Below are 115,071 nucleotides of genomic sequence, written 5' to 3'. Positions count from 1 at the left end.
ACCAGTACCCGCTCCGGATTGCGGTGGGTCTGGCGCACTTCATAAAGGCCATAGAGCTCCCGCCCTTTGTGAAACACGGGAGTTTCCGGCGAGTTGAGGTATTTGGGGGTACCGTCACCCAGTACCCGGCCACCAAAACCGATGGTACGGCCGCGTCTGTCCCGGATAGGAAACATGATGCGATCACGAAAACGGTCATAAACCCGGCCGTTATCATTTTGCAGCAGCATGCCACCATCGATCAGCTGGCGTTCGGTGTCGCGGTTTTTGGCGTAGCGGCATTTTACGCTGTCCCACTGATCCGGCACATAACCAATCCCGAACTGTTTGACCACTTCGCCGCTCAGCCCCCGGCCCTTGAGGTAATCAATGGCTGCCGGTGCATTACGCAGCTGTTGCTGGTAGAAACGGTTAATGTCGTTAAGCAGGCCGTACAGATCCTGGCGCTCGGCCCGGGCTGCCGCTTGTTGCTGAGGCGAGCTGGTGCCGGTGTTTTCCCGGGGAACGGTGAGACCGTGCATCGCGGCCATTTCATCGATGGCGTCGAGAAACTCCAGACCGTCATATTCCATCAAAAAACCAAGGGCTGTGCCGTGGGCACCACAACCGAAGCAGTGATAGAACTGTTTATCCGGGCTTACCGTAAAGGACGGGCTTTTTTCGTTATGAAAAGGGCAGCAGGCCTGATAGTTCTTGCCGGCTTTCTTGAGCCTTACCCGCTGGTCGATAAGATCGACAATGTCGGTACGGGCGAGGAGGTCGTCAATAAATTGTTGGGGGATTCTGCCAGCCATGATTCACCGTTAAAGCAAAAAACAAAGCCGTGCATTCTCGCGAAGCACGGCCCGTTGGCAGTTCAGCGGCGATTATTCAGGCCAATCTGGCTTTGATAATGGCGCTGACTTTGCCCATGTCTGCACGGCCCTGGATTTGCGGCTTGAGTACCGCCATCACCTTGCCCATATCCTGCATGCCGTTAGCGCCGGTGTCGGCGATGGCCTGCGTGAGCAAAGCATCCAGCTCGTCTTCGGTCAGGGGTTGCGGCAGGAATTCCTGCAGCACCGCAATTTCCTGGCGTTCGCCGTCGGCCAGCTCCTGGCGACCGGCCTGCTCGAACTGGTTAGCGGCATCTTTACGCTGCTTCACCATTTTGGTGATCACAACAATAATGCCGTCGTCGTCCAGGGTTTCGCGGCTGTCGATCTCTTTTTGCTTGATCTCGGCCATCAGCATGCGCAGAGTACCAAGGCGAGCCTTGTCTTTGGCGCGCATGGCATTTTTCTGCTGTTCTGACAGCTGGTCTTTCAAAGACATGAGATCAACAACGCTTAGTACAGACGAGTGCGGCGTGCGTTTTCGCGAGCCAGTTTCTTGGCGTGACGCTTAACAGCGGCAGCCTTGGCGCGCTTACGCTCGGTAGTCGGCTTCTCGTAGTGCTCGCGACGACGCACTTCGGACAGAATACCGGCTTTTTCGCAGGAACGCTTGAAACGACGCAGAGCTACGTCGAAGGGCTCGTTTTCACGTACTTTAATTACTGGCATGTGCCTTTCACCTCGGTTAACTGGCCTGCTTAGCAGCCAGTCTGACAATAAAATGGTGCGAAATTCTACTATTAACCGGGTCCGGCTGTAAAGTCCGGTCACCCTTTGCTGGTTAAAAAAGCCCGATCAGGGTAACATGGCTGTCTATTTTTCGACAGTGTTATTCATTTGCTCATGCGTGTACTAGGCATCGAAACGTCCTGCGATGAAACCGGCATCGCCATCTATGACGACCAGCTCGGCATTCTCTCTCATCAGCTTTACAGTCAGGTGAAACTTCACGCCGATTACGGTGGTGTGGTGCCTGAACTTGCCAGCCGGGATCATGTGCGCAAAACCATTCCGTTGATTGAGGCTGCGCTGAAAGAAGCCAATTGCAGCCAGGATGATATTGATGGCGTGGCCTACACCGCCGGCCCGGGCCTGATGGGCGCATTGCTGGTGGGGGCCACCATTGGCCGCAGCCTGGCCTTTGCCTGGGGCAAGCCGGCAGTGGCGGTGCATCATATGGAAGGGCATCTGCTGGCACCCATGCTGGAAGAACGCATGCCGGCCTTTCCTTTTGTGGCGCTGCTGGTGTCGGGAGGCCATACCCTGCTGGTACGGGTGGACGGCATCGGCCGCTACGAGATCCTTGGTGAGTCCATTGACGACGCTGCCGGTGAAGCCTTTGACAAAACCGCCAAACTGATGGGGCTCGATTACCCCGGCGGCCCGCGCCTGGCCAGGCTGGCAGAAAATGGCGTGCCCGGGCGTTTCAGGTTCCCCCGGCCGATGACCGACCGGCCCGGGCTGGATTTCAGTTTTTCGGGACTGAAAACGGCAACCGCCACCACCATTGCTGCCGAAGGCAATGATGAGCAAACCCGCGCCGATATTGCCCATGCCTTTCAGCAGGCGGTAGTCGATACCCTGGCCATCAAATGCAAGCGGGCGTTACAGCAGACCGGACTTAACCGGCTGGTGGTCGCCGGCGGTGTCAGTGCCAATGTGTCCTTGCGCGAGCAGCTGGAAACCATGATGACGGCACTGCAGGGAGAGGTGTTTTACCCGCGCAATGAATACTGCACCGATAACGGCGCCATGATCGCCTTTGCCGGTCTGCAACGGCTGAAGGCCAACCAGACCGAGCCGTTGCTGGTGCGTGCCAGGCCGCGCTGGCCGCTGGATGAACTGCCGGCGGTGGACTGAGCCGGAGCAGTAAGGGCTTATTCTTCCCGGTTGCGCCGGCTGCGGTCGATAATGGGCTGTTCTTCGTGATGATAAAGCCGGCTGATATTGCGGTGGTGGCGTATCACAATCAGGCACGACAGCAGGGCCACCGCCAGGGTGTATTCCGGTTTGATGAAGTAGGCAAACAGGGGAGCAAACAGGGCGGTGATCAGCGATGCCAGCGATGAATAACCAAACAGGCCGAGGCTGACCAGCCAGGTAATCAGTAACAGCCCGGCCATGTCCATGCCCAGCGGCAGCAGGGCACCTAAAGCGGTGGCAACACCTTTACCGCCACGAAAGTGAAAGAATAACGGAAACATGTGGCCAAGGCAGGCCGCCATGGCAATAAACGCCAGATAGAGCGGACTGATATCAAGAAACCAGCCTAAATATACCGGCAGGGTGCCCTTAAGAATATCCAGCAGTAATACCCATACCGCTGCGCTGCGATTGCCGGTGCGCAGCACATTGGTGGCACCGGGGTTACCGGAGCCATGCGTGCGGGGGTCCGGCAGGCGGTAAAGACGGGAAATAAGTACGGCGCTGGACACCGAGCCGCCCAGATAAGCCACAATGATCATGAACAACGTAAGGGCGGTCATGTGCGGTTTATACCCCGGGTTCAATCCGTTATGATGGCGCCTGGAAAGGCCTGCGGGCCTGTTCGCCAAAGACAGCTACAGCTTAACAGAAGACGAAGACAATGGATAAAGTGTTTGTGCAAGGCCTTGAAGTACTCACCACCATAGGCGTTTATGAGTGGGAGAAAGGTATTCGCCAGAAAATCCGGTTTGATCTGGAAATGGGTTTTAATAACCAGCCCGCGGCGGCCGGTGACGATATTTCCCGTGCCCTCGATTATGCTGCGCTGTCACAGAAGGTGACGACCTACGCCGAGCAAAATCATGTGGAGCTGGTAGAAACCATGGCTGAGCATATTGCCCGCCTGATCCTGACCGAGTTTCCGGTATTGTCGGTAAAGGTGCGGCTCACCAAGCCCGCCGCCGTGCCCAACGCCCTCGGGGTGGGGGTGGAAATTGAGCGCTTTGCCAGCCGTAACCAGAACGTTTAATTCACCTTGTTTTCCGGGCTGGAGCCTTGTGTCAGCCACTGTTCCAGCTGCTCACGCCTTGCCATGCGAATGGCCTCTCCAATGGCCGGACCTTTCAGCCCCTGAGCCACAAAGGGCTGAGCGGTAACCTGCTTCAGCTCCCGGAGCCATTGCCATAACCGTTCCCGCTGTGGATAAGGATGATGCTGAAAGCCGGCTCTGCCCTGCAAGTCGGCCTGAGCACACAGCAGCAGTTCGGCAAAACGCGCGGGTTTTCTCCAGGCATCGGTGTGGTCCATCAGCTCCAGAATGGTGCCGGCCTGTTGTGGAGCAGGCTGTGCCAGCCGGTGCAGGCAAATGTGCCAGCGGCTCATCAGGATGGCCAGCTCTTTATAATCCGTGGGCACTTTCAGCCGGCCGCTCAGCGCCTGAATGGGCGCAATGCCCAGCTCACCGTGGTCGTGATGGCTGGGCCACTTTTCTGACGGGGTCAGGGCCTTGCCCAGATCGTGGCACAGGGCGGCAAAGCGGCAGGGCAGGGTAGCGCCCAGTTCGGTGGCCCGTTTGAGTGCCATCATGGTGTGCAGGCCGGTGTCTATTTCCGGGTGCCAGGCTTTCGGGCCGGGTACGCCAAACAGGGCATCTATTTCCGGAAACAGCACCGCCAAGGCGCCGCAGTCGCGCAGCACGTTAAAAAATACCTGGGGATTATCGCTGGCCAGTGCCTTTTCGGTTTCCTTCCAGACCCGCTCGGGAGTAAGGGTGGTTAACTCTCCACCGGCGGCCATGGTGGTCATCAGCGCCTGCGTTTCCGGTGCCAGAGTAAACCCCAGATGATGGAAGCGGGCAGCAAAACGTGCCACGCGCAGTACCCGCAGCGGATCTTCGCCAAACGCGTCGGACACATGGCGCAGGAGCCGGGCCTGGATATCGGCCACACCGCCATAGGGGTCAATCAGCTCGCCCTGTTCATTCTGGGCAATGGCGTTGATGGTGAGATCACGCCGGCGCAGATCTTCTTCCAGCGTGACCTCAGGGCTGAAGTCACAGATAAAGCCGGTATAACCGGAGCCGGCCTTGCGTTCGGTGCGGGCGAGAGCGTATTCGTGTTTATTGCGGGGGTGAAGAAACACCGGGAAGTCTTTACCTACCTGCTGATAGCCCTGTTGCAACAATTGCTCGGGCGTGGCCCCCACTACCACGTGGTCACGGTCGTAAACGGGAAGTTGCAGCAGCGCATCACGCACTGCACCGCCAACCAGATAAATGTTCAAAACGTGTTCTCACTCAAGGTTTGCTTGCCCGGCGCACTCGCTTCAGCAGGAATGGGCAGATGCGGCATAGACTCTGGGTGCCTGCTGGTAGGGCAAGTGTATCAAGTTGAGCCGGTAGTGCCGAGCCTGTTCTACTGCCAGGCGGGTAGGGGCGCTTAACGTGAGCAGAGTGGGGTTGTGGCTGCGTACCATTTTCTGTACCAGCTCAATGCTGCAACGGCTGGTCATCAGGATCATGCCTTCGGGCCGGACAGGCTGGTGGTGCTGCCAGCCCAGCAGCTTGTCGAGGGCATTGTGCCGTCCCACATCTTCACTGGCATGCCGGATCTGACCCTGGTGATCCACAAAAAAGGCGCCATGCAGGGCACCGCAGTTCCGGTTCAGCACTTGCCATTCCGGCAGCTGAGCCCGCAATCCGGTAAGCAGCTCAGTGTCCGGCAGCGCCGTGATGGGAAGCACGGGCAAATCGGGCAGGGCAGCCTGCAGCGACTCCAGCCCGCACAGCCCGCAACCACTGCGTCCGGCCAGGCTGCGCTTTTGCTGCAGCCAGGGCTGATGACAGCGGTTGGCCAGGGTAACGTGCGTAATAATGGCGTCCTGTTCGCGGCTGAACTCGAGATCGTGAATGTCTCTGTGATGCGCAATAATGCCCTCGGTCAGCAGAAAACCGGTTACAAAAGCTTCCAGCTGACAGGGACTGACCATCATCACTGCATGGTTTACGCCATTAAGAGTGATGGCGAGCGGCACTTCTGTCGCCAGGGTGTGCTCAGTGCCTGCCAGAGTGTGGATCACCTGGCTGGGAGGCAGGTCATCAAAGAGCGCATTGTCCATTGTCTGGTTCCGGGCCATAAGCAGCTTCACAGAGTGGCAAGGTGTGGGGTCAGTGTTGGCGGAAAGTAGCAGGAGTCGAACCTACCCGGGAATGTCTGACACCCCCAACCGGGGTTGAAGCCCGGCCGTACCACCGGATACGATTACTTTCCGAAAGAGCCGCTAACATTGCCAATATCCAGCGTATTTGTAAACAACATATTGTCGGGTCGGATCACATGCCTGTCCTTTAATCGCCGGCTGTAGCCAATCCGCTGAAAAAATTCGAGAATTTGCAGAGTCCGTTTGCGGCCAAGGCCCAGTTTATCCCGTAATTCGGCGGCTTTTACTCCCTGGTTTGACGGGTACTGGCGGATCAGATAAGCGAGTTGCTCCACATGCTGGTGATGGTAAAGCAAATCGGGCTGTATCTGGTAAAGCCGGCCTTCCCTGACCAGTTTGCGCCCCAGCTGGCGAATCACCTGCTCGGGAACGTCAAGCGTGGCAGCCATGTCCCTGACCCAGGGGGGATCGTACTGCCCCTGGTAAGACAACGCCATTATCTGCTCGGCCAGTGCCAGCTCTTGTTCACTGAGGCTGACCTTGTGCCCGGGCAAGTGATACCAGGCTCCTTTCAGCGCCAGGCGCTGTTGTTCAGTCAGTGCTTGCAGGGCGCAGTGCCAAAGGGATAGCGGCATGGCCGTATCGGTCATGCGGCGCAGTCGTGCTGCGTCGATGCCGGGTTCATCGGGATAGCGCTGATGGGCCTGCTCCATCATGGCTTCAATCCGGCTCAGCAAGCTTTGCCAGATCTCTTGATGGATGACCACCGGCAGATGTTTGTTGCTGGCCGGGGTCAGCCGGACGATCTGTTCGGGCAGGGTGGTATGGCTGGGATCTTTCTGCATCAGGCGCTGCAGATGCAAATGATCCATGCCATAAGGAGCCTGCTGCAGCAGGCGGGAGAGATCACCTCGGTCGAGGTAGTCTGCCACAGAGTTGAGCCAGGCCAGCCGTACGGCGGAGCGGCGTTTGCGATCCGGGCCGTTGGCATCCAGTATGCGGCCGCCGCCCAGGGTTTGTCTGGCCTGAGCATTACGGATAATAAAGCGATCTCCGGGCAGGGCGCACAGCGGATGTTCAAACACCAGCTGTGCCAGCACGGGCTTACCGGCTTGTACTGTCCCCGACTCCAGCGGCACCAGGTGGGCCATCAGGTGAGAAGCACCTATATGCACATGCAGCGGCGTCCAGGTGCCGAGTACAGGTGAGGAAGACACCAGCTGCAATTGCACATCCAGGCGCTGGGAGGGCGTAAAGCAGCGCTCGTCGGCCAGCCAGTTGCCGCGGTTAATGGCGTCTTTGGATATATTGGCAAGGTTAAACGCACAGCGTTGTCCGGCCCGGGACTGCGTATCGGGCTTATTCTGGGCATGAAGGCTGCGTACCCGTACCGGAATGTTAGCGGGCATCAGCCGCAGGCCGGCCTGCTTGTCGTCCAGGTTAAAGGTGCCGCTGTGTACCGTGCCGGTCACCACGGTTCCCTGGCCGCTGAGCGTAAAGGCCCGGTCAATGGCCAGCCGGAACAGGCCGGCATCAGATATTGCTTGCTGTGCGCTGGCCTGTTGTTGCAAAAAGGTTTTCAGGGAGGCAATGCCCGCCCCGGAGAGACTGTCGGTGATAAACTGCGGGGCCTGAGCCAGAAAGGTATCCGCCAGCGCCAGCGTCAGCTGCTGCCGGGTACGGGCCAGTTGCTCAGGCTGAGCCAGCTCCTGTCTGGTGATCACCACGCAGCCTCGGGACAGCCCCAGCAATGATAAAATGGCAATATGCTCAAGGGTTTGTGGCATAACGCCATCATCTGCCGCCACCACCAGCATGGCATAATTGATACCGCTGGCTCCCGCCACCATGGTATGGATCAGGCCCTCGTGGCCCGGCACATCGACAAAACCCAGCGTCAGGCCATTATCCAGCGGTTGGTAGGCATAGCCCAGGCTGATGGTAATGCCCCTTTGCTGTTCGTCTTTCAGGGTGTCGGTATTGATGCCGGTAAGAGCGCGTACCAGGGTGGTCTTACCGTGATCAATATGACCTGCGGTGCCAATAATCATAATCCGTCGCTACTCCATAGGGTCTGCAGCCGCTGCGCCTGCACGGCGGTCAGACAGCGGCAATCGAGATAAACGGCATTTTTATGAATGCGGCCAATGACCGGCTCGTTCTGTTGGCGCAGCCGGCTCTCCAGCTGCATGATATGGCGGCCGGCCTTTTCGCTGCCGCAATAGTGGATCACCAGGCCGTAACTGGGCAGAGAGTCTACCGGCATGGCGCCACTGCCAATCTGACTGAGCATGGGTTCGCAGCTCACCCGGTAGTCCGGGCCGAGGGCTGACTGCAGCGCAGGCTGCAGTTGCTCGGCCTGGGCCTGAATGTCGCTTTGTGCGCGGGTCAGCAGTTGCAGCGTGGTCAGGCGCTCGGGCAGCAGCTCCGGGCTGCGGTATAACGACAGCACCGCTTCAAGGGCGGCCATGGTGAGTTTGCCGGTGCGCAGAGCACGCTTGAGCGGGTGCTTTTTTATCACCTCTATCAGTGCCTTACGGCCCACAATAAAGCCGGCCTGCGGCCCGCCCAGCAGCTTGTCGCCGCTGAACGTCACCAGATCCACGCCGGTGGCCAGGGTTTCTCTGACGGTGGGCTCGTGGGGCAGGCCCCATTGTGCCAGATCTACCAGGGTGCCGCTGCCCAGATCCACCGTGACCGGTAGCTGATGCTGCCGCCCCAGGGTCACCAGATCGGCAATCTCCGTGGTCTTGGTAAATCCCACCACGGCGTAGTTGCTGCAGTGCACTTTCATGAGCATGGCGGTGTGTTCGCCGAGGGCGCGCTCATAGTCGGCATAATGCGTGCGGTTGGTGGTGCCCACTTCCTTCAGGGTGCAGCCGGCGCTGCTCATGATGTCGGGAATACGGAAAGAGCCACCAATTTCTACCAGCTCGCCCCGGGACACAACGACTTCCCGCTGCGGGGCCAGCGCACTGAGCATCAGCAACACGGCGGCGGCATTGTTGTTAACCACGGTGGCGGCTTCGGCACCGGTCAGCTCGCAGATCAGCGCTTCTACCAGGCTGTCCCGGTCACCCCGGCGACCGCTGGCCAGATCAAATTCCAGGTTGGTGGGCTGGGTCAGCACCTTCATTACCGCCTGTATTGCACTGTCGGGCAGCAGGGCCCGGCCCAGGTTAGTGTGCAGCACGGTGCCGGTCAGGTTGATGACGGCTTTAAGCCGGGAAGAGGTCACCTCCCTCAGGCGGGTGGTCAGCCCGGCGATCACGCTGTCGGTGGCAATGTCGGACTGGGTTAACTTCCCTGCCAGTGCACGGGTGCGCAATTCATCCATCAGCAGGCGCAGCTGTTGAGTGATCAGGGTTATGCCGTACTCGGCGGTCAGCGGCGTAAGCTGCGGGTGCTGCAACAGTTTATCCATGGCCGGCAAGTCTGCCGGCCGGGCCGGGGCCAGCTGGGAAGAAACGGAAATGCTCATGATGCGTCTGCCGGTTGCCACAGGTAGGGGCTGTTATTGGCCCGGTAAAAGCGGGCTTCACCCATCAGAATATCCAGCGGAAGACTGGCCAGATCATCGGCAAAAGCATCGGCGTGCGGATCCTTGTCGAGGTAAAAAATCTTGCGGTAGTGCTGACAATGATCGCAGGACTCCGCCTTGATGGCGGGGTTGCCTTCGTCCAGAGAATGATAGGCGATGGTTTTGGTATCTTCGCAGTGGGTACACACCACCCGTACTATGTGCCATTGCGTGGCGCACAGCGAGCAGGTGGCATAGCGGATCTGCTCTTTGGGGCCGCCTACCTGTACCGAGCTGGACACCGGCTGGCTGCCACAGCAGGGGCACAGGCCAAAGGGCGTGACGGCGGGCACCTGCATCGGGTCGATGGCTTTGACCCGCAAGCTCCAGTACAGCTGCAGTGCCGCCATGATAAAGGGAGCCTGAGCGGCATTGATGTGCTCTGCTTGCTGATTAAGCAGGGCGCTGGCCTGTTGCTCCAGTGCTTCGGGTGCGGTGTCGGCCAGTTCCTGCAGAATGTGCCGGACCGGCTCAGGCAGCTCCTGTTGCTGCAATTGTTCAATCAGGGCGGTCAGCATGTGCTGCCATACGGTGTCCCGGGGGGCGTTGGCGGCGCTGAACAGCGACATGCCATGGGACTGGGCCTGGGCTGCCTGTACTTCATCAACAAGGGGCAGGGACCAGCTTTGTTCAGACACTTTCTGCTGGGCATCGGCCAGCTGGGCTATCAGTAACAGATAGTCCTGTATCGGGTTGTCCGGGGCCAGCTGTCTCAGTCGTTGGGCACGAATGCTGAAAGTATCGGGGGCGGCGGGGATGACCCGCACAATACGGGTGCGATCCAGAGTTTCAATTTCGCCGCGGGTAAGAATTCGCTGCATGGCCACTCCTTTGAAACGGTGAGCAGATAAATAAAAGGCCGCCAAATGCACAGAGTCATTTGACGGCGGCAGACTAATAAATGGCTATGTCTGCTTATTCGTTAGGGGCGTTACGCATTTTCCGGCGAAACCACTTGCGGTGGTGCTTCCAGGCCCAGGCCGGCGACACTGTGCCGCGGGTCATGGCCTGAATCGAGCCTTTTACCCAGATACCGGCATAAACATGCACGATAATGGCGCAAATGAGGCCGAATGCAAACAGGGCATGCAGCAACGACGAGAGCCGGATCAGCTCCACCGGGAAGCTGAAATAGGATCGCCACATCACAATGCCCGAGACCAGCAGGCCAGCCATCAACACCACCAGTAACCAGAACAGCACCTTCTGGCCGCCGTTGTAACGGTCGGCATCGGGTACGCCTTCTTCCTGATGGGAAATGACCTTGGGCACGGCTTTCAGCCATTCCTTATCGTCGGCGCTAATGTGGTTATGCCGCCACACCTGCAAGGCAAAAGCGGCAAAACTCACAAACATGACCAGCCCGATAAAGGGATGCAGAATGCGGGTCCAGGTGCCTCCACCCAGCAGGTTGCTGAGCCAGAACAGCGACGGATGGAACAGAGCCAGCCCGGTAATGGCAAGCAGCACAAAGCTGAGTGCAATCAGCCAGTGATTGAGCCGTTGGTTGGCCGTGTAACGAACGATGTCTTTACCGGAATTAACCATTGCTTTCCTCCCTGGCCGCCTGTTCGTCAGCCTCGGTGACTTCTGAAGGTCGGTTGCGTATGTAGTGCGCCGCCCCTACCAGTGCGGTAAGCACCATGGCCGCCACACCAATGGGCTTGGCCGGGCCTTTCCAGGCCGACACGATGCCGCTGATGGTCGGAGCCTTGGGCAGATCGCTGTACAGCTCGGGCTTGTCGGCATGATGCAGCACATACATAACATGGGTGCCGCCCACGCCTTCAGGGTCATAGAGACCGGCGTTTTCATAACCCCGAGACTGCAAGTCGGCAATCCGCCCGGCGGCGTGTTGCTTCATGTCGTCTTTGGAGCCGAACACAATGGCTCCGGTGGGGCAGGTTTTTACGCAGGCGGGCTCCTGGCCTACCGAAACACGGTCGACGCACAGGTTGCACTTATAGGCTTTTTTATCGGTCTTGGAGATGCGCGGCACGTCAAAGGGACAGCCGGTCACACAATAACCGCAGCCGATGCAGTTTTCCTGATTGAAGTCCACAATGCCGTTGGCATGCTGCACGATGGCTCCGGGAGACGGGCATGCCTTCAGGCAGCCCGGATCTTCACAGTGCATGCAGCCGTCCTTGCGGATCAGCCATTCCAGATCGCCGTCGTCCTTTTCGTGCTCGGCAAAGCGCATTACCGTCCAGCTGTTTTCGGTCATGTCGGAGGGGTTGTCATACACCCCCACGTTATGACCGACTTCGTCGCGCAGATCGTTCCACTCCATGCACGCCACCTGACAGGCCTTGCAGCCAATACATTGTGACGTGTCGATCAGTTTGGCAACGCCTCCTCCCTGCACGGAAGACTGCCGGACGCTGGGTGCAGGAGTGGTCGTCGCCGAGCGACGCTTAATATCCATTGCATGTGTAGCCATGTGATCTCCTTACACCTTTTCCACGTTAACCAGGAAGGACTTGAACTCGGGCGTCTGTGAGTTGCCATCCCCCACCGACGGTGTCAGGGTGTTGGCCAGAAAGCCCGGCTGTGTTACCCCGACAAATCCCCAGTGAATGGGAATACCGATGTGGTGTACCCGTTTGCCGTCAATATCCAGCCCCCGGATACGTTTGGTTACCACTGCCTTGGCCTTGATGTAGCCCCGGTTGGAAGACACCTTGACGGTATCGCCTTCCCGAATGCGCAGTTCATCGGCCAGTTCGGCACCAATTTCCACAAATTGCTGGGGCTGGATCACGCTGTTAAGCAGCACGTTCTTGCTCCAGTAGTGGAAATGCTCGGTCAGACGGTAAGTCGTGCCCACATAGGGGAACTGATCCACCGTACCAAGCCCCGCTCTGTCATCGTCAAACAACCTTGCCGCCGGATTGCTGGTGGCCTTGTCGTTGTCCTTGAACAGAGGGTTGTAGCCAAGCGGGCTTTCAAAAGGCTCATAGTGAGTAGGGAAAGGACCTTCCGCCATGCGATCCCGGGCAAAGAAGCGAGCCACGCCTTCGGGGTTCATGATGAAAGGACCCATGCCTTCCTCAGGAGACGCGTCGGCCTTGTAATCAGGCACGTCGGCACCGGCCCACTTGTCGCCATCCCAGTGAATGAGCGAACGGGAAGGGTCAAAGGGCTGGCCCTGGCTGTCACAGGAGGCGCGGTTGTACATCACCCGGCGGTTGGCCGGCCATGCCCAGGCCCAGTTCAGCGTCTGGCCAATTCCGGTGGGATCACTGCTGTCCCGGCGGGCCATCATGTTGCCGGCCTCGGTCCAGGAGCCGGCATAGAGCCAGCAGCCACCCAGGGTGGAGCCATCATCGCGCATTTCACCAAAGCCGGAGAGCTGTTCACCCGCTTTGCGCACCACCTTGCCACTGCCATCTCTTACATCGCGCAGGGCCCGGCCGTTCAGTTCTTTGGCCAGCTCTTCCGCAGTCGGATGTTCAGGTCTGGCATAAGGCCAGTACAACTTGGTGATGGGATCGGCAAAGGCACCGCCTTCCTGCTGATACAGCCGGCGAATATGCTGATACAAGGTCGCCATGATCTCGATATCAGTTTTGGCTTCTCCGGGCGGCTCGGCCGCTTTCCAGTGCCACTGCAGCCAGCGTCCCGAGTTCACCAGGGCGCCGTCTTCTTCGGCAAAGCAGGAGGTCGGTAAACGGAATACCTCGGTTTGAATATCGGCAGGGTTCACATCGTTCGACTCACCCGCATTGCGCCAGAACTCGGAGGTTTCGGTCACCAGCGGATCCATGACCACCATGAACTTGAGGCGGGAGAATGCCTCTGTCATTTTGGCCTTGTTGGGTGCCGCCGCCAGCGGGTTGAAGCCCTGACAGATATAGCCGTTCAGCTTGCCCTTATGCATCAGCTCATAGGTCTGCAGCATGTCGTAGACCTTGTCCAGCTTGGGCAGGTAGTCGTAGCCGAAGTTATTTTCTGCCGTGGCGTTATCACCCCACCAGGCCTTGCTCAGGCTGATATAAAACTTTTTATAGTTTTGCCAGTAGCTCAGCTGGTTTTTGCGTAAGGGTTTCTGAGCCCGTTTGTCGATATAGGCGTCAAAATCCTGCTCCGCTTCGTTGGGCAGAGTGAGGTAGCCCGGCAACAGGTTACTCATCAGACCCAGATCGGTTAACCCCTGAATATTGGAGTGACCGCGCAGGGCGTTCATACCGCCGCCGGCAATGCCGATGTTGCCCAGCAACAGCTGCATCATGGCTCCGGTACGGATGATTTGTGAGCCGATGGAATGTTGGGTCCAGCCCAGGGCATACAGAATGGTACCGGCGCGATCCGGCGTATGAGTTGATGCCAGCAGCTCGCATACCTGATGAAACTTGGCCACGGGCGTGCCGCAAACCCGCTCCACCATGTCCGGGGTATAGCGCTGGTAGTGGTGTTTCAGCAACTGGAAGACGCAACGGGGGTGCTGCAGGCTGGGATCGGTCTTAACCTCGCCCTGCTCGTCCAGCTGATAATCCCAGGAGGATTTATCGTAGCTGCGCTTTTCTTCGTCATAACCGGAGAAAATACCGTTCTCGAAATCAAAGTCTTCGTGAACGATGAATGACATATCAGTGTAGTTGCGCACATATTCGTGCTGGATTTTGTTGTTATCAAGCAGGTATTTGATAACACCGCCCAAAAATACAATATCCGTGCCGGTACGAATGGGCGCATACAGATCTGCCACGGAGGCCGAGCGGTTAAAGCGCGGATCCACGACAATCAGTTTGGCCTTATTATGTGCCTTGGCTTCAGTTACCCATTTAAAACCACAAGGATGCGCTTCAGCGGCATTGCCTCCCATGATTAAAATAATGTCGGCGTTTTTGATGTCAACCCAATGGTTCGTCATCGCGCCACGGCCAAATGTTGGGGCAAGACCTGCCACCGTAGGACCGTGTCAGACGCGAGCCTGGTTGTCGAATGCCAGCATACCCATGGGACGAACCACCTTGTGGGTGATGTAGCCCACTTCGTTACTGCTGGCGGAGGCCGCCAACATGCCGGTGGTTACCCAGCGGTTAACGGTTTTACCGTCTGCGGTCTGTTGCACCAGGTTGGCATCACGATCGTCTTTCATCAGTCGTGAAATACGGGTGAAGGCCTGTTCCCAGGAAATGCGTTCCCATGTATCGGAGCCGGGGGCCCGGTATTCAGGGTATTGCAAACGGTTGGGGCTGTGCACAAAGTCAACCAAGCCGGCACCTTTCGGACACAGAGTACCGCGGTTAACGGGGTGATCATGATCCCCTTCAATGTGCATTACGGAAGGACGGGCGTTCTTGGCGCCATCTCCCATGCTGTAAACCAGAATACCGCAGGCCACTGAACAATAGGGGCAGGTGCTGCGGGTTTCGGTGGCGCGAGATAATTTATATTGCCTCGAGGCTGCTACGGCTGGCGCCGGAGTCATACCCAGCATGGCAATGCTTGAGGTGGCCAGGGTTGCCCCTGTTACCTTGAAAAAATCACGCCGACTCAGATTACTCATTACGCGCTCCTTTGTAACGCAAAACTCAGTCGTCAGTTAATGCGTAAAAGCCATCTGCCAAGTAGGCAGATGGCTTTTACATTCAATACGAATATACAGGATAGTGGGAATATCCTTAAATTTCTCCTGTGTATTCAGATATTTTTATAAAAGTAAGGTTATTATCACGATTACCCTTCTCCCAATGACAGCAAAGTGGCATTGCCACCTATGGCGGTTGTATTGTTGGTGACCGTTTTCTCGGTAATAAAGCGGGTGAGGTAATGGGGGCCACCGGCTTTGGGCCCGGTACCGGACAGGCCCCGGCCACCAAAGGGCTGAACGCCTACCATGGCACCAATTTGATCCCGATTGATATAGACATTACCGACCTCGGCCCGCTTGGCGACATGAGCGGCGAATGATTCGTTGCGGCTGTGCACGCCCAGTGTCAGGCCGTAGCCGGTTGCGTTGATATCATCGATGACCCGGTCGATGTCTTTCGCCTTAAAGCGCACTACATGCAAAATAGGGCCGAACTGCTCTTTCTTCAGCTCAGCGATGCTGCCGATTTCCAGTGCCGTGGGGCGAATGTAATAGCCGTTAGTGCAGGCATCGGTCATGGATGCTTCGGCAAGCACGCGGTGACCGGCCGCCTTGGCCGCATCCAGGTGGGCCTGCAGGCCGGCCTGGGCATCGGCGTCGATCACCGGGCCTACATCGGTGGACCAGTTTGCCGGATCCGCCACGCTTAGCTCCTGCATGGCACCGTGCAGGATCTCCAGCACCCGCTCGGCAATGTCGTCCTGCAGATACAGCACCCGCAGCGCCGAACAGCGCTGGCCGGCACTCTGAAAGGCAGCGCGCAGCACATCTCGTACTACTTGCTCGGGAAGGGCGGTGGAGTCGACGATCATGGCGTTCTGGCCACCGGTTTCGGCGATAAGCGGCACAATGGCACCGTCGCGTCTGGCCAGGGTCATGTTGATGAGTTTTGCGGTGTCGGTAGAGCCGGTAAAGCAAATGCCGGCAATGCGCGGATCTTCGGTAAGCGCGGCCCCGACGGAGGCACCGTCACCGGGCAGCAACTGCAGCACATCCCCGGGAATGCCGGCCTGATGAGCAAGAGTGACTGCCAGATGGGCAATCAGACTGGTTTGCTCGGCGGGCTTGGCCAGTACGGTATTGCCGGTCACCAGCGCCGCGCTTACCTGCCCCAGAAAAATGGCCAGCGGAAAGTTCCAGGGGCTGATGCATACAAAGGGTCCCCGGCCCTGGGCCTGCAGCAGGTTCAGCTCGCCGGTGTAGCCGGGCAGCCGGGTTGGCTCGGCCATCAGCCGGCGTCCCTCGTTGGCGTAATAACGGCAGAAATCCACGGCCTCACGTACTTCGTCAATGCCGTCCTGCAGCAGCTTGCCAGCCTCTCTGGTACACAGAGAAATAAACTCGGCGGTGTGTGCTTCCAGCAGATCTGCGAGTTTTTCCAGGGCCTGGGCCCGGGTTTCCGCCGGTGTATCTCGCCAGCCCTTGAAAGCCGCCTGGGCACGGGTTACCGCCTGTTGCACCGTGGCCTTGTCGGCGAACACCACTTCACCGACCTGGCATGCGCTGTTCTGCGGGCTGATGACCGGCTGTTTTTTTCCGGCGACGGCGTTACCGCCCACCAATGGGACTGCCTGCCAGGTTTTGCCGGCGAGTTGCTCGAGCTGTTTGAACAGGGGAGTGCGTTCTGCTTCGATATTCAGGTTAAGACCGGCAGAGTTTTTACGATCGGTAAAGATATCGCAGGGCAGGGGGATCTTGTCATTGGCCAGGCTGTGGCTGGCCCGCAGGCTGGTTACCGGGTGGGTGATCAAGGCGTCAACGGGAGTGTCGGGATCCACCAGTTTGTGTACAAAGGAGGTATTGGCCCCGTTTTCCAGCAACCGGCGTACCAGATAGGGCAGCAGATCCTTGTGGGCACCCACAGGGGCGTAAATACGGCAGTTCAGGCCCGGGTTCTCCGTCAGTACCGCATTGTAGAGCTCTTCACCCATGCCGTGCAGCCGCTGAAATTCAAAGCGACGTTCGCCGGCCATATTCAGCACGCTCACCACGGTATGGGCATTGTGGGTGGCAAACTGCGGATAGATGGCCCCTTCGGTGGCCGCACTCAGCAGATAACGGGCACAGACCAGATAGGCAACATCGGTTCCGGCCTTGCGGGTATAGACGGGGTAACCGCCGAGCCCGCCCTGCTGGCTGTGCTTTATTTCACTGTCCCAATAGGCGCCTTTAACCAGTCGCAGCGGAATTTCATCTCCCTGCTCCCGGGCAAGGGCGGTTAGCCAGCACAACACCGGCAGGGCGCGCTTGGAATAGGCCTGCACCACCAGCCCCAGGCCGCCCCAGCCTTTGTTAACCTCACTGCGATACAACTTTTCAAACAGATCCAGAGACAGCTCCAGCCGGTCCATTTCTTCCGCATCGATGGTGATGAACACATCCAGTTTGCGGGCGGTTTCCAGCAGCTCGTTAACGGTGGTGTACAGCTCGGTGAGCACCCGTTCGCGGTTGGCCTCTTCATAGCGTGGGTGCAGGGCCGACAGTTTGATGGAAATGGACGGGCGCGGTATATCCGGGTTGTTGAGCTGCTCGGCCCCCACGGTGGCAATGGCGCTGGCGTAGTCAGCCCGGTACTTCTCGGCATCGGCGGCGGTCATGGCTGCCTCACCCAGCATATCGTAGGAGTGGGTGTAGCCCTGCTCCCGGGATTTACGGCTGGCCTTGAGCGCCTCGGAAATGGTCCGGCCCAGGACAAATTGTTTGCCCATGATCTTCATGGCGGCATACATGGCCGAACGCACAACCGGCTCGCCCAGCCGGTTGATCATGCGGCTCAGCACATTGGCGGGGTTACCGTCGAGTTTCTTGTCCATGCGCACAATGCGGCCGGTGAGCATTAGTCCCCAGGTGGAGGCGTTCACCAGGGTGGAGTCGCTTTGGCGAAAATGCCTGGCCCAGTCGGCCCCTGACAGCTTGTCTTTAATCAGCTCGTCGGCGGTGTGGCTGTCGGGAATTCGCAGCAGCGCCTCGGCCAGACACATCAGAATAATGCCTTCCTGAGTATCCAGGCTGTATTGCTGAAGAAAAGCATCGATACCGTCGCCGCCATCGCTTTCCTGCCGTACTCGCGTCACCAGCCGACGTGCCTGTGCTTCCAGTTGCGTCAGCTCGGGGCCGGAGGCGGGGAGTTGTTCCAGCAGCCGGGCAAGCCAGGCGTTTTCATCCGCCACATAGTTGTGAGTAATGTCCCGGCGCAGCAGAGCCGGTTCGGAAGGGCGATAACCAGAGGCAAACACATTGGCGACAGTAAACATGGCAAGTGTCCTGATGTAGCAAAGTAAAGGCCTGTGTGCAGGCCTGCGAATAAGGTTGAATTAAAGTATACGATATTGCGGGCTTTTACAGGGTTTTGATCGCAATTAAGGCATTTAATCGGTTTTGCATGACCTTTTTGTATACGAAATGCCTGTCTCTGCCTGACATGAATATAGCTCAGGCTGCCTTATCTGCCTGCAGGCAACCGGTGAGCGGCGCTTGCCTGCAGGCAGGCGAGCTCTATAATGCCTGCTCATTTTGCTTGTGGTATTTGGCTGTGCAGTATCAACGCTTTCCCAAGGGGCACTTTGCCCTGTTTGTTATCTACCTTATTACCGGCGCTTCCATCGCCGCGTCCATGGTGTTTTCCCTGCTGTTGTTCTTGTCTCTGGATCAGGGACTGCTGATGAAGGTAATGTTCGGCAGCCTGGCCGTCGTATTTGAAATCGGCAAGTTCTACATCTGGTATGAGATGGGAGAGCGGATTAACCGTAAAGACCGGCTGGGTGCCGGCAAGGCATTTTGCTTTTATGGCATTCTGGCGGCGCTGTCCATTGCCGGGAGTGTCGGCGGTATTAATGCCGCCACCAATACGTTGTTGCAGGCGGATGAAGCCAAGGCTGCGCTGGTGCAAAGCTATGACGACAAGATAGCGGCGCTGGACAGAGAGATTGAAATCAATGAGCAGGCGGCTCAGGCCTATATCGAGATGGAGCGCATTGCCACCGGCATGACCCAGATGCTCAAACGTAATCAGGCACTGATGGAGCAGCAGGATGAGCTGCGCAGGGAGCGTGACAGGGCGGCAGTAGACAATCAGGATTCGCTGATGGGGCTGATGAGCAGCCTGGCGGATGGACTGGGCTGGCCGCTGGCCCGGGTGCAGTTTGGTATTGTGGCAGCCCTGTCCATGCTACTGGACTTTTTTGCCGCTTTCTTCGTGTCGTTGCTGGGAGAGGAAATTCGTTTTCGCCGTAACTACCGGCAGCGGGGCGCTCAGCCGGCACCGGCCTTTCCCGGGACTCAGGCTGTGGCAGAGGTACAGGTATCGGCAGAGCCGGTTCAGCGTCCGGACTATTATCATGAGCTGGTAGAGCGGCTGAAAGCCGGCGAGTTGCGCTGTGCCAAGGGAGCCGTGTCGGCGATGCTGAATAAGTCAAAAGAAGAAGTGGAAGATGTTTTTCACTGGCTGCAGCAAGACGGTGTGGTCTACCGCAAACCCAACCGGCACTTTGCCCTGACGCAGGACTGACAGCCCCTTGGGGGCTGTAGCCGTCAGTGTTGAGCTGTCAGCTGTAAGTGGTGTAGTTTTGTCGGTTGGGACTCGTCCCAACAATTCGGCTGGCTTCGTCCCATGTCATGTAGTTGCCCCGGATAAGTCGGGTTCTGCGCATCAACAATAAAAAAGGCCTGCAGGTACGGTGATGTACCTGCAGGCCTATCGGTCTGTTTACGGCTTATAGCTGATCGCTTACAGCTTTAATTCATCCATCTGTCCTGGCGCTTACGTCGGCGCAGGGGGATGGCTGGCAGCACAAAGCCCACCAAAGCGCCGATACCGGCAACAATGCCGCCATGCACCAGCCAGTCCAGGCGCATCTGATGTTCTTTAGTATCCATCAGGCTGGTCAAGCGCTCGTTTTCACTGGAAAGCGTGTCATGACTGCTGCTCAGTTCATCCAGCTTTGCCTTCAGGGTGGTCAACTCCTGCTGCTGTCGCTCAATCAGATTCACCTTGTCAGCAACATCCTGGCTGTGGCGTTCATCCACGGTAGCCAGTTGCTGCTGGGTATCGGTGAGCTCCTTTTCAAGCACCGGCAGACGGGAGCGGAAGCTCTCTTCGCTCTGTAAGAAACGACCGTCTATCCAGCCAGTGCGGCCCTCGGCATCTTTGATCTGCATATACTTGGTATCGGCATTACGATTCAGAAACTCGACTTTTTCGCCGGCGTTAATGGAGCCGATAATACGATACTTATTGCTGGGGCCTGCATGCAGGAAGGCATACACGTCATCGGAAATATAACGGGTGGCGGCACTGGCCTGGCTCACCCACAGCAAACTGCACAGCAGCGGCAGCAGAAGTTTTGCTTTCACCGGATAATCCTTGGGGGTCTTGATAATGTTGCCATGGTAATGGTGCTGGATGGTAAGAACAAGAACAAGGGGCCGTCAGGCCCCTTGTGTTTTCGTGCTGTCAGGTAAACATCCACTGGATCATATAGAAGAACACAATCGCCAGAATGGCCCCGGCAGGCAGGGTAACGACCCACGAAACCACGATATTTCTCAGTACATTCAGGTTAAGGGCGGCAATCCCCCGGGCCAGGCCAACCCCCATTACTGCGCCTACCAGTGTCTGGGTGGTGGAAATGGGCAGGCCGGTACCGGATGCGATCACCACTGTCGCAGCGGTTGCCAGCTGAGCGGCAAAGCCCCGGCTGGGAGTGAGGTGGGTGATACCGGTACCCACTGTCGCCATCACCTTATGGCCCAGTGACGCCAGACCGATCACAATGCCAATACCACCCAGTGGCAATATCCACCATGCAATGCTTGAGCTGGCACCAATCTGTCCGGCACTCTGTACCACACTGACTACGGCGGACAGCGGGCCAATGGCGTTGGCCACGTCGTTGGAGCCATGAGCAAAGGCCATGGCACAGGCGGTGACAACCATCAGAATGCCAAACACCTTCTCCACGTTGGAGTAGTGCATGTCTTTATCGTCGTTGGGGTTATAGCTGCGGCCTCTGATATATATGCTGCACAGCGCGGCACTGATCAGTGATACCAGTGCCGACAAGCCCCAGCTCTGCACATCGGACAGCTCCAGACCCACATGCTTAAGACCTTTTTTCAGGGTGACCAGACAGATCACCATGACAGTCAGGAAAATGTAGGCAGGTACATATTTCTTGGCGGCCGCCAGCGGGCTGTCGGCGTTGAAGATAAGCTTCTGTACGCTGATAAAGGTGAAGTAGGCCAGCAGTCCCGACAGTGCAGGTGTGACAATCCAGGAGCCGACAACACCGCCCAGCTTGCCCCAGTGCACTGCATCTGGTCCAAGTGATACCAGTGCAAAGCCCACAATGGCACCAATAATGGAATGCGTGGTTGACACCGGCCAGCCAAAATAGGAAGCCAGCAGCAGCCAGGTTCCGGCGGCCAGCAAAGAAGCGATCATGCCGAACACCAGCAGGTCCGGCGTATCGCTAAATGCACCCGAGTCGATAATGCCGCTGCGGATGGTGGAGGTAACTTCACCACCGGCCAGGTAGGCACCGGCAAACTCAAAGATCATGGCGATGATGATCGCTTGTTTAATGGTCAGCGAACGAGTACCAACAGAGGTGCCCATGGCGTTGGCCACGTCGTTGGCACCAATGCCCCATGCCATAAAAAAGCCGAAGACGGCCGCCACCAGAATCAGCGTGGTGCCGTAGTTAGCGATGATATCCATTTATTTACCTTGTTGCTTCGCTCAGGAACGGGACAGCATCAGTTCCAGGCGGGAACCAACCCGCTCGGCCTGATCTGCCAGATCGCCGACCCACTCAAGGATCTTGTACAGGAACATAACGTCGATGGGATTATATTTGTCTTCAATTGCCTGCAACTGCTTGCGCAGCTTGGCCTGCATCACATCGGTGTCGTCTTCAATGAGGTCGAGCTGGTGGATCATGTCGGTGACCAGATCCATCTCCCGGCCTTTGAAGCCGGTTTCCAGCAGTTCGTCGAGCTCGTCGATTGCTTTGGCCGCCTGCGCGGTGGCATCAATGCAACGGTTAAGGTAATCCATAAAATCGGATTTGAGCTCAAGTGGAATGGCCATCTGACGGCCTACAATACGGCCGGAGATATCCTTAGCCTTATTGGCTATTTTGTCCTGTTGGGTGAGCAGCTCCAGCATGTCGGTGCGTTCCACCGGCATAAACAGGCCGCGGGGGAGTTTGAGGCGGATTTCGCGCTTCAGTGCGTCGGCTTCCCGTTCCAGCTGAGAAACGCGGCGCTGAATGCGTTCGGCATTTTCCCAGTCTTGCTCCCACATGGCGTCGAAGAAGGGAACCAATTGCTGCGCAGCTTCGTGAACTTTCACTACATGCTTTTGCAGCGGCTTGATAGGAGACTTGGCAAAGAGTCCCAAAATAGTATTAACTGGCATAGCCAACCCTGTGTCGGTGAAAAAACACTCGATACGTTAATGTGGCGCGAATGGTAACGTAACTCCACAGGCAAGAAAACAGCATTTTTCAAAAACCCCCGTGCTACCCTGAAGGGAGCTTTTGCTTTCACAATCAAAACAGAAGGTTGGTTTTCCGGATACCCCTATGGATACAGAAATCGAGATCAAGTTTCTTGTCTCACGTGATATCAATGGCAGCCTGACCGATCTACTGCCTCCCTGCCAGATCCTGGAGCATGACCACCGTCACCTGGCCAACACCTATTATGACACGGCGAGCCTGGATCTTCGTCGTGCGGGGGCCGGCTTACGCATCCGCAGCCAGAATGGTGATATGGAACAGACCGTCAAGCTGGCGGGCAGTCAGGTCGGCGGTTTGCACCAGCGGCCGGAATATAATGTGGCACTGAGCGCGCACAGCCCCGACTTGTCGCTGTTTCCTGCATCCATCTGGCCGGAAGACATTGATATTTATGCGCTGCAGCAGGAACTGCAGCCGCTGTTCTGCACCGACTTTGTGCGCCAGCGCTGGCTGATCGCGCTTAATGGCAGCGAAATTGAACTGGCACTGGACGAGGGCGAGGTGCAGGCCGGAGAGCGGCGAGAGCCCATTCTGGAACTGGAGCTTGAGCTGGTGCGTGGTGATGCTTCCGTACTGTTTGAGCTGGCTGAGCAGCTGGTGCAGGGAGGGGGGCTGCGGCTGGGGGCGGTATCCAAAGCCCAGCGTGGTTACCGGCTGGCGGGGCTGAGCCCCATGCCTCAGTTACAACCCCTGGAGCCGACACCACTTGCACCCGGAGAGCCCTGCGAACAGTCGATGGTGGCGCTGCTGCATCAGGCCCTGGGACACTGGCAGCACCATGAAGAAGGCTGGCTCTCTCAGCCCGGCATTGACTGGCTGGTGCAATTGCGGGAAGGAGCCGCGCTGGTACATCACATTCTGCTGATGTTTGGTGAGCGGGTTTCTTTGCGGGTAAACAGCGGTTGGGTTGATGACTTGCTGTGGCTGCAGCAGCAGCTGGCCTGGCTGGATCGGGCTCAGATGCTGGCACATTTAACCGCCGACAAGGGGCATTATCTGCGCCGGCTCGACTGCCGTAAAAGTCTGCTGCGGTTGCTAGCCGGACAGCAGCAGAACCTGCCTGATGAGCAGCGGTTGCGGGAACTGCTTTACAGTCCCCGTTATGCCCGTCTGGTACTGGGCCTGACGCATTGGCTCTACCGCCAGGACTGGCGTGCAGGGCTGAGTCGCGAACAGCAGAGCCGGCTGCTGGCGCCGGTGTCGGAGCTTGCGGCACCTTTGCTGGAAGACAGCTGGCAGACTCTGCGTCACAGTGCCTTGGGGGCCGAGGAGCTGACGGCGGAGCAATATATTCAGCAAAAAGGCAAGCTGCGCCGTACTCTGATGGTGGGCCTGTGTTTCAGTCAGCTGTTTCCGGAAGCGGAGCGCCTGGGTTTTCGCATGCCCTGGCTCGATATTCTGCGTGGCATTGAAGATCTCGATATGCTCTCACCGTTACCTGATCTAAGCGAGCAACTGAGCCCGGCAGAAGCCGAAGAGCTGGAGCAATGGCTGGCCCGCAAGCAGGGGTTTCTGCTGGAAGCGCTGGAACAGTCGCGCCGGCAGGCGCTGGAGCTTACCCCCTACTGGCGCTGAGGCGCGCACTGAAACAGCCCTCACTCAGCGGGGCCGTGATAGTAAATAGCGGTGGACTTGCCCGGCTGATGCCGGGCCTGCAGACGAACTGTTCTTCCCGCAACCGGGTTCAGTCCTTTGGAGGAGTTGTGGTTTTGCTGTACTCCAGCAGTTCGTCCATGACTTTGTGCTTTATCTCCAGTTGTTGCTCTGGATCCAGACCATAGCGCACCGCCAGCCGGGCGTAATCATCCGGGCTGAGCGACACCGTTAACCGGGGACGTTTGGGACGAGCCGAGGTAGGCAGGCTCAGAATATGCCGGATCTGATCCGAGGGGCTCAGGCCATTGTCCAGCGCCTCACGACGGATGCGATATTGCAGCTGTTCATCCATATCAAAGGCCACCTGCACTGCCCGGGCTGCCCGTACAGAACTCTGCCATTTATCCGGCAGCTTACGTTGGCTCATGGACGCGCATTCCGTTGTTGCTGCAGCCGTGCCAGTATTTCATCAGCACTATGCCGGCCGCGGTGATCTGCCGGAGGCTCCGGCTCGTCATGACACTGTTGCTGCTCCCGGGCCCGGATATGGGCCAGCGCCTGCTTGGCGTTAACCAGCGTAACCTCTGGATGCTCTCGAATAGCGGCCATGGTCTGGCGCACACAGAGGGTGGTATTGGCCATGGCCAGCTGGCGGCACAGGTCGTGATAGTGACGCTCGGCTTCATGCCAGCGCCGGCGATAATATTCCAGCCGCTTTTCACCATGAGCAAGTCGGCCGGCGTGGACGGCCTGCTCATTTTCCAGTGTTGCCAGATCCTGTGCCAGTCGGGCGGCCAGCTCCTGATTGTTATCCAGTGCTGCCAGCACTTCGGCTTCCAGTATCTGGTGCTGATGTTGCTGTCCGGCTCCGGCCAGACGGGCATCGGCAAGCTCCGCTTTTAACTGCTCGTACTGGCGCTCCAGGCCCTGCATATGTTGCTCGGCGTGGCGGCAGCTTTGCACCAGTTGCAGGCATACCTGCTCCGGATTGAGACTGCCGTCCTGTTCATTCTGCAGGCTGCGCAGCACCTGACCTAATACGCTCATCGTTGCGCCCTCACAACAAAAATTCCGCCATGTCTTCGATTACTTCTAGGCAGTTGTCACTCAGTACTGCCAGTTCATGCTCAAGGTCGGCCAGCGACGAGTTCAGCGACAGCGCGCCAAACACCACATACCAGTCATCCAGCCGGGCAAAGGCCGACAGGGGCATGGGAATATTCATATCGAGCATGGCTTCCAGCATGGCCTGTCGCCGGTTTGGATCAACCTGGCTCTCATCCCATAAATAGCTGATGCACAAGATCTGATCGTCAGACACGGAAATAAACAGGGGCAGTTCTTCCCGCCCGTCGACCATGACCCTGAGCACCTCCACCTCACCGGGGATGGGGTAGCACTGAAAGGTAAAGCCGGTAGTGGACGCCTCACCCAACTGTTCCAGATGGCGACCGATAAGTGATAGTTCCATGAAGTATCCTGACATAATAAGTCGGCTACAGCCTAAATCAGCCGGCCCTGCCTTCGCAAGCACCACGGCCGTACCACAAAATCAGATAGGGTGATAATCTGGGGATTCCCGCCGAACAGAAGGAATTGCTGATGTCTGTAATGCCCGCGCCGATGGCCGCTCAGGCTGAAAAACACTGGTCTCTTTTTGAGGAACGCGCAGCCGGTGTGCTGTCCGGATTGCACGCCGAGCGTGTTGATCGTCTGAAGCAGTTGTTTGCCTGCAGCGACTTTGCTGCCGACAGCCTGTGCCGTCAGCCCGAACTGGCGCTGGAGCTTGAGGATGAGCGAGACCTGTTTAATACGGAGCGTGCCGCTCGCTATCAGCCGGAACTGGCTGCCGCTCTCGGCGAAGTCAATGATGAAGCTGCCATGATGCGGATACTGCGTCAGTACCGGCGGCGTGAGCTGCTGTTGATTGCCTGGCGGGAAATGTTACTGGGTGCAGAGGTAGAAGAGAGCTTTGTGCATATCTCGGCACTGGCCGATGCGTTGATTGTAGAAAGTTATCGCTGGCTGTACCGGCGGCAATGCACCGAGTTGGGTACCCCCACCGATGCCGAGGGCAACGCGGTGCCCATGCTGATCCTCGGCATGGGCAAACTGGGCGGGGGAGAGCTTAACCTGTCTTCTGATATCGATCTTATCTTTACCTTTCCCCACAATGGAGTGACCCAAGGCGGGCGGCGGGAGCTGGCCAACCAGCAGTTTTTTATTCGCCTCGGGCAAAAGCTGGTGAACGCCCTTAATCAGACCACCATAGATGGTCAGGTGTACCGGGTGGACATGCGGCTCCGGCCCTTTGGTGAGTCGGGGCCACTGGCGGTGAGTTTTACCGCCATGGAAGATTATTACCAGCACCATGGCCGCACCTGGGAGCGCTATGCCATGGTCAAGGCGCGCATTCTCAATGATGAGGGGGAATATACCGCCGAGCTGCGGGCCATGCTCAAGCCCTTTGTCTTTCGTCGTTATATCGACTTTGGGGTGATCGATTCGCTGCGTCAGATGAAGGCCATGATTGCCGCTGAAGTACGTCGCAAGGGCCTGAAAGACAACATCAAGCTGGGTGCCGGCGGTATTCGGGAGGTGGAGTTTATCGCGCAGGTGTTTCAGCTGATCCGTGGCGGGCGGGAGCCGGCGCTGCAGGTCCGGCACTTGCCTGATGCTCTGCAGGCGGCCTGTGAAGCCGGCGCGCTGACGCCGGAGATCACCGGTGAGCTGCATGCGAGTTACCGCTTTTTGCGCAAGGTGGAAAACTATCTGCAGGCCTTTGCCGATCAACAGACACAGACCTTGCCGCACGACGAGCTCAATCAGGCCCGGCTGGCCTGGCTGACCGGCCATCATGACTGGAGCGCATTTCTGACGACCCTGCATGGTGCCATGGAGCGGGTGCATCGCCAGTTTGAACTGCTGATTGGCGACAGCACCGAGGCTGAAGACGAGGGGGTAGCCCAAATCTGGTCCGATATCTGGCAAACCGACTGGGAGGAAGAAAGCGAACTGGCCGCATTGCTGGAAGAGCAAGGGATGGCCGATGACAAGGCGGCACGGCTGGCCGGCGCACTTAATGCCTTCAAGGAAGAGTGCCCGCGACGGGCCATGGGCCCTCAGGGGCGTCAGGCGCTGGAAAAGCTGATGCCGGTGTTGCTGGAAAAAGTCAGTCAGTCCGACACGCCCGGCATACTGTTTGCCCGCCTGCAGAAGCTGTTGCTGCAAATCGCCACCCGTACCGCTTACCTGCAACTGCTGGTGGAAAATGCCGGTGCACTGACCCAGCTCATTCGCTTGTGCGAAGCTAGTTCTCTGGTGGCAGAGCAGCTGGCGCGCTTTCCCATTCTGCTGGACGAGCTGCTGGTACCTCAGGTGCTGTACAATCCCATTCCCCTGGACGCCTACAAGGATGAATTGCGCCAGTTTTTACTGCGGGTGCCGGAGGATGACGTGGAGCAACAGATGGAAGCTCTGCGCCAGTTCAAGCAAATTCAGTTGCTGCGGATCGCCGCGGCGGATATTGCCGGTGCGCTGCCACTGATGAAAGTCAGTGATCACCTTACCTGGCTGGCAGAAGCCATCGTGGAAGAAGTGGTCAATCAGGCCTGGTGCCAGATTAGTGCCCGTCACGGCGTGCCGGCACAGCTGGCCGGCAGCGGTGACAAGGGCTTTGGAGTGGTGGCGTATGGCAAGCTGGGGGGGATTGAGCTGGCCTACAGCTCGGATCTGGATCTGGTGTTTGTGCATCAAAGCGGTCTGAGTGGCCAGACCAATGGTGAAAAAAGTCTGGACAGTCGCCAGTTCTACCTGCGTCTGGCGCAGCGTATTATCCATCTGTTCAGTACCCGTACTGCCAGCGGTGTACTCTATGAGCTGGACATGCGGCTGCGGCCCAGCGGCAATGCCGGGCTGATGGTGACGCCGCTTGATGCCTATGGGAATTATCTTGAGAAAGATGCCTGGACCTGGGAACACCAGGCGCTGGTACGCAGCCGCCTGATAGTGGGTGAGCCTATACTGCGGGACGAGTTTTCCCGGATTCGTGCCGGTATTCTGGCTCAGCCCCGGGACTGTCAGGCGCTGGCCAAAGACGTCACGGAAATGCGGGAAAAAATGCGGGCCCACCTTATCAAGGCCGGCCCGGGGGAGTTCCATCTCAAGCAGTCGGTGGGTGGGCTGGTTGATATCGAGTTTCTGACCCAGTATCTGGTGCTGGCTTACAGCGGGCAGCACGGGGAGTTGGTTCGCTGGTCTGATAACATGCGCATTCTGGAAACGGCCGTTGAAGTGGGCTTGCTTGATGAAGAGGAGTCCCAGCGGTTGCGCCAGGCTTACTGTGCTATTCGTGACCGGGGGCACCGCCTCAGCCTGCTGGATAAATCCGGCCGGGTGCCTGATACCGAGCTTACCCGGGAACGCGGGTGGGTTGAGCAAAGCTGGAATAAATGGCTGATAACCATGCGCTAAGCCCGTAATACAAAAAACATCAGCCCCACGCAACGCGTGGGGCTGATGTTTGGCTAAGTACTGTTTCAGTAGCGGTACGCGACGCCTTCCGGAGTGGTCTTGAACCGGCGGTGCAACCACATATATTGCTCCGGAGCGCGGCGGATGGCCGCTTCAATCACCTGGTTACCCGTGATCGCATCGGCTTCGTCATCGCCCACCGGAAAGTTTTCCAGCGGAGCCTGGATGAGCAGCCGGTAGCCGTTTTCTTCACGCAGGGTAAAACAGGGCAGTGTGGCGGTTTTCTTCACCCGGGCCAGGGTGGCGGTACCAGTGATGGTGGCGGCCTGGTCGACGGCAAAGAAAGGCACAAATACACTGGCGTGGCGGCCATAGTCATGATCCGGTGCATACCAGAGCGCATCTCCGGCGCGCAGGGCCTTGAGCATGCCTTTGATATCGAGCCGGTCCACCAGATATTTATTGGAACGGCAGCGGCCATGTACCTGGGCAAATTCGAGCACCGGATTGGTGTTCGGACGATATACCCCCACACCAGGGCGATAAAGGCCAAACTGACGGGCGTTAAGCTCCAGAGTCAGAAAGTGGGCAGACAGTAACAGCATGCCTCTGCCCTGACTTACGGCGGCATCCACATGTTCTGTGCCGTCCATGGTGGTGATCGCGCGCATACGCCAGTGGGGCCAGAACCAGGCCATGCCGGTTTCGAAGAGGGCGCAACCCACACTTTCAAAGTTAGCCTTCAGCAACTGCTCACGTTCAGCTTCTCCCAGTTCAGGCAGGGCCAGTTCCAGGTTGCGCCGTGCCACTTTTACCCGTGACTTCAGTAATGTCATGGCCAGCCGGCCCAGTGTCCTGCCCAGCGCCATCTGGGCGCGCCAGGGCAACAGGGTAACCAGCAGCCAAAGCACGCCGAGTCCCAGCCAGGCAGGCCAGAAGCGAGGATGCAGCAGCGCTGCACGAAAAGAAGGAAGCCGGTGTGTTTGCATGTAACAACGCCAGTCAAAGAAGAATGGTCGGATTTTAAAGAACTCCGGCGTTAATGGCCACCCGCGACCCCAAGGCCGTGTTGGCTGTGATATTATTTGCTCTTTCCACGTGTTAAAGAGTCTTTGCCTATGAAGATCAAGCTGCCGGAATTTAACAGTGCCAGGGTGTTGGTTGTCGGGGATGTGATGCTGGACCGTTACTGGTCGGGTCCTACCGGACGCATCTCTCCCGAGGCCCCGGTGCCTGTGGTCAAGGTTGAGCACAATGAAGAACGCCCGGGTGGTGCTGCTAACGTCGCACTGAATGCTGCGGCATTGGGAGCCGGAGCCCGTCTGCTGGGGCTGACCGGCAACGATGAAGCTGCCGATGCCTTGCAGGAACGCATGCTGGCGGTAGGAGTAGACTGTGATTTTGTTCGTCACGCCACCCACCCTACCATTACCAAGCTCAGGGTGATGAGCCGCAACCAGCAGCTGCTGCGGCTGGATTTTGAGAACGGCTTTAATGCCGACGATGCGGTGCCGCTGACCGACAAACACAAGGCAGCGTTGAGTGATGCCGGTGTGGTGGTATTGTCAGACTACGCCAAAGGTGCTCTGGCCCGGGTGCAGGAGTTGATCAAGGCGGCAGCCGAGGCCGGTGTGCCGGTTCTGGTTGATCCCAAGGGCACTGAGTTTGAAAAATACCGCGGTGCGACTTTGCTCACCCCCAATATGAGTGAGTTTGAAGCCGTGGTGGGCAAAGTAAAAGATGAACAGGAGCTGGTAGAGCGGGGCCGGGAGCTGGTGAAACGCTTTGAGCTGCAGGCGCTGCTGGTGACCCGCTCTGAACATGGTATGACCCTGATCCGGCGGGAGGAGGGCGAGCTGCATCTGCCGGCTCGTGCGCACGAGGTTTATGATGTGACCGGTGCCGGCGATACCGTGATCGCCACGCTGGCTACCAGCCTGGCGGCGGGTCTGAATTTGGAAGAAGCCTGCGCCCTGGCCAATGTGGCCGCCGGCATTGTGGTCGGTAAGCTGGGGACATCCACGGTTTCCGCCATTGAGCTGGCTAATACCCTGTACGGCGCACCCGAATCGGGCATGGGGGTAGTCAGCGAACAGCAACTCAAATTTGTCGTTGAAGCAGCCCGTCGCCGTGGCGAAAAAATAGTGATGACCAATGGTTGCTTTGACATTCTGCATGCCGGCCATGTGTCTTACCTTAACAATGCCCGCAAACTGGGGGACCGGCTGATTGTGGCGGTGAACACCGATGAGTCGGTGCGGGCGCTGAAGGGCGAAGGCCGGCCGGTCAATACGGTGGAACGACGCATGGCGGTGCTGGAAGCGCTGGGCGCGGTGGATTGGGTGGTGCCTTTTGCCGAAGATACTCCCCAGCGGCTGATCGCCGGTGTGCTGCCTGATATTCTGGTCAAAGGCGGCGATTATAAACCCGAAGACATCGCCGGTTATGCCGAAGTGACTGCCAATGGCGGCGAGGTGACAGTACTCAATTTTGAAGACGGCTGTTCTACCACCGCCATTATCGAGGCTATTCGTACCCGCTGAGGGGGAGATGGCTCTCTAATGCAATGCCGGCCTTCGGGCCGGCATTTTTTTGCCCCTGGTTCAGGGGGCCAGCGAATCAATCCAGCTGCGCACAAAGCCTTGTTTGTCTAGCGGATCCAGTGCTGGCAGCAGCGCCGGGCTCAGAGGAATGGGGGTGACCGGGCCTTGTGGGATGATGGTCAGCCCGGCATCGGGAGTTAACAGCGGCAGCAGGCCGCCCTCGGCTAACGCGGTCTGGCCTGCGGGGGACAGCATAAAATCGAGTAACTCGCCAGCCAGCTTTGGGTGTTTTGCCTGGCGGGGGATAAGTGCCAGACGCATCAGGATCAGACTGTAATCATGAGGGGCAATGGCCACCAGTTGAGGGTGTTTTTCCATGGCGGCGTTGACGTAGGATCCCAGCAGGTTGTAGCCCAGTATGGCACGGCCGTCGATGAGGTCATTGAGCATTTCGTTACTGCTTTCTCCCAAGAGCACCGACAGTCCGCCAAAGGCTTCCAGCAGCCTGCCGTAACTTTCACCCTGCTGGCTGTCTTGGGTAGCCAGCAGATAACCCACACCGCTCTGAGTGATATCATAGGTGCGAATACGTCCTCGAAAGCGTTCCGGATCCCGGCGAAGCAGGGCCAGTAATTCCTGGCGGCTGTGGGGCAGGGCATACTCCGCCAGCTGTGTACGGTTGAACACCATCACTACCGGCTCTACTGTGATGGCAAATAATTCATGACGCCAGTGGGTGCCGGGGGGGAGTGCTTCGGTACGTTCGGAACGCCAGGGGCGGGCATAACCATCGTTTACCAGTTTCAGTTGCAGATCCATGGCTGAACTCAGCAGCAAATCAGCCGGGGAGTGGGTGCCTTCATCGAGAAACCTCTGGTACAGTTGCTGGGAATTGAGATCCACAAAATGAATGGCAACATGGGGCCGGCGTTGCTGAAAGGCCTGCAGCAGTGGTGCCATGTGCTGATAATCGGTAGCGCTGTAGAGTACCAGTTGCTGTTGCTGAGTATCCAGTGCAGGCAGTTGTACCGTTTGCTCCGCATGCGCGGTCAGCGAGCACAGCAGAGCCATACACCAGTATCGCCAGTTCATAACAGTGCCTCTGCGTTAAAACGAATTTCCACCATCAGACCATGGGGAACATTGTCGGCCAGATAAATGTAAGCATGATGGTGCTCGGCCACGTCCCGGGCGATGGCCATGCCCATGCCACTGCCATGATGGCGGCTGGCTGTTCCCCGGTAAAAGCGCTCAAATACTTTTTCCTTTTCATCACCGGCAATGCCGGGCCCCTGATCGCGGATGTAAATGCGTCCATCCATTGCTACGCCGATTTCCACCAGGCCGTGTTCCGGACTGTGGGCCACAGCGTTTTCAATCAGGTTGTTGAGCATTTGGGTGAGGGCAAAGGCATCTCCCTTAATATGAACCTCAGCTGGTGCAGCCTCAAACGCCAGTTCTACTCTTCGGTGCAAAGCCTGCACCGCCAGCTCCATGCATACGCGGCGGGTTAGCTCGTTGAGCGCTACCGGCTCAGGCTCCAGGCTATGAAAGCGGTGATCCAGCATCGCTTGGTTAAGCAAATGCCGCACCGTCAGCGACAATTGGTCGCATTGCTCAATCAGCTGATGCAGTAGCTGTTGCCGGCGGGCGTCATCGGTTTCGTCCCGGGCGTTTTCGCACAGAGCACGCAGGGTGGCCAAAGGGGTGCGTAACTGATGGGCGGCGACTGATGTATAGGATTCCACCCGCTCCAGCAGTTCCTGCTGGCGGGCGATAAAGTGATTAATGGTATCAAGCAGAGGCAGGGTTTCTTTTGGTAGTGGTAGTGCCAGTGGGGTGAGTGCTTTGGGAGAGCGTTGCTCGAGCGCCCGGGCCAGCTGCCGGAAGGGGGAAAAGGCATAGTAGATGCCCAGCCATAGTAAACCCAGGGCAACAGTCAGCACTGCCAACATCAGTTCCAGTGCCGGATGCAGCATGTCGTCAGCCATGGCATTACGAGCCTGTCGGGTTTGGGCCAGCTCGATCACGATTTCATCCGGTGGCAAGCGTTCCGTATTAAGCCTGAACAGCCTGGCCACCCGGATTGGTTCGCCTTGATAGATGACGTTAAAAAAGTCAGGCCTGGCTTGCGTCAGGGGCTGCTTAGAGAGTGAACGCGGGGGAGGAGCCGGCAAGTCTGGATAGCCCGTCAATACGTCGCCGTTAACACTAATACGGTAAAATACCCGATCGTTCCGGGCCTGGGCCAGAGTGGCAAAGGCCGCCACTGGCAGATCTACGGTAAAGCCCTGGCTGGTACGGCGTACCGACTGGCCCAGCTGCAGCACGGCACTACCCAGCATCAGATCATAGCTGCTATCGGCGGTTCTACGTGCATAGCCGTGCATCAGCACCAGAGTGAGTAATGCCAGGCTTACCAGGATGATTCCACTCAGTGTCAGCAGACGACGGCGCAGTGCCGGATGGCGCGGTTTGTCCGTCATGGTGTGTTTTCTGAGGGCTGTACATGGGCCACATAGCCCAGGCCGCGGAGGGTCTGAATATGCACTGAGCTGCCCGCCAGCTTCTTGCGCAGCCTGGCCACATACAACTCAATGGTGTTGGAAGACGGAGTTTCGTCGGCATTGAACAGTTTGTCGGTGATCTCTTCTTTGCTCATTACCCGCTCCAGCGCGCCGAGAAAAATCTCCAGTAACCGGAACTCCCGGTTGACCAAAGTACAGGGCTCGCCATTGATTGTGACGGTTTTGGCTGTGCGGTTGAACACCAGGTTACCGTGTTTGCTTATATCTGAAGCATAGCCCTGCTGCCGGCGTAGCAGAGCGCGAACCCGGGCTTCCAGCTCGCCAAAGTCGAAGGGCTTGGCCAGGTAGTCGTCGGCACCGAGATCCAGCAACTTGATACGATCATCGATGCCATTCCGGGCGGTAAGAACCAATACCGGTGTCACGTTTCTCCGCTGGCGCAGCTCGGCCAGCAGAGCATCGCCATTCAGGCCTGGCAGGTTGAGATCCAGAATGATCAGATCGACCTGTTGATGGCGCAGCCAATCGGCGGCCTGACGGCCATTGCCGATAAGATCGGTGCCATGCCCGAGTTTCTGCAACCGGTCGGCAATGGCTTCACCTAGCAGGATGGTGTCCTCAATCACAAGAATACGCATGTTTTGAGCCCTTTTCTTCCATGACAGCCTGATGACAGCTTGCGTCGCTAGCATAAGCAATTGTAAACCCCTTGTTAATAACGTTGATTTAAACACAAGGGGCTGGCTTCAAGTGGCCGAGAGTGTGCCATGGAACCGTAAACAAGGAGAAACGTTATGAAGCTGCATTCCCTGACCAAAGCCCTGCTGGGGGCTGGCCTGCTGATGATGACCGGTACAGCCAGTGCCGGATTCACCCCCGACAAACCTGAATGTATTGCCCCCGCCAAGCCTGGGGGAGGTTTTGACCTGACTTGTCGCATCCTGACCACTGGCCTGGACAAGTCCGGTTTGCTGCAAGAGCCGATGCGGGTCACCTTTATGCCCGGTGGTGTAGGTGCCGTGGCCTATACCCATATGAACAGCAACCGGCGTGAAGACAATAACGCTGTGGTGGCGTTCAGCTCCGGATCTTCCCTTAACCTGGCTCTACACAAGTTTGGTCGGGAGCTGGACGTGGATGATGCTCGCTGGGTCGGTGCCATCGGTGCCGACTATGGTGCCATTATTGTCAAGGCCGATGCTCCCTGGAACAGCCTGGAAGAGCTGGCGACGGATCTGAAGGCCAACCCCAACAAGCTGGTATTTGGGGCCGGTGGTACCGTGGGCAGCCAGGACTGGATGAAGGCCGCGTTTCTGTACCGCAGCCTCGGGCTTGATCCTCGTACTATGCGCTATGTGGCCTATGAGGGAGGCGGTGATGCCATGGCGGCGGTACTTGGCAATCATATTCAGGTGTATCCGGGGGACATGTCCGAGATCAAGGGACAGCTGGATGCGGGGATCGTCAGAGTGCTGGCCGTGTTGTCACCCAAGCGGCTGGATGGTGATTTCGCGGATATTCCTACCGCTTCAGAGCAGGGCTATGACATGGAATGGCCGATCATGCGTGGTTTCTATATGGCGCCGGATGCATCTGATGAAGCGTACGATTACTGGGTGAAGCAGTTTAATGAGCTTTATCAGACCGGGGAATTTGCCGAAGTACGCGATCACCAGGGGTTATTCCCTCTGTCCATCGCCGGTGATGAATATGACGCCTATGTAAAGGCTGAAATTGAGAAATTCCAGACCCTTTCCCGTGAAATGGGACTGCTCAAATAAGGGGGCGTCATGGCGGATCGTTGTTTTTCGCTGGCGCTGATGGTGCTGGCGGTGGCCCTGGGGGCCGCCGCCTGGCAACTGGATGTGCCTTTTCAATATGAACCTGTAGGACCCAAGGCCATACCGCTGATCCTGGCGGTCTTGTTGTTTGGGACGGCGCTGTGGCTGGCTATCCGGCCTGATCGTCTGAAGCAGGCCTATACCGGTGGTTTGTTTCTGCGCCATGTACTGGTGGTGTTGTGCTTGCTGGCTTATGCCTGGTGTTTTGAATGGCTGGGATTTGTGCTGGCGACCTGGCTGGTGGGCACCATTTTTGCCCGTTTGTTTGGCCTGGGCTGGCGCGCAGCCTTGCTGTACTCCGCAATTCTTGGCGGTATGGGACATCTGCTGCTGAGCTGGCTGCTGGAGCTGAATGTGCCGGTGGGCACTATTTTTGGAGGTTGACCCATGGATGTTCTGTCTACACTGGCGAGCGGCTTTGCCGTAGCCCTGACACCCATGAACCTGGGACTGGTTCTGGCAGGTTGTTTTTTCGGTACCCTGATGGGGGCCCTGCCGGGTATTGGTCCCATCAACGGCATTGCCATTCTGCTTCCCCTGGCTTATTCCATCGGCCTGGAACCGGCTTCAGCCATTATTTTGCTGGCAGGAGTTTATTATGGAGCCGAATATGGTGGCCGTATTTCTAGTATTCTGCTGAATGTACCCGGTGATGCCGGTGCAATCATGACCACTCTGGACGGACACCCCATGGCTAAGCGAGGAGAGGGTGGCCGGGCGCTGGCGCTGTCGGCGGTATCTTCTTTCGCCGGCTCCATCGGGGCACTGATATTGCTGGTTATCTTTACCCCGCTGCTGACCCGGCTGGCAGTGACTTTTGGTCCTGCCGAGTTTGTGGCACTGATGGTGTTTGCACTGTGCTGTCTGGCATCAATGGTGGGATCTCGTCCGGTAAAAACCGTGATTGGCGCGCTTATCGGTCTGACCATGGCAACCGTGGGCGTGGACTCCGGCACCGGCGTGCTGCGTTTTACCTTTGGCATTACCAGCCTGTTCGATGGTATCGATTTTCTGGTCGTCGTGATTGGCATGTTCGCTATCAGTGAAATTCTGCTGCTGGTGGAGCATCACTACGGTGGTGGTGGCCGGCTGGAAAAAGTCAGTAAGTCTTTTGTTAAGGCGGCAGATCTGGTGCAAGTACGTTGGACCGTGCTGCGCTCTACCCTGATTGGCTTTGTGATTGGCGTACTGCCTGGTACCGGTGCTTCTGTCGCCAGTGCCGTGGCCTACGGTACAGAAAAGCGTCTGGCCGGTGAGCATAATGAGTTTGGCCAGGGAGACGTACGTGGTCTGGCTGCCCCGGAGGCGGCCAACAACTCGGCAGCAGTCGGATCCATGGTTCCCATGCTGACGCTGGGTATTCCCGGTTCGGGAACCACCGCCATTCTGTTGGGTGCCTTGCTGCTGTTCGATGTGACCCCGGGTCCTCTGCTGTTTACTCAGAAACCCGACATTGCCTGGGGACTGATCGCCTCCATGTTCGTAGGTAACATTGCCCTGCTGATCATGAACCTGCCTCTGGTCGGAGTGTTTGTACGTATGCTGAGCGTGCGTCAGGCCTACCTGGTACCAGTGATCGTCATGCTGACATTTGTAGGCATCTACTCCATTCATGGGGCCAGCTTCGATCTGTTCTTCATGATACTGCTGGGCGTCTTTGGGTTTCTGCTGCGTAAACTGGGCTTTTCCCTGGCACCGGTGATCCTCGGTCTGGTACTGGGGGAGGTGCTGGAAGACAACCTGCGCCGAGCTTTGTCCATCAGCGCTGGTGACTGGAGCATATTGTTCGGAAACGGCGTGACCCTGACGTTGTGGGGCCTGAGCGTGCTGGTGCTGGTGTTGCCGCTGATGATGAGCCGTCGCCGACGGTCAGCCCGGCAGGAACAGCCGGCTGCCAAGGCATGAGCACCTGGCTGCGCACGGTGTTGCTGGGCGCAGCCGGAGGAGGGCTGGCCCATTGGGCCGGTTTTCCTTCCGACTGGCTGTTGGGTGCCATGCTGGCGGTTGCCGGGGCGGTATTGCTGGGGGTGAACGTTGCCTTGCCCCGGTGGCTGCTTCCGCTGATTCAGGCTTGCCTGGGTGTTGCCGTAGGGCTGCGTCTGGACTTACATTTACCAGGCCCCTCCTCACTGCTAATCAGTGTGGCGGGGCTTTTACTGTGTCTGGCCACGCAAATTCCTCTGGGGCAATACTTGCTGTGCCGGCTGGGCTGGTCCCGGCAGGAGGCTGCCATGGGTTCATCGCCCGGTGCTCTGTCGGTCATGGCGGCGCTGGCGACTCAACTCGATAATCCCATTCGTGTGATTCTATCGCAAACGGTACGCGTGATTGCTCTGGTAGGCTCGGTCAGTGTTGCCATGGTACTGGAATGGGTGCCATTGGCACCAGAGCCTGCGAAGCTGACGCTGTCTGCGCCTGCTTCTCTGGCTTTGGTTGTGTTGGCCTGGGGCGGTGGTCATCTGCTGGAATGGTTGCGGGTGCCGGCCAGTCACATTCTTTCCGGCGTGTTGGTGGCTGGCATCTGTGCTGCCTGGCTGGGGGAGTCAATATTGCCGGTGGATGGGCTTATTCCGGCAAGTATGGTATTGCTGGGAGCACTGGTGGGCAGCCGGTTACGGCCCTTACCGGCGCGAGAAATGGCCGCCTTGCTGGCTGCGGGCTTGCTGGTCAGTCTGTCGAGTTCACTGGTGTCGCTATTATGGGCGTGGCTGGTAGCCTGGTGGCTTGAGCTGCCTGTGTTTCAGGTATGGCTGGCTTACGCACCGGGAGCGGTGGAAGCCATGATTTACCTGGCACTGGTCACCGGGCTTGAACCATCATGGGTCATCTTTCACCATGTATTGCGCATTATACTGTTGGGGGGCATTGCCGGATGGTTAATGCGCCGGGCCGGTATGGCCGCACCCGGCACTGAGAGCCGTTGACGGCGATCAGTTGATCTTGAACAGTTCTACGTCAAAAATCAGCACGGAGCCAGGCGGTATGGTGCCGACATCGCGGTTGCCGTAGGCCAGACTGGCGGGAATGAAAAAGCGGGTTTTCTCGCCTTCCACCATCAGCTGCAGGCCTTCGGTCCAGCCTTTAATGACCTGCTTGAGGCCAAACTGTATGGTTTCTCCCCGTGCGACCGAGCTGTCGAAGACGGTGCCGTCAAGCAGGGTGCCATGATAGTGCACGGTGACCTTGTCACTGGCTTTGGGATGGACAGTGCCGGTGCCTTCCTGCAGGACCATATACTGCAGGCCGGAAGCCGTGGTTTTTACCCCTTCCTGCTGTTTGTTTCCGGCCAGAAAGGCGTCACCTTTTTCTATGTTTTCGGCGGCGGCCTGTTTGTTGCCTTGTGAGCGATAAAAAAACAGCACGACCAGTGCCACCAGGGCGATGCCCAGAATCATTTTAAACACGTCAGTTCCTTATTTGGTGCGGAATACAAGGGAAGATAAGGCCTAAGCCTTTCTTTATCAAAGTCTTTCCCAAGAGCCATCGGCTTATTCAGTTCTATCGTCACCTCCGCGAAGGCGGAGGTCCATGACATATCGCATAGGACTCCCACCTTCGTGGGAGTGACGACAGGTTAGGCTGGAAAGGAGAAGACCGAGCCTTCCCCTTTTGATCAACGTTGCAGGCCGTTGTTGATGTCGGTCAGATCCTGTTCGGTGAGGTTGCCGGCGGCCTGCTTGAGCTGCAACTGATTGATAATGTAGTTGTAGCGGGCAGACGACAGCTTTTGTTTGGCATCATACAGCTGGCGGGTGGCGTTGAGTACGTCCACGATGGTGCGGGTGCCTACCTCATAGCCGGCTTCGGTGGCACTGAGCGCGCTTTCTGCGGAGACAACCAGCTGTTCAAAAGCCCGAATGGAGCCAAGTGCGCCGGTAACATCGTTGTAGGAAGAGTAGACACTGCTTTGTACTGAACGGAAGCTCTTTTCCAGCAACTCGCTCGCTGCGACATAGTTATATTGCGCCTGGCTGACCTGAGAGCTGGTGGCACCGCCGGAGTAAATAGGTAGATTAAAGGAAACACCAATGGTGCCTTCATTAAGGGTGCCATCGCCCTGGTTGGCATTTTTATAATCACTGTGAGTGCTGTTGAGGCCGGCATTTAAATCCAGCGTAGGGAGGTGGCCAGTCTGTGCCAGATCAATTTGTTCATTGGCGATGTCTTTGTTAATCCGCTGGCCGTGCAGCTCCAGGTTTTGTTCCAGGGCTATCTCCAGCCAGCCATCGGCCCGCAGGACCGGTGCCTGGGGGCTGAAGCTGTCGGTGTTGAGAGGGGCCAGCTGGTCGTAGCTCATGCCGGTCAGCTCTCGCAGCGCTTCCTTGCTGTTATCGAGAGCATTGCGGGCAATAATTTCATCAGCCAGCGCCTGGTCATACTGAGCCTGGGCTTCATGGACGTCGGTCATGGCGCTCAGGCCCACTTCAAAGCGCTGTTTGGTTTGCTCCAGCTGGCGGCTTACCGCTTCTTTGTTGGATTGCACAAAGCTCAGGGCGTCTTCGGCATTCAGCACATTAAAATAGGCCTGAGTAGCACGTACAATCAGTAGTTGCTGAATCTGCTTATAACTCACTTCACTCAGGGCTGCCTGCTTTTCGGTAATATTGAGGTTTACCCAGTTCGATTTGCGGTAAAGCGCCTGATTCAGGTTGACGCCGGCATTGGTGAAAGTACCGGTCCGCTGATCGTCGCGGTTGCTCTGGGTATAGTTGGCTCCGGCACTTAAATCGACCTGTGGCAGCAGGGAAGCGCGGGATTCGTTGATTTTTTCAAAGGCGGCATCGCGGCGCGCCTTGGCCTCGCGTACCTGAGGATCGTTTTGTGTGGCCTGCTGATAAATTTCCAGCAGGTTTTCGGCCTGGGCCGGGCCTGCGGTACACAGTAGTACCAGGGTCGACAACAGTGTTTTTTTCATGAATGGGCCTTGTATAGCGAGTTGAGCCATGATGCCCGACACATGCAGGCAGTCGGTTTTCGTCTGTTCAGTATAACGGTAACATGAGTATTATTAATCCGGCATGGCGGTTTTGAATGAGCCGGCTGGTTTTAATATCATATTGCAAGAGAATGAACGTTCATTCACTAAGGCGTTTCAGTCTAATTTTTGCCGCCGGAATGTCAAGCAAGGAGCAAGCATGAGTAACAACAAAAATGCCCGTTTTGGGCGGCAGGATATGCAGATTGTGGCCGAAGAGAATGGCTATAAAGGCTTTTTTCGCTTACTGAAGGTCCGCTTGCGTCATCGCCTGTTTGCTGGGGGCTGGGGGCCAGAGTTAACCCGGGAGTTGTTTGACCGGGGTCATGCAGCGGCGGTATTACCCTACGACCCGGTACGAGATGAAGTGGTGCTGGTGGAGCAGTTCAGGGTGGGGGCCATACATCATGGTGACAGCCCCTGGCTGCTGGAAGTGGTGGCTGGCATAGTGGAAAACGGTGAGTCGGAAGAAGCCGTGGTGCGCCGTGAGGCGCAGGAAGAGGCTGGGCTGACCCTGGGCCGGCTGACCCGGGCCATGAGTTACTTTTCCAGTCCGGGCGGCTGTAGTGAGCGCATCACCGTGTTTGTGGGGGAAGTGGATGCCACACAGGCAGCGACGTATGCGGGCTTGTCGGGTGAAGGTGAAGATATTCGGGTGCACTGTTTGCCAAGGGCGCAGGCGATGCAATGGCTGGCGGATGGTAGAATAGATAACGCTGCCAGTGTGATTGCCTTGCAGTGGCTGGCGCTGAACCGGAAATCCGGACTGTGGCCGCAGAAGTAATCATGCCGAGGAGGAGAGGAAGAAAAGTTGATTTCTGTTAGTACCCGTAACAAGCATGTGCCTGATCTTAAGGGATTACAGCGTACCTGCGACACCAACTATATGGCACTGATGAAACTGTTGCCCCATGAAGCGCGGGAGGGAGAGATCCTGTCGGTGGGCATCAGTGAGCAGGTGTTGTTTGTATTGCGGGTACTGGAAACCGCTCCTTACACCTGGCATGTGTCTATCGAGCAGTGTACTCCCGGCTTGCCGGTGTTTATGCGCATGAAGGTGCGGGTGCGGCTCTATCACGATGTACGAATGGCCGAAGTGTGTTCCAGTCAACAGATTTCGGCCCTGCAGCCGAGTTATGATTACCCCAATAAAAACATGCATCACCGTAACGAAAAGGAACAGGTAAATTTCTTTCTGGCCGAATGGCTGAGATGTTGCCTGCAACACGGATTCAGCACGGTTAAACAGCTTTGAGCGAGGCAATGACGCTTTCCACTCTCCCTCTCGGCAGCCATGCCGCCAGCGGCGTAATTGAGCTTTCCCAGATCACCGACACTCACTTGTTTGCCAGTATCGATGGCGACTTGCTGGGTGTGCCTACCTGGCACAGCTGCCGGGCGGTGGTGAATGCCATGAAGGAAGAGATGACAGGCTGCGACGGCATTCTGGCTACCGGTGATTTGTCTCAGGATCAAAGTGCCTTATCTTACCGCCATTTTGTTGCCATGATGGCAGAGCTGGCACCGCCGGTGTTCTGGCTGCCGGGCAACCATGATGAAGCTCCCGTGATGCAGGCGGAGCTGGATGCTGCCGGCATCAGTCAGGCCAAACATTTGCTGGGCGAGCACTGGCAGGTGCTGTTACTTGACTCGCAGGCGCAGGGTGAAACCTGTGGCCGGCTGAGTGATGGCCAACTGGCCATGCTGGATGAGGCCATCGACACCTATCCGCATCACCATTTGCTGGTGGCGGTCCATCATCAGGCTGTGCCGGTGGGCTGTGCCTGGCTGGATCAGCATAATCTGCGCAACGCCGACGTGCTGCAGTCCCGGTTGGAACGCCACTGTGCCAGCAAAGTAGTGTTGTGCGGTCATGTACATCAGGGCTTTGATGAAGTGAGGCAAGGCGTTCGTTATCTGGCCAGCCCGTCTACCTGCATTCAGTTTAAGCCGCTGTCAGACGAGTTTGCCCTGGACCATACCGCACCGGGCTGGCGGCAATTATCGCTTTATCCCGATGGCCGGCTCAGTACCCGCGTCTGGCGATTGCCTCCCGATGCATTTGTGCCCGACTTCAGTGCCAGAGGATATTGATGATGGCGACCCTGCTCTATCTGCACGGCTTTAATTCGTCTCCCAACTCTATTAAGGCCCGGCTGATGCAGGAGCATCTGGCGCAGTACCGGCCTGATATTGAGTTGGTGTGTCCTCAGCTGGCGTCTACACCGGCCGCCGCCTGGGCTCAGATTGCGTCTATTTGTGACCAACTGAACACGCCCTTCGGAGTGGTGGGCTCGTCTCTCGGAGGCTTCTGGGCTACCCGGGTGGCTGAGCATTACGGCATGCGCGCGGTGGTGGTCAACCCGGCGGTGAATCCCCATATTTTGCTGGCCGACTGGCTGGGTGAGCAGGAAAACCCTTACACCCATGAACGCTATGTGCTGACCTCGCGACATATGACCGAGCTGGCGGATTTGCGCATCAACGAGCCAAGCTGCCTGGAGCGCATCTGGCTGTTGCAACAGCAGGACGATGAAGTGCTCGACTACCGGGAAGCCCTCGATTATTACCGCTTTGCCCGGGTATGCATTCAAAAGGGAGGCGATCACTCTTTTATCGGCTTTGAGCATTACTGCGCTCAGGTTATTCGCTTTCTCCAGCTGTAATCCGCTCTCGCTTCCACACTTTACGTGGGATGCATATCACCAGTAACCTGAAATTTGCGTAAAGCGAAGCAGCAGCGTGGTTGCACTCCGCCGACACGCTTCGGTGAATGCCACTCACTAAAAATTCCTGCTGCGAACATACTCAATGTTCGATCAGATATTTTTACGTCCGATGGGCGCTCGTCAAATGTCATCCCTGACATTTGACGGTCGGCTTCGGCAGTCCCCACCTGCTGCTTCTAGCGACACCGGTACTTTCTGTCAGATACCTCCGACAATGGGCACTTGCTTGCAGACGGCTTTTACTTTGCACCATTTCTGCACACACTCTGTTTCCGGCTGTTTTTCTTCCTTCTTCCAGCAATGGGCTTCGAGTAGTAAGATCCGGTCATAATCCCTGATTACCGAAGGTCAACATGACATCGAGTCAATATACTGCCGACGCCATTGAGGTACTCAATGGCCTGGAGCCGGTGCGTCGTCGTCCCGGCATGTATACGGACACTGCCCGCCCCAACCACCTTGGCCAGGAAGTTATCGACAACAGCGTGGATGAAGCCCTGGCTGGCCATGCCCGCAAGGTAGAGGTGATCCTGCATGAGGATCAGTCGCTCGAGGTGATCGACGACGGCCGCGGCATGCCGGTGGATATTCACCCAGAGGAAGGTATCTCCGGGGTGGAGCTGATCTTCAGCAAGCTGCATGCCGGCGGCAAGTTCTCCAACAAGAACTACCAGTTCTCCGGCGGCCTGCACGGGGTGGGTATTTCCGTGGTTAACGCCCTGAGTACCAGGGTGGATGTGACCGTGCGCCGCAGTGGCCAGGTGTTTGAAATGGCCTTTGAACACGGTAATAAGGTAAGTGAACTCACCGTGACCGGTACTTGCGGCCAGCGTAACACCGGCACCCGGGTGCGGTTCTGGCCCGATGCCTCCTATTTTGACTCCCCCCGCTTTTCCGCCACCCGGCTCAAGCACCTGCTGCGGGCCAAGGCCGTGCTGTGTCCGGGGCTAACCATTCGCTTCGATGACAAGGCCAATAACGAGTCGCTGGAGTGGTGTTATGAGGATGGTCTGAAAGATTATCTGATTGAGGCGGTGAAAGATTTCCCCTGCTTGCCGGAAACACCTTTTACCGGCAGTTTTTCGGCGGAGCATTCGGCGGCGGACTGGGCCCTGTGCTGGTTGCCTGAAGGCGGTGAAACCCTGGGAGAAAGCTACGTTAACCTGATCCCCACGGCGCAGGGAGGAACGCATGTCAACGGCCTGCGTCAGGGTCTGCTCGACGCCATGCGTGAGTTCTGTGAATTCCGTAACCTGTTGCCGCGGGGCGTCAAGTTGACTCCGGATGATATCTGGGAGCGCTGCGCCTATATCCTCTCGGTGAAGATTCAGGATCCCCAGTTTGCCGGACAGACCAAAGAACGGCTGTCGTCCCGCCAGTGCGCGGCCTTTGTCTCCGGTGTGGTGAAGGACGCCTTCAGCCTGTGGCTGAACCAGCACATTGAGCTGGCCGAGCAGCTGGCTGAGCTGTGTATCAGCAGTGCCCAGCGGCGTCTGCGTCAGGCCAAGAAAGTGGTGCGCAAAAAAGTGACCCAGGGCCCGGCGCTGCCCGGTAAGCTGACCGACTGTGCCTGCTCTGATCCCATGCAGGGCGAGCTGTTTCTGGTGGAAGGGGATTCGGCCGGCGGCAGCGCCAAGCAGGCCCGGGACCGGGAATTCCAGGCCATCATGCCGCTGCGCGGCAAGATCCTGAACACCTGGGAAGTCGAGTCCGGCCAGGTACTGGCGTCCCAGGAAGTGCACGACATTTCGGTGGCCATCGGTCTGGATCCGGACTCGGATGATTTATCCGGTCTGCGTTACGGCAAGATTTGTATCCTCGCCGATGCCGACTCTGACGGTCTGCATATCGCGACTCTGCTGTGCGCCCTGTTCGTGCGCCACTTCAGGCACCTGGTGGCGGCGGGGCATGTGTTTGTGGCCATGCCACCGCTGTATCGCATTGATGTGGGCAAGGAAGTGTTCTATGCCCTCGACGAAGACGAGCGCGACGGCGTACTGGAGCGCATTCGTGCCGAGAAGAAAAAGGGCAAGGTACAAGTGACCCGCTTTAAAGGTCTTGGTGAAATGAACCCCAAGCAGTTGCGGGAAACCACGCTCGATCCCAACACCCGCCGGCTGGTGCAATTGACGGTAGAAGATGCCGAGGCCACCGAAAAGCTGATGGACATGCTGCTGGCCAAAAAGCGTTCCGGCGATCGCCGGGAATGGCTGGAAACCAAGGGCAACATGGTCGACCCCCTAGCCTGAGGATATAAAACAATATGAATCAAGATTTTACCATGGAAGGGGTGGAGCGCCTGCCGCTGCACACCTTTACCGAGCAGGCCTATCTGAACTACTCCATGTACGTAATCATGGACCGGGCCCTGCCGCATATCGGCGACGGTCTCAAGCCGGTACAGCGCCGTATTATCTACGCCATGAGCGAACTGGGGCTGTCGGCCCTGTCCAAACACAAAAAGTCGGCCCGTACCGTGGGCGACGTGCTGGGTAAGTATCACCCGCACGGTGATTCTGCCTGTTACGAGGCCATGGTACTGATGGCCCAGCCCTTCTCCTACCGTTATCCGCTGGTAGACGGCCAGGGCAACTGGGGGGCTCCGGACGATCCCAAGTCGTTCGCCGCCATGCGTTATACCGAGGCGCGGTTGTCGCGCTTCTCCGAGCTGCTGCTGTCCGAGCTAGGCCAGGGCACGGTGGAATGGATCCCCAACTTCGACGGCACCATGAAGGAGCCGCGCATGCTGCCGGCCCGGCTGCCGCACATACTGCTCAATGGGGTTACCGGTATCGCCGTGGGCATGGCTACCGACATTCCGCCTCACAACGCGCGTGAGCTGGCCAACGCCTGTGTGCACCTGCTGGACAACCCCAAGGCCACGGTGAGCGAGCTGATGACCCATGTGGCCGGCCCCGATTACCCGACCCGGGCCGAGATCATCACTCCCAGAGCCGATATTCAGAAGATTTACGAAACCGGCAAGGGCAGCATCAAAATGCGCGCCGTCTACCAAATGGAGCAGGGCGACATAGTAATAACGGCGCTGCCGCATCAGGCCAGCGGTGCCAAGATCCTGGAGCAGATCGCCGGCCAGATGCAGGCCAAGAAGCTGCCTATGGTGGCGGATCTGCGGGATGAGTCGGATCACGAAAACCCGACCCGTCTGGTGATCATTCCCCGATCCAACCGGGTGGATGTAGAGCAGCTGATGCAGCACTTGTTTGCCAGCACGGATCTGGAGAAGAACTACCGGGTCAATCTTAACATGCTGGGGTTGGATAACCGGCCTCAGGTGAAGACGCTGGACCGGATCCTGTCCGAATGGCTGCAGTTCCGCCGGGAAACCGTGCGCAACCGGTTGCAGCACCGGCTCGACAAGGTCGAGGCCCGGCTGCATATTCTGGCCGGCCTGCTGATCGCCTTCCTCAACATTGATGAGGTGATCCACATTATTCGTACCGAGGACGAGCCCAAGCCGGTGCTGATGGAGCGTTTCGGGCTGACCGAAATTCAGGCCGAAGCCATTCTTGAGCTGAAACTGCGCCACCTGGCCAAGCTTGAGGAAATGAAGATCCGCGGCGAGCAGGACGATCTGGCTGCCGAGCGCGACAAGCTGGCGCAGCTTCTTGGTTCCGAGCGTCGCCTCAGCACCCTGCTCAAGAAAGAGATCCTGGCCGACGCCGACAAATACGGTGACGATCGCCGCTCTCCGCTGGTGGAGCGAGAAGAAGCCAAGGCATTGAGCGAAAAAGAGTTGATCCCCAGCGAGCCTGTCACCATAGTACTGTCGGAAAAAGGCTGGATCCGCTCCGCCAAGGGCGTTGATGTGGACGGTGCCGGGCTCAGCTACAAGGCTGGCGATGGTTTCCTTGATGCTGCGCCCGGACGCAGTAACCAGATGGCGGTGTTCCTGTCTAATACCGGCCGTGCCTATGGCCTGGACGCTCACAGCCTGCCCTCAGCCCGGGGCCAGGGCGAGCCGCTTACCGGCCGCTGCAGCCTGAGCCCGGGCGAGCAGGCCCGTTTTGTGCTCACCGGCGAGGAAGAACGGCTCTATTTGCTGGCCTCCGATGCCGGTTACGGCTTTGTCTGCCGCTACGGTGACATGGTAAGCCGCAACAAAAATGGCAAGGCGTTGTTGACGGTGCCCGCCGGTGGCGAAGTACTGAAACCGGTACCGGTGTCTCAGGCGGATGCGGGGTTATGCCTGGTGGTTACCAACGAGGGGCGGATGTTGTTGTTCCCGCTGAAAGACCTGCCGATGCTAGCCAAAGGTAAGGGGAACAAGCTGATTGGTATTACCGGTGCCAAGGTGCAGGCCCGGGAAGACTTCGTCAAGCAGCTGGCGGTAGTGCCGGACGGTGCCAGTGTCACCCTGCATGCGGGCAAGCGCAAACTTACCCTGAAACCTGCCGATCTGGCGCATTATCAGGGTGAGCGTGGTCGCCGGGGGGCTCTGTTGCCGCGGGGGCTGCAACGGGTGGACAGCCTGGAAGTTGAGCCAGTACCAGCGGACAGCTAGCAGTAAAAAACCGGGCCTGTAAGCCCGGTTTTTTGTATTTATCGCTCTGGCGAGTGAGGTATCTGGTCAGAGTGTGCCTGTGCGCTGTGATGTAAGCGCCGTCATTCACCCTGCAGTTTTGCCACTATCGGGCTGTTGGCGGCAGGAAAGTCGTAGCCGGACAGCTCGCTTACCGGCACCCAGCGGCTGGGCTGACCTTCGCGGCCGTGGGGCTCGCCGGTGAAGGCGGTGACCTTGCGAATGTCGAGGGTGACCTGCTTGTCACCGTAGTCATGCTCTATACGCATAAAGGGCGCGCAGTCGCTCACCTGAATGCCGATTTCCTCTTCCAGTTCCCGGGCCAGTGCCTGGGGCACGGTTTCACCATCTTCCACCTTGCCGCCGGGAAATTCCCATTTGAACGCCTGATGCTGGCTTTCGCCACGACGGCAGACAAAAATGTCGCCGGCGGCGTTTTCAATCACGCCGACCGCGACCAGCACCGCTTTCTTTGTGTCAGTACTCATTTTCGCCGTCCTGTTCGGGCAGCCAGGCGGGCTCGCCGGGAATGCGTTTTTCTTCATCTGCCCATTCTCCCAGATCAATCAGCTGACAACGTTTGCTGCAAAAGGGACGAAAGGGGCTGTGTTCCCCCCACTCCACGGCAGAGCCGCAGGTGGGGCAGGGGACTGTGGTGATCTTGCTCATTTGATATTCGCCAGTTCGAAGTCGATATTGCCGGTTTCGGTGTTGCCTACCGGCATAAAACGAATGGTAAAACGGTATTTGTTGCCGCTGACTACCGGATATACCGGCAGCTCGGCTGGCAGGCGCAGCCGGATCATATCAGTTTGCTCGGCACTATCCTGAAAAAAACCGGCATTGGCTTTCTGAGGGACAAACTGGCAGCTTTCCCGCCACAGGGTCAGCTGCAGATCCAGGCCCTCCTGTAGCAGGCTGAGCTGGCTTACCCAGTTATCCAGATCCTGCTGCTGGCGTTCGGCAGGCTGATTCAGCCAGTGATGCAGCTGAGGCACATCAAAGGAGCAGAGGCCGCCGGGAATGGCAAAGCGGCTGCGTACCGAAGAGAGCAACTTGTCTTCGCGCAACGTCTGACCCAAACGGGCACTGCGGGGTAACTGCTGGCTGATGGAGGTCAGCTTCCGGGAAAATTGTTGCAGGGCGGCGGCATCAACGCCGGGCACCTGTGACCAGGCTTCCAGCTTGTGGTTATGCTGATCCAGATCTTTGGCCAGATCGGTACGCACATCGCAACGTTCCAGCAACTCAAGGGCATCGAGCAGGGCCTTGAATAACGCCGTGGCCTGGCCGGGGGCCTGGAGTCCCCGGCACTGGGCTATTTGTTGCAGCAGTTCATTCAGCCGCAGATAGTTACGGCACTTTTCATTTAGAGGGAATTCATAAACCAGTGATGACATAACCTGCCTGGCCTTTGGTTAGCGGCAATCATGCAGCAAGTGTACCTGCTTCACTCCTCAAGAAACAAATCGAGCAAACGGTTAAGAAAGCGTCGTCCCAGAGCGGTAACCTGCCAGTGAGCACCTGTGTCCTGCAGCAGCTCCAGGCGCAGGGCCTCGGCAAGTGGGGCTTGCAGCTGTTCCAGAGGCTGGCCGGTGAGGGCGGTGAAGTCGGCCTTGGGAATGGGCTCGAACAGTCTGAGCCGGTTCATAAAATATTCCAGCGACAGATCCTGCGTTTCTATGTGCCAGTGCCGATCCAGGTAAGGTCGCTCCGGATCCAGGTATCCGCGGGGGTGTTTGACCTTGACGGTGCGCAATATACGTCCCTGCAGCGGCAGCGTCATCTTGCCGTGAGCACCGCAGCCAATGCCGAGGTAATCGCCAAAACGCCAGTAGTTGAGATTGTGCCTGGCTTCAAAGCCCGGTTTGGCGTAGGCGGAAACTTCATACTGTTTATAGCCCCGGGACAGCAGCAACTGGTGACCACGCTCATAAATGTCTGCCAGGGTATCGTCTTCCGGCAGTGACGGCGGGCGCGAGGCAAAGGGCGTATTGGGCTCGATGGTGAGCTGGTACCAGGACAGATGCGGCGGTGCCAGCGCCAGTGCCTGCTCCAGATCATACAGGGCATCAGCAAGGCTTTGTCCGGGCAGGCCGTGCATCAGATCAATGTTGAAACTGTTCAGCCCCACACTGGCGGCTTCTGTTGCGGCAAAACGGGCCTGATCGGGGTCGTGAATACGGCCCAGGCGTTTAAGCTTGTCGGCCTGAAAGCTTTGTACGCCAATGGAGATACGGTTGACGCCGGCCTGGCGAAAGCCGCCGAAACGGCCGGCTTCCACTGTGCCCGGATTAGCCTCCAGGGTGATTTCAATGTCGTCTTCAAAGGGCAGGCGCTCCCGCACCCCGACCAGCAGCCGGCCGATGGCTTCAGGGCTCAGCAGGCTGGGAGTACCACCGCCGATAAAGATACTGTGCAGCTTGCGTCCTTGGGCAAAGTGTACATCGGCATCCATATCCTGCAGCAGGGCATCAACATATTCCTGCTCGGGAATGCCCTCTTTCAGGGCATGAGAGTTAAAGTCGCAATAAGGGCACTTCTGCACACACCAGGGAATGTGTATATAGAGACTCAGCGGTGGCAGTGTCAGCATTGATGGGCTTCTTGCAGCAGTTGCTGCAGCTGGTGCAGGGCGCTGGCTCTGTGACTGTGGCGGTTTTTTTCTGCCGGGGTCAGTTCGGCTGCCGTTTTGCCGGCTTCCGGCACCCGGAACACCGGATCGTAGCCAAAGCCATGTTCTCCCTGGGGTACTGTAGTTATCTCGCCTTGCCAGCGACCGGTGCAGATAAGCGGGGTGGGATCATCGGCATGGCGCATATACACCAGCACGCACCAGAAGGTAGCCTGGCGGGCATCGGCGTGGACGTCCTGCATCTGCTCCAGCAGTAATTCCAGGTTCTGCCTGTCGCTGGCATCCGGGCCTGCAAAGCGGGCAGAGTATACGCCGGGACGGCCACCAAGGGCATCAACGGCCAGGCCGGAGTCGTCGGCAATGGCCGGCAGGCCGGTCACCTGCGCAGCATGGCGGGCCTTAATAATGGCATTTTCCACAAAGGTGGTACCGGTTTCATCGGCGTCGGACACACCCAGCTCGGTTTGCGGCACCACGCTCATGCCCAGTCCGCCGAGCAGGCTTTGCAGTTCGGCAACTTTTTTGGCGTTACCGGAGGCCAGAACAATTTTTTGGGTCACGGCTTTAAACTTATTCGGTGTAGAAAGTATGGCGAAAACTCAGCTCGCCTCCCTGGGTGGGGCTGCTGATATCGATGGTAAACAACACATTGTCTTCATTGCGGTAGGGGTACTGGGCAATGTAATAAATGGACTCTCCTTCCCGGATGGTCTGAAACTCCAGCTGACGCACGTTGCCCAGCAGGTTTTTGCCTTGTCCCCGCAAGGCAACCTGCACCGATTTGCCATCGGCATCAAGCACGGCAATATTCAGTAAGCCGTTATAGCGGCTGCGTTCCAGGTTGTTGCTTTGCGCCACCTCAGGGGAAATAAAGGTGGAAGGGAAGGCACTGTAGTGTACCGTCCAGTCCCCGATGCGGGTTTCCTCGGCCGAGGCCTGAAACGCGAACATCATGGCCAGTGCGGTGATAATTGATTTAAACATAACGATTCCTTTACCAGTCGCTCTCAATAATTAGTTTAGGATGCCTTGCCGAGGAGTTCCGCCAGTGCCGGCGGAATTTGGCCCGGCTGTTCAATCACAATACGTTTATGGCGGCTGTTGTCGCCCGCCACCAGCGCCACCCCGGATCTGGCCACGCCGCATTGCTTGGCCAGCCATTTCAGCAGGTGGGCATTGGCTTTGCCGTCTACCGGGGGGGCGGTAATGGCAACTTTGAGCTCATCACCATGCAGGCCGAGAAAAGCATCCCGGCTTGCCCTGGGTTGCAAATAAAGGCTTAGATAAAGCCGTTGTTGTTCAAGGCGGACCGCTCCGGTCACAGCTGCCACCACAGCGCGCCGAACAAATCTCCCATCAGCCAGTTCAGTGCCTGCAGACCAATAAAGGCAATCAGAATACTCAGATCAAGCCCGCCCATGGGCGGAATAATGCGACGCAGCGGGGCCAGCAGGGGCTCGGTCAGCTGATACATAACATATTCAATCTGGCTGCGGCCCTGGCTCACCCAGCTTAACAAGGCTCGGATAATCAGAATCCAGAACAGCATGACGCCGGCCTTTTTAAGCACGGTGATCACACCGACCAGCAGCAGGATACTCCAGTCGGCGACAAAGACATTAATCAGCTTCAACAGGAAAAACTTGACCGTGGCGACCACCAGGGCCAGCAATACCGCCGCCATGTCGATACCAAAAAAGCCGGGGATCACCCGCCGTAGGGGTTTGAGCGGCGGGTTGGTGGCTTTAACCACAAACTGACTGAAAGGGTTATAAAAATCGGCCCGTACCAGCTGCAGCCAGATACGCAGCAGCACCACCATCAGGTAAAGATCGAAAACAGTATTGATCAGATAATAAGCAGTGTTCATGGTGTGTCCTTAAAGCTGGCTTTCCAGTTCCCGGGCCCGGTTTACGGCGGCGGTCATGGCGTCTGCAACCAGGCGCTCAAGTCCGTTGTCGTTAAAGCTGCGAATGGCTTCGGCGGTAGTGCCGCCTTTGGACGTCACCTGTTCACGCAGCTGTGAAATGGAAAGCTGCGGGTTGGCTGCCACCATATTGGCCGCTCCCAGTGCGGTTTGCTGCACCAGCAGGCGGGCCTCTTCGGCAGAAAAGCCACTTTGTTCCGCCTGTTTGGCCATGGCTTCCATAAACAGGAAAAAATAGGCCGGTGCACTGCCGGCAGTAGCAATCACCTGGTTAATGCCATCTTCTTCTGCTACCCACAGCGCCTTGCCTGCGGCTTCCATCATGCTCTGGCAGTAATCCCGATCGGCCCGGGTAATATGGGCATGAGCGTAAAGACCGGTCATGCCCAGCCCCAGCAAAGAGGGGGTATTGGGCATGGTGCGGATAATCCGCTTATGGCCACCGGTCATTGCTTCCAGCCGGTTGAGACTGATACCGGCTGCAATGGATATCAGCAGCTTGCCGTCAAGCTCTGCGCCTGCGTTCAGCAGCTCCTCCAGCATGGAGGCCATCATCTGGGGTTTCACTGCCAGCACAATGACTTCGGCCTGAGTGACGGCCTCCAGATTATTTTGTGTGGCAGTAATGCCAAAGTCTGCCACCAGGGCATCCAGCTTGGGCCGGGACGGGTTGGCGGCAATAATATTGTTGGCCGGGTAGCCAGAGCGGATCAGCCCGGAGATGAGGCTGCGGGACATGTTACCTGCGCCGATAAAAGCGAGTTTTCTGTGTTCCATCAATGATCACTCAAGGGTTGCGGGAGCCAAAAATGGCTGTGCCCACCCGTACCAGGGTAGAGCCACAGGCCACTGCCAGTTCCAGATCGTTGCTCATCCCCATGGACAGTGTGTCCATTTGAGGATGTTTTTTTTGCATTCTATCAAAGAGATGCTGCAACTCTAGTAATTGTGCCCGTAAGGCTTCGGAATTGTCGGTTGCCTCCGGAATGGCCATCAGACCGCGCAGGCACAGGTTGGGTAACCGGACGACATCATTGGCCAGGGTTTCGGCCTCAGAAGGGGATATTCCGGACTTGCTGGCTTCACCGCTGACATTGACCTGAAGGCAGATATTAAGCGGGCGCATATGGGGTGAGCGCTGATCATTGAGGCGCTGAGCAATCTTCAGACGGTCCACGGTCTGCACCCAGTCGAAATGCTCAGCCACCAGTCGGGTTTTGTTGGACTGCAGCGGCCCGATAAGGTGCCAGACAATATCGGGGCAGGATGTTTTGAGGGCGATAATTTTATCTACTGCTTCCTGGACATAGTTTTCGCCAAAGCTGTGCTGGCCGGCGACCCAGGCGGCTTCTACGTCTTTGGCCGGCCTGGTTTTACTGACTGCCAGCAGGGCGATATCCCGGGAGGCCCGGCCGGCTTTGCCGGCGGCATTGTCGATGCGGATGTGAACATTTTGTAAATGCTGTGCAATAGTACTCATATTAATAATTCAAAACTCAGGCGACGGGGAATTATATGGATATTACGGAGTTACTGGCCTTCAGTGTAAAGCATAATGCCTCGGATCTGCATCTCTCTTCCGGTGTTCAGCCGTTGTTGCGGGTAGACGGCGATATTCGCAAAATTAATTTACCCGCGCTGGATCAGCGGGAAGTACACCGGCTGGTGTACGACATAATGAATGATCAACAGCGCAAAGAGCTGGAAGAGAATTTTGAAGTCGATTTTTCTGTTGAGCTGCCGGGGCTGGCGCGCTTTCGGGTCAATGCTTATCACCAGGCCCGGGGAACCGCGGCGGTCTTTCGGGTGATTCCCAATGAAATGTGGACCCTGGAGCAGCTGGGCGGGCCAGACGTGTTTGAGCAGATTGCCGGATACTCCCGTGGCCTGGTGCTGGTGACCGGTCCCACCGGTTCAGGGAAATCCACCACCCTGACGGCCATGGTCAATCATATTAACAATAATTTTAATAAACACATTCTGACCATTGAGGACCCCATCGAATTTGTGCACGACAATAACAAGTGCCTGGTGAGCCAGCGGGAAGTACATCGGGATACGCATTCTTTCAGCAATGCCCTTCGCTCGGCTCTGCGGGAAGATCCCGACATTATTCTGGTGGGGGAGCTGCGGGATCTTGAAACCATCCGGCTGGCCCTGACGGCTGCGGAAACCGGCCATCTGGTGTTTGGTACTTTGCATACCTCGTCAGCAGCCAAGACCATTGACCGTATCATTGATGTGTTTCCCGGTGCCGAAAAAGACATGGTGCGTTCCATGCTGTCGGAGTCGCTGCGGGCGGTGATCTCCCAGCACCTGCTGAAGAAAATCAACGGTGGCCGGGTGTCGGCTTATGAAGTCATGCTGGGGACGCCGGCCATTCGCAACCTGATCCGGGAAGACAAGGTGGCCCAGATGTACTCGGTGATCCAGACCGGAATGGCGCATGGGATGCAGACCATGGATCAGTCTCTCAAGCGGCTGGTGGCCAGCGGCCTGGTGGCTCCTGCTGAAGCCCGTATCAAGGCGGTGGATCCCCAGGGTATCTGAGTGTTGCTCGCAGCGGAGGGACAATGAAGCTGACCACACTACTGGGCCATATGTGTGCGAACAAGGCCTCGGATATGTATATCTCTGTGGGTATTGCGCCCACCATCAAAACCCAGGGAAAACTGATGCCGCTGGGTGAGCAACGGCTGACCAAAGAGCAGGCGCTGGCGCTGGTGGAGTCTGCTATGAGCGGTGATATCCGGACGCGCTGGCACCAGCATAAAGAAGCCAACTTCGCTATTTATGATGATGAACACGGCCGCTTCCGGGTCAGCGCGTTCTGGCAGCAAGATAATGCAGGCATGGTACTCAGACGTATCGAGAGCCATATTCCAGCCTTTGAGGAGCTGCACCTGCCGGAGGTATTACGCGAGGTTGCGATGACCCGGCGTGGCCTGGTGTTGTTTGTAGGGGGCACCGGGACAGGCAAATCCACCACTCAGGCCGCCATGATCGGCCACCGTAATCGTCACGCCGCCGGCCATATTCTCACCATTGAAGATCCGGTGGAATTTGTGCATCAGCATGAGCGGTCAATTATTACCCAGCGGGAGGTGGGCATCGACACCGAGTCGTTCGATGCGGCGCTGAAAAATTCGTTGCGTCAGGCTCCGGATGTCATCCTGATTGGTGAAATCCGTTCGGAAAAGGTGATGGAATATGCGCTGTCGTTTGCCGAAACCGGTCATTTGTGCATGGCGACCCTGCATGCCAGCAACGCCAACCAGGCGATAGACCGCATTATGCACCTAGTACCAGAGAGCAAGCACCGACAGTTGTTGTTTGAATTGTCGTTAAACCTGAAAGCGATTGTGGCTCAGCAACTGGTCCCCACCCGGCAAGGTGCTCAGCGTCGGGCGGTTTTTGAAATATTGCTCAACACCCCGCTGGTTGCAGATGTGCTGCGTCAGGGGGAAATTCACCGGCTTAAGGAAATCATGAGCAAGTCTCATGAGGCTGGCATGCAAACCTTTGATCAGGCGTTGTTTGACCTCTACAGCCGGCAGCATATAGGCTACAGCGAAGCGCTGGCCTATGCCGATTCCCCCAACGACCTGCGGCTGATGATCAAGTTGCAGGGCGGCGGGCTCGACTCGGGCCTGTTCGATAATGTAACCATTGAATCCTGAGGATTGTATGCTGATAGTGGTGTCCCCTGCCAAGACCCTGGACTACGACACGCCGCCGGTGGTGGCCGATTTTACGCAACCTGAGCTGCTGCAGCATTCGGCCGAGCTGATTGAGCGGGCCCGGGAGTTGACGCCGGCAGACATTGGTAAACTGATGAAGATCAGCGACAAGCTGGCCGGCCTCAATGCCGCCCGTTTTGCCGACTGGCAGCCTGAGTTCACCCCCGGGAATGCCAAACAGGCGCTGCTGGCCTTTAAAGGGGATGTCTATACCGGTCTGGATGCAGAGACGCTGAGCAAAGAGGACTTTGCCTTCGCGCAAGTGCACCTGCGTATGTTGTCAGGTCTGTACGGCGTGCTGCGCCCGCTGGATCTGATGCAGCCCTACCGGCTGGAAATGGGCACCCGGCTTGATAACGCCCGCGGTAAAGATCTGTACACATTCTGGGGGAATATCATTACCGATGTCCTCAACCACGCGATGGCAGAGCAGGGAGATAACGTACTGATTAATCTGGCTTCCAATGAGTATTTCAAAGCGGTAAAACCGGCCCGGCTGGAAGGCCAGGTAGTGACGCCGGTATTCCAGGACTGTAAAAATGGTCAGTACAAAATTATCAGCTTCTATGCAAAAAAGGCACGAGGCATGATGGCCCGCTATATCATTGAAAAACGGCTCACCGAGGTCAGCCAGCTGACTGCCTTTGATACTGCTGGTTATTATTTTGTGGAAGAAGAATCCAGTGCCACCGAGCTGGTGTTCCGGCGGGAAGAGCAAACTGCCTGAAAAAAAAGTAAAAGAGCGGGAACCTTTCGGTTATTGCCGCTCTCTATAAGGGTGTGTCTACTGTCTTTTACGAATTCCCTTTTTGACTCTCTTTGTTTTAACCGGCCTGCAGGCCGGTTTTTTTATGCCTCTTCACGGCCTGGCTTGTCTTTCAGCCAGCGGGGCTGGCCCTTGGCCTTTTTATCGCGCAGGCGGGATTTCTTTTTGGGCTGGGTGGTTTTCTTGCCCTTGCCCCCGGCATCCTTCTTCTTGCGCACAGTGACCGCCGCTTCCTTGTGTTTGGGGCGCAGCTCGTCAATGATCCGGCGCTTGAGTTTCTGCTCGGTATAGCGCTCAACCTTGACCACCATGGGCATATCGTGGGCTTCCACCAGACTGATGGCAATGCCTTTTCGTCCGGCCCGGCCGGTGCGGCCGATGCGGTGCACGTAGACATCGGCGGTGCGGGGCATGTCGAAGTTAATCACATGGCTGACTTCGGGCAGGTCAATGCCCCGGGCGGCGACGTCGGTCGCCACCAGAATGTTGACCTTGCCGTTGCGGAAGCGGCGCAGTGCTTCAAAACGCTTGTCCTGATCCATTTCACCGCGCAGCCAGGCGTTATCCAGCCCTTCCTGCTGCAGCCGGCTTGCCAGCTCCATCAGCCGGTCACGGGTTTTCACAAACACGATGCTGCGGGAGGCATCGGGCTGGCGCAGCAGATGCAATAACAGGGCAAATTTGTGTTCGGGATCGTCGGCCAGGTGCAGCCACTGATTGATTTTCTTGCGCTCACTGCGGGGCGGCTCGGCGGACAGCTCCACCGGCTCCTTGAGGATATCGGCGGCAAACTTCATCAGGCCGCGACCTTCCAGGGTGGCGGAAAACAGCATGGTCTGGCGACGCCAGCGGGCTTCGGCGGCAATGCGGTCCACGTCCTGAATAAAGCCCATGTCGAGCATGCGATCAGCTTCGTCCAGGATCAGCATTTCAATATCGCGGCTGTCGAACGATTCTTCGTCGATATATTGCAGCAGACGGCCGGGGGTAGCGACCACAATATCGGTGGTTTTGGTCAGCGCCGGCAGGTGCTTTTCGGCATTCACGCCACCGGTAATGGTTTCAACCCGCAGCTCGGTTTCCTTCAGCAGGGCCTTGGCGTCATCAGCAATCTGCTTGGCCAGTTCGCGGGTGGGAGTGAGCACCAGGACCCGGGCCGGGCCAGCCTGACGACGGGGAAAGTCGAGCAAGTGCTGACAGGCAGGCAGCAAAAAGGAAGCGGTCTTTCCGGTACCGGTGGGGGCCGAGGCCATAATGTCCCGGCCGTTCATGGCTTCGGGTATGACCTGGCTCTGAATGGTGGTGGGTCTGGCATAGCCCATGCGGGCCAGAGCGCGAACCAGAATGGGGTCCAGCTCCAGTTGCTCAAAGGTCATACTGCTCATGTTCAATTCCGTCAACCAAAATGGCCGGTTATTATAGGCGAACTTCCATCAAAATACTCTCGGGATCGCCATGGCCGGCCAGGGTTTTACATTTAAACAATTTCACGTCAATCACGACCGTTGTGCCATGAAGGTAGGTACCGACGGGATTTTGCTCGGGGCCTGGGCTCCAGTGCCTCAGACGGGCCGCATGCTGGATGTCGGCACCGGTACCGGACTGGTGGCGCTGATGCTGGCCCAGCGTAGCGGTGAGGGAACATACATTACCGGGCTGGAGCTGGATCCGGCGGCGGCCGCTCAGGCGGAAGACAATGTGGCGGCTTCTCCCTGGGGTGAGCGTATAGGGGTAACACAGGGGGCTCTGCAGCAGTTTGATGATGACACTTTTGATCTGATTGTCTCCAACCCGCCTTATTTCTCCCCCGGACAGCGTTTTGACTGCGCTGCCCGGGCCAGTGCCCGTCATGGAGGCAGTCTGAGTCTGCAGGAGTTATTCGTGCATTGTTGCCGTTTGCTGAGTGAAAAGGGGCAGTTATGCCTGGTGTTGCCCTGGCAGGCCTACAGCGAAGCGTTATTACTGGCAGACTCAAATGCCCTGTATCTGCAGGAGCAGCAGTCAGTGATCACGAAAGAAGGAAAAACGCCTACTCGTTTTTTATTGCGGTTTAGCAGGATCAAAAACTGCGTAATTAAAGATAATATTGTCATAAATACTGTTGATGGTAACTATGGCGACATATACAAAGGTATGGTCTCGCCCTTCTACCTTAAGATGTAAATTTTGTATTGAAGATAGTTTTCACATCATTATGCTACTGCTCAGCTCAGGCGCTGCCAGTTTTTAGTATTTTACAAACCTTAAACGGCAGCGCATCGTTTTGTTCAATTAGTTAGTTTCCAAACGAAACTTTCGCTATGCGCGTTGACGCAACGAGGTTTGTCTTGAAAAAGTCACTGTCTACTTTCGATGTTATGGGCCTCGGGTTCATGACATTTGCCTTCTTTTTGGGAGCAGGAAACATCATCTTCCCGCCTCTGGCAGGTTTTCTGGCCGGTGAAAACATGACCAGTGCCATGTTGGGTTTCCTGACTACTGCTGTGGGCCTGCCCCTGGCGGGGCTGGTTGCCGCGGCGTTGGCCGGTGGCGGCCTGCCGGTAATGGGACGCTTTTTACCACCGGTGATCATCACCCTGATGGGCAGCGCCATTTTTATTATTATCGGCCCTGCCTTTGCGGCACCCCGTACCGGACTGGTGGCTTATGAAATGGGTGTTAAACCCTTTCTTGAGAACCCGGGGCAGGCTGCTCTGACCCTGTATACCCTGGTCTTTTTTGGTGTGGCCTTACTGTTGTCTCTGAGCCAGGGCCGTTTGCTTGAGGCGGTCGGCAAGTTGCTGACGCCGTTACTGCTGATCCTGCTGGTCGCCCTGGCCATTGCGGTGTTTGTAAACCCTCAAGGGACGCAGCCGGCGGTAACCGAGGCCTATATGGCCAAGCCTTTTGTGAAAGGTTTTATTGAAGGCTACAACACCATGGATACCTTTGCGTCTTTGTTGTTTGCCATGCTGATCCTGGATGTGCTGCGCAAGAAAGGAGTGACTGAGACCCGCGCTCAGTCCCGTTATTTGATGGTGGCCGCGCTGATTGCTGCTGCAGGCCTGGGATTTGTATATATCTCGCTGTTTGTACTGGGCGGTACCAGCCAGGGAGTAGTGATGGAAGCCAGCAATGGTGGTGAGATCATCAGCGCCTATGTACTGTCGTTGTTTGGTGAGCCGGGCCTGCTGATTTTGTCGGCAATTGTTACTCTGGCTTGTCTGACCACAGCGGTGGGACTGGTCTCTTCCTGTGCAGATTATTTTCACAACCTCACTGGCAAGGGCAGTTACAAGTCCTGGGTAGTGCTGATTGCCGCTGCCTGTATGCTGGTGGCCAATGTGGGCTTGAATACCCTGATTAGTGTGTCGATTCCGATTCTGGTGGCGCTCTATCCGGTTGCGATTGCGCTGGTAGTGGCTACTTTCCTGCGCCCACTGATGCGTGCCCCTGTGTTTGCCTTCCGGCTGATTATGGGTGTTGCCTTTGTGTTCGGCCTGCTGGATGGCATGCAGGCAGCCGGCCTGGATATGAGTATGCTCAACTTTCTGCCGCTGTCTGGTGTGGGCATGGCCTGGGCTCTGCCCACCGGCATTGCTGCCCTGGTTGGCTTGATCGCTGGTGCCCGGACAGCCCCTGCGACCGCCTGAACGACGCGGGAAGAACAAGCAAAAGCGGCCAGCAGGCCGCTTTTTTTATATACACTGAAAAGAGGTATAACCGGGGAGGGCGAGTTCATGACCATAGAGCAAATCCGCGAGTGGCTGCTGTATTGCCTGGCGCTCAATTACGGCATTCTGCTGATCTGGTTCCTGGCTCTGGTGCTGGCGGGAGATGCCATTCGACGTTTGCACGGGCGCTGGTTCCGGCTTGAACGCGAGCGCTTCGACATCATTCACTACGCTGCCATGGCCATCTACAAAACAGGGATCATTCTGTTCAATCTGGTGCCCTGGCTCGCTCTGTTTCTGCTGTACTGAGCGAGCCTGCTACTCAGAGGGCGGCGACCTCGTCGAGCACCTGGGCTACCCAGGCCTCAATGCGTCCGTCGGTATCGTCGTACTGGTTGGCTTCGTCCAGCGACAGACCCACAAAGTACTTGCCATCTTCGGTGGTGGCTTTGGATGCCTCAAACTCGTAGCCTTCGGTAGGCCAGTAGCCGACCACGGTTGCCCCGCGTTCAACCACTCTGTCGTGCAGCATGCCCAGCGCATCCTGAAACCATTCGCCGTAGCCCAGCTGATCTCCCATGCCGAACAGCGCCACCACATGACCCTGCAGGTCCAGGGTGTCGATATCGTCCCAGTGTGACTCCCAGTCTTCCTGCAATTCGCCGAAATCCCAGGTGGATATGCCAAAAATAAGAATGGGATAGTCTTGTGCACGCGCCAGCGGCACATCCCTGATATTATGCAGATCAACCAGCTCTGCACCGAGCTGTTCACGAATCTTTTCGGCTGCGATCTCGGTGTAGCAGGTGGTCGAGCCGTAAAACAAACCGATATTCATGGGGCTCCGTTCACGCTTTGTTGAATGGCCTCATCATAACAGAAGCCGCCCGGCAGGCGGAGCACGGAGTTACGATGAATCATCCGCTGGTTGAGCAGTTTATTGATGCGCTCTGGCTTGAGAAAGGGCTCTCTGACAATACCCTGGCATCTTACCGCAGTGATCTCAGTCACTTTGCCGCCTGGCTGGACGGGGAAGGCGGCAGCCTGCTGGCGGTGGATGGCCTGACCCTGCAGCAATATCTGGCGCACCGTATCGATCTGGGCTTTAAGGCCAGCAGTACGGCGCGGATGCTGAGTGTGTTACGGCGTTTTTTTCAGTACCTGCTGCGTGAGCAGCTGCGCCCTGACGATCCCAGCGTGCTGATTGCCGGCCCCAAGCTGCCCAAGCGTCTGCCGAAAGATCTCAGTGAACAGCAGGTAACGGCGTTGCTGGATACGCCGGAAGCCGGCGATCCGCTGGAGCTGCGTGACAAAGCCATGCTGGAGCTGCTCTATGCGACCGGTTTACGGGTGACCGAACTGGTGAGTCTGTCGATGGAAAGCGTGAGCCTGCGGCAGGGGCTGGTGCGGGTCACCGGCAAGGGAAATAAAGAGCGGCTGGTGCCGATGGGTGAAGAGGCCCTGTACTGGCTGAGCCGTTTTTTGAAAGAAGGCCGCGCGGCGCTGCTGGGAGAGCAGGCCTCGGATGTGGTGTTTCCATCGCGCCGGGCCCGGCAGATGACCCGTCAGACCTTTTGGCACCGTATCAAGCATTATGCCCTGCGCGCCGGCATTAGCCAGGAGCTGTCGCCTCATACACTGCGCCACGCCTTCGCGACTCACTTGCTTAACCATGGTGCCGATCTGCGGGTGGTACAGATGTTGCTGGGCCACTCAGACCTGTCCACCACCCAGATCTACACCCATGTGGCCACCCACCGCCTTAATGCCCTCCATGAGGAGCATCATCCCAGGGGGTGATTTTCTTACCGTTTGCGTTGCTGTGCACTGTCGTCGGCCAAAGTGCACTGCTTCTCCGGCTCGCCGTGAATACTTCCATGTAGGCTCCGCTGTGCCATCCATGGCGCAGCGGGCGCGTCGAAGCAGACACCCTTTGTCCTCCCTGGCCGGGCACAGAGCTGACTGTCAGCATTTAACAGGCAACTCGTAGTTTCACGAAGCAGCAGTGGGGATTACCGTAGCCGACCGTCAAATGCCAAGGATGGCATTTGACGAGCGATACAGGGAGGTACTCGCTGCGTGTCGGCGTAGCGTAACCGGGCTGCTGCTTCGCATGGCGCTCGTGCTCACAATTCAGACCGCTCGACCCTTGGCGGAGCGTTGCAAATTTCGCTGTGCCCGGTTAGTGTTATCGGCCTGTTTAAACAGCCAGTATTTTCCATGTCTTCGTCTTCTCCTTTGCCCATTCGCCGGCGTGAGCCGGTGGCTCATCAGCTGCCCGCCGAGCTCTCCCCCATACTGCAACGGCTTTATGCCAGCCGGGGGCTGACCTGCGCCGAGCAGCTTAATTTGCAGGCGGGAGCACTGCATAAACCGGTGTTTAAAGGGATGAACGAGGCCGTGCTGTTACTGGTGCAGGCACTCGACGAGCAGCAGCGTATCCTGATTGTGGGAGACTTCGATTGCGACGGTGCCACCAGTTCGGCACTGATGGTCCATGGCTTGCGGGCGATGGGAGCACAACAGGTGGATTACCTGGTGCCCAATCGCTTTGATTATGGTTATGGCCTGAGCCCACAGGTGGTGGAGGAGGCGGTCAAGTTGGGAGCCGAACTGCTGATCACCGTGGATAATGGTATTTCCAGCATCAGCGGTGTGGCAGCGGCCAGAGCGGCTGGCATGAAAGTCATTGTGACCGACCATCACCTGCCCGGCGACGAGCTCCCCGAAGCCGATGCCATTGTGAACCCAAATCAGCATCACTGCGAGTTTCCCTCCAAGAACCTGGCCGGAGTGGGCGTTGCCTTTTATCTGCTGCTGGCGCTGCGTTCTTCCCTTAGTGAGCGGGGCTGGTTTGAGCAGCACCATATTCGTCCGCCGAATATGGCGGATTATCTGGATCTGGTGGCTCTGGGTACAGTGGCCGATGTGGTGGCCCTGGACGGTAATAACCGGGTGCTGGTTCACCAGGGCCTGCAGCGCATGCGGGCGGGCCGGCTGCGCCCTGGGATCCAGGCATTAATTGATATATCCGGACGCAACCAGACCCGGCTGGTTGCGTCGGATCTGGGGTTCGCGCTGGGGCCGAGGCTCAATGCCGTGGGCCGGCTGGACGATATGTCGATGGGGGTAGCCTGTCTGCTGTGCGAGGATATCAACGAGGCACGCCGGCTGGCGGCACAGATGGATGAGCTCAACCGTGAGCGTAAGGCCATTGAGAGCAGTATGCAGCAGGAGGCTCTGGCTACCCTGGCCAAAGTTCGCATCAGCGACGGCGAGTTGCCGTCCGGGCTGGTATTGCATCAGGATGACTGGCATCAGGGGGTGGTCGGGCTGGTGGCCTCACGTATCAAGGAGCAGTATTACCGGCCGGTGATCGCTTTCGCCGAAGCTGGAGAGGATGAGCTGAAAGGCTCGGGCCGCTCTATTCCTGGCGTGCATCTCAGGGATTTGCTGGATGCTATTAATACCCGTCACCCCAATCTGATTGCCAAATTCGGCGGCCATGCCATGGCTGCCGGCTTGTCACTGTCAAAAGACGCACTGATCCCGTTCAAGCAAGCCTTTGAACAGATGGTGCATGAGTGGGTCAGTCCTGAACTGCTGACCGGAGAGATACTCAGTGATGGTGAGCTGATGCCTGCCGAATTGACCCTGGAGCTGGCGGAACAATTGCGTTTTGCCGGCCCCTGGGGGCAGGCCTTTCCGGAGCCCTTGTTCGATGGCGAGTTTCGTATTATTCAGCAGCGGCTGGTAGGAGATAAGCATCTCAAGCTGGTACTCAGCCCCGATGAAGGCCGCACCGTGATCGATGCAATTGCCTTTAATGTGGATCTGGCTATCTGGCCCAATGCCGCCATTCAAAAGGTACAGCTGGTGTATAAGCCGGATGTGAATGAGTGGAAAGGGCGGTGCCAGCTGCAACTGCTGGTGGAGCGGCTGGCACCTTTGTCGTGACTACAGGGTAAAGGCACTTACCAGGCCGTTGAGCTCACCGGCCTGCTTGTGCAGATCCTTGGACTGCTGCAGTGACTGCTCGGCATCATTTGCCAGTTCATCGGAAACATCCTTGATCGCGGTCGTATTCTGGGTAATTTCCCCAGTCACCTGGCTTTGTTCTTCAGCGGCAGTTGCAATCTGGCTGGCCATGTCTGAAATCAGCCCTACGGCGGCGGTGATCTCTTCCAGTGCCAGGGCGGCGGCTTCGGCGTCTTCGGCACTGAGTTCAGCCATATTACGGCTGGCCTGCATCAGTTTCACCGCTTCGCTGGTGGCCTGCTGCAAGGTACCGATGGTGCCCTGAATTTCCTCGGTAGAGGCATGAGTTCGCTGAGAGAGTACCCGCACTTCATCGGCCACCACCGCGAACCCTCTGCCTTGCTCACCGGCCCGGGCGGCTTCGATGGCAGCATTCAGCGCCAGCAGGTTGGTCTGTTCGGCTACGCCCTGAATGGTGGACAACACACTGGAAATGTCGTGAGCGTGTTGGTCCAGGCGGGTGATTACCGCTGCTGCCTGCTCCATTTCCTTGGCCAGAGTGAAAATGGAATCTCGGGTTTTATGTACCAGTTGCTTGCCTTGCTCGGTGCTGGCGGTGGACTGCTGGGCAGCGGTAGCGGTCTGTTCGGCGTTATTGGCAATTTCCTGGGTGGCCGAGGCCATTTCGGTGACGGCGGTGGCGACCATGGTGACTTCCTGCTGCGCCCGGCCCAGTTCTGTTACGGTCTGGTTGGCCCGCACCGAGGCCTGTTCGGCATTGTCACCCAGATGATGTGCCTGCTGACGGATTTGTTTGATCAAGTCTGCCTGGCTGGAAACAAAGCGGTTAAAGCTGGTTGCCAGCAGGCCAACTTCGTCTTTGCCGTGCACTTCAATACGCTGAGTCAGGTCGCCCTTGCCATCGGCAATTTGTGCCAATGCCTGGGATACCTTGAGCAGCGGACCGAGCAGGTACTGCATTAACAGACTGATAAGCATCACAGCCGCAATGATCACCAGTGCTGAAATGCTCAGCTGACGCCACAACTGGGCACTTAACGGTGCTTCCAGTGCGGCCTGATCCAGTACAAACAGCAGCTGCCAGTCACTGTCGGGAATGGCCTGAGCATAGACCAGCTTGTGGATGCCATTGAAGGTTACCGGGTTCAGCGTTGGAATTTGCTGCCAGCGGGTCAGGTTGCTTACCGTCAGCTCTTCATCCAGTCGGGTTGATGGTTGCAGTGCCAGGTTGGCATCCCGCTGGGCGATCAGAGTGCCGTCCTGGCTCAGCATCATGGCATAGCCTTCGGCAGGCAGGCGGATGGCATTAACGCTGTCTACAAGGCTGGCAATGGACACATCGGCGGCAATAACCCCCTGCCACGGACCATGGCTGACCGGCTCGGCCAGGGTCACTACGGTACCGCCAAAGGTGGCTCCTTTATAGGGGGCTGTCACAATGGCGTGCCCTGCCTGTTGTGCCTGCTGATACCAGGGACGGGTGCGGGGATCATAGTCAATGCGCTCTCTGGGATGAGCATCGAACATAACGCCGTTCCGGGTGCCAAAATAGCTCAGCTGAAAGTCACCGGCTTCTTCAACCAGCTGCAGGGCAGGATGCGGATCATCACCCAGCTGTTTGCTGGCCGCGGTCAGCAGTCCCTGACGCATAGTCAGCCAGTCGGCCACCTGTGCGACTTCCTTTTCGGCCATGGCGGCCACGGAGTGTTCACTGCTGCGATAAAGCTGATCTTTCAGGTTGATAAAGCTCATAGTGCTGATCGTGGCCACGGTCAGCACTATGGCTACCACAAAGCTCAGCAGTATCTTGTGCTTTAATTTGAGGTTTTGCATATTTTAACGCCAGGAGAGGGAGATAATTCTGTTATCGGCCAGGCAGCGAAAAATATTAAGTAAAACTTTCTGCTGTAAATGATCCCGGCTGCAAACGGTCATGCTGCAGCCGGGATGGTCATCAGTTGCCCAAGATCTGGCTGAGAAACAGCTTGGTCCGCTCTGATTGGGGGTGGTGAAAAAAGGTCTCGGGGTCGTTTTCTTCAATGATCTGACCGGCATCCATAAAGATAACCCGGTCGGCCACTGTGCGGGCAAACCCCATTTCGTGGGTCACACACATCATGGTCATGCCTTCTTCGGCCAGCTCAATCATGACGTCCAGTACTTCTTTGATCATTTCCGGGTCCAGTGCTGAAGTGGGTTCATCAAACAACATGATTTCGGGGTTCATGCACAGACTGCGGGCGATGGCCACCCGCTGCTGTTGACCACCGGACAGCTGGCCCGGGTACTTTTTGGCCTGGCTTTCAATTTTTACCCGGGCCAGCAGCTTCATGGCAATTTCTTCTGCTTCCCGTCGGGGCGTTTTGCGCACCCAGATCTGGGCCAGGGTACAGTTCTCCAGCACCGTCAGGTGAGGAAACAGGTTAAAATGCTGAAAGACCATGCCGACTTCACGGCGAATGGTTTCGATATTTTTAACGTCATTGGTCAGGGGGGTACCGCGTACAATAATATCGCCCTGCTGGTGCTCTTCCAGCCGGTTGATACAGCGGATAAGGGTGGATTTTCCCGAACCTGAGGGCCCGCAGATCACAATGCGTTCGCCTTTGGTCACCGTCAGGTCAATATCCCGTAGTACGTGGAATTCTCCGTACCATTTGTTCACGCCTTGCAGGGTGACCATGTGTTCCTGTTGTTGTGCTTCCATGTACTCACTCCACTAACGTTTTTTATGACCGGTGTGCAGCTTGCGCTCCAGGTACTGGCTGTATTTCGACATGCCGTAGCAGAAAATCCAGAATACCAGGCCTGCAAACACATATCCTTCTGTGGCAAACCCCAGCCAATTGGGATCCGCCAGCCCGGATTGCACAATGGCCAACAGATCGAACAATCCGATAATCAGGACCAGACTGGTGTCTTTGAACAGGGCGATAAAGGTATTAACAATGCCCGGAATCATCAGTTTCAGCGCCTGAGGCAGTACAATCAGCAACATCATTTTCCAGTAGTTCAGGCCAAGGGCTTCGGCGGCTTCATACTGACCTTTGGGAATGGCCTGCAGGCCACCACGCACCACTTCTGCCATATAGGCCGACTGAAAGAAAATAATGCCAATCATGGCCCGCACCAGTTTGTCGAGGGTCAGTTCTTCGGGCACAAACAGCGGCAGCATGACGGATGACATAAACAGCACGGTGATCAGCGGCACGCCACGCCAGAACTCGATAAACACAACCGACAGGCTGCGCACGATAGGCATGCGGGAGCGCCGGCCCAAAGCCAGTAGGGTCCCGATGGGCAGGGCGGCGGTAATACCCACCACAGCCAGAATCAGCGTCAGGGTCAGCCCTCCCCAGTGATGGGTCGCTACCACGCTCAGGCCGAACCAGCCGCCATAAAGCAGTACCCAGGCAACAACCGGGAACACGACGACCATAAAGGGGGCCAGTAACATTTTGCCCGGCAGCCGGGGCAGCGCCAGCCACAGCAATTGCGCCACAAAAAGGGCAAAGGTCAGGTTAATGCGCCAGAGCTCATCACTCGGGTAAAAGCCATAAACAAACTGCTGCAGTCGGGCACCGATAAATACCCAGCAGGCACCGTCACTGGTGCAGTCATCACGGCTGCTGCCGGTCCAGTCGGCGCTGATAATGGCCCAGTCGATAACCGGCACCAGTACCAGATAGAGTGCATATAACCCGAGCAGGCTAACGGCCGAATTGAGCGGACCGGAAAACAGGTTGGTTCTGAGCCAGCCTGTCAGTCCTTTGCGGGAGATCGGTGCCGGGCGCTCCGGGGTCAGGGTGTCTTTATACATAGTTACCTCTCCACCAGCGCCATACGGTTGTTAAACCAGTTCATAAAGAAAGACACCAGCAGGCTGATCGTGAGGTACACCAGCATGGTGATGGCAATGACTTCTATGGCCTGTCCGGTCTGATTAAGGGTGGTGCCGGCAAACACGGATACCAGATCCGGGTAGCCGATGGCGGTGGCCAGTGAGGAGTTTTTGGTCAGGTTCAGGTACTGGCTGGTCAGCGGCGGAATGATCACCCGCATGGCCTGGGGAATAATCACCAGGCGTAAGGTCAGGCTGTCTTTAATGCCAAGCGCATGAGCGGCTTCGGTCTGACCATGGGAAATGGCCTGAATGCCGGAGCGGACAATTTCGGCGATAAAGGCGGCGGTATACACGGTGAGTGACAGCCACAGAGCCAGAAACTCGGGAATAATGGTCATGCCGCCGCGAAAGTTAAAACCGCGCAGCTCGGGGTAGCTCCATTCCAGTGGTGCGCCCAGTCCAATAAAGGTGAGGCAGGGCAGGGCCACGATCAGGCCGGTGCTGATCCACCAGGCGGGCATTCGCCGGCCGGTGGCCTCCTGCCGGCGATGATTAAAGCGGATTAGCCAGAAAGACAGGGTCAGCGCCAGCAGCAGAGCCAGCCAGATCCAGTGAAAACCGGTACCCGGGATGGGCTCGGGTAAATACAGGCCGCGCACATTAAGAAAGGCACTGTCGTTCAGGCTCAGGCTGTCGCGAGGCCCGGGCAGGGTACGCAGTACCGCGAAATACCAGAAAAACATCTGCAGCAGCAGCGGGAGGTTGCGAAACAGCTCTACATAGGCCGACGCCAGGCGGGCAATCAGCCAGTTGGGAGAGAGCCTTGCCACGCCAACCACAAACCCCAGCAAGGTGGCACCGATAATGCCAAGGAACGAGACCAGCAGGGTATTAAGCAGCCCGACCACAAAGGTGCGCCCATAGGTATCGGTCTCGGCATAGGGGATCAGCGACTGGGCGATGGCAAACCCGGCAGGATCGTCGAGAAAGCCAAACCCTGTGGTGATCCCCCGGGTACTGAGGTTGTTCAGGGTATTGTTGATAATAAAGCCGATAAAGGCAGCTACAGCACACAGCAGCACCAGCTGAAACAGCAGGGCCCGCTTGGCCGGATCGCGCCAGAACTTTACCGGAGGAGAAGAAGGCTTAACCGGTGATGACATGATTTCATCCTTGAATATGGCTCAAACAGTTTCACCCGTTGATAATGGGCTGCCCACAGGCAGCCCGTATGGTATCAACGTACCGGAGGCGCATATTGCAGACCGCCCTCGGTCCATAACGCGTTCAGGCCCCGATCAATTTTCAGCGGTGAACCCTGGCCTACGTTGGCATCAAACACTTCGCCGTAGTTGCCCACCAGTTTGATAATGCGATAGGCCCAGTCCTTGTCGAGCCCCATGCCTTTACCAAAGTCGGCATCCAGCCCCAGCAAACGACGAATATCCGGGTTTTTGCTGTCTTTCATGCTGTCGATATTGTCCTTGCTCAGCCCCAGCTCTTCCGCATTGACCATGGCAAAGTGGGTCCATTTCACGATATTGAACCACTGATCATCCCCCTGGCGTACCGACGGCCCCAAAGGCTCTTTGGAAATCACTTCGGGCAGGGCGACCGCATCGTCGGGTTTGGACAGCTTGATACGCAGTGCATAAAGCTGGGACAGGTCCGAAGTCAGTACATCGCAGCGGCCGGCTTCCAGCCCCTGTACCGTCTGCTCCGAGGTGTCAAAGACCACTGCGCTGTAGCTGATGCCGTTGCGGCGGAAATAATCGGCAACGTTCAGTTCGGTGGTGGTGCCCGACTGAATACAGATGGCTGCACCGTCCAGATCCTTGGCACTGCTGACCCCCAGGTTTTTGTTGATCAGAAAACCCTGGCCATCGTAATAATTGACGCCGGTGAAGTTAACGCCCAGCTCGGTGTCCCGGCTGGAAGTCCAGGTAGTATTACGCGACAGCACATCAATTTCACCCGACTGCAGCGCGGTCAGGCGTTCCTTGGCGTTCAGAGGAATGTACTGCACTTTGCCGGCATCATTGAAAATGGCGGCGGCAATACCCCGGCACAGATCCACATCCAGCCCTTTCCATACGCCCTTGTCATCGGGGTTGGAAAAGCCGGGTAAGCCGCTGTTAACACCGCACTTCAGCTCTCCCCGCTGTTTCACTTCGTCCAGGGTGGCAGCCTGGAGGGGAAGCGCCAGCAGGCTGCCGGCCATCAGAATCACCGCTGTTCCTTTGCCTGTCATAATCACGTCCTCTTGAATGCGTTGTATGAATAATGGTGTTACTCATTTGGGGCATAAAACCGCGATGCCATTTAGAGTATTAGCACAAAGATTGGCACTGGTAAGAAAGTCAGTGTAATAAATTGATATCAAAGGGAATGAGATGTCCTGACTAAAGTCACCGCGCATGGCTGCGTTTTAAACGGCTTTTCGGTAGAATGGCTGCCTTAATTGCGGCCCCGGGCCAAACTATTCATCAAGTAAACAGAGAGTCTGTCAGTCCATGTTTGAAACAAACCCTGTGTACAACAAACTTAAGGAGCTGTCTGAACGGGCGCAGCTTCTTAGGGGGTACCTTTGACTATGACGCCAAGAAAGAGCGTCTGGAAGAAGTAAACGCCGAGCTGGAGCAGCCGGATGTGTGGAACCAGCCCGAGCGTGCCCAGGCACTGGGTAAGGAAAGATCCGCTCTGGAAACCGTGGTCGGAACCCTGGAAGAACTGGATCAGGGCATTGCCGACATCGGCGAGCTGGTTGAGCTGGCGGTAGAAGAAGAAGACGAAGACACCTTCGAAGAAGCCAAATCCGATCTGGCCGGCCTTGAGAAAAAGCTCGAAGATCTGGAGTTTCGCCGCATGTTTTCCGGCGAGCAGGATGCGTCCGACTGCTACCTGGATCTGCAGTCCGGCTCCGGCGGTACCGAGGCCCAGGACTGGTGCAACATGGTGTTGCGCATGTACCTGCGCTGGGGCGAGGCCCGCGGTTTCAAGACCGAAATCACCGAATTGTCGGAAGGCGAAGTGGCCGGTATCAAGTCCGCCACCGTGCGTTTTTCCGGTGAATATGCCTATGGCTGGCTGCGCACCGAGTCCGGTGTTCATCGCCTGGTGCGTAAGTCACCGTTTGATTCAGGTGGCCGTCGTCATACCTCGTTCTGCTCTGCTTTTGTTTATCCGGAAATTGACGATGATATCGAAATCGATATCAACCCGGCGGATCTGCGTATTGATACCTACCGCGCCTCCGGTGCCGGTGGTCAGCACGTAAACCGGACCGACTCGGCAGTGCGGATTACCCACGAGCCTACCGGTGTGGTGGTGCAGTGTCAGAACGACCGTTCTCAGCACAAAAACCGCGATCAGGCGATGAAACAGCTGAAAGCCAAGCTTTATGAGCTGGAACTGCAGAAACAGAACGCCGAAAAACAGGCGCTGGAAGACAGCAAGTCCGACATTGGCTGGGGCAGCCAGATCCGCTCTTATGTGCTGGATGACGCCCGTATTAAGGATCTGCGTACCGGTGTGGAGACCCGCAACACCCAATCGGTGCTGGACGGCGATCTGGACAAGTTTATTGAAGCCAGCCTTAAATCCGGGCTGTAATACAATTCAAACAAGGCTTTATCATGACGACAGAGCAGCAACAAGACGAAAACAAGCTCATTGCCGAGCGCCGGGCCAAGCTTGAGCAGATCCGCAAGGACTGTCCGGCCAATGGTCATCCCAACGATTTCCGCCGTGAGCATCTGGCTGCAGATCTGCAGGCTGAATTCGGTGAACACGACAAAGAGACCCTGGAATCGCTGGGCAAGGTAGCTTCCGTGGCCGGCCGCATCATGGCCAAGCGCGGTCCCTTTCTGGCCCTGCAGGACATGTCCGGCCGTATTCAGGCCTATGCCACCAAGGATGCTCAGAAGCAGATCAAGGAGCAATACAACGGCCTTGATATCGGCGATATCATCGGCGTCACCGGTACCCTGCACAAGTCCGGCAAGGGTGATCTCTACGTCAATATGGACAGCTTCCAGCTGCTGACCAAGGCGCTGCGCCCGCTGCCGGAGAAGTTCCACGGCCTGTCCGACCAGGAAACCCGCTATCGTCAGCGTTATCTGGATCTGATCACCAACGAGAATTCCCGTCAGACCTTCGTGGTGCGCTCCAAGGTGATGGCCGCCATTCGCAGCTTTATGAACAACCACGGCTTCATGGAAGTGGAAACGCCCATGATGCAGGTGATCCCGGGTGGCGCTTCGGCCCGTCCCTTTATCACTCATCACAATGCGCTGGATCTGGACATGTACCTGCGTATCGCCCCCGAGCTGTACCTGAAGCGGCTGGTAGTGGGTGGTTTCGAGAAGGTGTTCGAGATCAACCGCAACTTCCGTAACGAAGGTCTGTCGCCCCGGCACAACCCCGAATTCACCATGATGGAGTTCTACTGGGCCTACGCTGATTACCGCGATCTGATGGACTTCACCGAGGAAATGCTGCGCACCGTTACCACCGAGGTACTGGGTAGCGCCGAGGTGCAGTACGGCGAAGAAACCTTTGACTTCGGCAAGCCGTTTGCCCGTCTGAGCATGAAAGACGCCATCCTCAAGTACAACCCGGAAGTGACCCTGGACCAGCTGGCGACCTTTGAGAGCGCCTGTGAAGTGGCCAAGGATCTCAAGATTAAGGTTGAGAAGACCTGGGGCCTGGGCCGTGTGATCACCGAGATCTTTGAAGAGACCGCCGAGCACCGTCTGATCCAGCCGACCTTCATCACCGAATATCCGGCCGAAGTGTCGCCGCTGGCCCGTCGTAACGACGAGGATCCGAGCATCACCGACCGCTTTGAGTTCTTTATCGGTGGCCGCGAGATTGCCAACGGCTTCTCCGAGCTGAATGACGCCGAAGATCAGGCCCAGCGCTTCCGCGACCAGGTGGAGCAGAAGGACGCCGGCGACGACGAAGCCATGTTCTATGACGAGGACTATGTCACTTCTCTGGAACACGGCCTGCCGCCTACCGCCGGCCAGGGCATCGGCATCGACCGTTTGGTGATGCTGCTGACCGATTCTCACACCATTCGCGATGTGATCCTGTTCCCGACGCTGCGTCCGCAGCGTTAAGCACGAAATAGTGTGGATCCAGAGGGGCCTGTCGACGACAGGCCCCTTTTTTTATGCGTGTCTTGGGCGCAGATGAAACCGGGATGAACAGGGCATGACAGGTCGACCATACTCTCTGGTATGTTTTCGGCTTGCACCTTTGGCTTAACTTTGGATAATTCGCACTTCATTGCCTGCCGGAGAATTAAGATGACTGAACAAACGCCGCCCGCCCAGACCGAAGAAGAGCTGCGCAAGCGCAAAATTCGCAGCTTTGTGCGCCGGGAAGGCCGCCTGACCAAGGGCCAGGAAAAGGCGATGGCAGAGCAATGGCCGGTAATGGGCATTGATTTCAGCGGTGAGCTGCTTGATCTGGATACCGTGTTCGGCCGTTCTGCGCCCCGTGTGCTGGAAATCGGCTTTGGCATGGGGGGCTCACTGGTGGAAATGGCTGCTGCCGCTCCGGAGCAGGACTTTATCGGTATTGAAGTGCACACCCCGGGTGTGGGTGCCTGTCTGATGGGGGCGGCGGAAGCCGGTCTCACCAACCTGCGGGTGATGTGTCACGATGCGGTGGAAGTATTTGAACAAATGTTGCCCGAGCAAAGTCTGGACCGGGTGCAGTTGTTTTTCCCGGATCCCTGGCACAAAAAGCGCCACCACAAGCGCCGTATTGTGCGACCCGAGTTTGTAGAAATGGTGCGCAGCAAGCTGAAAATTGGCGGTGAATTCCACATGGCCACCGACTGGGAAAACTACGCTGAGCATATGCTGGAAGTGATGAAGGTGGCTCCTGGTTATGCCAGTGCGGCCACCGACGGCGATTATATGCCACGTCCTGACTACCGGCCTCTGACCAAGTTTGAACAGCGCGGCCACCGTCTGGGCCATGGCGTCTGGGATCTGATTTTTACCCGCACCGTATAAGCGGGCGGCCGTTTGAGTGAGCGCAAGGCCTCCTCAAACGGCCGATAACTCTTCATCTTTTCTGTTGTCACTCCGCGAAAGCGGGAGCATCTGTCATGGATCTCCGCCTGCGCGGAGATGACGGTGGTTAATGGTGTTGATGAAGCAAATCTCCAGCCTCAGAGCAGGTGCCCGGCTTTGCTTGTGTGGCACATCTTAGCCCTTTCCCTTGAGTTCTTGTGCTAATCCCACATAGTGCCGGTGCAGCCGTGCCACTTCTCGTTGCAGCCCCGCCTTGTCGGGGCTGTTGTTGTTGATGATGTCGTCGGCGGCAGCGAGCCGTTGTTCCCGGCTGGCCTGGGCGGCCATAATGGCACGGATTTGTGCTTCGCTGCTGCTGTCCCGCTTTACCGTGCGTTGCAGCTGAATGTCTGGGCTGACATCGACCACCAGTACGCGCTGACACAGGCTGGTGAGGTTGTTTTCTACCAGCAGCGGCACTACCAGCAGGCAGTAGGGAGAGACACTGGCAGCGCAGGCGGCGACCATACGTTCACGAATTATCGGGTGCAGCAGGGCATTGAGCCAGGCTTTCTCTTGCGGGAGGTTAAACACGCGCTCCCGCAGGGCGCGCCGGTCCAGATGGCCGCTGGCGGTCATCACACCGGGGCCAAAATGCGCAGCGATGGCGGCCAGCGCCGGCTGACCGGGCTCGACTATTTCTCGGGCAATGATATCGGCATCGATAATGTCCACCCCCAACTCGGCGAACAGCTCTGCCACCGTGCTTTTGCCGCTGCCGATGCCGCCGGTCAGCCCTACTACATAGCTCACAATGCCACTCTCCAGTAAAAGTTGACTACGTCCGTTCCCCACATCAGATAACACCAGCCGCCCAGTGCCAGCGCCGGGCCAAAGGGCAGTACTCTGTCTTCGCCCAGCCGGCGTATTGCCATCAGGGTCAGTCCCAGAGCGGCACCGCTGAAGGATGCCAGCAACAGCACCGGCAGCAGGCTTTGCCAGCCAAACCAGGCACCGATGGCGGCCAGCAGTTTAAAGTCACCGTAGCCCATGCCTTCCTTGCCGGTGGCCAGTTTAAACAGCCAGTACAGGCTCCACAACACGCCGTAGCCGGCGGCGGCACCGATGACCGCAGACTGCAGAGAAACAAACAGCTCACCCACATTCAGTAACAGTCCGAGCCATAGTAACGGCAGCGTCAGGTTATCGGGCAGCAGCAGGTGATCCAGATCGATCAGCGTCATGCACAGCAGCAGCCAGCTGAATATCAGCGCCGCCACCAGCTGCAGGCCGGGCCCGAAGCGCCAAAGCATCAGCGCCGCCAGCAGCGCCGAAGTCAGTTCCACCAGCGGATAGCGTCTGGCAATGGGCTCGTTGCAATAGCGGCAGTGGCCTTTCAGCCACAACCAGCTGAGTACGGGAATATTGTCTTTGGCAGCCAGCGTATGCTCACAGTGCGGGCAGCGGGAGCGGGGTACACACAGGTTGAAAGCGGTGTCTTCAGTTATCGTGCCACCGTTTAACTCGGCACACTCACGCTGCCATTCCCGCTGCATCATCAGCGGCAGCCGGTGGATAACTACATTGAGAAAACTGCCCACCAGCAACCCCAGCAGGGGGATGGCGATATAAAGCAGGGTGGCATTGTCGAACAATTGGGTCATGAGGTTTCCAGTATTGGTATTTGCTTGCCGGGGCGTACTGCGTCGTCGAGCAAAAGCAACTACTTCGCCGACACGCCGTAATGATGTGCCACTCAATGCTTCAACCCGCTGCGAACATATTGAATGTTCGGTCGGGTTGAAACATTTTGTCACAGCGAGCAAGCTCGCCCCATGGGGGCTCCGCTGCGCACCTGACCGCCATGGATGGCGGAAATGCCGAAAATGCAGGAGCAATTTTCTGCACTGGCGCAGAGGGTGCGACGAAGCAGACGCCTCTTGCTCTCCTCGGCGGAACACCGAGCTGACTGTCAGTTTTCACAGGAAGCACGACAGTTTCCCGAAGCAGCAGCGGGGATTGCCGAGCGTCCCATGGATGGGCTTGAAGCGTGTCGGCGGAGTGCAGCCGAGCTGCTGCTTTGCATGGCGATACAGCCGATTGTTTTCATTAGCGTATCACGCTGCCCAGGTTAAAGATGGGAAGATACATGGCAATGACCAGAGCGCCAACCAAAACCCCGAGTATGACCATGATCAGCGGCTCAATCAGGCTGGAAAGGCCGGCAACGGCATCGTCAACCTCACGTTCATAAATGTCGGCTACTCTGTGCATCATGTCGTCTACGGCGCCTGACTCTTCACCGATCAGCACCATCTGTACCACCATATCCGGAAACAAGTCGGTCGCGCGCATGGCCAGGTTCATCTGCATGCCGGCCATTACTTCGTCACGTATCTTCAGTACGGCTCTGCGATACACCACATTACCGGACGCTCCGGCAGACGACAGCAGACCTTCCACCAGCGGAATGCCGGCAGAAAAGGTGGTGGCCAGGGTGCGGGCAAAACGGGCAAGTGCCGCCTTGTGCAGGATATGGCCGACAATGGGCAGGCGCAACACCAAGCGATCGGCGGCATTACGTACTTTCTGTGACTTGTGCCAGGCGTGTATATACAGCCAGACGCCGGCCATTATGCCGCCCAGAATATACAGCCAGTATTGCTGTAACCAGCGGGAGAAATTAATCACCAGCTGAGTAAACAGCGGCAATGTCGCCCCGAAGCCGGCAAATATTTCTTCAAACTGAGGGATCACGAACAGCAGTAAAATGGCCGTGACCGCCATCGCTACCAGTATAATGATGGTCGGGTAAAACAGTGCCTTGCGTATTTTTGACTTAATGGCTTCGGCTTTATCCCGGTAAACTGCAATACGGTCAAAAATATGCTCCAGGGCACCGGTCTGCTCGCCGGAGTGCACCAGATCGCAGTAAAGCATATCAAAGTGGCGCGGGTATTTTCTCAGGGCGGCAGAAAGCGGTGTTCCTCCTTCGACATCGGCGGCCAGAAGGGCGGCCAGCTCGCGAATGGCCGGTTTTTTATAGGAACGGGCAATGATCTGCAGTGTTTGCACCAATGGCACCCCTGCACTCAGCATGGTGGCTACCTGGCGGGTAATCAGGGCAATATCGGCAGATGTTACCGTGTTTCTGAAGCGGGCCAGTATGCCCTGACTTTTGCGTTTTATTTTAAAGGCATTCACGCCCTGGCGCTGCAGTTCACGGCGTGCGGCCCTGAGGTCCGCCGCCTGCACCAGACCGGCGGTTCTCTGCCCTCTGCGGTTTATACCTTCCCACTTGTAGGGGTAAACCCGGAATTCTTTTGCCGTCGTCATGGCCCTTCCTTGCGCGTGGGGACTATCCGGTGATCCGGTTAACCTCGGCCAGACTGATAATGCCAAGCCGGGCTTTTTCCAGTGCGGCCCGGCGCAGGGTGATCATGCCTTCTTCTTCTGCTGCCCGGGCCAGTGCCAGTGAACTGGCATTTTCCATAATCAGATCGGCCAGCCGTTTGCTCATGGCCATGACTTCATAAATACCGATGCGGCCTTTGTAACCGTCGGTGCATTGCGGGCAGCCCACGGCGCGGTAAAGGGTAAGTCCGCTGGCTTGTTGGGCAGGGGTAAAACCAAGCCGGGTAAGTTGTTCCGCAGGCAGCTCTTCCGGCTCCCGGCAGTGAGTGCACAGCCGGCGTGCCAGGCGCTGGGCCATAATCAGGCTGATGGAAGAAGCAATGTTATAGGCCGGCAGCCCCATATTGCTGAGCCGGGTCAGGGTTTCGGCGGCGGAGTTGGTGTGCAGGGTGGAGAGGACCAGGTGGCCGGTCTGCGCCGCCTTGACGGCAATTTCGGCGGTTTCCAGATCCCGGATTTCCCCCACCATGATAATGTCCGGATCCTGACGCAGAAAGGCCCGCAGGGCGTGAGCAAAGCTCAGCCCGGCTTTAGGGTTGATCTGCACCTGGTTGATGCCGGACAGGTTGATTTCCACCGGATCTTCGGCAGTGGAAATATTGGCGGTGACGGTGTTTAGAATGCTTAAACCGGTATAAAGTGAAACGGTTTTTCCCGAGCCGGTGGGGCCGGTAACCAGGATCATGCCCTGAGGCCGTTTCAGTGCCTGGAGGTACAGAGCTTGTTGTTCTTCGCCAAATCCCAGCTGTTCAATATCGAGGCGGGCAGCCGAGCTGTCGAGAATACGAATAACCACTTTTTCGCCCCACAGGGTGGGCATGGTGTTGACCCGCATATCCACGGATTTGGAGGCCGTCAGTTTTAGCTTTATGCGCCCGTCCTGAGGTAGCCGGCGTTCGGCAATATCGAGCCGGGCCATGACTTTGAGCCGGGCAGCAAAACGGGCCGCCAGATGCACCGGTGGTGACGCCACTTCATGCAGCATGCCATCAATACGAAAGCGGATCCGGAAAAAACGCTCATAGGGTTCAAAGTGCAGATCCGAGGCTTCCTTACGCACCGCATCCACCATGATTTTATTGATATAGCGGACGATGGGGGCATCTTCTTCATTACGGCTGATGCCGTCTTCCAGCTCTGAGGGACTGTCATCCAGCTGCAGTTCGGCAATATCTTCATCAGCAATATTATCCAGATCCAGCTTGGTACTGTTGCCCTGCTGCAGGCGTTGCAGCAGATGCTGCAGTTTGCTTTCTTCCACCAGCAGGGTATCGGTGACCAGATTAAAGCGAAAACTGAAGTCTTCCAGTGCTGCCACATTGGTGGGATCCGACATGGCCAGATACAGGACCTTGCCTTCCAGGTGCACGGGAATGGCATGATGATGTTCAATCAGATCCATGCTCAGATACGGAAGCGGCAACTGTTCGATGGCAAAGTCATCCAGATCGGTCAGCGGCTGCATAAACTCCCGCTCGCAGAAACGGGCCAGCTCTGCGGATGACAACAGCTGTTTTTCCACCAGCATGGTGCCGAGCGGCTTGCTTTCCTGCCGGGCCTGGAGCTGGATCTGTTCCAGCTCGTCAGCGGACAACAGCGAGGAGGCTGCCAGACTTCTGGCCAGACCGCTGTTTGAGATATGGGTAAAGGTATTCATATGGGTTAACACAGGCCGTCAGCGATGCAGTCAGAGCTTGAGGCCGGCTGTGTCCAAATCACCCGCCCACCGGATACTTCACCAGTCATAATAAAAGTACTGTCTTGCACTTTATCCGTTCCGGTTGCGGTGATGGTCCAGGGGCCTTTTTCATTGTTATTTGCTGTAACCTCAACACTATCTACAATATCGGTATTGACGGCACCGGATAAGGCTCCGTTCGCTGATGTTGTACAATTATTCCCTCCCGTCTGCGCACAGACTTCAATAGCGGTTTTTGCGGGGCCTGTGGCTGCAATCACTTCGGTAAATCTGGCGCGTTGGGTATAGGTCTGATATGCCGGCAGGGCCACTGCCGCCAGAATGGCGACGATGGCGACCACTATCATCAGCTCAATCAGGGTAAAGCCGTATTGATGGTAAGCTTGCGTCTTGTTTATCATGACTTCTTCCTTGAAATGCCTGACAAACGGGCATCTTTCACTTTGTCATACCCGCCTTATATCTATAGCAAGCGTTAGCGGGTTTGCCCAATTCACACTCCGGGTGAGGGCAAAGATATGGCCGTATTGGGCCATAAAGTGAATTAAATAATGAGCTGGTTATTTCACAGATCTGGACTAGTGATGAACCTAGGTTGTAGAGAGGAAATAAAAATGCCAGGCAAGCCCGGCATATCAGAATTATTCAGGAATATTATGCTTCGCTCTCTACCCGAAGTGACAGATCCAGTGCCTGCACATGCTTGGTCAGCGCGCCGACAGACACAAAGTCCACACCGGTGGCGGCATATTCTGCAATGGTCTGCAGGGTGACATTGCCGGATACTTCCAGCTTGGCGCGGCCGGCGGTGGTGGCCACAGCGGTGCGCATATCGGGTACGCTGAAGTTATCGAGCATGATGATATCGGCACCGGCAGTCAGGGCCAGCTCCAGCTCGGCAAGGGATTCTACTTCTACTTCCACCGGCTTTTCCGGCTGCAGCCGGCGTGCTTCACTGACCGCCTTGTCGATACCGCCACAGGCAAAAATGTGGTTCTCCTTAATCAGGTAGGCATCATACAGTCCCATACGGTGATTATGGCCGCCACCGCAGGTGACCGCATATTTCAGCGCCTGACGCAGGCCGGGCAGGGTCTTGCGGGTATCCAGCAGGCGGCAGTGGGTGCCGGCCAGCTTGTCGACATAGCGTTTGGTCTCGGTGGCCACCGCCGACAGGGTCTGAATGAAGTTCATGGCAGTGCGCTCGCCGGTCATAATGGCGCGAGCCGGGCCGGTAAGGGTCAGCAGTCGCTGCCCGGCAGTGACGGCGTCACCGTCTTGTACCAGCCAGTGCAGATTGACCTGGCTACCCAGCTGAATAAAGGTCTCTTCGGCAAAATCCCGGCCGCAGAACACGCCGTCTTCACGGGTGATCAGATGAGCGGTCACCTGCTGGGGCTCGGGCAGCAGCATGGCGGTAATATCCTGTTTGGGGTCCGGGCTGCCACCCAGATCCTCGGTGAGGGCGGTGGTTACGTTAAAGCGGATTTCTTTGGCCAGGATGGAGTTGGGCATTGAGTCTACCTTTAGTCACAAGTTCACAGTCATGCTGAAATGCCGGATTTACTGCTCCGGCCCGGAATAGGTAATGGTCATTTGTGAGCCCCGCTGGATCAGCTCAAAGCGGCGCAGGGCATTCATGCCAAGTAAAATTTCCTCGCTCTGGCTTGGCATGATGACGGCGTCCAGATCGTACAGGGTGAAAGGCCCCAGCGACAACGATTTAATATGGGTGCGATAGCCGGTGACCTGTCCGGCAGCTGTGCCGAGAACGAGGGCGGGACCTACCGGCAGCTCCAGTCTGGCGGCCACGGTCTGAGGCACGGCCATCTGGGTGGCACCGGTATCGAGTAAAAATACCACCGGTTGCTGATTCACGGTGCCGCTTGCCACATAGTGGCCATAACGGTTTTGTTCCAGCACTATGCTGTTTGAGTCAAGCACCTGTACCTGCTGATTGGGGTTGCTTTGCTGCTCAAGCCGCTGGTTGAAGTACCAGGTCAGCAGCAGTAATCCCAGTCCCCATACCAGGATCCACATTATGCGACCGGTCCGGCGCACCGGATCATGCTGTTGCGCCATGTTGGCTCCTTGGCGAAAAACGTGTTCAAACTGTTAGTATACCTCCGCTCACCTTTTGCTTACGGATCTGTTATGCCTTTAACTCTGCATCACGGCTGGCTGAGTCCGGCCCGCCATTGTGAATCACCCCACCAGGATGATCGCCCCGATAATGACATTTCCCTGCTGGTGGTGCACTGCATCAGCCTGCCGCCGGGACGTTTTGGTGATGCGTTTATCGATGACCTGTTTCTGGGGCGGTTAAATGCGGATGCTCACCCTTACTTTGCAGGCATCCATCAGTTGCGGGTGTCGGCCCATTGCCTGATCCGGCGCGATGGTGAGCTGGTGCAATATGTCCCTTTTCAGCAGCGGGCCTGGCATGCGGGGGTGTCCTGTTTTGAAGGGCGTGAGCGCTGTAACGACTTTTCCATCGGCATTGAACTGGAGGGCACCGATACCGGTGACTACACCGGGGAGCAGTATCAAATGCTGGCCGAGGTGACCCAGGCAGTGATGCAGGCGTATCCCGCCATTACCCCAGAGCGCATTACCGGCCACAGTGACATTGCACCCGGCCGTAAAACCGATCCGGGCCCGGGATTTGACTGGGCACGATTTAAAGCGAAGTTAGAAGTTAGAAGTTAGAAGCTTGGAGTCGAAAGTTGAGGTGCATGGAGTGCTGTCGCTCATAGAAAGGCCGTTGTTGTCTGTGTGATGGACTCCGGCCTTCGCCGGAGTGACAACTTTGCTTCCGGTTCACCGTTTCGAGCTTTCTTTCCCTCGTTTGGTCTGACCATTTTCTGTTTTGTTGTGTTTTACCGTGACTGGGCTAATTTTATGAGTTAGCCCAAAAAATCCTGAGTAAAAATGCTCCTTTGTGTGCAATGATCACAAAAACCATGGACAATTCTTGCCTGCTCTGATACCTTTTTTTAACAGTGTTAATTGGTATGACCAATTACAAGAAGCAGGATGCATGACCTACCAGCGTATTAAACAGCCCAAACTCGCCGAAACCATTGCGACCAAACTGGAGCAGATGATTGTGGAAGGCAGCCTGAAGCCGGGGCAGCGATTACCACCAGAGCGTGAACTGGCCGAGCAGTTTGCGGTGTCGCGCCCGTCTGTGCGCGAAGCGATCCAGCATCTGGAAATTCGCGGTCTGGTTTCCCGCCGGCAAGGCGGAGGCACCTATGTACAGAATGCTCTGACCCAGGGGCTGGCGGATCCGCTGTTTCAACTGCTGGCTGAACACCCGGAGTCCCAGTATGACCTGCTGGAGTTTCGCCATACCATGGAAGGCATTTCTGCCTTTTATGCGGCGATGCGCGGCACCGAAACAGATTTTGACGCCATTCGCGAGGCCCAGCAGGCCATTATTCAGGCCCAGGAAAAGAGTGATCTGGCGGCAGAAGCCAAATATGCCGCCGAGTTTTACCTGGCGGTGGCGGCGGCGGCTCACAATGTGGTGCTGCTGCACCTGTTACGCGCCATTCAGCCCATGCTGGAGTCCAGCATTCTGCGCAACATTCAGATTCTTAACCGGCGAGCCGGCATGGTGGAACAGATCCGCAAACATCGCGCCAATCTGATCCAGACCATTTTGTCTCGTGAGCCGGAAAAGGCCAGGGATGCCTGTCATGAGCACCTGGCCTTTATTGAAGAAACCCTGTTGGAGATCCAGCGTGAAGAGAGCCGTATTCAGCGCTCTCTGCGCCGGACCCGGCAACAGGAATAATAATGCCTTCGGCAGCGACGAAACCCATGGGCACTTGCCCCAAACGAGATAGGAAACAGCCATGTCTGATATCCTGAAAAATGATGTGGATTCAATAGAGACTCAAGAGTGGCTTGACGCCCTGGAGTCTTTGATCCGTCAAGAAGGACCTGAGCGCGCTCAGTACATTTACGAGCGCCTGACCACCAAAGCCATCAAGCATGGCGTTGCCGTGGCCCGCAATGCTCACTCAGATTACGTCAACAGCATCGCTACTGACGCAGAACCTGAGTACCCGGGCAACTGGGATCTGGAACGTCGGATCCGTGCCATCATCCGCTGGAACTCAGTCATGATCGTACTGCGTGGATCCAAGAAAGATCTGGATCTGGGCGGTCACATGTCTTCCTTCTCCTCCAGTGCCACCATGTATGAAGTGGCGTTCAACCACTTCTTCCGCGCACGTAACGAGAAAGACGGCGGCGACCTGGTGTTCTTCCAGGGCCACATCTCTCCCGGTATCTACGCCCGCGCCTTTGCCGAAGGCCGCCTGACCGAAGCCCAGCTCGACATGTTCCGTCAGGAAGTGGACGGCAAGGGTATTCCGTCTTATCCGCATCCCAAGCTGATGCCGGACTTCTGGCAGTTCCCGACCGTATCCATGGGTCTGGGTCCGATCAATGCCATCTATCAGGCTCGTTTCCTGAAGTACCTGACCGACCGTGGTCTGAAAGACTGCTCCGAGCAGCGCGTTTACGCCTACCTGGGTGACGGCGAGATGGACGAGCCGGAATCCAAGGGTGCGCTGACCATTGCTGCCCGTGAAAAGCTGGACAACCTGTGCTTCATCATCAACTGTAACCTGCAGCGCCTGGATGGCCCGGTAGTGGGTAACGGCAAGATCATCAACGAACTGGATGGTGTCTTCACCGGTGCCGGCTGGAACGTGGTTAAAGTGATCTGGGGCCGTCGCTGGGACGATCTGATCGCCAACGACAAGTCCGGCAAGCTGGTTCAGCTGATGAACGAAACCCTGGACGGTGATTACCAGACCTTCAAGTCCAAAGACGGTGCCTATGTGCGTGAGCACTTCTTCGGCAAATATCCGGAAACGGCCGCACTGGTGAAGGACTGGACCGACGAAGAGATCTTCGCCCTGAACCGGGGTGGTCACGATCCGGCCAAGATGTTTGCCGCGTATAAAAACGCCGCCGACACCAAGGGCAAGCCGACCGTTATTCTGGCCAAGACCATCAAAGGCTACGGCATGGGCGATGCTGCCGAAGGCAAGAACATCGCTCACCAGGTCAAGAAGATGGACATGTCTTCACTCAAGCACTTCCGCGATCGCTTCAATATCGAAGTCAGCGACGAAGAACTGCCGAACCTGCCTTACATCAAGATCGAGGAAGGTTCCCGCGAGCACGAGTACCTGCACGCCCGTCGTCAGAACCTGAAAGGTTTTCTGCCGACCCGTCTGCCGGAAACCACCGTCAAGCTGGACATTCCTGCGCTGGAAGACTTCGCCCCGCTGCTGGAAGAGCAGAAGCGTGAAATCTCCACCACCATGGCGTTCGTGCGTTCTCTGAACATCATGCTGAAGGACAAGTCCATCGGTAAGCGCGTTGTGCCCATTCTGGCCGACGAAGCCCGTACTTTCGGTATGGAAGGTCTGTTCCGTCAGATCGGTATCTACAACCCGCACGGCCAGCAGTACGTACCGCAGGACCGTGAGCAGGTTGCTTACTACAAAGAAGACAAGAAAGGCCAGGTTCTGCAGGAAGGTATCAACGAGCTGGGTGCCATGTCCTCCTGGCTGGCGGCTGCTACCTCTTACAGCACCAACGACTGCCCCATGATTCCGTTCTACATCTACTACTCGATGTTTGGTTTCCAGCGTGTGGGCGATCTGTGCTGGGCTGCCGGTGACCAACAGGCACGCGGTTTCCTGCTGGGTGCTACCTCCGGTCGTACTACTCTGAACGGTGAAGGTCTGCAGCACGAAGACGGTCACAGCCACATTCTGGCCGGTACCATCCCGAACTGTATCACCTATGATCCGACCTACGCCTATGAAGTCGCGGTTATCGTGCAGGATGGTCTGCGTCGCATGTACGGCGACAACCCGGAAAACGTGTACTACTACCTGACCACGCTGAACGAAAACTACCACCAGCCGGCCATGCCGGAAGGTGCCGAGGAAGGCATTCGTAAGGGTATCTACAAGCTTGACACCGTGGAAGGCAAGAACGGCAAGGTGCAGCTGATGGGCTCCGGCACCATCCTGGTGGGCGTGCGTGAAGCAGCCCAGATCTTGGCTGAGGAATACGGTATCGGCTCCGACGTGTACAGCGTGACCTCCTTCAACGAACTGACCCGTGAAGGTCAGGACGTGGAGCGCTGGAACATGCTGCACCCGACTGAAGAAGCCCGTGTGCCCTATATTGCTCAGGTAATGGGTGATGCGCCGGCCGTTGCTGCCACCGACTACATGAAGAACTACGCCGAACAGGTTCGTGCCTTCATGCCGTCTGCCAGCTACAAGGTACTGGGTACCGATGGTTTCGGTCGTTCCGACAGCCGTGACAACCTGCGTCGCCACTTTGAAGTGAACAAGCACTACGTAGTGGTTGCTGCGCTGACCGAGCTGGCCAAGCAGGGCACCGTTGACAAGCAGGTCGTGGCCGACGCCATTGCCAAGTACGGCATCGACGCCGACAAGATCAACCCGCTGTACGCATAAGGGGTAACACATGTCTAAAGATATTCTGGTGCCGGATATCGGCGCGGACGAGGTTGAAGTGACCGAGATCCTGGTTGCCGTGGGCGACAAGGTTGAGGAAGAACAGTCTCTGATCACCGTGGAAGGCGACAAAGCCTCCATGGAAGTGCCTGCCCCCGCCGCCGGCGTGGTCAAGGAAATCAAGATTGCCGTGGGCGACAAGGTCAACACCGGCAGCCTGATCATGGTATTCGAAGCAGAGGGCGGCGCTGCCGCCCCGGCTGAGGCCCCGGCGGCCGAAGCTCCTGCCGCCGCCGCTCCGGCTGCGACTGCCAGCGCGCAGAAAGAAGTGAATGTGCCGGACATCGGCGGTGACGAGGTTGAAGTGACCGAAATTGCCGTGGCCGTGGGCGACACCGTTGAGGAAGAGCAGACCTTGATCACCGTGGAAGGCGACAAGGCCTCCATGGAAGTACCTGCGCCGTTCGCCGGCAAGGTTGTCGAGATCAAGACTGCCGTGGGTGACAAGGTCAATACCGGCTCCCTGATCATGGTATTTGAAGTGGCCGGTGGTGCCGCCCCGGCTGCCGCTGCCCCGGTTGAAGCCGCTCCGGCTGCTGCTGCCGCTCCGGCCGCCGCTGCTGCCAAAGACGTGAACGTGCCCGACATCGGCGGTGACGAAGTTGAAGTTACCGAAGTAATGGTTGCCGTTGGCGACAAGGTTGAAGCCGAACAGTCCATCCTGACCGTGGAAGGCGACAAGGCCTCCATGGAAGTGCCTGCGCCGTTCGCCGGTGTGGTCAAGGAAATCAAGGTTGCCACCGGTGACAAGGTTTCCACCGGCTCCCTGGTGATGGTATTCGAAGTGGCTGGCGCCGCGCCGGCTGCCGCTGCTGCCCCGGCTCCTGCCGCCGCTCCGGCTGCGCCCAAGGCTGCCCCGGCTGCTGCCGCGCCCGCCGCTGCTGCTCCTGCTGCCAAGGGCGAGTTCGTTGAAAACAACGCCTACGTGCATGCCACGCCGGTGGTTCGCCGCCTGGCCCGTGAATTCGGTGTTGACCTGTCCAAGGTTGCCGCGACCGGTCCCAAGCAGCGCATCCTGAAGGAAGACGTACAAAATTACGTCAAGGGCATCATCAAGCGCGTTGAAAGCCAGCCTGCCGGCGTTGCCGTGGCCGGCAACGGTCTGGAAGTGCTGGCCTGGCCGAAGGTCGACTTTGCCAAGTTTGGTGAAGTAGAAGAAGTGGCCCTGACCCGTATTCAGAAGATCTCCGGTCCGAACCTGCACCGCAACTGGGTCAAGATCCCGCACGTGACCCAGTTCGACGAGACCGATATCACCGAGCTGGAAGCGTTCCGCAAAACCGAGAACGCCATCGCCGAGAAGCAGAAGCTGGGTTACAAGATTTCCCCGCTGATCTTCATCATGAAGGCTGCCGCCAAGGCACTGGAAGCCTTCCCCAAGTTCTGCTCTTCCCTGTCGGAAGACGGCCAGAGTCTGGTGATGAAGAAATACGTGCATATCGGTGTGGCGGTGGATACCCCCAACGGTCTGGTAGTGCCGGTTGTTCGCGATGTTAACAAGAAAGGCATTCGTGAGCTGGCCATCGAGCTGGGAGAAATCTCCAAGAAGGCCCGTGCCGGCAAGCTGACCGCTGCCGACATGCAGGGGGGTTGTTTCACCATCTCGTCTCTGGGCGGTATCGGTGGCACCCAGTTCACCCCCATCGTGAATGCGCCTGAAGTGGCCATTCTGGGTGTGTCCAAGTCCAGCATCAAGCCGGTATGGAACGGCAAGGAATTTGAGCCTCGCCTGATCCAGCCGCTGGCGCTGTCCTATGACCACCGGGTGATCGACGGTGCCGATGGTGCCCGTTTCATCACTATGCTGAGTGGGGTGCTGAGCGACCTTCGTCGTCTGGCCCTTTAATGTGACAAGGCAGGCATAAGCCTGCCTTTTTACTTTCTTTTTGATAACAGAACAGTAAACTTTTGCCCGTTTGTATCGTAGTGGCCGTCTTGAGTCTGGTGCTCCGGCCGTCACTGCCTGAACAGGGCTGAAAAATCATAATTGAGGTCACCATGAGTCAAGAAGTCAAAGCTCAGGTTGTGGTTCTGGGCGCGGGCCCTGCCGGCTATTCCGCCGCTTTCCGTGCCGCCGATCTGGGCCTGGAAACCGTTATCGTTGAGCGTTATTCCACTCTGGGCGGTGTATGTCTGAACGTGGGTTGTATCCCGTCCAAGGCACTGCTGCATATCGCCAAGGTGATTGAAGAATCCAAGATCATGGCCAGCCACGGCGTGACCTTTGGTGAGCCGCAGATCGACATCGACAAGATCCGCGCGCACAAAGAAAAGGTTATCGGTCAGCTGACCCAGGGTCTGGGCGGCATGGCCAAGATGCGTAAGGTCAAGGTGGTTAACGGTGTCGCCAAGTTCACCGGCGCCAACACCCTGGTGGTGGAAGGCGAGAGTGGCAGTACTACCGTCAACTTCGACAACGCCATCATTGCAGCTGGTTCACGTCCGATCCAGCTGCCTTTCATTCCCCATGAAGATCCCCGCGTGTGGGACTCTACCGATGCGCTCGAGCTGAAAGAAGTGCCCGAGAAGCTGCTGGTAATGGGTGGCGGTATTATCGGTCTGGAAATGGGTACCGTGTACCACTCTCTGGGCTCCAAAATCGACGTGGTTGAAATGTTCGACCAGGTGATCCCGGCTGCCGACAAAGACATCATCAGGATCTTCACCAAGCAGGTGAAGAACAAGTTCAACCTGATGCTGGAAACCAAGGTGACCGCTGTTGAAGCCAAAGATGATGGCATTCACGTCACCATGGAAGACAAGAAAGGCGAGACCGTTACCAACGTTTATGACGCCGTGCTGGTGGCCATCGGCCGTACTCCCAACGGCAAGTCCCTGGATGCCGACAAGGCCGGTGTTAACGTGGACGAGCGTGGTTTCATCAACGTCGACAAGCAGCTGCGCACCAATGTGCCGCACATCTACGCCATCGGCGACATCGTGGGTCAGCCGATGCTGGCGCACAAAGGTGTGCACGAAGGTCACGTGGCGGCCGAAGTTATCGCTGGCATGAAGCACTACTTCGATCCGAAAGTGATCCCGTCCATCGCCTACACCGAGCCGGAAGTGGCATGGGTAGGTGTGACCGAGAAGGAAGCCAAGGAACAAGGCCTGAACTTTGAAGTGGCTTCTTTCCCCTGGGCTGCGTCTGGCCGCGCTATTGCGTCCGACTCTTCCTACGGTATGACCAAGCTGATCTTTGACAAGGACACTCATCGCGTACTGGGTGGTGCCACCATCGGTACCAACGCGGGTGAACTGCTGGGTGAAATTGGTCTGGCCATCGAAATGGGTGCCGACGCCGAAGACATCGCGCTGACCATTCATGCTCACCCGACTCTGCACGAGTCTGTGGGTATGGCTGCCGAAGTGTTCGAAGGCTCCATCACCGATATGCCGAACCCCAAGGCCAAGAAGAAGAAGTAAATCTCTTCTTACTGCCAGTAGTATGTGCGCCCGGCTTGTTAGCCGGGCGTTTTTATTTAAGGGGCTGGCAGCCCTGTGTCTGTCACTGTCTTCAGTAATGTGCCGGGCTCTCCCTATTTATTGCTCCGCGTCATACAATGTAGGCTCTGTTCGCTACGTTGTTACCGGATTGCCATGCGCCGTTATTTGTTGCTGCTAACCCTGTTATTGTCGTTGCCGGCCCTGGCCGAGCGCCCGCGGGTGGCGCTGGTGCTGAGCGGAGGCGGGGCTAAGGGCGCTGCCCATGTGGGCGTGCTGCGGGTGCTGGAGCAGCACCGCATTCCCGTGGATATCGTCACCGGTACCAGCATGGGGGCCTATGTGGCGGGCATGTATGCGCTGGGCCTGAATGCCGCTGAGCTGGAGCATCAGCTGCTGGCGCTGGACTGGAACCAGGGCTATCAGGACAAGGTCGGGCGGGATGAACTGTCATTACGGCGTAAGCGCCAGAATGATGAATTTCTGCTGCGTACCGATATTGGCCTGAATGATAAATGGCAACTCAGCCTGCCTGGCGGTTTTTTCCAGGGCCAGTCACTGGGGGCTTTGCTCCGGCGCAGTACCCTGACCATTCCAAGGCTGAAGAACTTCGATCAATTACCTATCCCTTACCGGGCGGTGGCTACCGATATGGAAACCATGACGCCGGTGGTGCTGAAGCGTGGCCATCTTGCTACCGCCATGCAGGCCTCTATGTCGGTACCCGGGGTGCTGCAGCCGGTGGATCTGAACGGCAAATTGCTGGCGGACGGCGGTGTGGTCAATAACCTGCCGGTAGATGTGGCCAAAGAGCTGGGGGCGGACGTGGTGATTGCCGTCGACATTGGTGATGCGATGTTGCCAAGGGAACAGCTCGACAGCGCTCTGGCCATGGTCACTCAGCTGACCAATTACCTCACCCGGGCCGGTACCGAACGGCAAAAGACCCTGCTTGGTGACGAAGATGTGCTGCTCACCCCGGATATTGCCGGCATCGGGGTGGGGGACTTTAACCAGATGCCGGAAGCGATTCACCGGGGAGAAGTGGCTGCCACGGCCATGTTGCCCCGGCTGCTGGCGTTGTCCGTAACCGAGCAGGAGTACGCGGATTACCAGCACCACAAGCTGGACCGGCGTGCCCGGCTGCAGCGCAGTGATGCGGTATTTCTTGATAAGGTGGAAGTGGAGGGCAATGCCAGCCTGAATGAAGCCGTGATCCGGGATGTACTGGGGCTCAGGCCTGGTGAGTTTCATCAGACCGAAGAGCTGGAGCAGGGCGTTCGCCGGCTTTATGCCCTGGATGCGTTTGAGCAGGTCAGCTATCGCATTGAGGAGCGCGACGGCGAACAGATACTGACGGTACAAACCACGGAAAAGGGGTGGGGTCCGGGCTTTGTGGATCTCAAGTTTGCGCTGGAGGATGATTTTTCCAGCCGCACCAGTTATGAGATCGGGGCTCAGTTTCGACGCACCAATATTAATATGCTGGGAGGAGAATGGCTGGCCGAAGTGACGCTGGGCAGCAACAAGCTGCTGGCGACCGAATTCTACACCCCGCTGGATACCGATTACGACCTGTTCTGGAAAGTCCGGGGAGAGTATGAAAAGCGCCGGCGCACTTTTTTTGTTGAGCCAGGAGAAGAGAGCTTTGAGCAGTTTGGCCGGCTGACCACCCTGGACTTTGACTATGCCACCTGGAGTCTGCTGAGTGAGCTGGGCTACAACCTCCATCCCTGGAGTGAGCTGGCATTCGGGGTTCAGGGACTGGCCGGCAGCATAGAAGCACGCAATCTGGAAGGCAAGATGGATGTCTTTTCGACCGGGCCTTACCTGCGCTTGACCCACGACACCCTGGACAATGTGTTTTTCCCTACCCGTGGGGAGAGTGCAGAGCTGACACTGGGATATTACCGTAACCGGCTGGAAGGGCAGGGTGAACAGGAAAATGTCTCCGGCCTCGACTACGAGCTGGACTGGCTGCGCCCCTGGAATGCCGGTCGTCACACGCTGATTTCCAAACTGGTGCTGGGCGGCTCTACCGCGGAGCAGCCGCTGCCGGTGTTTGCCCGCAGTCTGGGAGGGTTGTTCAACCTTTCCGGTTATCAGAGTGATCAGCTCAGCGGACGCTACAGTGGCCTGGCCGGGCTGCTTTATCACTACCGGTGGCTTGATAACGACTTCGGTGCCTTCCGTTCCCCGGTGTATCTGGGGGCGTCTCTGGAGCGCGGCGGAGTATGGAACTCTGGTGCTGATGTGGGCTGGGATAAGTCGACCACCGCTGGCAGCATTTTCGTTGGTGTAGACACCAACTGGGGGCCGCTCTATCTGGCATTTGGTCAGGCTGAGGGAGATAAAAGCAGCGTTTATCTGTATTTTGGCAACCTGTTCAGCTTTTAATGTTAACGGTTTGTTGAATTTAAAATTTGTGGTTTATGCACTGAAATACCATTCAAAACATGGCGTTAATCAAATATTCGACCAAAGTGCGAGCAGGCCGGATTTTAATTCAGGGTTAAAACTAATATACTTTTGCGGCGTCTAAACGACGCCAAAGCCCCCTACCAAGGACATTTACGCCCGTGGTGGCGAATGATAATAAGAGGATACAGTCGTGCTTGAAGCCTATCGTAAACACGTCGAAGAACGTGCCGCAGAGGGAGTGGTTGCCAAACCGCTCGACGCAGAGCAAGTTGCCGCCCTGGTTGAATTACTCAAAAACCCGCCTGCCGGCGAAGAATCCTTCCTCTACGAACTCCTTTCTACCCGCATTCCCCCTGGTGTTGACGAAGCTGCCTATGTTAAGGCCGGTTTTCTTGCCGCCGTGGCCAAGGGTGAGGTGAGTTCTCCCGTAGTATCTGCCGAGCAGGCTACCGAGCTGCTGGGTACCATGCAGGGTGGCTACAACATTGCCCCCCTGATCGAGCTGCTGGACGTAAATGCCCTGGCTCCTATTGCCGCTAAGGCCCTGAGCCATACCCTGCTGATGTTTGACGCTTTCCACGATGTGGACGAAAAAGCCAAGGCTGGTAACGAATTTGCCAAACAGGTGATGCAGTCCTGGGCCGATGCCGAATGGTTCCTGGAGCGCGCCCCGTTGGCCGACAAGATCACCATGACCGTGTTCAAGGTGCCTGGCGAAACCAACACTGACGATCTGTCGCCGGCTCAGGATGCCTGGTCCCGCCCTGACATTCCGCTGCATGCTCAGGCCATGCTGAAAAACGCCCGTCCCGGCATTGAGCCCGACGATGAAGGCGTGATCGGCCCGATCAAGGCCATTGAAGCGCTGAAGGAAAAAGGTTACCCGCTGGCCTACGTGGGCGACGTGGTTGGCACCGGTTCCAGCCGTAAGTCTGCCACCAACTCCGTGCTGTGGCACATGGGTGACGACATTCCGTTCGTGCCCAACAAGCGTGCCGGCGGCATCTGTATCGGCGGTAAAATCGCTCCCATCTTTTTCAATACCATGGAAGATGCCGGCGCCCTGCCCATCGAGTGTGACGTTACCAAGCTGAATACCGGCGACGTGATCGATATCTATCCCTACGAGGGCAAAATCTGCCGTCACGGCAGCGATGAGGTGATCAGCACCTTCAAACTGAAGACCGACGTGCTTCTGGACGAAGTCCGCGCCGGCGGCCGTATTCCGCTGATTATCGGCCGCGGTCTGACCGACAAGGCCCGTGAAGCGCTGGGACTGGCTGCCTCCGATGTATTCAAGCGCCCGGCTCCGGTAGCCGATTCCGGCAAGGGTTACACCCTGGCTCAGAAGATGGTCGGCAAGGCCTGCGGTGTGACCGGCGTTCGCCCCGGTCAGTACTGCGAGCCGAAAATGACCACCGTGGGCTCTCAGGACACCACTGGCCCGATGACCCGTGACGAGCTGAAAGATCTGGCCTGTCTGGGCTTCTCCGCCGACCTGACCATGCAGTCCTTCTGTCACACCGCTGCTTATCCCAAGCCGGTAGACGTGACCACCCATCACACCCTGCCCGATTTCATCATGAACCGTGGCGGTGTGTCTCTGCGTCCGGGCGACGGCGTTATTCACTCCTGGCTGAACCGCATGCTGCTGCCCGATACCGTGGGTACCGGCGGTGACTCCCACACCCGTTTCCCCATCGGTATCTCCTTCCCGGCGGGCTCCGGTCTGGTGGCGTTTGCCGCTGCTACCGGCGTGATGCCGCTGGACATGCCGGAATCCGTGCTGGTGCGCTTCAAGGGCGAAATGCAGCCCGGCATCACCCTGCGCGATCTGGTACACGCCATTCCTTACTACGGCATTCAGAACGGTCTGCTGACCGTGGCCAAGGAAGGCAAGATCAACGAATTCTCCGGCCGGGTGCTGGAAATCGAAGGTCTGCCCCAGCTGAAAGTGGAACAGGCGTTCGAACTGGCTGATGCCACCGCCGAGCGCTCCGCCGCCGGTTGTACCATCAAGCTGGATAAAGAGCCGATCATCGAGTACCTGAACTCCAACATCGTGATGCTGAAGTGGATGATTGCCGAAGGTTACGGCGACAAGCGTACCCTGGAGCGCCGCATCAAGGGCATGGAAGAGTGGCTGGCCAATCCCGAGCTGATGGAAGCCGATGCCGATGCCGAGTACGCTCACGTGCTGGAAATCGACATGAGCGAGATCAAACAGCCGATCCTGTGTGCACCTAACGATCCCGATGATGCCCGTCTGCTGTCTGACGTGACCGGTGAGAACATCGATGAAATCTTCATCGGCTCCTGTATGACCAACATCGGTCACTTCCGTGCCGCCGGTAAGCTGCTTGATCGCTTCAAGGGCCAGCTGCCGACCCGTCTGTGGGTGGCACCGCCGACCAAGATGGACAAGGATCAGCTCACTGCCGAAGGTTATTACGGTATTTTCGGCCGGGTCGGTGCCCGTATCGAAATTCCGGGCTGCTCGCTGTGTATGGGTAACCAGGCACGAGTAGGGGATAACACCACTGTGGTGTCTACCTCCACCCGTAACTTCCCCAACCGTCTGGGCAAGGGTGCCAACGTGTACCTGGCCTCTGCCGAGCTGGCCGCCGTGGCTGCCATTCACGGCAAGCTGCCGACCGTCGCCGAATACCTGGAATACGCCCAGGAGCTGAACGCTACTGCTGCCGACACCTACCGTTACCTGAACTTCGACGAGCTGGACAGCTATGTTGAAAAAGCCGGTACTGTGATCATTCAGCAGGCCGTATAAGCCGGACTGAACAATACGCATCAAAAGCCAGCCTTCGGGCTGGCTTTTTTTATGTCTGCGCCGGCCAGGGAGCCTGCTGGCTCATATTGTGAACAAATAACATCAAAAATAAGTGTCGCTATTGATCTAAATTAAACACTAAATGAGAATGAGTTGCCTTGGTGTTTGTAGTTAATAAATAAACAATAATCTCATTCCGATAAGGAGTTGTCAGTGCGCACTTTTATTCGCTCAACCTCATTTCCTCCCAGAACCATGCTGGGCTCTGCCGTCGGCATGGCCGTTGCTGGTATGGCTCTGCCCGCCGCTGCGCAGCAGGAGGTCACCCGTTTTGATACCGTGACCGTCAAGGATGTGCGTGAGCAGGAGTATAAAACCGATGCCTCTGCCTCTGCCAAGTACGTGAAGCCACTGCTGGATACGCCCCAGACCATAACCGTGGTGCCCGAAAAAGTGATCAAGGAACAGCAGGCCCTGAGCTTGCGTCAGGTACTTTCAAACGTATCCGGCATTACCTTTGCTGCGGGTGAGGGTGGAGGCGGCTCTGGTGACAGTATCAACATCCGTGGCTTCAGCGCTAACTCCAACATGCAGATTGACGGTCTGCGTGACAGCAGTCAGAACAACCGCACCGATACTTTTAACATTGAGCAGGTAGAAGTGCTCAAAGGGCCCAACTCGGTATTTGGTGGTGCCGGCACCACCGGCGGGGCCATCAACCAGGTGAGCAAAACTCCCAAACAGCGTGACTTCGCTGAATTAGGGGCCAGCCTGGGCACCGACAACTACCGCCGGCTGACTCTGGATGCCAACCAGTCCCTGAAAGGGGTCGGTGTGGACAGTGCCGCCCGTATTAACCTGATGGCGCATGAAAACGATGTTCCCGGCCGTAATAATATCGATCGTCAGCGTTTTGGCATTGCACCGTCAGTAACCATTGGTCTGAGTGAGCAGACCCGGGCAACCCTGAGCTATTTCCACCAGCAGGACGATAACCTGCCGGACTACGGCTTGCCGGCCCGTGACGGCAAGGTACTGGCCGGGGTGGATCGGGACAACTACTATGGCTGGCGCAACCTGGACGAGGAAAAGATCCAGTCCGATGCGGTGACGCTTAAACTTGAACACAAGCTGAATGATACGGTTCGCCTTGAAAACCAGACCCGCTACAGCCGGATTGACCGGGATACCACCATTTCGGCCTCTCACGTCAACACGACCGGTGTACCCAGCGGGAATTACCAGCCAGCAGGCCCTCAGGGATATCGCCGAGATGTCCGGACCGAGCTGTGGGTCAATCAGGCCAGTGCCGCCTTTGAGTTTGACACCGGGCGGTTTAAGCATGACATGCTGGTTGGGGGCGAGATCTCCCGGGAAACGTATGATCTCACTTCTGGCAGCTATAATCTGAGAGCTCATTATCCTGCCAACGGTTTTGATCTGTATAACCCACCGGGCACCTGGACCGGCCCCGCCAATTACAAGGACAGTGGCGGCAGTGAGGCTGAACTGAATACCCGTGCGCTGTATGTGTTTGATACCATTACGCTGCATCCGCAGTGGGATCTGAGCCTGGGCCTGCGTCATGACTGGGTTTCCGGTGAAACCTCCGCCAAGGGCAACAACAAGATCACCTCAACCAGTGACCAGATGTTCAGTGGCAGGGCCGGTATCGTGTACAAACCTGCGGACAACGGCCGTGTTTATCTGGCCTACGGCACCTCTTTTAACCCGTCTGCCGAAGCGCTGGCCACCTCTGGCCGCCTTCCTTTGCGTGGCGCTCCTGGAGCGGAAAGTTTGTCTCCGGAGAAAAACGAAACCTGGGAGCTGGGCACCAAGTGGGAGCTGATGAATGGCCGTCTGGGTCTGGATGCAGCCTTGTTCCGGGTCAATAAAAATAATGTGAATGAAAAGGACGCCAACAACGTCCTTTATAACGCCGGTGAACAGCGGGTACAGGGTGCGGAACTGGGACTGACCGGTAAGCTGACCGAACAGTGGAAAATGTTTGCCAACTATACCCTGCTGGACAGTGAAACCCTGAGCTCGGTGACGAACCCTGATGCGGTTGGCCGGGAGCTGCAGAACACGCCGCGAAACAGTGCCAACCTGTGGACTACGTATGAAGTGCTGCCGGGGGTAGAGCTGGGATATGGTGCCCGCTATGTTGGTTCCCGCTCTGTGACCGGCACTTCCGATACCAAAATCGACAGCTACTGGGTGCATAATGCCATGGCGTCTTATCAGGTGACCGATGCCTTCAGTCTGCAGCTGAATGTGAATAACCTGTTTGACGAGGATTACGTTGAGCGCGTGCGCGGAAGGGATGGCTCGGATGACCGCAGCTCGGCTGTTGAGCTGGGTGATGGTCGTTCCGCTGTGCTCTCTGCCAGCTACCGGTTCTGATGAAAAGTCTGGCCTGACCAAAGCATGGTCTGTTGTATTGAGCCCCGTCGGGCCGGATCGTCAGCGCTTCACCCAGGCACAGAAACGTTATTCCCGCGAAGGAGGGGCCGGGACTCCATGTAACAGGTCGAGCCATGTTTACCTTCGTCCACTTCTGTTCTGGATGCCCGTTTTCACGGGAATGACAAAATGCGACGGGAGTCCGAGGCAGACTGTCTATTTGGTTTCATGGTGCGAAACGGCAATGGTCACCATATTGGTGCAGGTAAACGTTATTAATTCAAAAGCCCCTCACGGGGCTTTATTCATTATCACGAAAAGAGAATTTCATCATGATGCTGCATATACCCGGTGTACTCAGCGCCGAGCAGGTGGCCGAATGCCGCGAGCGGCTGCTGGCCGCCCAATGGATAGATGGCAATGCTACTGCCGGCTTTCAGTCTGCTCAGGCCAAGCATAATCTGCAATTGCCCGAAGACAGTGAAACCGCCGCTGTGATTGGCAAGATGATTACCGACGCTCTGTCCTGTCATCCACTGTTTGTCGCCGCCGCCCTGCCAGAGAAAATCTTCCCGCCGTTATTTAACTGCTATCAGGGCGGTCAGTCGTTTGGCATTCATGTGGATAATGCCGTGCGCGTGAATAAAGCCACGGGCGAGCGTATCCGTACCGATCTGTCGGCTACCCTGTTTTTTTGCAACCCGGAAGAGTATGAAGGGGGGGAGCTGGTTGTTGAAGATACCTATGGGGCACACAGCGTCAAATTGCCCGCCGGCGATCTGATTCTGTATCCGTCTTCCAGCTTGCACAAGGTACTTCCGGTGACCCGCGGTGCGCGCATCAGCTCATTTTTCTGGATTCAGAGTATGGTACGGGACGACGGCCAGCGCAGTCTGTTGTTTGATCTGGATTCCGGCATTCAGAGTATCAACCAGCAACTGGGTAGCAGCAGTGAAGCCAGCGTTCAGCTCACCGGCGTGTACCACAATTTGCTGCGCCGCTGGGCGATGTGACTGGTGAGGTGAGGGACTACCGGATAAAAAAGACCGGAAGCCGGCCTGCGCCAGTTTCCGGTCTCTTCTCATCGGTTTTTATGTCCGCTGAGCTTCGTTCTCGGCGGCGCTGTCATTTACCGGCTTGTTCTCCGGCATGATCAGGTTCATGACGATGGCCGTAATACCGCCGGCAGAGATACCAGAGGAAAACACATTCTTAATGATATCAGGCATAAACTGCAGAATATCCGGCTTTTGAGAAATGCCCAGGCCCACGCCAAAGGAAATGGCAATGATGAACAGTGCTCTACGATCCAGGGTTTCACGGGACAGGATGCGTACACCGGCGGCAGCGATAGAGCCGAACATCACCAGGGTGGCACCACCCAGCACCGGCTCGGGAATTCGCTGCACCAGAGTGCTAATGGCCGGGAACAGGCCCATGACCACAAGAATGGCGGCAACAAAAAAGCCCACGTGTCGGCTGGCAACACCGGTCATCTGAATAACGCCATTGTTCTGACTGAAGGTGGACACCGGGAAGGTATTGAACACGGATGCCAGTGATGAGTTCACACCGTCACCCAGCACACAGCCCTTAAGGCGGCTCATGTACACCGGGCCGGACACCGGTTCACCGGAAACTTCCGACGTGGCGGTGGTATCACCAATGGCTTCCAGTGCGGTGATGATGTACACCAGTACCAGCGGAATGAACAGGGAAGCATCAAAGCCAAGACCATACTGCATGGGGATGGGCAGGGCCAGAGTGGGCAGGTTGTCTGACAGCGGGGCCAGCTTGCCCATCTGCCAGGCCAGCAGGGTACCGGCAACCATGGCCACCAGAATGGAAGACAGGCGTACATAAGGATTACGGCTGCGGTTCATCAGAATGATAATGCCGAGCACGGTACCGGCCAGAGCCAGGTTTTCCAGTGAGCCGAACTCGCCGGCAGCCATGGCACTATATCCACCGCCAATAGAGGTGAGGCCAATCTGGATCAGGGTCAGGCCGATCAGAGTGACGATAATGCCGCTCACCAGAGGAGAAATAATACGCCGGGCCAGATGCAGGAAACGGGAAATGATCATCTCGGTGGGGGCGGCCAGCAAGGCGGTGCCGAAAATCGCTGCCAGCATGGCTTCGGTGGTGACCCCGCCATCTTTCATGGCCAGGCCACTGGCAATGATGGGGCCGAGAAAGTTAAAGCTGGTGCCCTGTATGGACAGCAGGCCGGTGCCAACCGGACCGACTCGTTTCATTTGGATAAAAGAAGCCACTCCTGTGATAAACAACGACATGCTGATGATGTGCGCGGTGTCGGCTGCAGGAATATCCAGCGCCTGACAAATAAGCAGTGGTGGGGTAATCACAGCAACAAACAACGCCAGCAAGTGTTGAATGGCGGCGAACAGAGACTGTATAAACGGCGGCTTGTCATGAAGCCGGTACACCAGATCGCTCTGATGTGAAGATTGCTGCGTGTTGGACATATTTTTTCCGGTATGTATCTACGGGTGTTGGTTTTGTTATGTTTTTCTTGGGCGCCGGTGCAAAACCAGAGCGCTGAAGGGCGCATAGGATACTGGATATACATGGCAACGACCAGAAAATGGATACAATAAAAGAGTGAAATTTGTTCGTCTTTAGTATGAATAATAACCACTTGACTGCAGGGTCAGTATTGATGGTAAGAATAGAACTGAGACTGAATTTCCTTTAAGCTTCCATCTTCTTTGTGTGATTGAGTAAATGAGCAAGGCGGCATGGAACAAATGATGGCGCTGGCCGACGTCCTGTACAGCCAGGGATGGTTGCCTCTCTGGCACCGTTTTACCGGGCTGTTTGATCTCAATGGCCGTCTGGGTGTGGTATTCTTGGCTATTTCCCTGGTTGTGGCCTATCTGCAGTATCGTCGTCGAAACGATGGCCATTACCGCCATTTCGGGCATTTTCTCGGCGGCCGGCGGGTCTGGCTGCATCGTTCTGCGATCATCGATTACCAATACTATTTTCTGCGGGTGCTGTTACATGCAGCCCTTATCGTGCCGTTATTGAACTGGCTTGATCCGTACCTGCTGCACTCGGGGGAGGTCAGCTCCACGCTTGCACAGTGGTGGGGGGAACGTGCCTGGCACGGTGAAAGCACCGGTCTGATGCTTGCCTATGGCCTGGGCGCGTTTCTGGTATCGGACTTTGTGCACTACTGGGTACACAGGGCCTTTCACGGCCGCTGGTTGTGGGAGTTTCACAAGGTGCATCATTCCGCGACCGTGATGGTGCCGGTCACCGCCAGCCGTGTGCATATCGTGGAAAAACTCATCGAAAAGTTGTGCAAAGGTACGGCGCTGGCGTTGTTCGCCGGACTGTTCTTTTATCTGAGCGGTGGCAAGGTGAGCAAGTATACCCTGTTTGGTGTCAGTTACCTGGTGCTGCTGTTTAATTCATTGGCTGCCAATTTGCGGCACAGTCATGTATGGCTGTCGTTTGGTCCTGTGATCGAGCACCTGATTAACAGCCCGGCTCAGCATCAGATCCATCACAGCAAGGATCCCCGCCATTTCAGCCTGAACTTTGGTACTAATCTGTCGCTATGGGACTGGATGTTCGGCACCCTGTATGTGACCGGACACCAGCCGGAGCCACTGGAGTTCGGGGTAGGGGAGAAAGATAACCTGCGTTACCAGCGCATGAGCACCCTGATCCTGAGACCCTTTCGGGTTACCGGCGGCAAGCTGTGGCGGGTGCTTGCCGGGCGTGCAGGACATGGCTTGTCCGGGGCCGGCCGCAACGGCTAGAATGCGCCTTTTTTCTGCCGGGGAGATGGCCATGGAATTCGATTTTGTTCGTGATCTGGACGGCCGCTGCCGCGCCCGTTGTGACATGGGGCATGAGGCTTTTGGTCAGTGGCTGACCGACGAGGTGGATGTCGCCGAAGCTGAGCGCTTACTGGTGGCCATTGAGGCGGTCGACAGCCGCCATCAGGACGAAGTACGCAAGGAATATGCCGAGTTTACCCTGGCGCTCGGCGACGGCGAGGCTGAATTGATCGGCCATGGCCTGGCGTTCGACAGTGGTGAACTGGAAGAGGGCATGCACTACTACGATGATGCCCATTATGCCGGTTGCGGCCTGGATGATCTGGCCCGGTTACTGACCCAGTGGCAGGCATTCCTGACCGGTCGCTAGGCTGGTAACACTTGTCACCCCCGCGCAGGCGGGGGCCAGTGCAAACCGCTCTGGATCTCCGCCTTCGCGGAGATGACGGCAGGTTTAATTTAAAACTTCACTTTCCCTCTTGCGCTTTTGATTTTGCCCCTGTGAGTTTTGCTGTCGGTACGCTTGGCTTTGGCCGCCTTGCTGGGTTTGGTCGGGCGGCGAACCTTGACCGGCTTGCCAGCCTTCTGCAGCAGCGCTGTCAGTGCCTCTTTTGCGGCTTCCTTGTTCATCAGCTGGCTGCGCTCACTTTCCACCCTGATCAAAATAAGGCCACTGGGTAATACTCTGTGATCTTTCATGCTGGTCAGTGCCTCTTTGTAAACGTCCGGCAGACTGGGACTGTTGGCGTAGTCAAAGCGCAGTTGCACCGCCGAGTCGGTTTTGTTGACGTGCTGGCCCCCCGGGCCGCCAGCCCGCATGGTAATAAACTCCAGCTCATGGTCCGGGATGCTCACCCGGGCGGATATTTCCAGCATGCTCACTTCCTTCGCACCGTTTTGGTGCTAACTGCTTTTTCATTGCACCAGCATAACATTTTGGCTGAGCTTTCATCCATGTGCATCTTCATAAGTCATTGAATATAGGTGAATAAAAAACTGGCACGATGCTTGTAATGAGTTAAGTGACCTAAATTTGCTGCGCGAGGAGCTCCTATGAAAATGATTTGCGCCATTATCAAACCCTTCAAGCTCGACGATGTACGCTCGGCGCTTGCCGGCATTGGCATCGATGGCATGACGGTGAGCGAAGTAAAAGGATTCGGCCGGCAGAAAGGCCATACCGAGCTGTATCGTGGTGCCGAATATCAGGTGGATTTTCTGCCCAAAATAAAACTGGAAATCGCTACTCAGAGTGAAGAGGCTGAGCGGGTAATTGAAACCATTATTGAGGCCGCCGGTACCGGAAAAATCGGCGACGGAAAGATCTTTGTATATGACCTGCAGCAGACGGTGCGTATTCGTACCGGTGAGCGGGATCTGGATGCCATTTAAGGGAGAGCTGTCATGGATGCACTGACCGAAGTGAAATTTGCCCTCGACACGTTTTATTTTCTGATGTCGGGTGTGCTGGTGATGTGGATGGCCGCGGGGTTTGCGATGTTGGAAGCCGGTCTGGTACGGGCCAAAAACACCACCGAAATTCTTACCAAGAACATTTTGTTGTTTGCCATTGCCTGCACCATGTACCTGCTGGTGGGTTACTCCATTATGTATGTGAACAATCCGGAGGGTGGCGTACTACCAAGCCTCGGAGGTTTACTCGGCAGCGCCAGCGCCGATGCGGATCATGCGCTGGAGTCGGACTTTTTCTTTCAGGTAGTGTTTGTGGCGACCGCCATGTCCATTGTCTCCGGAGCCGTGGCTGAGCGTATGAAACTCTGGGCCTTTCTTGCCTTCAGCGTGGTGATGACCGGCTTTATCTATCCCGTTGAGGGCTACTGGACCTGGGGCGGAGGCTTTCTGTCGGAATGGGGATTCACCGATTTTGCCGGATCCGGCATCGTGCATATGGCCGGTGCCGCGGCGGCCCTGGCCGGGGTACTGCTGCTGGGGGCGCGCAAAGGCAAGTATGGCAAAAACGGAGATATTCATCCCATTCCCGGCTCCAACATGCCACTGGCGACGCTGGGGACCTTTATTCTGTGGATGGGCTGGTTCGGCTTTAATGGTGGGTCTCAGCTGCTGGTATCGGATGTAGAGAACGCAACCGCAGTCGCCCGTATTTTTGTTAACACCAATGCTGCTGCCGCCACCGGAGCCATTGGCGCGCTGCTGGTCACTAAACTGACCTGGGGCAAGGCTGATCTGACCATGATCCTGAACGGTGCCCTGGCCGGGCTGGTAGCGATTACGGCGGATCCGCTGTCACCGGGGCACTTGTGGGCGGCGCTTATCGGTCTGCTGGCCGGTGTGCTGGTGGTGTATGCCATTGTGGGTCTGGATCGGCTGTGCATTGATGATCCTGTGGGGGCCATCTCGGTACACGGTATCTGTGGCACTCTGGGGCTGCTGCTGGTACCGGTGGCCAACGCTGACGCCACCTTCCTGGCCCAGCTTGCAGGCATTCTGGTCATTGGGGGCTGGTCGTTCGGTGTCAGCCTGCTGGTGTGGTATGGCCTCAAGCGCACCATGGGCATTCGGGTGGGGGAAGAGGAAGAGTTGTCGGGTATGGACCTTATCGACTGCGGTATTGATGCTTATCCCGAATTTGTCACTCTGAAACCCCGTTAACGATGTCACGAGACACGATGTCTTGTTTTGAGGAGCCTGGTGCTCCTCTTTTTTGATCTGGCGCAAAAGATCGTATTGCAGATGAAAATTTTTCTTATTTCAATGCGCTTTGGTAGTTGATTCCCGTTATGTCCTCTGTATACTTCTGAACGTTAATTATTCTCAGTCAACCTAATGGAACCGGACGATGACCAAAACGTTTTTTCTCTCCGCCGCCGCTTTGCTGGCGTCCAGCTTCACGGCTCAGGCTTTTGCCGAAGAAGTGAACGTTTACTCCAACCGTCAGGAATTTCTGATCAAGCCGATTCTCGACACCTTTACCGAAGAAACCGGTATCGACGTGAATGTGGTATTCATGAAAGACGGGATGGGAGAGCGTCTGGAGCGGGAAGGTCGTTTGTCTCCTGCCGATCTGGTGCTGACCGTCGATGTCAGCCGGTTGATGGATGTGGTGAATAAGGATCTGACTCAGCCAGTGCAAAGCAAGGTACTGGAAGAGAGCATTCCGGCTCAGTATCGTGATGCCGATGGCAAGTGGTTTGCCGTGACCACCCGTGCCCGTGCCATTTACAGTTCGGTGGACCGGGTAGGTGCACGCGATGACATTACTTATGAAGAACTGGCGGATCCCAAGTATAAAGGCAAGCTGTGTACCCGTAGTGGCAAGCACCCTTATAACGTGGCGCTGACGGCAGCCATGATCGCCGAACATGGCAGTGAATACACCAAAAACTGGCTGCAGGGCCTGAAAGACAACCTGGCACGCAAGCCTCAGGGCGGTGACCGGGATCAGGTGAAAGCCATTAAAGACGGCGTGTGTGATTATGCGCTGGGTAACAGCTATTACTATGGTGTGATGCTGACCAACGACGATCAGAAAGCGTGGGCTGAGTCAGCGCACATTAACTTCCCTAACCAGGACGGACGCGGCACTCACGTGAACATTTCCGCCGTGGCCATGACCAAACATGCCAAAAACAAGGATGCGGCACTTAAGCTGATGGAGTTCCTGGCCGGTGATGAGGCTCAGCATCTCTATGCTTCTGCCAACCACGAATATCCGGTGAAGCCGGGAGTGGAACCATCCGATCTGGTGAAGAGCTGGGGTGAGTTCAAATCCGATACCCTGCCGCTGGCCGAAGTGGCAAAACATGCCAAAGAAGCGATCAAGCTGGTAGACGAAGTGAAATACGATCTGTAAAAAGACGGGGGTTCGCCCCCGTTTTGAGTAGTACATGAAAAGATATGGTTGGACGGTCAGCAGTTGGGTCATTGCCCTGGTGCTGACTTTGCCGGTTCTGGCATTGGTTATTGAAGCCCTGTTGCCCGCAGAAGACATCTTCCGTCATCTGTGGGCTTCTGTGCTTCCGGCCTATATTGGTAATACCTTCTGGCTGGTGCTGTTGGTAATGGGGCTAAGCCTGCTAGCCGGCTTGCCCGCGGCATGGCTGATGGCTATGTGCGAGCTGCCTGGTAAGCGCTTGCTGCAATGGGCACTGATCCTGCCTCTGGCTATGCCGTCTTACATCGTGGCCTTTGTTTATACCGACTTGCTCGATTACTCCGGGCCGGTGCAGCTGGCGCTGCGGCAGTGGTTTGGCTGGGAGTCGGCCAGCGATTATTTCTTCCCACCTATTCGTACCCTTGGCGGGGCCGCGCTGGTCATGGGGCTGGTGCTGTATCCCTATGTCTATCTGCTGGGCCGTACGGCCTTTCTCGAGCAGTCTACCAGCCTGATCCAGTCCAGCCGCCTGCTGGGGTGCTCCCCCTGGCAAAGCTTTCGCCGGGTCAGCCTGCCCCTGGCCAGGCCGGCCATTGCGGTGGGGTTGTCGCTGGTGGCGATGGAGACCCTGGCCGAGTTCGGTACGGTTAACTTTTTTGCCGTTAACACCCTGACCACGGCGGTATATGACACCTGGCTGGGCTATGGCAGTCTGCAGGCGGCCGCAAAGATTTCTGCCATTATGCTGCTGGTGGTGATGCTGTTACTGAGCATGGAGCGCATGAGCCGAAAGCGCCAGCAGGTGTTTCAGAAAAATATGGGGCACGAACAGGACGGTGGCTACCGCCTGACCGGCCTGCGCAAGTGGGCGGCACTGACGTTTTGCTGGAGCCTGGTTGGCCTGGGCTTCCTGCTGCCCTTTGTCATTCTTTGTTATCACGCGGTGCGTTATTTCGATCAGGCCTGGAACAGCCGCTTTTTCGAATACAGTGTGAACAGCCTGTTATTGTCCGTGGTGGTGGCGGTGCTGGCGCTGGCCATGGCGCTGCTGCTGGGCATGACCCACCGTCTTAAAGGTAAACGCTATACTGCCCTGCCAATGCGGCTGGCGTCCATGGGCTACGCCCTGCCCGGTACCGTACTGGCCATTGGTGTGCTGGTGCCGCTGACCATGATGGACTTTGCCATCAACGACCTGGCGTTGTGGCTGAAGCTGCCGGAGCCGGGGCTCTTGCTGACCGGGACCATGACCGCCATTGCTTTTGGTTATCTGGTGCGGTTCGGTGCCATGGCTGTCGGCGCGGTCGAAAGCAGTCTGAACAAGGTATCGCCGTCGCTGGACATGGTGACCCAGACCATGGGGTATGGTCCGGCAGCCATGATCCGGAGGGTTCACCTGCCCCTTATTCGCAAGGGCATGCTGGCCGGCGCATTGCTGGTTTTTATTGAATGCATGAAAGAGTTGCCGGCTGCGCTGCTGCTCAGACCCTTTAACTTTCAGACCCTGGCTACCTATGTCTATCAGTTTGTCTCTGATGAACAACTGGAGCTGGGCGCCTTGCCCGCAGTGGTGATTGTACTGGTCGGTCTTATTCCACTGATTTTCCTGAACCGTTCATTGGAGCAACATCACTGATGGCAGCACTGACTATTCACGACATTTGTTGCAGTTATAACGGCAAGCCGGTGCTGGACGGGCTGTCGTTGCAGGTGGAAAGTAATGAGATCATGTGCCTGCTGGGGGCCAGTGGCTGTGGTAAAACCACTTTGCTGAAAGCCGTAGCCGGCCTGCTGCCGGTGAGCAGGGGAGAGATTGCCATTAATGGACAGCCGGTGAATGCGAACGGCCGGGCGGTAGTGCCGGAAGAGCGTAATATCGGCATGATCTTCCAGGACTATGCACTGTTTCCTCACCTGAATGTGGCACAGAACGTAGCGTTTGGATTACAGAGCAAGGAAAGCAACAAGGCGCTTATTCACAAGCGGGTAGAAGAGGTGCTGGATCTGGTCAACCTGGCCGGTCTGGGTGATCGCTATCCGCATCAGTTGTCTGGTGGACAGCAACAACGGGTGGCCATTGCCCGGGCTCTTATTTGTAAGCCACAGCTGATGTTGCTGGATGAGCCGTTTTCCAATATCGATACTCAGGTGCGCATGCGCCTGATTGGGGAAATTCGTGCCCTGCTGAAGGAGCAGGGTATCAGTGCCATTTTTGTTACTCATAGCAAGGAAGAAGCATTTGCTTTTTCCGACAAGCTGGCGTTGTTTCGGGAAGGTCATATTGAGCAGGTGGGAAGGCCGCAGACGCTTTATCAGCAACCCCAGACGCCTTTTGTCGCCGATTTTCTTGGCCAGAGCAATTATGTGCCGGCCAGGGTTCATGACCACCATACGCTGGTGACACCAATGGGGCCGATTGTCAGTGAGCTGGCGATTGAAGCTGCCCCCGGCAGTGAAGGGCAGCTGTTATTACGTCCGCGTCAGATACAGCTTTCGGAAGCCGAGCAGGGTAATGGCCGCGTGCTGGAGCAGCAGTTTTTGGGAGCCCACACCCGTTGTCTGGTGGAATGTCAGGGGCTGGTGCTGGAAGTGAGTGTCAACGAGCCACTGCCGGCTGTGAGCCAGGTGCAGGTGAGCATTACGCCCCATGCCCTGACCTTTTTCCCCGACCATGCTGAACGTCAGCGGGAAGTAGCCTAAGCGTCGCAATTAGGGACTGGCACTGTCCCCAGTCCTTGCTTTTGCCGTTATACTGGATGCTCTCGAAGCAACGGAAGAGCACAGTATGACTGCACAAGCCGGCATTTGCGCCGAACCCAACCTTCACGCTTATTACCTGTTTTTCAATATTCAGCCTGGCTGCCAGAGCGAGGTGCGGGAAAAGCTCAAAGCCGTGCCTGCATTATGGGAGGAGCTGAAACAGACTTATCCCGAGGCGGCCTTTTCCGGCCTGGTGGCTATCGGCAATGAGGCCTGGGACGGGCTCTATCCGCAGGCGCGGCCGAATGAGCTGACTGCCTTTCCTGCCCAGGGAGAAGGAGACCGTTCGGCTCCCGAAACCCCTGTCGATCTGTTCTTTCAGTTGCGCGCCGATCGCCTTGATGTTGCCTATATCGCCGCGCAGCGTGTGATGGCGTTGCTGGCCAGCCTGACAGAGCTGAAGGACGAACGTCAGGGCTTTCGTTATCTTGACTGCCGTGACATGACCGGCTTTGTGGACGGTACCGAAAACCCAGAAGGTGAACACAGGGCCGAAGTGGCGCTGGTGGCGGAAGGCCCCTTTGCCGGTGGCAGTTATGTGCATGTACAGCGCTATCACCATCGTATGGCTCGCTGGCAAAAACTGAGTCTGACGTCACAGGAAAAGGTTTACGGGCGTACGAAGGCTGACAATATCGAATTTGCCTCTGCCGACAAGGCTCCCACTGCTCATACCAAGCGTACCAGCCTGAAAGACGCCGCCGGTAACAGTATGGAAATTCTGCGTCAGAGTATGCCCTGGGGCAGTGCCACTGAGCAGGGGCTGGTGTTTATTTCCTGCTGCCGTACGCCACTGCACTTTACCCGGATGCTGGAAAGTATGTACCGGGGAGATGAAGAAGGGCATTTTGATCACCTTACCCTGTTCACCCGCCCGGAGACCGGGGCCGCATTTTTTGCACCTTCTGAGGGATGGCTGGAACGGGCAGGGGAGTGAGTGGCTGCTCTAAGTAAGTTGAGCTTATTCGCTACTGGATATGGATAGTTAGTGGCCGTAAGCCGTTACCTGCAGCATTGATATTGAGCCAGGCAAGAGCCGACCGTCAAATGCCAGGATGGCATTTGACGCGGATACCCTGAGGGGCTCGACGTGCGAGGCGTGATACAACCACACTGCTGTTTTCGCACTTCGAGCTTGCCGCAGGCGTCAGACGTATTGCTCGAACAGTTCCAGTACGCTCTGATACAGCTCTTCGATGGGCGTTTCCATCGTGGGGGTAATAAAGATAGTGTCGTCACCGGCAATGGTGCCGAGAATACCTTCGGCCCGGCCCAGGGAGTCGAGCATGCGGGCAATCAGCTGAGCCGCGCCGGGGCTGGTGTGTATCACGATCAGTGCGCTGTTATGACCTACGTCCAGCACCAGGTTTTTAAGCTGGCTGCTACTGGTTGGAACGCCCAGCTCGACTGGCAGGCAATACACCATTTCCATTTTGGCATTGCGGGTCCGCACGGCACCGAATTTGCTGAGCATGCGGGATACCTTGGACTGGTTGATGTTCTCGAACCCGAGTTCCTGCAGGGCATTGACGATTTCCGCCTGAGAGCCGAAGCGCTCTTCTTTTAGCAGCGCTTTAAACGCCTTGACCAGCTGTTCCTGTTTTTCGTTCATTTTTTGCAGTCGACCAAGCGTGAGTGAATGGGACATATTGTCTATCCGTTATGGGGTTTTATCAAGGAATAGTCATTTATCTTGCATAAAGATGCAAAATTAGCTTGCATTAACAATAATGCAAAATAAAATCAGCCAAAGACTCTGACAGATGAAGTGAATATAGCGCATGGGCATAGAATTCAGCGGCATAAGCAAGTCCTGGTCCGGCCAGGAAATTTTAAGCCAGGTTTCGTTGCAATGCGATGCCGGAGAGACATTAGTACTACTTGGCCCCAGTGGAGCAGGAAAAAGTTCTTTGCTAAGACTGATGAACCTGCTGGATGTTCCGGATGCCGGCACACTTTCCATTGTTGGAGAGCAGTTCACTTTTCCCGCCGATAATAACAGCCGTCTGGCCAAGCGGGCCCAGCTGCTGCGGGGTAAGGTAGGCATGGTATTTCAGCAATATCATCTCTGGCCTCACCTGACCGTTGAGCAAAACCTGCTGGAGGCCCCACTTAAAGTGCTGGGCATGAGCAAGGTTGATGCCCAGCAAAAAGCCGTGCAGTTGCTGGAGCAGCTCAAACTGGCCGACAAGCGTCATGCCTGGCCCGGCGCTCTGTCCGGAGGACAACAGCAGCGGGTGGCGATTGCCAGGGCGCTGATGATGAACCCGCAGGTGCTGCTGTTTGACGAGCCCACGGCGGCACTGGATCCGGAAATTACCAAAGAAGTGGCCGAGATTATTTTGCAACTGGGCAAAACCGGCATCACTCAGGTTATAGTGACCCACGAAGTCAACTTTGCCCGCCGGGTGGCCACCAAAGTGGCGTACCTTGAGCAGGGCAAGCTGGTGGAATATGGCGATGCAGCCTTGCTTGATCATCCTCAGACTCAGCGTCTGGCGGAATTTCTGACTCATTAATAAGGATATACTCATGAAAAAGACCCTGTTGTCTATCGCTCTGCTGGCGACGTTTGGCAGCACTGCTGCTCTGGCCGAGGAAGTCAAGTTTGTGACCAACGCGGCTTACCCTCCCTTTGAGTTTGTTGATGACAACAACGAAATGCAGGGCTTTGATATTGAGCTGGCCAGGGCGCTGTGCGAGGTGGCGGAGCTGGAGTGCAGTTTTCACAACCAGGCTTTTGACAGCCTGATCCCCAGCCTTAAATTCAAACGTTACCATGCTGCGATTGCCGCGATGGATATCACCCCCGAACGCACCGAGCAGGTTGATTTCAGCGATATTTACTACGAAAACTCCGCCGTATTTGTGGCTCCTGTCGGCAAATACAGCAGCGTTGATGAGCTGAAAGGTCTGACTGTGGGCGTGCAGAACGGCACTTCCCATCAAAAATACATTCAGGACAAGCTGGAAGGTGAAGGCCTTAAGTCACGTCCTTATCAAAGTGTGCAGGACGGTCTGCTGGACATGACCAACGGTCGTGTTGAAGCGGTGTTTGCTGATACCGCCGTAGTGGGTGACTGGCTGAGCAAAAACAGTGGTTATGCCGTGATGGGTGAGTCCGTTACCGATGCCAATTACTTCGGCACCGGTTTTGGTATTGCGGTGACCAAAGGCAACCAGGCGCTGCTCGACAAGCTGAACCAGGGACTGGCCGAGCTGAAGGAAAACGGCACCTACGACAGCCTCTACGGCAAATACTTCCCCAAGTAAGATGATGAATCATTTATTGAATGCCGGCCTGATGACGCTCGGGCTGGCATTGGTATCGCTGGCGGTGGGTATGGTACTCGCCGTCCTGTTGTGCGGTGCCGAAATGAGCCGCTGGCGGCTGCTTCGGCTGCCGGCGTTTACCCTTACCACTGTGCTGCGTGGCCTGCCGGAAATTCTGGTGGTGTTTTTTATCTACTTCGGCTCCACTCAGGTATTGTTTTTACTGACCGGCGAATATATTGAATTCAGCCCGTTCTGGTGCGGGGTTACTGCGTTGTCGCTGTTGTTTGCCGCCTATTCCGCGCAAACCCTGCGGGGAGCACTGAATGCGGTCTCCCGTGGTCAGCGGCAGGCGGCCCAGGCGCTGGGACTACCGCCGTTGTATACTTTTTTTCGTATCGTGTTACCGCAAACCTGGCGACATGCCCTGCCGGGGCTGAGTAACCAGTGGCTGGTATTGCTTAAGGATACCGCCCTGGTGTCGCTGATTGGTGTGCATGATCTGATGCATCAGGCCAAGTCGGCGGCGGCCAGTACGTATGAGCCTTTTACCTGGTATGCGCTGGCGGCACTGGTTTATCTGGTGATTACCCTGATCAGCCAGCAGGGCCTGAAACGACTGCAGGCGAGGGTAACCCGTTATGACTAAATTGCTCGATTATTCCCAGATCCTGCTGGATGGCTTGCAGATCACGCTGCTTATTACGGCGTCCGGTCTGTTGCTGGGGCTGGTGATCGCCTTGTTGCTCACCTGGGTGCTGGACCGGCGGACACCGGTACTGCACTGGCTGGCAGAAGGCTATCTGTTGCTGATTACAGGAACGCCTTTGCTGGTTCAGATTTTTCTGATTTATTACGGTCCGGCCCAGTTTGACTGGGTGAAGCAAAGCTGGGCCTGGGCCTATTTGCGTGAGCCCATGTTCTGCGCCATTCTGGCGTTGGGCATGAATGCCGGAGCCTATACCTGCCGGCTGTTTAAAGGGGCGCTGGACGCGGTTCCCAAAGGGGAAACCCTGGCCTGCCGTGCACTGGGCATGAATGAGTGGCAAACGCTGAATGTTAAGTTGCGTCATGCCATGCGCCGGGTGATTCCTGCCTATTCCAATGAAGTGGTGCTGGTGCTCAAGGGCAGCTCTCTGGCCAGTACTATCTCCATTATGGACATCATGGGCCTGGCCCAGCGTATCAACGGGCAAACTTATGACACGCTGGCGGTGTTTGGTGTGGCCGGTGCCATTTACCTGCTGATGAACAGTCTGCTGACCTGGTTGTTTCGTCTGCTGGAGCGCCGTGCTCTGGCCTTCCAGCAGCAGGGGTAACGTGATGCCACATGCGGTAGCAGCGCCCCCTGTCTGCTTTGTGCCATGGGGGTACGCACCAGGGTTGTTGAGCTGCGTTGGCTCACATAACCATTACATTTGATGGGTCCGGGCATTGTGTTTAAAGCGCGCTTTCGCTATTTTGCTAGGGCCCAGGAAACGTATAACTATTCAATAATAAACGGAGTTCAGTTATGAAAGTTGCCGTACTAGGAGCTGCCGGTGGTATCGGTCAGGCTCTCGCTTTGCTGTTGAAGAACAACCTGCCTGCCGGTTCTGAACTGAGCCTGTACGATATCGCTCCCGTCACTCCCGGCGTAGCTGCCGATCTGAGCCACATCCCCACTGCGGTTAATGTGGTTGGTTTTGGCGGTGAAGATCCTACTCCGGCCCTGACCGGTGCCGACATCGTGCTGATCTCCGCCGGTGTAGCCCGTAAGCCGGGCATGGATCGTGCCGACTTGTTCAACGTGAACGCCGGTATCGTTAAGAACCTGATCGAAAAAGCCGCCGCTGCCTGTCCTCAGGCCTGCATCGGTATCATCACCAACCCGGTGAACACGACTGTGCCGATCGCCGCCGAAGTGCTGAAAAAGGCCGGTGTGTACAACAAGAACAAGTTGTTCGGTATCACTACCCTGGACGTGATCCGCGCCGAGACCTTCGTGGCCGAAGCCAAGGGTCTGAACGTATCCGACGTTAAGGTTCCCGTTATCGGTGGCCACAGCGGCGTGACCATTCTGCCGCTGCTGTCTCAGGTGGAAGGCGCTTCCTTCTCTGATGAGGAAATCGAGAAGCTGACCTACCGCATTCAGAACGCCGGTACCGAAGTGGTTGAAGCCAAGGCCGGCGGCGGCTCCGCCACCCTGTCCATGGGTCAGGCTGCCTGCCGTTTCGCTCTGTCTCTGGTCAAGGCCATGCAGGGTGAAGCCAATGTGGTTGAGTGCACCTATGTGGACGGCGGCAGCGAGCACGCTGTTTTCTTCGCTCAGCCGGTACTGCTCGGCAAGAATGGCGTAGAAAAAGTACTGCCTTACGGTGAAATCAGCGCCTTTGAACAGGCTGCAATGGATGGCATGCTGGAAACCCTGCGTGGCGACATCCAGAAAGGTGTGGAATTCGTTAACCAGTAATCGGTTATCGAGCAAGACATCAAAAAGGGAGCTTCGGCTCCCTTTTTTTCGTTATATACAGGCGCCAGCAGTATTGTGCACTTGCGTCAGCCAAAGCGCACAGCTTCTCCGGCATGCTGTGAATACCTCCCTGTACGCTCCGTCGCGCAACCGCGCTGTACGATGCTCCCAGCTTTATCCATTCCAGGCTCGCCCGGTTTTAGAACCGTTTTCCCGGCCCAGTTGCAGGCTTACCCAGCGACCGGTAGCCACCAGCCGGTCGAGATCCACTCCTGTTTCCAGGCCCAGGCCGTGCAGCAGGTAGACCACGTCCTCGCTGGCCACATTACCGGTGGCGCCGTGCGCATAGGGGCAGCCTCCCAGGCCCGCTACCGAGCTGTCGATAATGCGCAGACCCTGCTCCAGCAACGCATACAGGTTGGCCAGGGCCTGGCCGTAAGTATCGTGAAAGTGGGCTGCCAGCCTCACCAGTGGTACCTCCTGACGTACCGCCGACAGCATGGCCACCGCCGCTCGGGGAGTACCGGTACCGATGGTGTCCCCCAGCGAAATTTCATGGCAGCCCAGGCGATACAGTGCTCCTGCCACCCGGGCCACGGCAGCGGGGGCAATGTTTCCTTCATAGGGGCAGCCGAGTACGGTGGAGACATATCCCCGTACCCGAACTCCTCGCTCATGGGCCAGTTGCAGCACCGGCGCAAAGCGCTCAAGGCTCTCTGCCACTGAGCAGTTGATGTTTCTTTGGCAAAAGCGTTCCGAGGCGGCGGTAAACACCGCTACCTCGTCGGCACCGGCGGCCAAGGCCGCTTGCAGCCCTTGCAGGTTGGGGGTGAGCGCCGAATACACGACTCCCTCACGGCGGCGAATGCCTGTTAATACCCCGCTGCTGTCAGCCATTTGTGGTATCCGCCTGGGGGAAACAAAGCTGGCTGCCTCGATATAAGCAAAACCGCAGTCCGCCAGTCGCTCCACCAGTTCTATCTTAATGGCAGCAGGCACGAGAGCCGGTTCATTTTGCAGGCCGTCCCGCGGGCCCATTTCCACCAGTTTGACGCTATCCATTCGGGGTTTCTCCCTTGTGTGCCGGAGAGAAAACAGGGGTGATTCCGTGAAGGCGGGAGCCCAGAGTTGTCTTTATGGACCGCCTTCGCGGAGTGACGACCAACGCACCTTGCTTAATCATGGGGTTTCAGCCTTAACAGCTCGTCTCCTTCATTTACCTGGTCGCCGGCGCGAAAGTGAATTTCCGCGACCCGCCCCGCCATGGGAGCGCGTATGGGATGCTCCATCTTCATGGCTTCCAGTACCAGCAGAGACTGGCCTTCAGCCACCTCGTCGCCTTCGGCCACCTTCAGCTCGGCCACCAGCCCGGGCATGGGGGCTGTGAGACTGTCGCCGGCGATGGCATGGCCGGCACCGGTGTCGTCGGCCACCCGGCGCAGATCAAAGCGCTCGCCCCGGTAAAACAGCCAGATGTGCTTATCATGCAGAGCGACATGCAGACCAATCCGGTCACCGTTGAGGTTCAGCTGCAATCCTTCTCCGCTCAGCTCCCCGCTAAGTTCATGCTCTTGTTCGCTCACTTGTGCTCGCCAGCCGTTAGCCGAGGCGGTCAGGTTTACCTCATGGACATCATTCAGGTATTCCAGTCGCAGCCGGTATTCCGCCGCTTGATTCAG

General features: G+C 56.9%; 104 protein-coding genes and 1 tRNA gene (2 of these 105 only partly in view). 49 read left to right on the top strand and 56 right to left on the bottom strand.

The window, feature by feature from the left end; all coding sequences use genetic code 11:
* The 3 genes from dnaG to rpsU form a co-directional block, all read right to left on the bottom strand.
* Positions 1-794 carry the beginning of a DNA primase gene (gene dnaG / locus B6S09_RS04940; protein WP_094277389.1) on the bottom strand. The gene continues 985 nt to the left of window position 1, outside the view, so 794 of the gene's 1,779 nt are visible here — the first part of the coding sequence; its start codon is at positions 792-794; its stop codon lies beyond the left edge, outside the window.
* 76 nt (positions 795-870) lie between these two features.
* Positions 871-1,314: a GatB/YqeY domain-containing protein gene (locus B6S09_RS04935; protein WP_094277388.1), complete on the bottom strand. Its 444-nt coding sequence runs from the start codon at positions 1,312-1,314 to the stop codon at positions 871-873.
* 14 nt (positions 1,315-1,328) lie between these two features.
* Positions 1,329-1,544, bottom strand: a complete 216-nt coding sequence (gene rpsU, locus B6S09_RS04930; RefSeq protein WP_014293599.1) for a 30S ribosomal protein S21 — start codon at positions 1,542-1,544, stop codon at positions 1,329-1,331.
* A gap of 174 nt (positions 1,545-1,718) precedes the next feature.
* On the opposite strand from rpsU, the gene tsaD reads away from it, so the two are divergent.
* Positions 1,719-2,735: a tRNA (adenosine(37)-N6)-threonylcarbamoyltransferase complex transferase subunit TsaD gene (gene tsaD, locus B6S09_RS04925; protein ID WP_094277387.1), complete on the top strand. Its 1,017-nt coding sequence runs from the start codon at positions 1,719-1,721 to the stop codon at positions 2,733-2,735.
* Positions 2,736-2,752: 17 nt separating this feature from the next.
* On the opposite strand, the gene plsY is transcribed toward tsaD, so the two are convergent.
* Positions 2,753-3,361 carry a glycerol-3-phosphate 1-O-acyltransferase PlsY gene (gene plsY / locus B6S09_RS04920; protein ID WP_094277386.1) on the bottom strand — a complete coding sequence of 203 codons (609 nt, stop codon included), beginning with the start codon at positions 3,359-3,361 and terminating at the stop codon, positions 2,753-2,755.
* Positions 3,362-3,462: 101 nt separating this feature from the next.
* On the opposite strand from plsY, the gene folB reads away from it, so the two are divergent.
* Positions 3,463-3,831 carry a dihydroneopterin aldolase gene (folB, locus tag B6S09_RS04915; protein WP_094277385.1) on the top strand — a complete coding sequence of 123 codons (369 nt, stop codon included), beginning with the start codon at positions 3,463-3,465 and terminating at the stop codon, positions 3,829-3,831.
* Here the strand turns inward: folB and B6S09_RS04910 are convergent.
* The 11 genes from B6S09_RS04910 to putA all read right to left on the bottom strand — a co-directional run bounded on the left by B6S09_RS04910 (position 3,828) and on the right by putA (position 18,393).
* A complete protein-coding gene (locus B6S09_RS04910; protein WP_094277384.1) occupies positions 3,828-5,084 on the bottom strand; it encodes a multifunctional CCA addition/repair protein in 1,257 nt (418 codons plus the stop codon). The two genes, folB and B6S09_RS04910, sit on opposite strands and share 4 nt — an antisense overlap.
* A gap of 42 nt (positions 5,085-5,126) precedes the next feature.
* The gene (gene fdhD / locus B6S09_RS04905; protein WP_094277383.1) at positions 5,127-5,918 is read right to left on the bottom strand and encodes a formate dehydrogenase accessory sulfurtransferase FdhD; all 792 of its coding nucleotides are present in this window, start codon (positions 5,916-5,918) and stop codon (positions 5,127-5,129) included.
* Between the two features lie 56 nt (positions 5,919-5,974).
* Positions 5,975-6,070 (bottom strand) — tRNA-Sec (locus tag B6S09_RS04900).
* A complete protein-coding gene (gene selB / locus B6S09_RS04895; protein WP_094277382.1) occupies positions 6,062-8,011 on the bottom strand; it encodes a selenocysteine-specific translation elongation factor in 1,950 nt (649 codons plus the stop codon). The genes B6S09_RS04900 and selB overlap by 9 nt, the downstream gene beginning before the upstream one ends.
* Entirely contained in the window at positions 8,008-9,441 is a 1,434-nt protein-coding gene (gene selA, locus B6S09_RS04890; RefSeq protein WP_094277381.1) for an L-seryl-tRNA(Sec) selenium transferase, read from the bottom strand. Before selA ends, selB begins: the two co-directional genes overlap by 4 nt.
* Positions 9,438-10,361 (bottom strand): formate dehydrogenase accessory protein FdhE, encoded by a 924-nt coding sequence (gene fdhE, locus B6S09_RS04885; protein WP_094277380.1) that lies wholly within the window; start codon positions 10,359-10,361, stop codon positions 9,438-9,440. Before fdhE ends, selA begins: the two co-directional genes overlap by 4 nt.
* A 94-nt stretch (positions 10,362-10,455) precedes the next feature.
* Positions 10,456-11,088, bottom strand: a complete 633-nt coding sequence (locus B6S09_RS04880) for a formate dehydrogenase subunit gamma (protein ID WP_094277379.1) — start codon at positions 11,086-11,088, stop codon at positions 10,456-10,458.
* The gene (gene fdxH / locus B6S09_RS04875) at positions 11,081-11,983 is read right to left on the bottom strand and encodes a formate dehydrogenase subunit beta (protein ID WP_094277378.1); all 903 of its coding nucleotides are present in this window, start codon (positions 11,981-11,983) and stop codon (positions 11,081-11,083) included. The genes B6S09_RS04880 and fdxH overlap by 8 nt, the downstream gene beginning before the upstream one ends.
* A gap of 9 nt (positions 11,984-11,992) precedes the next feature.
* Positions 11,993-14,452 (bottom strand): formate dehydrogenase-N subunit alpha, encoded by a 2,460-nt coding sequence (gene fdnG, locus B6S09_RS04870; protein ID WP_094277377.1) that lies wholly within the window; start codon positions 14,450-14,452, stop codon positions 11,993-11,995.
* Between the two features lie 12 nt (positions 14,453-14,464).
* Positions 14,465-15,055: a molybdopterin-dependent oxidoreductase gene (locus B6S09_RS18830; protein WP_094277376.1), complete on the bottom strand. Its 591-nt coding sequence runs from the start codon at positions 15,053-15,055 to the stop codon at positions 14,465-14,467.
* A 170-nt stretch (positions 15,056-15,225) separates the two neighbouring features.
* Entirely contained in the window at positions 15,226-18,393 is a 3,168-nt protein-coding gene (gene putA, locus B6S09_RS04860; RefSeq protein ID WP_094277375.1) for a bifunctional proline dehydrogenase/L-glutamate gamma-semialdehyde dehydrogenase PutA, read from the bottom strand.
* Positions 18,394-18,671: 278 nt separating this feature from the next.
* On the opposite strand from putA, the gene B6S09_RS04855 reads away from it, so the two are divergent.
* Positions 18,672-19,646 (top strand): hypothetical protein, encoded by a 975-nt coding sequence (locus tag B6S09_RS04855; protein WP_094277474.1) that lies wholly within the window; start codon positions 18,672-18,674, stop codon positions 19,644-19,646.
* Positions 19,647-19,873: 227 nt separating this feature from the next.
* Here the strand turns inward: B6S09_RS04855 and B6S09_RS04850 are convergent, their stop codons facing one another.
* From B6S09_RS04850 to B6S09_RS04840, 3 genes are all read right to left on the bottom strand, one after another.
* Positions 19,874-20,491: a TIGR04211 family SH3 domain-containing protein gene (locus B6S09_RS04850; RefSeq protein WP_094277374.1), complete on the bottom strand. Its 618-nt coding sequence runs from the start codon at positions 20,489-20,491 to the stop codon at positions 19,874-19,876.
* Positions 20,492-20,591: 100 nt separating this feature from the next.
* Positions 20,592-21,857, bottom strand: a complete 1,266-nt coding sequence (locus tag B6S09_RS04845) for an inorganic phosphate transporter (RefSeq protein WP_094277373.1) — start codon at positions 21,855-21,857, stop codon at positions 20,592-20,594.
* Positions 21,858-21,878: 21 nt separating this feature from the next.
* Positions 21,879-22,559, bottom strand: coding sequence for a TIGR00153 family protein (locus B6S09_RS04840; protein WP_094277372.1), 681 nt, complete (start codon positions 22,557-22,559; stop codon positions 21,879-21,881).
* Between the two features lie 166 nt (positions 22,560-22,725).
* Here B6S09_RS04840 and B6S09_RS04835 point away from each other — a divergent pair, with 166 nt between their 5' ends.
* Positions 22,726-24,237 (top strand): CYTH and CHAD domain-containing protein, encoded by a 1,512-nt coding sequence (locus tag B6S09_RS04835; protein ID WP_094277371.1) that lies wholly within the window; start codon positions 22,726-22,728, stop codon positions 24,235-24,237.
* 109 nt (positions 24,238-24,346) lie between these two features.
* Here B6S09_RS04835 and B6S09_RS04830 read toward each other — a convergent pair whose 3' ends face one another.
* From B6S09_RS04830 to B6S09_RS04820, 3 genes are read right to left on the bottom strand one after another with little or no spacing between them, the layout of a single operon-like run.
* Complete coding sequence (locus B6S09_RS04830) at positions 24,347-24,685, bottom strand: hypothetical protein (protein WP_094277370.1); 339 nt, start codon at positions 24,683-24,685, stop codon at positions 24,347-24,349.
* The gene (locus B6S09_RS04825) at positions 24,682-25,305 is read right to left on the bottom strand and encodes a hypothetical protein (RefSeq protein ID WP_094277369.1); all 624 of its coding nucleotides are present in this window, start codon (positions 25,303-25,305) and stop codon (positions 24,682-24,684) included. Before B6S09_RS04825 ends, B6S09_RS04830 begins: the two co-directional genes overlap by 4 nt.
* A gap of 10 nt (positions 25,306-25,315) precedes the next feature.
* Positions 25,316-25,729: a YjfI family protein gene (locus B6S09_RS04820; RefSeq protein ID WP_094277368.1), complete on the bottom strand. Its 414-nt coding sequence runs from the start codon at positions 25,727-25,729 to the stop codon at positions 25,316-25,318.
* A gap of 131 nt (positions 25,730-25,860) precedes the next feature.
* Here B6S09_RS04820 and glnE point away from each other — a divergent pair, with 131 nt between their 5' ends.
* Complete coding sequence (glnE, locus tag B6S09_RS04815; RefSeq protein ID WP_094277367.1) at positions 25,861-28,731, top strand: bifunctional [glutamate--ammonia ligase]-adenylyl-L-tyrosine phosphorylase/[glutamate--ammonia-ligase] adenylyltransferase; 2,871 nt, start codon at positions 25,861-25,863, stop codon at positions 28,729-28,731.
* Between the two features lie 65 nt (positions 28,732-28,796).
* On the opposite strand, the gene lpxL is transcribed toward glnE, so the two are convergent.
* Entirely contained in the window at positions 28,797-29,720 is a 924-nt protein-coding gene (gene lpxL / locus B6S09_RS04810) for an LpxL/LpxP family Kdo(2)-lipid IV(A) lauroyl/palmitoleoyl acyltransferase (RefSeq protein WP_094277366.1), read from the bottom strand.
* Positions 29,721-29,849: 129 nt separating this feature from the next.
* Here lpxL and hldE point away from each other — a divergent pair, with 129 nt between their 5' ends.
* Positions 29,850-31,274 carry a bifunctional D-glycero-beta-D-manno-heptose-7-phosphate kinase/D-glycero-beta-D-manno-heptose 1-phosphate adenylyltransferase HldE gene (gene hldE / locus B6S09_RS04805; RefSeq protein ID WP_094277365.1) on the top strand — a complete coding sequence of 475 codons (1,425 nt, stop codon included), beginning with the start codon at positions 29,850-29,852 and terminating at the stop codon, positions 31,272-31,274.
* 60 nt (positions 31,275-31,334) lie between these two features.
* Here hldE and B6S09_RS04800 read toward each other — a convergent pair whose 3' ends face one another.
* Genes B6S09_RS04800 through B6S09_RS04790 form a run of 3 tightly spaced genes read right to left on the bottom strand, consistent with a single transcriptional unit; the run spans position 31,335 to position 34,440 of the window.
* Positions 31,335-32,366 carry an ABC transporter substrate-binding protein gene (locus tag B6S09_RS04800; RefSeq protein ID WP_094277364.1) on the bottom strand — a complete coding sequence of 344 codons (1,032 nt, stop codon included), beginning with the start codon at positions 32,364-32,366 and terminating at the stop codon, positions 31,335-31,337.
* A complete protein-coding gene (locus tag B6S09_RS04795; protein WP_094277363.1) occupies positions 32,363-33,760 on the bottom strand; it encodes a sensor histidine kinase in 1,398 nt (465 codons plus the stop codon). Before B6S09_RS04795 ends, B6S09_RS04800 begins: the two co-directional genes overlap by 4 nt.
* Positions 33,757-34,440 (bottom strand): response regulator transcription factor, encoded by a 684-nt coding sequence (locus B6S09_RS04790; RefSeq protein ID WP_094277362.1) that lies wholly within the window; start codon positions 34,438-34,440, stop codon positions 33,757-33,759. The genes B6S09_RS04795 and B6S09_RS04790 overlap by 4 nt, the downstream gene beginning before the upstream one ends.
* A gap of 156 nt (positions 34,441-34,596) precedes the next feature.
* Here B6S09_RS04790 and B6S09_RS04785 point away from each other — a divergent pair, with 156 nt between their 5' ends.
* From B6S09_RS04785 to B6S09_RS04770, 4 genes are read left to right on the top strand one after another with little or no spacing between them, the layout of a single operon-like run.
* Complete coding sequence (locus B6S09_RS04785) at positions 34,597-35,583, top strand: Bug family tripartite tricarboxylate transporter substrate binding protein (RefSeq protein ID WP_094277361.1); 987 nt, start codon at positions 34,597-34,599, stop codon at positions 35,581-35,583.
* A 9-nt stretch (positions 35,584-35,592) separates the two neighbouring features.
* Positions 35,593-36,027 (top strand): tripartite tricarboxylate transporter TctB family protein, encoded by a 435-nt coding sequence (locus tag B6S09_RS04780; protein ID WP_094277360.1) that lies wholly within the window; start codon positions 35,593-35,595, stop codon positions 36,025-36,027.
* Positions 36,028-36,030: 3 nt separating this feature from the next.
* Entirely contained in the window at positions 36,031-37,548 is a 1,518-nt protein-coding gene (locus B6S09_RS04775) for a tripartite tricarboxylate transporter permease (RefSeq protein ID WP_094277359.1), read from the top strand.
* The gene (locus tag B6S09_RS04770) at positions 37,545-38,567 is read left to right on the top strand and encodes an AbrB family transcriptional regulator (protein WP_094277358.1); all 1,023 of its coding nucleotides are present in this window, start codon (positions 37,545-37,547) and stop codon (positions 38,565-38,567) included. The genes B6S09_RS04775 and B6S09_RS04770 overlap by 4 nt, the downstream gene beginning before the upstream one ends.
* A 6-nt stretch (positions 38,568-38,573) precedes the next feature.
* Here B6S09_RS04770 and bamJ read toward each other — a convergent pair whose 3' ends face one another.
* Together bamJ and tolC are read right to left on the bottom strand one after the other, a co-directional pair.
* A complete protein-coding gene (bamJ, locus tag B6S09_RS04765; protein WP_208321679.1) occupies positions 38,574-39,038 on the bottom strand; it encodes a BamJ family beta-barrel-assembly machinery protein in 465 nt (154 codons plus the stop codon).
* A 218-nt stretch (positions 39,039-39,256) separates the two neighbouring features.
* Entirely contained in the window at positions 39,257-40,558 is a 1,302-nt protein-coding gene (gene tolC / locus B6S09_RS04760; protein ID WP_094277356.1) for an outer membrane channel protein TolC, read from the bottom strand.
* Between the two features lie 220 nt (positions 40,559-40,778).
* Here tolC and nudF point away from each other — a divergent pair, with 220 nt between their 5' ends.
* From nudF to parC, 6 genes are all read left to right on the top strand, one after another.
* Positions 40,779-41,402, top strand: coding sequence for an ADP-ribose diphosphatase (nudF, locus tag B6S09_RS04755; RefSeq protein ID WP_094277355.1), 624 nt, complete (start codon positions 40,779-40,781; stop codon positions 41,400-41,402).
* Between the two features lie 27 nt (positions 41,403-41,429).
* Positions 41,430-41,873, top strand: a complete 444-nt coding sequence (locus B6S09_RS04750; protein ID WP_094277354.1) for a DUF1249 domain-containing protein — start codon at positions 41,430-41,432, stop codon at positions 41,871-41,873.
* Positions 41,874-41,881: 8 nt separating this feature from the next.
* Complete coding sequence (gene cpdA, locus B6S09_RS04745) at positions 41,882-42,712, top strand: 3',5'-cyclic-AMP phosphodiesterase (protein ID WP_094277353.1); 831 nt, start codon at positions 41,882-41,884, stop codon at positions 42,710-42,712.
* Positions 42,712-43,284, top strand: a complete 573-nt coding sequence (locus B6S09_RS04740; protein WP_094277352.1) for a YqiA/YcfP family alpha/beta fold hydrolase — start codon at positions 42,712-42,714, stop codon at positions 43,282-43,284. The genes cpdA and B6S09_RS04740 overlap by 1 nt, the downstream gene beginning before the upstream one ends.
* Before the next feature lie 416 nt (positions 43,285-43,700).
* Complete coding sequence (gene parE, locus B6S09_RS04735; protein WP_094277351.1) at positions 43,701-45,596, top strand: DNA topoisomerase IV subunit B; 1,896 nt, start codon at positions 43,701-43,703, stop codon at positions 45,594-45,596.
* Positions 45,597-45,610: 14 nt separating this feature from the next.
* Positions 45,611-47,872: a DNA topoisomerase IV subunit A gene (gene parC, locus B6S09_RS04730; protein WP_094277350.1), complete on the top strand. Its 2,262-nt coding sequence runs from the start codon at positions 45,611-45,613 to the stop codon at positions 47,870-47,872.
* Positions 47,873-47,973: 101 nt separating this feature from the next.
* Here parC and mutT read toward each other — a convergent pair whose 3' ends face one another.
* Genes mutT through B6S09_RS04680 form a run of 10 tightly spaced genes read right to left on the bottom strand, consistent with a single transcriptional unit; the run spans position 47,974 to position 53,932 of the window.
* Positions 47,974-48,378, bottom strand: coding sequence for an 8-oxo-dGTP diphosphatase MutT (gene mutT, locus B6S09_RS04725; protein WP_094277349.1), 405 nt, complete (start codon positions 48,376-48,378; stop codon positions 47,974-47,976).
* Positions 48,368-48,559, bottom strand: coding sequence for a DNA gyrase inhibitor YacG (gene yacG, locus B6S09_RS04720; protein WP_094277348.1), 192 nt, complete (start codon positions 48,557-48,559; stop codon positions 48,368-48,370). The genes mutT and yacG overlap by 11 nt, the downstream gene beginning before the upstream one ends.
* Positions 48,556-49,290 carry a cell division protein ZapD gene (zapD, locus tag B6S09_RS04715; protein WP_094277347.1) on the bottom strand — a complete coding sequence of 245 codons (735 nt, stop codon included), beginning with the start codon at positions 49,288-49,290 and terminating at the stop codon, positions 48,556-48,558. The genes yacG and zapD overlap by 4 nt, the downstream gene beginning before the upstream one ends.
* Positions 49,291-49,340: 50 nt before the next feature.
* Positions 49,341-50,486 (bottom strand): radical SAM family heme chaperone HemW, encoded by a 1,146-nt coding sequence (gene hemW / locus B6S09_RS04710; RefSeq protein ID WP_094277346.1) that lies wholly within the window; start codon positions 50,484-50,486, stop codon positions 49,341-49,343.
* Complete coding sequence (rdgB, locus tag B6S09_RS04705; RefSeq protein WP_094277345.1) at positions 50,480-51,085, bottom strand: RdgB/HAM1 family non-canonical purine NTP pyrophosphatase; 606 nt, start codon at positions 51,083-51,085, stop codon at positions 50,480-50,482. Before rdgB ends, hemW begins: the two co-directional genes overlap by 7 nt.
* A 10-nt stretch (positions 51,086-51,095) precedes the next feature.
* Positions 51,096-51,509 (bottom strand): DUF4426 domain-containing protein, encoded by a 414-nt coding sequence (locus B6S09_RS04700; RefSeq protein WP_094277344.1) that lies wholly within the window; start codon positions 51,507-51,509, stop codon positions 51,096-51,098.
* A gap of 35 nt (positions 51,510-51,544) precedes the next feature.
* Complete coding sequence (locus tag B6S09_RS04695) at positions 51,545-51,856, bottom strand: DUF167 family protein (protein WP_208321672.1); 312 nt, start codon at positions 51,854-51,856, stop codon at positions 51,545-51,547.
* On the bottom strand, positions 51,844-52,395 hold the full coding sequence (locus B6S09_RS04690; RefSeq protein WP_094277343.1) for a YggT family protein: 552 nt from the start codon (positions 52,393-52,395) through the stop codon (positions 51,844-51,846). The genes B6S09_RS04695 and B6S09_RS04690 overlap by 13 nt, the downstream gene beginning before the upstream one ends.
* A gap of 9 nt (positions 52,396-52,404) precedes the next feature.
* A complete protein-coding gene (proC, locus tag B6S09_RS04685; protein WP_094277342.1) occupies positions 52,405-53,229 on the bottom strand; it encodes a pyrroline-5-carboxylate reductase in 825 nt (274 codons plus the stop codon).
* 10 nt (positions 53,230-53,239) lie between these two features.
* On the bottom strand, positions 53,240-53,932 hold the full coding sequence (locus B6S09_RS04680; RefSeq protein ID WP_094277341.1) for a YggS family pyridoxal phosphate-dependent enzyme: 693 nt from the start codon (positions 53,930-53,932) through the stop codon (positions 53,240-53,242).
* Positions 53,933-53,967: 35 nt separating this feature from the next.
* Between B6S09_RS04680 and B6S09_RS04675 the strand changes: the two genes are divergently transcribed.
* The 3 genes from B6S09_RS04675 to yaaA are packed head-to-tail and all read left to right on the top strand — an operon-like array spanning position 53,968 to position 56,919.
* Positions 53,968-55,002, top strand: coding sequence for a type IV pilus twitching motility protein PilT (locus B6S09_RS04675; protein ID WP_094277340.1), 1,035 nt, complete (start codon positions 53,968-53,970; stop codon positions 55,000-55,002).
* Between the two features lie 23 nt (positions 55,003-55,025).
* On the top strand, positions 55,026-56,132 hold the full coding sequence (locus B6S09_RS04670; protein WP_094277339.1) for a PilT/PilU family type 4a pilus ATPase: 1,107 nt from the start codon (positions 55,026-55,028) through the stop codon (positions 56,130-56,132).
* Positions 56,133-56,139: 7 nt separating this feature from the next.
* On the top strand, positions 56,140-56,919 hold the full coding sequence (gene yaaA / locus B6S09_RS04665) for a peroxide stress protein YaaA (RefSeq protein ID WP_094277338.1): 780 nt from the start codon (positions 56,140-56,142) through the stop codon (positions 56,917-56,919).
* A gap of 122 nt (positions 56,920-57,041) precedes the next feature.
* Here the strand turns inward: yaaA and srmB are convergent, their stop codons facing one another.
* Positions 57,042-58,343: an ATP-dependent RNA helicase SrmB gene (gene srmB / locus B6S09_RS04660; RefSeq protein WP_094277337.1), complete on the bottom strand. Its 1,302-nt coding sequence runs from the start codon at positions 58,341-58,343 to the stop codon at positions 57,042-57,044.
* Between the two features lie 70 nt (positions 58,344-58,413).
* Here srmB and B6S09_RS04655 point away from each other — a divergent pair, with 70 nt between their 5' ends.
* From B6S09_RS04655 to B6S09_RS04645, 3 genes are all read left to right on the top strand, one after another.
* Positions 58,414-59,121, top strand: coding sequence for a tRNA1(Val) (adenine(37)-N6)-methyltransferase (locus B6S09_RS04655; RefSeq protein WP_094277336.1), 708 nt, complete (start codon positions 58,414-58,416; stop codon positions 59,119-59,121).
* A 164-nt stretch (positions 59,122-59,285) separates the two neighbouring features.
* Positions 59,286-60,590 carry a branched-chain amino acid transport system II carrier protein gene (gene brnQ / locus B6S09_RS04650; RefSeq protein ID WP_094277335.1) on the top strand — a complete coding sequence of 435 codons (1,305 nt, stop codon included), beginning with the start codon at positions 59,286-59,288 and terminating at the stop codon, positions 60,588-60,590.
* 87 nt (positions 60,591-60,677) lie between these two features.
* Positions 60,678-60,920 (top strand): DUF6868 family protein, encoded by a 243-nt coding sequence (locus B6S09_RS04645; protein ID WP_094277334.1) that lies wholly within the window; start codon positions 60,678-60,680, stop codon positions 60,918-60,920.
* A 13-nt stretch (positions 60,921-60,933) separates the two neighbouring features.
* On the opposite strand, the gene fldB is transcribed toward B6S09_RS04645, so the two are convergent.
* A complete protein-coding gene (gene fldB / locus B6S09_RS04640) occupies positions 60,934-61,449 on the bottom strand; it encodes a flavodoxin FldB (RefSeq protein ID WP_094277333.1) in 516 nt (171 codons plus the stop codon).
* 74 nt (positions 61,450-61,523) lie between these two features.
* On the opposite strand from fldB, the gene xerD reads away from it, so the two are divergent.
* Positions 61,524-62,411: a site-specific tyrosine recombinase XerD gene (xerD, locus tag B6S09_RS04635; protein WP_094277332.1), complete on the top strand. Its 888-nt coding sequence runs from the start codon at positions 61,524-61,526 to the stop codon at positions 62,409-62,411.
* 420 nt (positions 62,412-62,831) lie between these two features.
* Entirely contained in the window at positions 62,832-64,568 is a 1,737-nt protein-coding gene (recJ, locus tag B6S09_RS04630; protein ID WP_094277472.1) for a single-stranded-DNA-specific exonuclease RecJ, read from the top strand.
* Here the strand turns inward: recJ and B6S09_RS04625 are convergent, their stop codons facing one another.
* The 5 genes from B6S09_RS04625 to B6S09_RS04605 all read right to left on the bottom strand — a co-directional run bounded on the left by B6S09_RS04625 (position 64,569) and on the right by B6S09_RS04605 (position 70,705).
* Positions 64,569-66,443: a methyl-accepting chemotaxis protein gene (locus B6S09_RS04625; RefSeq protein WP_094277331.1), complete on the bottom strand. Its 1,875-nt coding sequence runs from the start codon at positions 66,441-66,443 to the stop codon at positions 64,569-64,571.
* Positions 66,444-66,564: 121 nt separating this feature from the next.
* The gene (locus tag B6S09_RS04620; RefSeq protein WP_439331556.1) at positions 66,565-67,317 is read right to left on the bottom strand and encodes an amino acid ABC transporter ATP-binding protein; all 753 of its coding nucleotides are present in this window, start codon (positions 67,315-67,317) and stop codon (positions 66,565-66,567) included.
* Between the two features lie 12 nt (positions 67,318-67,329).
* A complete protein-coding gene (locus tag B6S09_RS04615; protein ID WP_094277330.1) occupies positions 67,330-68,430 on the bottom strand; it encodes an amino acid ABC transporter permease in 1,101 nt (366 codons plus the stop codon).
* A 2-nt stretch (positions 68,431-68,432) separates the two neighbouring features.
* Complete coding sequence (locus B6S09_RS04610) at positions 68,433-69,617, bottom strand: amino acid ABC transporter permease (protein WP_094277329.1); 1,185 nt, start codon at positions 69,615-69,617, stop codon at positions 68,433-68,435.
* Between the two features lie 74 nt (positions 69,618-69,691).
* Complete coding sequence (locus B6S09_RS04605; RefSeq protein ID WP_094277328.1) at positions 69,692-70,705, bottom strand: amino acid ABC transporter substrate-binding protein; 1,014 nt, start codon at positions 70,703-70,705, stop codon at positions 69,692-69,694.
* Positions 70,706-70,967: 262 nt separating this feature from the next.
* On the opposite strand from B6S09_RS04605, the gene prfB reads away from it, so the two are divergent.
* The 3 genes from prfB to trmB all read left to right on the top strand — a co-directional run bounded on the left by prfB (position 70,968) and on the right by trmB (position 74,483).
* Positions 70,968-72,066 (top strand): peptide chain release factor 2 gene (prfB, locus tag B6S09_RS04600; RefSeq protein WP_134113955.1). Its coding sequence is split into 2 segments (ribosomal slippage): positions 70,968-71,042 and positions 71,044-72,066, totalling 1,098 coding nucleotides; the frame shifts between segments, so codons are not numbered across the junction.
* 23 nt (positions 72,067-72,089) lie between these two features.
* Positions 72,090-73,577, top strand: a complete 1,488-nt coding sequence (lysS, locus tag B6S09_RS04595; protein ID WP_094277327.1) for a lysine--tRNA ligase — start codon at positions 72,090-72,092, stop codon at positions 73,575-73,577.
* A gap of 189 nt (positions 73,578-73,766) precedes the next feature.
* Entirely contained in the window at positions 73,767-74,483 is a 717-nt protein-coding gene (trmB, locus tag B6S09_RS04590; protein ID WP_094277326.1) for a tRNA (guanosine(46)-N7)-methyltransferase TrmB, read from the top strand.
* A gap of 195 nt (positions 74,484-74,678) precedes the next feature.
* Here the strand turns inward: trmB and coaE are convergent, their stop codons facing one another.
* The 7 genes from coaE to B6S09_RS04555 form a co-directional block, all read right to left on the bottom strand.
* Complete coding sequence (gene coaE / locus B6S09_RS04585) at positions 74,679-75,296, bottom strand: dephospho-CoA kinase (RefSeq protein ID WP_094277325.1); 618 nt, start codon at positions 75,294-75,296, stop codon at positions 74,679-74,681.
* Positions 75,293-76,147, bottom strand: a complete 855-nt coding sequence (locus B6S09_RS04580; protein WP_094277324.1) for a prepilin peptidase — start codon at positions 76,145-76,147, stop codon at positions 75,293-75,295. Before B6S09_RS04580 ends, coaE begins: the two co-directional genes overlap by 4 nt.
* Before the next feature lie 445 nt (positions 76,148-76,592).
* Complete coding sequence (locus tag B6S09_RS04575) at positions 76,593-77,819, bottom strand: type II secretion system F family protein (protein WP_094277323.1); 1,227 nt, start codon at positions 77,817-77,819, stop codon at positions 76,593-76,595.
* A 22-nt stretch (positions 77,820-77,841) separates the two neighbouring features.
* A complete protein-coding gene (gene pilB, locus B6S09_RS04570) occupies positions 77,842-79,554 on the bottom strand; it encodes a type IV-A pilus assembly ATPase PilB (protein WP_094277322.1) in 1,713 nt (570 codons plus the stop codon).
* 5 nt (positions 79,555-79,559) lie between these two features.
* A complete protein-coding gene (locus B6S09_RS04565) occupies positions 79,560-79,997 on the bottom strand; it encodes a pilin (RefSeq protein ID WP_094277321.1) in 438 nt (145 codons plus the stop codon).
* 253 nt (positions 79,998-80,250) lie between these two features.
* The gene (gene nadC, locus B6S09_RS04560) at positions 80,251-81,099 is read right to left on the bottom strand and encodes a carboxylating nicotinate-nucleotide diphosphorylase (RefSeq protein WP_166670272.1); all 849 of its coding nucleotides are present in this window, start codon (positions 81,097-81,099) and stop codon (positions 80,251-80,253) included.
* 60 nt (positions 81,100-81,159) lie between these two features.
* On the bottom strand, positions 81,160-81,678 hold the full coding sequence (locus B6S09_RS04555; RefSeq protein WP_094277319.1) for a retropepsin-like aspartic protease family protein: 519 nt from the start codon (positions 81,676-81,678) through the stop codon (positions 81,160-81,162).
* A 72-nt stretch (positions 81,679-81,750) separates the two neighbouring features.
* On the opposite strand from B6S09_RS04555, the gene ampD reads away from it, so the two are divergent.
* From ampD to B6S09_RS04510, 9 genes are all read left to right on the top strand, one after another.
* Entirely contained in the window at positions 81,751-82,305 is a 555-nt protein-coding gene (gene ampD, locus B6S09_RS04550; RefSeq protein WP_094277318.1) for a 1,6-anhydro-N-acetylmuramyl-L-alanine amidase AmpD, read from the top strand.
* Positions 82,306-82,636: 331 nt separating this feature from the next.
* A complete protein-coding gene (gene pdhR / locus B6S09_RS04545) occupies positions 82,637-83,398 on the top strand; it encodes a pyruvate dehydrogenase complex transcriptional repressor PdhR (RefSeq protein ID WP_094277317.1) in 762 nt (253 codons plus the stop codon).
* Between the two features lie 61 nt (positions 83,399-83,459).
* Entirely contained in the window at positions 83,460-86,120 is a 2,661-nt protein-coding gene (aceE, locus tag B6S09_RS04540; protein WP_094277316.1) for a pyruvate dehydrogenase (acetyl-transferring), homodimeric type, read from the top strand.
* Between the two features lie 10 nt (positions 86,121-86,130).
* Positions 86,131-88,026 (top strand): pyruvate dehydrogenase complex dihydrolipoyllysine-residue acetyltransferase, encoded by a 1,896-nt coding sequence (gene aceF, locus B6S09_RS04535; RefSeq protein ID WP_094277315.1) that lies wholly within the window; start codon positions 86,131-86,133, stop codon positions 88,024-88,026.
* 152 nt (positions 88,027-88,178) lie between these two features.
* On the top strand, positions 88,179-89,606 hold the full coding sequence (gene lpdA / locus B6S09_RS04530) for a dihydrolipoyl dehydrogenase (protein WP_094277314.1): 1,428 nt from the start codon (positions 88,179-88,181) through the stop codon (positions 89,604-89,606).
* A gap of 174 nt (positions 89,607-89,780) precedes the next feature.
* Positions 89,781-92,021, top strand: a complete 2,241-nt coding sequence (locus B6S09_RS04525) for a patatin-like phospholipase family protein (RefSeq protein ID WP_094277313.1) — start codon at positions 89,781-89,783, stop codon at positions 92,019-92,021.
* 214 nt (positions 92,022-92,235) lie between these two features.
* Positions 92,236-94,833, top strand: coding sequence for a bifunctional aconitate hydratase 2/2-methylisocitrate dehydratase (acnB, locus tag B6S09_RS04520; protein ID WP_094277312.1), 2,598 nt, complete (start codon positions 92,236-92,238; stop codon positions 94,831-94,833).
* 213 nt (positions 94,834-95,046) lie between these two features.
* Complete coding sequence (locus B6S09_RS04515; protein WP_094277311.1) at positions 95,047-97,239, top strand: TonB-dependent receptor; 2,193 nt, start codon at positions 95,047-95,049, stop codon at positions 97,237-97,239.
* A gap of 332 nt (positions 97,240-97,571) precedes the next feature.
* Positions 97,572-98,252, top strand: a complete 681-nt coding sequence (locus B6S09_RS04510; protein ID WP_094277310.1) for a Fe2+-dependent dioxygenase — start codon at positions 97,572-97,574, stop codon at positions 98,250-98,252.
* Between the two features lie 78 nt (positions 98,253-98,330).
* Here the strand turns inward: B6S09_RS04510 and B6S09_RS04505 are convergent, their stop codons facing one another.
* Positions 98,331-99,728 (bottom strand): uracil-xanthine permease family protein, encoded by a 1,398-nt coding sequence (locus tag B6S09_RS04505; RefSeq protein ID WP_094277309.1) that lies wholly within the window; start codon positions 99,726-99,728, stop codon positions 98,331-98,333.
* 273 nt (positions 99,729-100,001) lie between these two features.
* On the opposite strand from B6S09_RS04505, the gene B6S09_RS04500 reads away from it, so the two are divergent.
* A complete protein-coding gene (locus B6S09_RS04500; RefSeq protein WP_094277308.1) occupies positions 100,002-101,033 on the top strand; it encodes a sterol desaturase family protein in 1,032 nt (343 codons plus the stop codon).
* A gap of 31 nt (positions 101,034-101,064) precedes the next feature.
* Positions 101,065-101,424 carry a YacL family protein gene (locus tag B6S09_RS04495; RefSeq protein ID WP_094277470.1) on the top strand — a complete coding sequence of 120 codons (360 nt, stop codon included), beginning with the start codon at positions 101,065-101,067 and terminating at the stop codon, positions 101,422-101,424.
* A gap of 89 nt (positions 101,425-101,513) precedes the next feature.
* Here B6S09_RS04495 and arfB read toward each other — a convergent pair whose 3' ends face one another.
* Positions 101,514-101,930, bottom strand: a complete 417-nt coding sequence (gene arfB, locus B6S09_RS04490; protein WP_094277307.1) for an alternative ribosome rescue aminoacyl-tRNA hydrolase ArfB — start codon at positions 101,928-101,930, stop codon at positions 101,514-101,516.
* Between the two features lie 177 nt (positions 101,931-102,107).
* On the opposite strand from arfB, the gene B6S09_RS04485 reads away from it, so the two are divergent.
* The 6 genes from B6S09_RS04485 (at position 102,108) to B6S09_RS04460 (ending at position 108,604) form a co-directional block, all read left to right on the top strand.
* A complete protein-coding gene (locus B6S09_RS04485; protein WP_094277306.1) occupies positions 102,108-102,446 on the top strand; it encodes a P-II family nitrogen regulator in 339 nt (112 codons plus the stop codon).
* 12 nt (positions 102,447-102,458) lie between these two features.
* A complete protein-coding gene (locus B6S09_RS04480) occupies positions 102,459-103,685 on the top strand; it encodes an ammonium transporter (RefSeq protein ID WP_094277305.1) in 1,227 nt (408 codons plus the stop codon).
* Between the two features lie 187 nt (positions 103,686-103,872).
* On the top strand, positions 103,873-104,886 hold the full coding sequence (locus B6S09_RS04475) for a Fe(3+) ABC transporter substrate-binding protein (RefSeq protein ID WP_094277304.1): 1,014 nt from the start codon (positions 103,873-103,875) through the stop codon (positions 104,884-104,886).
* Positions 104,887-104,920: 34 nt separating this feature from the next.
* On the top strand, positions 104,921-106,543 hold the full coding sequence (locus tag B6S09_RS04470; protein ID WP_094277303.1) for an ABC transporter permease: 1,623 nt from the start codon (positions 104,921-104,923) through the stop codon (positions 106,541-106,543).
* Positions 106,543-107,607: an ABC transporter ATP-binding protein gene (locus tag B6S09_RS04465; protein ID WP_094277302.1), complete on the top strand. Its 1,065-nt coding sequence runs from the start codon at positions 106,543-106,545 to the stop codon at positions 107,605-107,607. Before B6S09_RS04470 ends, B6S09_RS04465 begins: the two co-directional genes overlap by 1 nt.
* Before the next feature lie 85 nt (positions 107,608-107,692).
* Positions 107,693-108,604, top strand: coding sequence for a Dyp-type peroxidase (locus B6S09_RS04460; RefSeq protein ID WP_094277301.1), 912 nt, complete (start codon positions 107,693-107,695; stop codon positions 108,602-108,604).
* A gap of 210 nt (positions 108,605-108,814) precedes the next feature.
* Here B6S09_RS04460 and argR read toward each other — a convergent pair whose 3' ends face one another.
* A complete protein-coding gene (gene argR / locus B6S09_RS04455; protein ID WP_228212203.1) occupies positions 108,815-109,315 on the bottom strand; it encodes a transcriptional regulator ArgR in 501 nt (166 codons plus the stop codon).
* A 133-nt stretch (positions 109,316-109,448) separates the two neighbouring features.
* On the opposite strand from argR, the gene B6S09_RS04450 reads away from it, so the two are divergent.
* From B6S09_RS04450 to mdh, 5 genes are all read left to right on the top strand, one after another.
* The gene (locus tag B6S09_RS04450) at positions 109,449-110,186 is read left to right on the top strand and encodes an ATP-binding cassette domain-containing protein (protein WP_094277300.1); all 738 of its coding nucleotides are present in this window, start codon (positions 109,449-109,451) and stop codon (positions 110,184-110,186) included.
* A gap of 13 nt (positions 110,187-110,199) precedes the next feature.
* On the top strand, positions 110,200-110,940 hold the full coding sequence (locus tag B6S09_RS04445) for a transporter substrate-binding domain-containing protein (protein ID WP_094277299.1): 741 nt from the start codon (positions 110,200-110,202) through the stop codon (positions 110,938-110,940).
* A gap of 1 nt (position 110,941) precedes the next feature.
* Positions 110,942-111,589 (top strand): arginine ABC transporter permease ArtQ, encoded by a 648-nt coding sequence (gene artQ / locus B6S09_RS04440; RefSeq protein WP_094277298.1) that lies wholly within the window; start codon positions 110,942-110,944, stop codon positions 111,587-111,589.
* 1 nt (position 111,590) lies between these two features.
* A complete protein-coding gene (artM, locus tag B6S09_RS04435) occupies positions 111,591-112,259 on the top strand; it encodes an arginine ABC transporter permease ArtM (protein ID WP_424991643.1) in 669 nt (222 codons plus the stop codon).
* A gap of 194 nt (positions 112,260-112,453) precedes the next feature.
* Positions 112,454-113,392, top strand: a complete 939-nt coding sequence (mdh, locus tag B6S09_RS04430) for a malate dehydrogenase (RefSeq protein WP_094277296.1) — start codon at positions 112,454-112,456, stop codon at positions 113,390-113,392.
* 174 nt (positions 113,393-113,566) lie between these two features.
* Here mdh and B6S09_RS04425 read toward each other — a convergent pair whose 3' ends face one another.
* Entirely contained in the window at positions 113,567-114,454 is an 888-nt protein-coding gene (locus tag B6S09_RS04425; RefSeq protein WP_094277295.1) for a hydroxymethylglutaryl-CoA lyase, read from the bottom strand.
* Positions 114,455-114,567: 113 nt separating this feature from the next.
* Positions 114,568-115,071 carry the end of an acetyl/propionyl/methylcrotonyl-CoA carboxylase subunit alpha gene (locus B6S09_RS04420; protein ID WP_094277294.1) on the bottom strand. It continues 1,461 nt past the right edge of the window, so 504 of the gene's 1,965 nt are visible here — the last part of the coding sequence; its start codon lies off the right edge, out of view; it ends in the stop codon at positions 114,568-114,570.

The sequence above is a fragment of the Oceanimonas baumannii genome (assembly GCF_002245495.1).
Taxonomy (GTDB): domain Bacteria; phylum Pseudomonadota; class Gammaproteobacteria; order Enterobacterales; family Aeromonadaceae; genus Oceanimonas; species Oceanimonas baumannii.
The sequence above is the reverse complement of the archived record's forward strand: the minus strand, read 5'-3'. Positions and strand labels throughout refer to the sequence as shown.

Bases quoted from the DNA above. Each gene is read 5' to 3' on its own strand.
- B6S09_RS04935 (WP_094277388.1), bottom strand. From the start codon at position 1,314: ATGTCTTTGAAAGACCAGCTGTCAGAACAGCAGAAAAATGCCATGCGC.
- rpsU (WP_014293599.1), bottom strand. From the start codon at position 1,544: ATGCCAGTAATTAAAGTACGTGAAAACGAGCCCTTCGACGTAGCTCTG.
- tsaD (WP_094277387.1), top strand. From the start codon at position 1,719: ATGCGTGTACTAGGCATCGAAACGTCCTGCGATGAAACCGGCATCGCC.
- plsY (WP_094277386.1), bottom strand. From the start codon at position 3,361: ATGACCGCCCTTACGTTGTTCATGATCATTGTGGCTTATCTGGGCGGC.
- folB (WP_094277385.1), top strand. From the start codon at position 3,463: ATGGATAAAGTGTTTGTGCAAGGCCTTGAAGTACTCACCACCATAGGC.
- fdhD (WP_094277383.1), bottom strand. From the start codon at position 5,918: ATGGACAATGCGCTCTTTGATGACCTGCCTCCCAGCCAGGTGATCCAC.
- selB (WP_094277382.1), bottom strand. From the start codon at position 8,011: ATGATTATTGGCACCGCAGGTCATATTGATCACGGTAAGACCACCCTG.
- selA (WP_094277381.1), bottom strand. From the start codon at position 9,441: ATGAGCATTTCCGTTTCTTCCCAGCTGGCCCCGGCCCGGCCGGCAGAC.
- fdhE (WP_094277380.1), bottom strand. From the start codon at position 10,361: ATGCAGCGAATTCTTACCCGCGGCGAAATTGAAACTCTGGATCGCACC.
- B6S09_RS04880 (WP_094277379.1), bottom strand. From the start codon at position 11,088: ATGGTTAATTCCGGTAAAGACATCGTTCGTTACACGGCCAACCAACGG.
- fdxH (WP_094277378.1), bottom strand. From the start codon at position 11,983: ATGGCTACACATGCAATGGATATTAAGCGTCGCTCGGCGACGACCACT.
- B6S09_RS18830 (WP_094277376.1), bottom strand. From the start codon at position 15,055: ATGAGTAATCTGAGTCGGCGTGATTTTTTCAAGGTAACAGGGGCAACC.
- putA (WP_094277375.1), bottom strand. From the start codon at position 18,393: ATGTTTACTGTCGCCAATGTGTTTGCCTCTGGTTATCGCCCTTCCGAA.
- B6S09_RS04845 (WP_094277373.1), bottom strand. From the start codon at position 21,857: ATGGATATCATCGCTAACTACGGCACCACGCTGATTCTGGTGGCGGCC.
- B6S09_RS04840 (WP_094277372.1), bottom strand. From the start codon at position 22,559: ATGCCAGTTAATACTATTTTGGGACTCTTTGCCAAGTCTCCTATCAAG.
- B6S09_RS04835 (WP_094277371.1), top strand. From the start codon at position 22,726: ATGGATACAGAAATCGAGATCAAGTTTCTTGTCTCACGTGATATCAAT.
- B6S09_RS04830 (WP_094277370.1), bottom strand. From the start codon at position 24,685: ATGAGCCAACGTAAGCTGCCGGATAAATGGCAGAGTTCTGTACGGGCA.
- B6S09_RS04825 (WP_094277369.1), bottom strand. From the start codon at position 25,305: ATGAGCGTATTAGGTCAGGTGCTGCGCAGCCTGCAGAATGAACAGGAC.
- B6S09_RS04820 (WP_094277368.1), bottom strand. From the start codon at position 25,729: ATGGAACTATCACTTATCGGTCGCCATCTGGAACAGTTGGGTGAGGCG.
- glnE (WP_094277367.1), top strand. From the start codon at position 25,861: ATGTCTGTAATGCCCGCGCCGATGGCCGCTCAGGCTGAAAAACACTGG.
- lpxL (WP_094277366.1), bottom strand. From the start codon at position 29,720: ATGCAAACACACCGGCTTCCTTCTTTTCGTGCAGCGCTGCTGCATCCT.
- hldE (WP_094277365.1), top strand. From the start codon at position 29,850: ATGAAGATCAAGCTGCCGGAATTTAACAGTGCCAGGGTGTTGGTTGTC.
- B6S09_RS04800 (WP_094277364.1), bottom strand. From the start codon at position 32,366: ATGAACTGGCGATACTGGTGTATGGCTCTGCTGTGCTCGCTGACCGCG.
- B6S09_RS04795 (WP_094277363.1), bottom strand. From the start codon at position 33,760: ATGACGGACAAACCGCGCCATCCGGCACTGCGCCGTCGTCTGCTGACA.
- B6S09_RS04790 (WP_094277362.1), bottom strand. From the start codon at position 34,440: ATGCGTATTCTTGTGATTGAGGACACCATCCTGCTAGGTGAAGCCATT.
- B6S09_RS04785 (WP_094277361.1), top strand. From the start codon at position 34,597: ATGAAGCTGCATTCCCTGACCAAAGCCCTGCTGGGGGCTGGCCTGCTG.
- B6S09_RS04780 (WP_094277360.1), top strand. From the start codon at position 35,593: ATGGCGGATCGTTGTTTTTCGCTGGCGCTGATGGTGCTGGCGGTGGCC.
- B6S09_RS04775 (WP_094277359.1), top strand. From the start codon at position 36,031: ATGGATGTTCTGTCTACACTGGCGAGCGGCTTTGCCGTAGCCCTGACA.
- B6S09_RS04770 (WP_094277358.1), top strand. From the start codon at position 37,545: ATGAGCACCTGGCTGCGCACGGTGTTGCTGGGCGCAGCCGGAGGAGGG.
- bamJ (WP_208321679.1), bottom strand. From the start codon at position 39,038: ATGATTCTGGGCATCGCCCTGGTGGCACTGGTCGTGCTGTTTTTTTAT.
- tolC (WP_094277356.1), bottom strand. From the start codon at position 40,558: ATGAAAAAAACACTGTTGTCGACCCTGGTACTACTGTGTACCGCAGGC.
- nudF (WP_094277355.1), top strand. From the start codon at position 40,779: ATGAGTAACAACAAAAATGCCCGTTTTGGGCGGCAGGATATGCAGATT.
- cpdA (WP_094277353.1), top strand. From the start codon at position 41,882: ATGACGCTTTCCACTCTCCCTCTCGGCAGCCATGCCGCCAGCGGCGTA.
- B6S09_RS04740 (WP_094277352.1), top strand. From the start codon at position 42,712: ATGATGGCGACCCTGCTCTATCTGCACGGCTTTAATTCGTCTCCCAAC.
- parE (WP_094277351.1), top strand. From the start codon at position 43,701: ATGACATCGAGTCAATATACTGCCGACGCCATTGAGGTACTCAATGGC.
- parC (WP_094277350.1), top strand. From the start codon at position 45,611: ATGAATCAAGATTTTACCATGGAAGGGGTGGAGCGCCTGCCGCTGCAC.
- mutT (WP_094277349.1), bottom strand. From the start codon at position 48,378: ATGAGTACTGACACAAAGAAAGCGGTGCTGGTCGCGGTCGGCGTGATT.
- yacG (WP_094277348.1), bottom strand. From the start codon at position 48,559: ATGAGCAAGATCACCACAGTCCCCTGCCCCACCTGCGGCTCTGCCGTG.
- zapD (WP_094277347.1), bottom strand. From the start codon at position 49,290: ATGTCATCACTGGTTTATGAATTCCCTCTAAATGAAAAGTGCCGTAAC.
- hemW (WP_094277346.1), bottom strand. From the start codon at position 50,486: ATGCTGACACTGCCACCGCTGAGTCTCTATATACACATTCCCTGGTGT.
- B6S09_RS04700 (WP_094277344.1), bottom strand. From the start codon at position 51,509: ATGTTTAAATCAATTATCACCGCACTGGCCATGATGTTCGCGTTTCAG.
- B6S09_RS04690 (WP_094277343.1), bottom strand. From the start codon at position 52,395: ATGAACACTGCTTATTATCTGATCAATACTGTTTTCGATCTTTACCTG.
- proC (WP_094277342.1), bottom strand. From the start codon at position 53,229: ATGGAACACAGAAAACTCGCTTTTATCGGCGCAGGTAACATGTCCCGC.
- B6S09_RS04680 (WP_094277341.1), bottom strand. From the start codon at position 53,932: ATGAGTACTATTGCACAGCATTTACAAAATGTTCACATCCGCATCGAC.
- B6S09_RS04675 (WP_094277340.1), top strand. From the start codon at position 53,968: ATGGATATTACGGAGTTACTGGCCTTCAGTGTAAAGCATAATGCCTCG.
- B6S09_RS04670 (WP_094277339.1), top strand. From the start codon at position 55,026: ATGAAGCTGACCACACTACTGGGCCATATGTGTGCGAACAAGGCCTCG.
- yaaA (WP_094277338.1), top strand. From the start codon at position 56,140: ATGCTGATAGTGGTGTCCCCTGCCAAGACCCTGGACTACGACACGCCG.
- srmB (WP_094277337.1), bottom strand. From the start codon at position 58,343: ATGAGCAGTATGACCTTTGAGCAACTGGAGCTGGACCCCATTCTGGTT.
- B6S09_RS04655 (WP_094277336.1), top strand. From the start codon at position 58,414: ATGGCCGGCCAGGGTTTTACATTTAAACAATTTCACGTCAATCACGAC.
- B6S09_RS04645 (WP_094277334.1), top strand. From the start codon at position 60,678: ATGACCATAGAGCAAATCCGCGAGTGGCTGCTGTATTGCCTGGCGCTC.
- fldB (WP_094277333.1), bottom strand. From the start codon at position 61,449: ATGAATATCGGTTTGTTTTACGGCTCGACCACCTGCTACACCGAGATC.
- xerD (WP_094277332.1), top strand. From the start codon at position 61,524: ATGAATCATCCGCTGGTTGAGCAGTTTATTGATGCGCTCTGGCTTGAG.
- recJ (WP_094277472.1), top strand. From the start codon at position 62,832: ATGTCTTCGTCTTCTCCTTTGCCCATTCGCCGGCGTGAGCCGGTGGCT.
- B6S09_RS04625 (WP_094277331.1), bottom strand. From the start codon at position 66,443: ATGCAAAACCTCAAATTAAAGCACAAGATACTGCTGAGCTTTGTGGTA.
- B6S09_RS04620 (WP_439331556.1), bottom strand. From the start codon at position 67,317: ATGGAAGCACAACAACAGGAACACATGGTCACCCTGCAAGGCGTGAAC.
- B6S09_RS04615 (WP_094277330.1), bottom strand. From the start codon at position 68,430: ATGTATAAAGACACCCTGACCCCGGAGCGCCCGGCACCGATCTCCCGC.
- B6S09_RS04610 (WP_094277329.1), bottom strand. From the start codon at position 69,617: ATGTCATCACCGGTTAAGCCTTCTTCTCCTCCGGTAAAGTTCTGGCGC.
- B6S09_RS04605 (WP_094277328.1), bottom strand. From the start codon at position 70,705: ATGACAGGCAAAGGAACAGCGGTGATTCTGATGGCCGGCAGCCTGCTG.
- lysS (WP_094277327.1), top strand. From the start codon at position 72,090: ATGACGACAGAGCAGCAACAAGACGAAAACAAGCTCATTGCCGAGCGC.
- trmB (WP_094277326.1), top strand. From the start codon at position 73,767: ATGACTGAACAAACGCCGCCCGCCCAGACCGAAGAAGAGCTGCGCAAG.
- B6S09_RS04580 (WP_094277324.1), bottom strand. From the start codon at position 76,147: ATGACCCAATTGTTCGACAATGCCACCCTGCTTTATATCGCCATCCCC.
- B6S09_RS04575 (WP_094277323.1), bottom strand. From the start codon at position 77,819: ATGACGACGGCAAAAGAATTCCGGGTTTACCCCTACAAGTGGGAAGGT.
- pilB (WP_094277322.1), bottom strand. From the start codon at position 79,554: ATGAATACCTTTACCCATATCTCAAACAGCGGTCTGGCCAGAAGTCTG.
- B6S09_RS04565 (WP_094277321.1), bottom strand. From the start codon at position 79,997: ATGATAAACAAGACGCAAGCTTACCATCAATACGGCTTTACCCTGATT.
- B6S09_RS04555 (WP_094277319.1), bottom strand. From the start codon at position 81,678: ATGGCGCAACAGCATGATCCGGTGCGCCGGACCGGTCGCATAATGTGG.
- ampD (WP_094277318.1), top strand. From the start codon at position 81,751: ATGCCTTTAACTCTGCATCACGGCTGGCTGAGTCCGGCCCGCCATTGT.
- pdhR (WP_094277317.1), top strand. From the start codon at position 82,637: ATGACCTACCAGCGTATTAAACAGCCCAAACTCGCCGAAACCATTGCG.
- aceE (WP_094277316.1), top strand. From the start codon at position 83,460: ATGTCTGATATCCTGAAAAATGATGTGGATTCAATAGAGACTCAAGAG.
- aceF (WP_094277315.1), top strand. From the start codon at position 86,131: ATGTCTAAAGATATTCTGGTGCCGGATATCGGCGCGGACGAGGTTGAA.
- lpdA (WP_094277314.1), top strand. From the start codon at position 88,179: ATGAGTCAAGAAGTCAAAGCTCAGGTTGTGGTTCTGGGCGCGGGCCCT.
- B6S09_RS04525 (WP_094277313.1), top strand. From the start codon at position 89,781: ATGCGCCGTTATTTGTTGCTGCTAACCCTGTTATTGTCGTTGCCGGCC.
- B6S09_RS04510 (WP_094277310.1), top strand. From the start codon at position 97,572: ATGATGCTGCATATACCCGGTGTACTCAGCGCCGAGCAGGTGGCCGAA.
- B6S09_RS04505 (WP_094277309.1), bottom strand. From the start codon at position 99,728: ATGTCCAACACGCAGCAATCTTCACATCAGAGCGATCTGGTGTACCGG.
- B6S09_RS04500 (WP_094277308.1), top strand. From the start codon at position 100,002: ATGGAACAAATGATGGCGCTGGCCGACGTCCTGTACAGCCAGGGATGG.
- B6S09_RS04495 (WP_094277470.1), top strand. From the start codon at position 101,065: ATGGAATTCGATTTTGTTCGTGATCTGGACGGCCGCTGCCGCGCCCGT.
- arfB (WP_094277307.1), bottom strand. From the start codon at position 101,930: ATGCTGGAAATATCCGCCCGGGTGAGCATCCCGGACCATGAGCTGGAG.
- B6S09_RS04485 (WP_094277306.1), top strand. From the start codon at position 102,108: ATGAAAATGATTTGCGCCATTATCAAACCCTTCAAGCTCGACGATGTA.
- B6S09_RS04480 (WP_094277305.1), top strand. From the start codon at position 102,459: ATGGATGCACTGACCGAAGTGAAATTTGCCCTCGACACGTTTTATTTT.
- B6S09_RS04475 (WP_094277304.1), top strand. From the start codon at position 103,873: ATGACCAAAACGTTTTTTCTCTCCGCCGCCGCTTTGCTGGCGTCCAGC.
- B6S09_RS04470 (WP_094277303.1), top strand. From the start codon at position 104,921: ATGAAAAGATATGGTTGGACGGTCAGCAGTTGGGTCATTGCCCTGGTG.
- B6S09_RS04465 (WP_094277302.1), top strand. From the start codon at position 106,543: ATGGCAGCACTGACTATTCACGACATTTGTTGCAGTTATAACGGCAAG.
- B6S09_RS04460 (WP_094277301.1), top strand. From the start codon at position 107,693: ATGACTGCACAAGCCGGCATTTGCGCCGAACCCAACCTTCACGCTTAT.
- argR (WP_228212203.1), bottom strand. From the start codon at position 109,315: ATGTCCCATTCACTCACGCTTGGTCGACTGCAAAAAATGAACGAAAAA.
- B6S09_RS04450 (WP_094277300.1), top strand. From the start codon at position 109,449: ATGGGCATAGAATTCAGCGGCATAAGCAAGTCCTGGTCCGGCCAGGAA.
- B6S09_RS04445 (WP_094277299.1), top strand. From the start codon at position 110,200: ATGAAAAAGACCCTGTTGTCTATCGCTCTGCTGGCGACGTTTGGCAGC.
- artQ (WP_094277298.1), top strand. From the start codon at position 110,942: ATGATGAATCATTTATTGAATGCCGGCCTGATGACGCTCGGGCTGGCA.
- mdh (WP_094277296.1), top strand. From the start codon at position 112,454: ATGAAAGTTGCCGTACTAGGAGCTGCCGGTGGTATCGGTCAGGCTCTC.
- B6S09_RS04425 (WP_094277295.1), bottom strand. From the start codon at position 114,454: ATGGATAGCGTCAAACTGGTGGAAATGGGCCCGCGGGACGGCCTGCAA.